Below are 111,315 nucleotides of genomic sequence, written 5' to 3'. Positions count from 1 at the left end.
GCGGCGCTGCACGTCGCAACGCTCCAGCACCTGGACCAGCACCAGGGGCTGCCACTGGCCCTCCTCCCATCCGGCCCGATGCACATGGCCGTGCAGCAGCATTACCAGCCGCGCCAGCTCCCGGCAATCCACCGGCACCCGCAGACGTTCGCACAGGGCCAGCAGCAGGGGTTCGCCGCGCGCCTCGTGGTCCCGGTGCCGGGGCCATTCGGCGGCCGGCGTCAGTCCCTTGCCCAGGTCGTGGGTCAGGGCGGCAAACCGGGCCGGCAGGGACAGGTCCATGGCCGCCGCCGCCTGGAGCACCAGGAGCAGATGGGCGCCGGTATCCACTTCCGGATGGAACTCGGGCCGCTGGGGCACTCCGAACAGAGCCGCCACCTCGGGCAGCAGCCGGGCCAGGGCGCCGCACTCGCGCAGCACCTCCAGCATCCGTTCCGGGTAGTCCTCCATCAGCCCCCGGGCAAGCTCCTGCCAGACCCGCTCCGCCACCAGATGGTCCACCTCCCCCTCGGCCACCATGCGGCGCATCAAGGCCAGGGTTTCCGGGGCCACCTGAAAATCCCCGAAGCGGGCGGCGAAACGGGCCAGCCGCAGGATGCGCACCGGGTCTTCGGCAAAGGCCGGCCCCACGTGGCGCAGCACCCGGGCTTCCAGGTCGGCGCGGCCCTTGAAGGGGTCCACCAGCACCCCGTCGTCACCCCGGGCCATGGCGTTGATGGTCAGGTCCCGCCGGGCCAGGTCCTCTTCCAGGCTCACGTCCGGGGCCGTGTGGAAGGTGAAGCCATGGTAGCCGTGACCACTTTTCCGTTCGGTCCGGGCCAGAGCGTATTCCTCCTGGGTCCGGGGGTGCAGAAACACCGGGAAATCCTTGCCCACGGGGCGGAAACCGGCAGCCAGCATGGCTTCCGGAGTGGCCCCCACGACCACGTAGTCCCGGTCGGACACGGGGCGACCCAGCAGTTCATCGCGGATGGCGCCGCCTACGGTATAGATCTGCATCTCTGCCTCCTGGATGAAAAAACGCCTTGCCGTGCAGCTGCAGGGCAAGGCGCGGGGGCGGCAGGCCGGATCAGCGGCCGGCGTACCAGCGGTAGCGGTCCAGGCGCCCCTTGGGGTTGTTGCCGGCGATGTAGGTGGGCGCGATGGACTCCAGGGCCGTGGGCCGCCAGCCCGGAGGGGTCTGGCCGGAACCGTCGGCAACGCTGTCCTGCTGCATGGAGCGCAGGTTGTCCGGGGACATCATGGGCTTGGGCAGCAGCCACAGAAGCCCGGCCTGGACATAGGCCCATCCTTCAGAAAGGGCGAGGATGCGGGCCTTGCTCCGGGTCAGCCGGGCCACGTACTGGACCAGCTCCCTGAGGCTGTAGGTCTGGGGCCCCACCAGTTCATAGGCTTGACCGAAGGTATCCCGGTTTTCCAGGCTATCCACGAAGGCGTCGGCCACGTCGGCCACCCAGACGGGCTGGAAGCGGGCCTGGCCCATGCCCAGGGGAAACACCGGGAAGGCTTTCAGGAGCCGGGCGAACAGGGTCAGGAAGGAATCGCCGTAACCGAAGATCACCGAGGGGCGGAACACGGTCACGTCCAGCTCGCCCCGGGCGGCCAGGATGATCTTTTCCCCTTCGCCCTTGGAGCGCAGGTATTCGGAAGGACCATTCACGTCGGCCTTGAGGGCGCTCATGTGCACCAGGCGGCGCACCCCGGTGGCCTTGCAGGCCGCCACGATCTTCCTGGGCAGGTCGATGTGGGCCCGTTCGAAATCCTTGCTGTAGGGCAGCTTCACGTCCCGGCTGTGCAGGATGCCCACCAGGTTGATCACCGCGTCCTGGCCCCGCATCAGGGCCTCCAGCTGGGCGGGATCGCTGATGTCGGCTTCGGGCATGTCCACCCCCGGCAGCATGATCAGTTTCTTGGTCCGGTCCCGGCGGCGGGTGGGGATGGTGACCTTGACCCCCTGTTCGGAAAGACGGTTGGCGATATAGGTACCGACAAAACCGCTGCCTCCCAGCAGCAAGACTTTCTTCTGTTCCATGGCTATCCCGTACGGATTGGTTGGCTTGAACGACTTGGGCAAGGCCCGGATTTTAAGGCAAATCCGGGGTCTTGGGCGCGTCCACGGCCGGCCGGGCCGGCACCATCCCCAGGCGGGCGCGCAGGGAAGCGGGCTGGCCGTTGAACAGCACCGAGTAATAGACGGCGTTGCTCATCACTTTTTTCACGTAATCCCGGGTCTCGGAGAAGGGGATGGTCTCGGCGTAAATGGCCCCTTCCAGGGGTACCTCGGCACGCCAGCGGCGAGCCCGGCCCGGGCCGGCGTTGTAGGCGGCGGAGGCCAGCACCGGATGGTTGTCCAGATCCTCCATCACCATGCGCATGTAGGAGGTGCCCAGGAGCAGGTTGATCTCTGGATCATTCACCCGGCGGTGGTCGTAATCCTTGAGGCCGATCTTCCTCGCCACCCACTTGGCCGTGGCCGGCATCAGCTGCATCAGGCCCGAGGCGCCGACGGATGATTTGGCATTGCTGATGAAGCGGCTCTCCTGGCGCATCAACCCATAGACCCAGGCATCGTCCAGGGACTGTTCCCGGGCGGCAGGCCGGACCTGGGTGTCGAAGGGGGCCAGGAAACGCAGGCCGTAATCATGCTGGCTGCGGGTCCGGTCGGCGGTGTTGATGGCCCGGTCATAAATCTGCTGCTGGCGGGCCAGCTCGGCGGCGGCCAGCAGTTGCCGATCGTCCATGTCGCGGATGGCCCAGTTCCACTCGCGGATGGCATCCAGGCGCATGTCGAGGCGGAAGAAGGCAAGGGCCCGGGCCAGCCCCGGATTATTGCGGGCCTGGGCCAGCTCCTGGGGCTGCAGCGGAGCCGCCTTGGGCGGAATGACGATGCTGCGCCCCAGCTCCTCGTCGGCCAGGTTGCCGTAGAAGCTGGGCTGTCCGGCGACCCGCTCGAACAGCTGTCGGGCTTCCTCCTGGCGGCCGCCGGCCTTATAGGCCCGGCCCAGCCAGTAGGTCCATTCGGGTTTGTCCCGCAGGGTTGCGGGCATGCTTTCGATGGCAGCGCGCACGGCGCCCCAGTCCCGCTGGCGCAACACGGCGCGCACCTGCCACTCGGCGCCTTCGGTGGAGAGCTGGCCGGGCTGGCTGCGGCCGAACCAGTCCGGCGCAGCCCCCATGTGCCGGCGCGCCGCCTGCAAGGCCACCTGGCCCCAGGCCCAGGCCTTTTCGGATTCCCCCAGCTGGGCGCCCCAGCGCTCCAGCTGGCTGGCGGCATAGGCCGGGTCATTGCGGGCCAGGCGCTGCATGGCCAGGGCCAGCAGTTCGCGGCTGCTGCGCTCCTTGATGCTGGCCGGGGAGAGGCGGGCCAGCCAGGCAGCGGTCTTGTCCAGCACCAGGTCCAGCTGGCGCGGGTCCGGCTGCTGGGAAGGCGGCAGGGTGCGCAGCACCTGGCGCGCCCCGGCCACCTTGTTCACCTCGAACAGCAGCCGCACCCGGGTCCACAGCTGCTCGGTACCGACCCGGTCGGCCATCATCTCGAACAGGGGCTGGCAGGCTTCGGGCACGTCCGTCAGGTTCAGCCACAGGGCTTCCCCGTCGGCCAGGGCGGCGGCCTCACGCAGGTTCAGACGGGCCTGGATGCCCAGGCAGCGGGCTTCCTGGTCCGGGGCCTTCAGCTGGGCAAACTGCTGGCGCAGCTCCTGCCAGGCCCCCTGTTTGGCCAGCACCCGGAGCCAGTCGGCCCGCAGGCGGTCTCCCAGGTAAGCGCCCTCCTGGCGCGAGATGAAGGCCTGCACGGCGCCCGGGTCCTGGTTTTCCAGGCCCTGGCGCAGCAGGTAATACTGGGCGTAATCGGCCAGCACGTGGCCGCGCAGGTCGCCGGCCAGGGCTTCGAGACGGGGGCGGTTACCGACCCGGAAGGCTTCCCGGGCCGCCAGGAACTGGCTGTCGCCGGGAACTTCCTGAGCCAGGGCGGGAAGGGAAAGACTGCCGGCCAGGCAAAGCCCGGCCAGGATGAGGCGCAACTTCATGTGTTAGATTCGGCGGATGAAAACTGCATCCGAGCATAGCATGGAGAGCCCCCCCTCCGACCGGGAACAATTGCGCAAAACCATGATTGCCGCCCGGCGCCAGCTGCCTCCCGGCCAGGTGCAGGAGTGGTCGGCCCGGATCGTGGAACGGCTGCTGGGGCAGTTTCCTGCACCGCCCGGCGACTGCATTGCCTTCTGCTGGCCCATCCACCATGAACCGGACATCCGCGCCGCCCTGGAGGCCTGGCAGGCCCGGGGCGCCACCGGGGCCCTGCCGGTGGTGACCGCCCCGGCCCAGCCCCTGGCCTTCCGGCCCTGGACCCGGGACACGCCCCTGGAGCCGGACCGCTACGGCATCCCCACCCCCGTGGCCGGCCCCTGGGTCCAGCCCGACGTGCTGCTCCTGCCCCTCAACGCCTTCGACGATGCCGGCTTCCGCCTGGGTTACGGCGGCGGTTTCTTTGACCGCACCCTGGCGGCCCTGGCGCCCCGGCCCCTGAGCATAGGGGTCGGCTTCGAGCTGAACCGGGTGGCCAGCATCGGGCCGGCGGCCCACGATCAGCCCCTGGACTGGATCTGCACCGAGGCGGGGCTCACCCGGATCAACCGCCCCGCCTGAGCCTGCCCCTCAGTCCTCCCCGAGCTTGTGGCCGCACTCGCCGCAGTAGCGGTCATCCCGGCCCACCGGCGCCTGGCAGCGGGGACAGGGCAAGGGGCCGGAAGCCGCATCCGCCGCAGGCAACAACGGCGAAGCGCTTTCCGCAACTGCCGGAGTGACAGCTGCAGGCCCCACTTCCGGGGTAGCCTCCGGGGCAACCCCGGGAGCAGCCTCCGCCGTGGCCGGAGCAGACCCGGCACCGGCCCGGCGCCGGGCGGCTTCCTGCAGTTCCTGGGCCTTGCGCCCCAGGGCCGCCAGGCTACCGCCGATGAGCTGGTCCGCCGCGCCCGGGTCCAGATCCGCCGCCACCCGCAGGTAGATCAGGTTCAGGCCCATCACGGCCATGGCCAGCAGGGCGCCCCCCACCAGGGCGAAAATCACCAGGGAACCGAACCCCGCCGCCATCATGTAGGCCATCCCACCTCCCAGGCCGGCGCCGGGCATCCCCATGCCCCACATGCCGCCGAAAGCCGAGGCCACCTGATTGCCCAGGATGGGTACGGACATGCCCAGCACGAAGGAGTAGCCGACCCCGAGGATGCTGCCCAGCACCCCGCCCACCAGGGCCAGCAGCAGGCTGAGCAGGAGCATGCTGATCAGGAGCTCCACCAGACGCTGGGTGGCGATCTGCCAGAGCATGGCCACCGCCCCGCGAATGCCCGCACCGCTCCAGACCGCCGGCCCGGCCATGGACAGGGCCACGTACAGGCTGAAGAACAGCATGCCCGCCATGAGCACCAGTAGCGGCAGGCTCAGGCCATAGAGCAGGGGCCCCAGGAAGGGCAGCTTGCAGAGGAACAGCACCAGGGCCATCAGCACATAGAACAGCAGCACCAGGGCCAGTCCCGCCAGAGCCACGGCCAGGATGCGCAGGGCAGCCGGGCCGCCGCCCAGCAGGGCGGCCCTCAGGGAACGGGCCGGCAGGCCCCGGGCCTGGTCCATGAGCAGCAGCCCCGCCGCCGACAGGCCCACGGGAAAGAACAGCAAGGCCAGGAAGCCGGCCAGGCCGGAAAGCAGGAGGGTATCCAGCCGGGCCGCCAGCATGGTGCCCAGGAACAGCAGCAGGCCGGCACCCAGGGCGGTCGCAATCAGCACGCCCACGGCCTGCCAGTTGCGCAGCGCCTCGGTAGCCCGCAGCAGGTCGGCATAACGGGCCGCCTGGCCCAGAGAATGGGGATTCATCCTAAATTCCTCTCCATAGCGGCCCAAGGGCACGGGGCAAGATTCAAGACTGCATCCGCTGGTCTTGCACCACCCGCAAGCTGCGGCTGCACGGCAATACCGGGGCTGCCCCTGTGCGCTCGGTGGCTCTGTGGTTCCAATGGGGTTTTGAGGTTCATGGTTCTTCCTGCTTGATCAAGGTTCATGGCGGTTCTGACCCACGGCGCATTCCGGCACGCTGTTCCAGCGGCCGTCGCAGTATTTCCAGCGCACCTTTTCCCGACAGAAGAAACCGCCGTCGCATTGGGCCAGGTCCCGGCGCAGATCGTTGAGCCAGGCCGGCTCACCCAACGGGCGGACCGGCGTGGAAGGCGGGGTGAGCGGCACCGGCTCGGGGGCAGGGACCTCTGCCGGGCGCGGCCTGGGGAGCTGGGGCCGGGAACTTTCCTGGACCGGGGGAAGCGGCTGAGGTGGCTCCGCCACCGTCGTTTCCAGGGGCGGCGGGGGCGGGACCTCCACAGCAGGCGGCAAGGGCGGAGGCGGCGCGGCAGGCACGGCCGCTGGCTCGGGAAGGGGGGGCGCTGCCGGCCGCTGGCCCATGGCCCACCACAGGGCCCCCAGGGCCAGCACCAGGGCCAGGCTGCCAACCCCGACCACCAGCCGGGGATCGGGCCCGGCAGGGGGCTCCGGCTCGGCCGCTGCCAATGTCATGGCGCCAGGCTGGGGTTCAGGCTGGGGTTCAGGCTGGGGTTCAGGCTGGGGGGCGGGCGGGGGGGCGGGATCGAGGGGCGCCCCCAGGGCTTCGGCCGGGATCGGGGAAATGGCGTCTTCCGGGGCAGCAGCGGGGGCTAGGGGGCTGGCGGCCTGGGTCGGGGTGCCGCATCGGGAACAGAATCTGGCGGGCTGGCCCCCCAGGTCAAAACCACAGGACTTGCAGAACATGACTCACCCATCGCAATTGATTCCGGGTGATTATGCCAAAAGCCAGAAGCTTATTCCGCAGAAATATCCCGCCGGACCCCTTGCCGCAGCAGCGGGGTGAGCCCGATGATCCCCAGCAGCAGCAGCAGGGAGACGGCCAGGCTGAGCAGAGCCTGGGAGAAATCGTAGATGCCGGTGCCCAGGGCCAGTTCCAGGGGGACCCAGCGCCTATGCACCATCAGCACCAGCCCCAGGCACAGGCTGGCCCAGGGCAGCCAGTAGCGGCCGGCCCGGGGCAGCTGGCGCAGGGCCCAGGCGGAGGCCAGGACCTGGACACCAACGGCATTGAGGAGGCAGAGGACGGAGATTTGAAACAGGGGCCAATCAGACATGAACGGACTCGACGGCGACCCGCAGGCGGGTCAGGGCGGTGTCGAGGGTAGCAGGAGTACAACCGAAATTGAAGCGCACCCAGCCTGGGGCGCCGAATTCGGCCCCGTCGGAAAGGCCCAGGCCGTGGGCCTCGAAATGGGCCGCCGGGTTGTCCAGACCCAGGCCCCGAGCGTCGATCCAGCCCAGATAGGTGGCTTCCACGTGGCTCATGGAGAGGCCGGGCAGGGCGGCCACGGCGGCTTCGAGCCGGTCCCGGTTCTGGCGCAGCCGGGCCAGCAGGGCCTGGTACCAGTCGCCGCAATCCCGGTAGGCCGCTTCGCAGGCCGCCAGGCCCAGCACATTCACGTGGGGGACGATGCCCGCCGTGGCACGTTCGAAGCGCCGCCGCAGGGCGGCATCGGGGATCACCGCGAAGGCGCAACCCAGGCCGGGAATGTTGAAGGTCTTGGAGGGCGCCATCAGGGTGATGCTGCGCGCCGCTGCTTCCGGCCCCAGGGCGGCAAAGGGGAGATGTCGGCGTCCCTGATCCAGGATCAGGTCACAGTGGATTTCATCAGAGCAGACGAGCAGTTGACGCCGGGCGGCGAACTCAGCCAGCTGTTCCAGTTCCTCCCGGGTCCAGCAGCGGCCTACCGGGTTGTGGGGGTGGCAGAACAGCAGGAGCTCCGTGTCCGGCGTACAGGCCGCTTCCAGGGCCTGCCCGTCCAGCTCCCAGCGGCCCGCCCCGTCCTGGCGCAGCCCGACCCCTTGCAGCCGGCGCCCGGTATAGGCCGGGGCGGAGAGGAACGGAGGGTAAATGGGCGTGGTAGTGAGCACGCCACCCGTCACCGCGCGGCAGGCGGCGTTGAGCCCGGGCACCAGGCCCGGCAGCCAGACCAGCCAGTCGGCCTCAATCTGCCAGCCGTAGTGCTGCTCCAGGTGGGCCTGCACCGCCCCGGTCAGGGAGGGCCAGGGGGCGCCGTAGCCGAACACCCCGTGGCTGATGCGCCGCTGCAGGGCTTCGAGCACGGGGGGCGGCGCGGGAAAATCCATGTCCGCCACCCACAGGGGCAGCACGTCCCGCCCCGCGTAACGGCCCCATTTGATGGAGTCGGTGCCGCGCCGGTCGGGGGCCTGCTCGAAGTCATACATGCGGGCTCAGACCTCCAGGTGGGCGTACAGGGCCGTAGACAGGTAGCGCTCGCCGAAGGAGGGCAGGATCACCACGATCAGCTTGCCGGCATTTTCCGGCCGCCTGGCCAGGGCCAGGGCGGCGCTCACGGCAGCCCCGGAGGAGATGCCGGCCAGCAGCCCTTCTTCGGTGGCGAGACGGCGGGCGATGGCGAAGGCATCATCACTGGCCACCGGAATCACCTCGTCGTAGATGCCGGTATTGAGGATGGCGGGCACGAACCCGGCGCCGATGCCCTGGATCGGATGCGGCCCCTTCTCGCCGCCGGAAAGCACCGGCGAGGCTTCGGGCTCCACCGCCACCACCTGGACGGAGGGCTTCTTCGCCTTGAGAGCTTCTCCGACCCCGGTGACCGTGCCGCCGGTACCGACCCCGGCAACGAAGATATCCACCTGGCCATCGGTATCCCGCCAGATTTCCTCGGCGGTGGTCTGGCGGTGCACTTCCGGGTTGGCAGGATTCTCGAACTGCTGGGGAATCAGGTAGCGGCTGTCCGCCTCGGCCAGTTCCCGGGCTTTCTTGATGGCGCCGCCCATGCCTTCGGGGCCGGGGGTGAGGATCAGCTCGGCGCCGTAGGCCTTCAGGAGCAGGCGCCGTTCCCGGCTCATGGTTTCGGGCATCACGAAGGCGCACTTGATGCCCCGGGCGGCGCAAACCATGGCCAGGCCGATGCCGGTGTTGCCGGAGGTGGGCTCCAGGATCACGGTTTCGGGGCCGATCCGGCCGGCGGCCTGGGCCGCATCGATCATGGCCACGGCGATCCGGTCCTTGACGCTATGGGCCGGGTTGAGGAACTCCAGCTTCACGGCCACGGTGGCGCCGCAGCCTTCCGTGAGCCGGTTGAGACGGACCAGGGGGGTGTTGCCCACCAGTTCGGTGACGTTGTTGGCGATGTTCATGGGGAACTCCAGAAGAGGGATGGGGCCAGTCTAGGGCTTTCGTCCTGGCCCCCAAAGATCAAGTGGGCAGATGCTTATTCCGCAGGGTCATGAAAACCATCGTTTTCATGCAAAAAAGGCTGGAAGTCTCCTTCCAGCCTTGCGGGAACTCAGCCCAGGAACAGCTTGTAGACCGGATTATCCGTTTCGTTCCAGCAGCCATAGCCGAGCTTGTCCAGGAAGGCCTGGAACTCATCCATCTCGCCGGGAGGCACCTGCATGCCCACCAGCACCCGGGCGATGTCAGCCCCGTGGTTGCGGTAGTGGAACAGGCTGATGTTCCAGCCGGCGCTCATCTGGTTGAGGAAGTTCATCAGAGCGCCGGGCCGCTCGGGAAACTCGAAGCGGTACACCCGTTCGCTCATGCCCCCGTCCCGCACCTGGGGCGCGTGGCCGCCCACCATGTGGCGCACGTGCAGCTTGGCAGTTTCGTCCTCGGACAGGTCCAGGGTGGGATAACCGTGCTTCTTCAGGCTTTCCACCAGTTTCAGGGACTCGGCCCGGTTGGCCACCTGCATGCCCACATAGACATGGGCCTCGGCCCGGTGGTGGTAGCGGTAGTTGAATTCGGTGATGTTGTGCTTGCCGATCAGGGCGACGAATTTCTTGTAGGCGCCGGGCTGCTCGGGCAGGGTCACGGCGAGCACCGCTTCCCGCTGCTCGCCGATCTCGGCCCGTTCGGCCACGAAGCGCAGCCGGTCGAAATTGGTATTGGCCCCGGAAGCCACGGCCACCAGCACCTTGTCCTTGAGCTTGTGCTGGCGGGCGTATTCCTTGGCCCCGGCGATGGCCAGGGCGCCGGAGGGCTCGAGGATGGAGCGGGTGTCCTCGAACACGTCCTTGATGGCGGCGCAGATGGCGTCCGTATCCACCAGGATGATGTCGTCGAGCAGTTCCTTGCAGACCCGGAAGGTCTCCTCTCCCACGAACTTGACCGCCGTACCGTCGGCGAACAGGCCCACCTGGTCCAGGCGCACCCTTTTACCGGCGGCGATGGAACGCTTCATGGCGTCCGCGTCGAAGGTCTCGACGCCGATCACCTTGACCTCGGGCCGCACCGCCTTGATGTAGGCGGCCACCCCGGCCGCCAGCCCGCCGCCGCCGATGGCGACGAACACCGCGTGGATCTTGCCGTCCTGGCGCGGATGCTGGCGCAGGATCTCCATGCCTATGGTGCCCTGGCCGGCGATCACGTCCGGATCATCGAAGGGATGCACGAAGGTCAGTTTCTCGTTCTTTTCCAGTTCCAGGGCGTGGGCATAGGCCTCGTCGTAGGAATCCCCGGCCAGCACCACCTCGCCGCCCCGCTTCCTGACGGCATCCACCTTGATGGCCGGGGTGGTGGTGGGCATCACGATCACCGCCCGGCAGCCCAGGTGGGCGGCGGACATGGCGACACCCTGGGCGTGGTTGCCGGCGGAAGCGCAGATCACCCCCCGCTTCAGCTTCTCGGCGGAGAGGTTGGCGATCTTGTTGTAGGCGCCCCGGAGCTTGAAGGAAAACACCGGCTGCATGTCTTCCCGCTTGAAGTAAATTCGGTTGCCGACCCGGGCGGAAAGATTGGAGGCAAAATCCAGGGGGGTCTCCACGGCCAGGTCGTACACCTGGGCGTTGAGGATCTTCTGCAGGTAATCCGGGTGCATGGCGGTTCTTTTTCGAGGCAAAGAGGGGATTCTAAAGGGTGGAATGGTTGAACGTCACCGCTGAACAGGGCTTGTGGGGGATTTTTCTGTCCAGCTTCCTCTCTGCCACTGTATTGCCCGGGGGCTCGGAACTGTTGCTGTTCGGTTTCCTGAAACTGCATCCGGAGCAATTCTGGCCGGCCCTGGGCCTGGCCACCCTGGGCAATACCCTGGGCGGCATGAGCACCTACGCCTGCGGCCGCTTCCTGCCCAAATGGCAGCGGCTCGAACAACTGCCGCACCGGGACAGGCTGGAACGACGGGGCCCGGCACTGCTGCTCCTGTCCTGGGCACCGGTGCTCGGCGATGCACTCTGCCTGTGCGCCGGCTGGCTCAAGCTCAACTGGCTCTCCTGCCTGCTGTACATGGCACTGGGCAAGGCCCTGCGCTACGCCCTGGTGGCCCAGGGCAGCGCCTGGTAAGGCAGGGCAGCGCTGTCGCTTATAGGACAAAGCGGCTAATCCCGGGAACGCCAGCCAAGGCAAATCCCTGATTTCCATGGCTGGCGCTTTATTTGCTTGGGTCCCCTCCTGATCAAGGAGGAAGCATCCATGGAAGTCATCACCTGGAAACCGGAATACGATATTGGCATTCAGGAAATAGATGAGCAGCACCGCCGGCTGGTGGCGCTGATCAACAATCTCTACAACGCGCTGGTGCGCAAGGGCAGCACCGAGGAAATCGGACAGGTCATCGATGAAGTCATCGACTACACCAAGGTCCATTTCGCCATCGAGGAATGCCTGCTGCGCATGTTCGAGTACGACGACTACGACCAGCACAAGCGCGGCCACGACCTGTTCGTGGAAAAGGTGCTGCACATCCACCGGCGTTTTCAGAGCGGCGACGCCAGCGTCAGCATGGAACTGTTCAGCCTGCTGCGGGACTGGCTGATCCAGCACATCCAGGAGAAAGACACCCAGTACGCCCCGGTGCTGCTCAAGCAGGGGGTGAAGAAAAGCTGGCTGCGCAAATTCTGGTGAGAAAAGCCGCCCCCGGAGGGAGCGGCAAAATGGCTTAGCGGTGGTAGTCGCCGGCCCGCTCGGGCTGGTAGGTCACCGCCATGATGCGGACCCGGATGTTGCGCCCCCCGGGCACCGGCCACTCGATTTCCTGGCCCACCGAGAGGCCCAGCAGGGCGCTGCCCACGGGGGCCAGCACGGAAATCCGCTGGGGATCGCCGTTCATGTCCCGGGGATAGACCAGGGTCAGCTCGAAGGATTCGCCTCCGGGCAGCATCTCGAAGCGGACGCAGGAATTCATGGTCACCACCGTGGGGGGCACCTGTTCCGGCTCCACCACCTCGGCCCGGGCCAGCTCCTCCCCCAGGGCGTCGATGCCCGGGAAGGCCTGGTACTCGGGCCGCTCCAGGAGCACCTCCAGTCGCTCCAGGTCCAGGGTGGAAAGAATGATCTTGGGCTTGGTCTGCATGGGAGCCTCCAAAAAAATTGGCGCTCCAGTCCGAAGAGGGAGCGCCCGGGATACCGGCCCGCCAGGGCGGAAAACCGGTGATTGGCCGCCAGCATAACATCCGCCATCCATTTGGACGAATGGATGCATTCAGGTGCCGGGTTCGGCCTCCTGAACCGCCACCTCCACCCGGTTGCGGCCCTGGTGCTTGGCCCGGTACAGGGCAGCATCTGCCCGCTCGATCAGTTCATCCCGGTGCGCCCCATGCTCCGGAAAGCTGGCCAGACCGGCGGAAAAGGTGACCTGGAAACGGAAATCCCCGAACTGGTGCACCTGTGCGGCAAAACGCTGGCGCCAGGCATCGGCCCGGGCCTGGGCCGCCGCCGGGGGCATGTTGGGAAACACCAGGCAGAACTCCTCCCCTCCATAGCGGCAGAGGATGTCCCCCTCCCGGGAATCCTCCTGGAGCATGGCCCCCAGGGCCTTGAGCACCTCGTCACCGGCCTGGTGGCCATAGGTGTCATTGACCTGCTTGAAGTGGTCCAGGTCCAGCATCACCACCGACAGGGGATGACCATGACGCCGGGCCTGGGCGATTTCCAGCTCCAGGGTCTCGTCCAGGTAGCGCCGGTTGAAGAGGCCCGTGAGGCTGTCCCGGGTAGCCTGTTGCTGCAGGCGGGATTCACTCTCGCGCAGGCGGGCCTGGGCCAGGGTCATGTCTGCCATGCTTTTGCGCAGGCGCCGGTTGAGCCGGGCAATCTGCAGGGCCACACCGAAGAAGATCAGCACCAGGGCACCCAGGGCCACCAGCACCAGGCGCATGTTGGTGGACAGGGGCGGCGCCGGCTTGGGATCGTAGAGGAAGCCTTCCAGGGGAAAATCCTCGGGCAACATGCCCAGGGAAGCGTAGGTGGCCGCGATGTGGTGCCAGCGCCCCGGGTTCATGTAGCCCAGCTCCACCAGATCCGGCTGGATCAGGGGCTGCATCTGTCTGGCTTCGTAGAGCAGGTAGTCCCGGCCGTGCCGCTCCCCGTAGCGGCGGATGATCAGATCGGCGATTTCCTCAGGGTGACTCATGGCATAGCGCCACCCCTTGAGGCTGGCCTCCAGAAAGGCCCTGGCCCGGTCCGGGCGGCGCCCCAGTTCGGCCTCGGTGGTAAACAGGTTGTCCCCGTAAAAATCGATGCCGGCCGAGCGGGGCGTCAGGGTCAGGTAGGGGAAACGGGCCTTGTCGAGAAAATAGGGCTCGTCGGTGATGTAGGCGGAAATGGCATCCACCCGGCCCGCCAGCAGATCCTTGGGATCAAAGCTGTGGTCCAGGCCGGAGAGGGATTCGGGCTTGACCCCCTCCTGTCTCAGGTAGGCCAGCAGTTCATCGGAGAGGGGCTCGATCATCACCCGGCGCCCGGTCAGATCATGGACGGAGCTGATCTCGGGAGTGCCCCTGGCCAGGAACACCAGGGGAGAGTGCTGGAAGATCACCCCCAGCACCACCACCGGCGCCCCCTGCTTGCGACGCAGCAGCAGGCTGCTGGTACCCACGCCATACTGGGCCTGGCCCTGCAGCACCAGGCTGATGGGATCGCTGCCTGGCAGGGCTTCGCGGATATCCACCTCCAGCCCCGCCTCCCGGTAAAAGCCCATTTCCTGGGCGGCGTAGTAGCCGGCGAACTGGAACTGGTGCAGCCACTTCAGCTGCAGGGTGACCTTTTCCAGGGGACGCGCCTGGGCCCAGGCGGGGCTCCCCCCCCAGGACAGCACACAGCACAGCAGGATGATCAGCGTTTTCATGGCCCGCCTCCCGGCAACGTCCTCATGATTAAGCAGCGCTCCGGGAATGTCCACAGGGAACCACCAGGGCCTGCCGACACACCAAGGAGATGCGCCCCCCGCTTGCGGACGGGTAAGTTAAAATTCCTTTTTTGCAGGAACCGGCTCCGCCGACCAATCACGATGACCGCACGCCTCCGAGAGATTCCCTACAACTACACCTCCTTTTCCGACCGGGAGATCGTCATCCGCCTGCTGGGCGAGGACAACTGGCAGGTCCTGGACGAGTTGCGGGGGGAGCGGGTCACTGGCCGCTCGGCCCGGATGCTCTACGAGGTGCTGGGCGACATCTGGGTGGTGCAGCGCAACCCCTATCTGGAAGATGACCTGCTCGCCAACCGGGAGCGGCGCCACGCCCTGATCGACGCCCTGCACCATCGCCTGGCGGAGGTGGACAAGCGGCGCCAGGCGGCCCAGAACGAGGACCCGGAGCGCAGCGCCAAGGTGGCCCGCCTGGTCGAGGCGGCCAGGGAAGCCGTAGGCCGCTTCGAGCAGTGGTTCCTGGAAACCTACAAGCTCAGGAAGAAGGTGCAGAAGATCCTCGGGCACCACACCCGCAAGGACAACATCGCCTTTGACGGCCTGGCCCGGGTTTCCCACGTCACCGACGCCACCGACTGGCGGGTCGAATACCCCTTCGTGGTGCTCACCCCGGATACCGAAGAAGAAATCGGCCCCCTGGTGCGCGGCTGCATCGAAGCCGGCCTGACCATCATCCCCCGGGGCGGCGGCACCGGCTACACGGGGGGCGCCGTGCCCCTGTCCCGCTACTCGGTGGTGATCAACACCGAGAAGCTCATCGACCTGGGCCCGGTGGAAGAGGTCGTCCTGCCCGGCGATGAGCCAAGAATGCGCGAGCCCTACGCCACCATCCGCACCGGCGCCGGCGTGGTCACCGACCGGGTCTCGGAAGCGGCCGGCAAGGCCGGCCGGGTGTTCGCCGTGGACCCCACCTCCGCCTCCGCCTCCTGCATCGGCGGCAACATCGCCATGAACGCGGGCGGCAAGAAGGCCGTGCTCTGGGGCACCGCCCTGGACAACCTGGCCTGGTGGAAGATGGTGACTCCGGACGGCAACTGGCTGGAGGTGGAGCGCCTGAACCACAACTACGGCAAGATCCACGAGCAGGAACTGGTGCAGTTCCGCCTCAAGCGTTTCGACCCGAGCGGCAAGAACCTGCTCGGCGAGGAAATCCTGGAAATGCCCGGCGCCCGCTGCCGCAAGACCGGCCTGGGCAAGGACGTGACCGACAAGTTCCTGGGCGGCGTGCCCGGGGTGCAGAAGGAAGGCACCGACGGCATCATCGTCGCCGCCCGCTGGGTGCTGCACAAGATGCCGCCGGTGACCCGCACCGTCTGCCTGGAATTCTTCGGCCAGGTGCGCGAGGCCGTGCCCTCCATCGTCGAGATCACCGATTACTTCAAGCCGGGCGGCGCCGGCCACCAGGCCGGGGTGCAGCTCGCCGGCCTGGAACACCTGGACGAGCGCTACGTGAAGGCTGTGGGTTACGCCACCAAGGCCAAGCGCCACGGGCGGCCCAAGATGGTGTTGATCGGCGACATCGTCGGCCATGACGAGGACGCGGTGATGGCCGCGGCCTCGGAAGTGGTGCGCATGACCAATAGCCGGGGCGCCGAGGGCTTCATCGCCGTCACCCCGGAAACCCGCAAGAAATTCTGGCTGGACCGCTCCCGCACCGCCGCCATCTCGCGCCACACCAACGCCTTCAAGGTGAACGAGGACGTGGTGATTCCCCTGCCGCGCATGGGTGAATACTGCGACGGCATCGAGCGCATCAACATCGAACTGTCGATCCAGAACAAGCTGGCCCTGTGCGACGCCCTGAGCGAGTTCCTGCAGGGCGACCTGCCGGTGAAGGTGGGCGACTCCAAGCTGGACAAGACCGAACTGATCGGCGAGCGCCGCGATCAGGCCCTGGAACACGTGGCCTTCGTGCGCTCCCGCTGGCAGTGGATGCTGGACAACCTGGACCTGCCCCTGGCGGAAGCGGAAACCCGCTTTGCCGAATTCGGCATCGTCGCCGGGGAGCTCACCAACAAGGCCGCCAACCCGGTGCTGTTCCACCGCCTGCAGGATTACTCGGTGCGGGCCTCCTGGAAGAAGGAGCTGAAGGAGCCCCTGGACAACATCTTCAACGGCCCGGTGTTCCGGCCCCTGTCGGAAAAGATGGACGGGGTGCAGAAGGAAGTGCTGCGCGGCCGGGTGTTCGTGGCCCTGCACATGCACGCCGGGGACGGCAACGTGCATACCAACATCCCGGTCAATTCCGACAATTACGAGATGCTCCAGACCGCCAACCGGGCGGTGGAGCGCATCATGAAGCTGGCCCGCAGCCTGGATGGGGTCATCTCCGGTGAGCACGGCATCGGCATCACCAAGCTGGAATTCCTCTCGGAAGAGGAAATCCGGCCCTTCCGGGAATACAAGGCCAAGGTGGATCCGGAAGGCCGCTTCAACAAGGGCAAGCTGATGCCCGGCGGCGACCTGTCCAACGCCTACACCCCCTCGTTCAGCCTCCTGGGCACCGAGTCCCTGATCATGGAGCAGTCCGAGGTGGGCCGCATCTCCCACATGGTCAAGGACTGCCTGCGCTGCGGCAAATGCAAGCCGGTCTGCTCCACCCACGTGCCCCGGGCCAACCTGCTCTACAGCCCGCGCAACAAGATCCTCGGCACCAGCCTGCTGATCGAGGCCTTCCTGTATGAAGAGCAGACCCGGCGCGGCATCAGCCTGCAGCATTTCGACGAATTCAACGACGTGGCCGACCACTGCACGGTCTGCCACAAGTGCTTCAACCCCTGCCCGGTGGACATCGACTTCGGCGACGTCACCATTGCCATGCGCAATTTCCTCAGGAAGCAGGGCAAGAAGAAATTCGTGCCCGGCACCGCGGCAGCCATGGCCTTCCTCACCATGAAGGACCCGGCCACCATCAAGCTGGTCAGGAAATTCATGATCGAATGGGGCTACAAGGCCCAGCGCCTGGGCCACAAGATCGGCAAATCCCTGGGCCTGATCCAGGGCCAAGTGAAGCATCCGCCCGCCACCCTGGGCCGCCCCGAGGTGAAGGCCCAGATCATCCACTTCATCAACAAGCCCATGCCCGGCGGCCTGCCCAAGCGGACTTCCCGGGCCCTGCTGGATATTGAAGATGATGCGGTGATCCCGGTGATCCGTAATCCGCACAAGACCACCGAGGATTCGGACGCGGTGTTCTACTTCCCCGGTTGCGGCTCCGAGCGCCTGTTCTCCCAGGTCGGCCTGGCCACCCAGGCCATGCTCTACGAGGTGGGCGCCACCACGGTGCTGCCCCCGGGCTACCTGTGCTGCGGCTACCCCCAGACCTCGGCCGGCGAGGAAGACAAGGGCCAGAAGATCACCACCGACAACCGGGTGCTGTTCCACCGCCTGGCCACCACCCTCAACTACCTGGACATCAAGACCGTGGTGGTCTCCTGCGGCACCTGCATGGATCAGCTGCAGAAATACCACTTCGAGCAGATCTTCCCTGGCTGCCGCCTGGTGGATATCCACGAGTACCTGATGGAAAAGGGCCTGAAGCTGGACGGCGTGCAGGGCACCCGCTACATGTACCACGAGCCCTGCCACACCCCCATGAAGATACACTCCGGCATCAAGGTGGTGAACGAACTCATGGGCCAGCCGGTGGAGCTTTCCGATCGTTGCTGCGGCGAATCCGGCACTCTGGCGGTAACCCGCCCCGACGTCTCCACCCAGGTGCGCTTCCGCAAGCAGGAAGAGATCGAGAAGGGCGCCGCCCGGCTGCGCCAGGACCAGTTCACCGGCCAGGTGAAGGTTCTCACCTCCTGCCCGTCCTGCCTCCAGGGCCTGTCCCGCTACCAGGGCGACGCCGAGGTCCAGGCCGACTACGTGGTGGTCGAGATGGCCAAATACCTGCTCGGCGACAACTGGATGGCCGACTACGTGAAGAAGGCCAACAGCGGCGGCATCGAAAGAGTCTTGCTCTAAGCGGGAATATCCATTGATCATGGCGGGTGCAAGCCCTTGCGCCCGCCATGCCGTGCTCATGACGGCCACCGCCGCGGGCCAGGACAATGCTAAACTGCCGACTGCCCTGGCACCTCCTGACCCTGGAGTAGCTTCATGACTGCATCCCCGCCTGAACTGGTCATTCCCGACCTCGACACCGGCATCAACCTGATTGCCCAGCTGCCCCTGGCCAATCCGCCTGAAGCCCTGGAACAGATCAACCGTCTGCTGGACGGCCTCAAGGCCACACCGCCCAGCCCGGAAATCTATCTGGCCCTGCTGGAACAGGTCCGTGTCCCCCTCTGCTTCGTCGCCGAGGAGCTGGCCCGCACCTACCACAACAAGCCCCTGCCCCTGGCAGAGCTGGAGGAGTTCCGCTTCCAGCGCGTGGTGGAGACCTGGCGCAAGATGGGCCGGGCCTACAACCAGTGCGCCCAGGGAGTGCATGCGGACCCCAAGGATCCCAACTACGCCAACTATCTGGCGGGCATCCTGCATCGCAATCTCTACTACACCGGCGCCATCATCCACGAACATTACCGGGCCCGCCAGGAACTGCCCCGGGGCATCTGGCTGGACCTGCACGGCTACTACGAAACCGCCGAGGAACTGGGGGTGGCCACCGAACCGGTGGTGGACCCCCTGGAAGGCGAGCAGCACACCACCCACTGCGCCGCCACCTACATCACCCTGCTGCTCATCGAAATCGCCAGCCCCTACAGCCACAGTGTCCGGGACCAGAACCTGATCCGGCGCTGGGCCTACCTGTGGGCCCCCCTGGTCGCGGTACTACCGGTGGATTCGGATCTGGAAGTCCCCCCCTTCGTGGTGGACCTGATGCAGGACAAGGCCCTGCACCCGGCCACCAACGGCATGGTGGCGGATTCCGCCCGGCGCCTGGACACCTCCCGTCTGGCCATCCAGATCGCCCAGATCCAGGCCCAGCTCAAACAACGGATGCTGCCTTCCCAGCTGGGCCTGGGCGAAGAAACCAACAATCACGCCCGCAAGCTGCTGGAACGGCTCTCCGGTCCCTGGACCCAGACCTCCATCCCCCGCCGCTTCCGGCGCTATGCGGCCAGCGGCCGGGTCAAGGTGTGCAGCGGCTTCGAATCCATGCACCTGGCCATTTCCGGCGACGTGTTCACCCAGCCGGAAGCCTCCCGGGCCTATTCCCGCAAGGATTTCGAGGACATGGCCACCTTCCGCTTCATGGTGGAACCGGAAAAGATGCTGCACATCCGCCAGTGCAATCTGGATTTCCCCGTGGATCAGTGGGAAGTCATCAACCACTCGGCCAACGGCTTCCGCCTGGGCCGTTCCATGGCAGGGCAGAAGATGGCCCACAGCCAGCTGCTGGCCCTCTGCCCCCATGACGGCGAACACTATCTGCTCGGGGAAGCCAGCTGGCTGATGCAGGAAACCAGCGAAGGCAGCCTGGTGCTGGGAGTCTCGGTGCTGCCCGGCATGCCCAAGGCCGTCGCGGTGCGCTCCAACGACTCGGCCAAGGGCAACGGCGAGCACTATGTGCGGGCCTTCATGCTGCCCGGCGTCGAGGCCATCAATGCGCCCCCCGCCCTGGTCCTGCCCACCGGGCTGTACCGGGCCGAACGCAGCATGTCCCTGTTCTGCGACGGTGAAATCCGCAACGTGACCATCAAGAGCATCCTGCAGCGGGGCATGGATTTCGACCGGGTCAGCTACGTTCAGGAAAACTGAACCTCAGGCCAGGCGCCGCCTGGCCTCTTCCCCATAACGCAGGCGCATGGCCGGAAAACGGGCGGCAAAACGGCTGCCCTTGCCCGGCTGGCTTTCCACTTCCAGGGTGGCCTGGTGGTGGCTGAGCACATGCTTGACGATGGCCAGCCCCAGCCCGGTTCCCCCGGTCTCCCGGGAACGGCCCCGGTCCACCCGATAGAAGCGCTCGGTGAGCCGGGGAATGTGCTCCGGCGCGATCCCTATCCCCGTGTCGGTCACGGCAAACTCCCCGCCCCCCTGGGTTCCCAGCCAGCGTAGCTCGATCTCGCCCCCTGCCGGGGTGTAGCGGATGGCATTGGTGACCAGATTGCCCAGGGCGCTGCGCAGTTCCTGGGGATTACCCTGGAGCTGGATGTAGCCTTCCATCTTCAGGCTGATCCGGTGCCGTCCGGCGGAGAGCACCAGGGCTTCCTGGTGCAGGGTCTGCAGCAGGGGTTCCAGGTCCACCACCTCTTCCCGCTGGGCCACGGAGGTGGATTCCAGTACCGACAGGGTGAGCAGGTCCTCGATCAGGCGCTGCATGCGGTGGGTCTGTTCGGCGATCAGGGCCATGTAATGGCGCATCTGGGCCGGATCGGGCTCCAGCTCCGGGTCGGAGAGCATCTCGGCAAAACCGGCCACCACGGTCAGGGGAGTCTTCAGCTCATGGGAGACATTGGCCACGAAATCCCGGCGCATCACGTCCAGGCGCTCCTGGTCGCTCACATCCCGGGACAGGAGCAGGTTTTCCCCCGCCGCATAGCTGACCACCTGCACCAGCAGGGTCTGACCCGCCCGGCGGGGATTGGGAAACAGCACCGGAGCGCTGTAGTCGCCCCGTTCCACGTAGCTGACGAAATCCGGCTGGCGGATCAGGTTGGTCAGGGCCTGGCCCCGGTCCTTGCCGGGATCCAGCTGGAAGTGGACCGCCGCATTGGCATTGATCCACTCGATCTGGCGGTGCTGGTTGAAGATGATGATGCCGTCCGGGAAAGCCTGTACGGCCCGGCGAAAGCGCTCCAGGGCGTCGGACAGCAGTTGCTGCTGTTCCCGCCGCACCCGGGCCCGGTGATGCAGGCCGGCGAAGACATGGTTCCACAGCCCCCGCCCCTCGGGTACCGGCCGGTCCGGCGGCCCCTCCAGCCAACGCTGCAGCCGCAGCAGGTACATGAAGTTGAGAGCGCTGATGCCGAGCAGGCCGGCCGCCAGGGTCACCAACCCCCAGACCGGCCCCTCCATGATCCAGACGGGCAGGACCAGGAAGAGGCCCAGCAGGGCCAGGGGAAACAGGGCGCTGAACCAGAGGGAGATCAAGGGGCTCCCGTATCAGTCCGGATGCACGGAGAAACGGTAACCGCTGCCCCGCACCGTCTGCACCAGCCAGTCATGGCCGGTGGCTTCCAGGGCGCTGCGCAGCCGGCGGATATGCACATCCACGGTGCGCTCTTCCACGAACACGTGGTCGCCCCAGACCTGGTCCAGGAGCTGGGTGCGGCTGTGCACCCGTTCCGGGTGGGTCATGAAGAAATGCAGCAGGCGGAACTCGGTGGGCCCCAGGACCACGGACTGCCCGTTGCCCAGCACCCGGTGCGTGACCGGGTCCAGGGACAGCCCTTCCACTTCCACCGAATCCTCGGTCATCTGGGGGGCGCGCCGGCGCAGTACGGCCTTGATGCGGGCCATCAGCTCCCGGGGCGAAAAAGGCTTGGTGACATAGTCATCGGCCCCCGCTTCCAGGCCGGCCACCTTGTCCACTTCCTCGGAACGGGCAGTGAGCATGATGATGGGCACGTCCCGGGTGCGCTCGTCGGCCCGGAAACGACGGGCCAGCTGGATACCGGAAACCCCGGGCAGCATCCAGTCCAGCAGGATCACGTCGGGCACCGCGTCCCGCACGTGGCTCAAGGCCTGTTCCCCATCCTCGGCCCGCAGCACCGAATGCCCGGCCAGCTGCAGGTTGGCGGCAATCAGTTCCTGGATTGCCGGTTCGTCTTCGACTACGAGAATGTTGGCTGCCATTGTTTTAGACCCCCCGATTTATTTCATGATTGGGCGAAGTCTATGAAGCTGAGATTACCGAATGATGACAGCCCGCAAGGGCCCGGGCAACTGGGTTAAACTAACGGCCCTTGATGAGGAGCTTCCATGGCCGGTCTCGACAATTCCACGCCCATCCCCGAGGAAATCCTGCTGCACCAGCAGTCCTGCATCGTCGAAATCGCCTACCCCGGTGGCGAACGTCATCACCTGAGCTGCGAGTTCCTGCGCGTATTCACCCCTTCCGCCGAAGCCCGAGGCCATGGCCCCGGCCAGGAAGTGCTCCAGTACGGCAAGAAGGACGTGCAGATCCAGCGCATCGAGCCAGTCGGCAATTACGCCCTGCGCTTCGTCTTCTCGGACGGTCACGATTCCGGCCTCTATTCCTGGGATCTGCTCCACAACCTGGGCAAGCATCGGGACGAACTCTGGCAGGAATACCTGCTGCAGCTGGAAAAACAAGGCCGCTCCCGGGAAGCCGGCCCCGAAACGACCTCCCAACCCGCCACCTCCTGCAAAAAGCACTGACCCATGAGCGACAACACCACCCACTTCGGCTTCCAGAAGGTCAATGAGAGCGAAAAGGCCCGCAAGGTGGCCGAGGTTTTCGATTCGGTCGCCAGCCGCTACGACCTGATGAACGATCTCATGTCCGCCGGCCTGCACCGGCTCTGGAAAGCCTTCACCATCGCCCAGAGCGGTGTGCGCGAGGGCTCCCGGGTCCTGGACATTGCCGGGGGCACCGGCGACCTGTCCCTGGCCTTTGCCAAGAAGGTGGGCAAGAGCGGCCAGGTGGTGCTCACCGACATCAACAACGCCATGCTGAGCCGGGGCCGCGACAGGCTGCTGGACAAGGGCTACCCGGTTCCGGCCACCCAGTGCAACGCCGAGTTCATCCCTTTCAAGGATGACACCTTCGACTGCGTCACCGTGGCTTTCGGCCTGCGCAACATGACCCACAAGGACCATGCCCTGGCGGAGATGCGCCGGGTGCTCAAACCGGGGGGACGGCTCCTGGTGCTAGAGTTCTCCCACGTCTGGAAGCCCCTGGCACCCCTTTACGACTTCTACTCCTTCAACGTCATTCCCAAGGTGGGCCAACTGGTCACCCAGGATGCAGCCAGCTACCAATATCTGGCCGAGTCCATCCGCATGCATCCGGACCAGGAGACCCTGAAAGGCATCATGGAATCCGTGGGCCTGGAAAAGGTGGAATATTTCAACCTCAGCCTGGGCATCGTCGCCCTGCACCGGGGCTACAAGTTCTAGGGCCCGCGCCGATGATGCCCCTCACTCCCCTCCTGGGCGCCGCCCTCAACCACCTGCTGCAAGGGGCCGAGTGGGCCCGCCTGCGGCTGCGCCCCTTTGCCGGCCAGAGCCTGGCCCTGGAGCTGGGGCCCCTGAGCCTGCATCTGACCGCCACCGCCGAGGGCCTGTTTTCCAGCCAGGGGGCCGCTGCCCCGGCCGTCAGCATCAGCCTGCCAGCCAGCGCTCCCCTGCTGGCCCTGCAGGATGTGGATCTGGTCATGCAGCAGGCCAGGATCAGCGGCAATGCCGAATTCGCCGAAACCCTGAGCTTCGTGTTCCGCAACCTGGATTGGGACGTGGAAGCAGATCTGGCGCCCTTGCTGGGGGATATTCTCGCCCACCGGCTGGTCAGCACCGGCCGCAGCCTGCAACGCCACCTGCGCCAGGCCAGCCTGAACATGGCGGCCAACCTGAGCGAGTACGCCCGGGACGAAGCCGGCCTGCTGGCCAGCCCGGCCCAGATGCAAGGCTTCAGCCAGCAATTGCTGACGCTGCGGGATGACGTGGCCCGCCTGGAAAAGCGCTTGCAACACCTGGAACGCTCCCCCCAGCCCTAAAGCCCAGGGTTTCACGACGCAAAAAAAGGCAGCCCGGAGGCTGCCTTTTTCACCAGAGCCGACTGGAATCAGTGGATGGCGTTCTTCATCTTCTTGATGGCCTGGAGCTGAGCAATGGCCTGGGCCAGCTCGGCTTCGGCAGAAGCGAAGTCCATTTCGCCCTGGCGGTTGGCCAGCGCTTCTTCGGCACGCTTCTTGGCTTCCAGAGCCTTGGCTTCATCCAGGTCGGCGGCACGGATGGCGGTATCGGCCAGCACGGTGATCATGTGCGGCTGAACCTCCAGCATGCCTCCGGAGACATACACCATCTCGAAGCGATCCTCGTCAGGCACCTTCAGGCGAACGGTACCGGGCTTGATCCGGGTCAACAGCGGCGTGTGCCGCGGCATGATGCCCAGTTCGCCGGCTTCGCCGGGGAATACTGCGAACTCGACGAGGCCGGAGAAGATTTCTTCTTCGGCGCTCACCACGTCCACATGTACAGTCATTGCCATAGCAGGCTCCCTTCCTTAACGGGCTGCATTACTGCAGCGTCTTGGCCTTCTCGATGGCTTCCTCGATGCCGCCCACCATGTAGAAGGCTTGCTCGGGGAGGCTGTCGCACTCGCCGGAAACGATCATCTTGAAGCCCTTGATGGTTTCCTTCAGCGGCACGTACTTGCCGGGAGAGCCGGTGAACACTTCGGCCACATGGAAAGGCTGGGACAGGAAGCGCTGAATCTTACGAGCGCGGGCCACGGCCAGCTTGTCCTCGGGAGACAGTTCGTCCATACCCAGAATGGCGATGATGTCGCGCAGTTCCTTGTAGCGTTGCAGGGTCATCTGCACGGCGCGGGCCACGGAGTAGTGCTCCTCGCCCACCACCTGGGGATCCAGCTGACGGGAGGTGGAGTCCAGGGGATCCACGGCGGGGTAGATACCCAGGGAAGCGATGTCCCGGGACAGCACGACGGTGGAGTCCAGGTGCAGGAAGGTGGTGGCGGGGGACGGGTCGGTCAAGTCATCCGCAGGCACATACACGGCCTGGATGGAGGTGATGGAACCCACCTTGGTGGAGGTGATCCGTTCCTGCAGGCGGCCCATTTCTTCAGCCAGGGTGGGTTGGTAACCCACGGCGGAAGGCATACGGCCCAGCAGAGCGGACACTTCGGTACCGGCCAGGGTGTAGCGGTAGATGTTATCCACGAAGAACAGGATGTCACGGCCTTCGTCACGGAAACGCTCGGCCATGGTCAGGCCGGTCAGGGCCACGCGCAGACGGTTGCCGGGGGGTTCGTTCATCTGACCGAACACCATGCCGACCTTGTCCAGCACGTTGGAGTCCTTCATTTCGTGATAGAAGTCGTTCCCTTCACGGGTACGCTCACCCACGCCGGCAAACACGGACAGACCGCTGTGTGCCTTGGCGATGTTGTTGATGAGCTCCATCATGTTCACGGTCTTGCCCACGCCGGCGCCGCCGAACAGACCCACCTTGCCGCCCTTGGCGAACGGGCAGATCAGGTCGATCACCTTGATGCCGGTTTCGAGCAGTTCCACGGAGGGAGACAGCTCGTCGAACTTGGGCGCAGCCTGGTGGATGGAACGACGTTCATCGGTGGCGATGGGGCCGGCTTCGTCGATGGGACGACCCAGCACGTCCATGATGCGGCCCAGGGTAGCGTGGCCGACAGGAACGGAGATGGGAGCACCGGTGTTGTTCACCTTCATGCCGCGGCGCAGGCCGTCGGAAGAACCCATGGCGATGGTACGCACCACGCCGTCACCCAGCTGTTGCTGCACTTCGAACGTCAGACCCTTTTCGGCCATGTCGTTTTCGCTGCCAGCATCAAGCATCAGGGCGTCATACACTTTCGGCATCTGGTCGCGGGGGAACTGGATGTCCACCACGGCGCCGATGCACTGCACGATTGAACCTTGACTCATATTAAATCCCCAATATCAATAAGCTTAAACCGCTGCCGCGCCGCTGACGATCTCGGACAATTCCTTGGTGATGGCTGCCTGGCGGGCCTTGTTATAGACCAGCTTCAGTTCACCAATCACGTTCTTGGCATTGTCGGAGGCCGACTTCATGGCCACCATCCGGGCGGATTGCTCGGAGGCCATGTTTTCAGCGACCGCCTGATAGATCAGCGCTTCCACGTAGCGCACCAGCAGGTCGTCGATGACGGCCTGGGCGTCGGGCTCGTAGACATAGTCCCACTTGGTGCTGGTGGAACCCACGGCTTCGCCGGACAGGGGCAGCAACTGCTCGATGACCGGTTCCTGCTTCATGGTGTTGATGAAGCGGGTGGAAGCGACGTAGACCGCGTCGATTTCTCCGGCAACGAAGGCATCCAGCAGGACCTTGATGGGTCCGATCAGCTTTTCCAGGTGCGGGGTGTCGCCCAGACCCACCACGTGGGAGACGACGTTCGCACCGGCGCGCTGCATGAAGCCGAAGCCCTTGTTGCCGATACAGGTGGCGCGCAACTTGACGCCGGCTGCATCCCATTCCTTCATCTTGGCCAGGACCTGACGCAGCACGTTGCTGTTCAGGCCACCGCACAAGCCCTTGTCGGAAGTGATCACGATGAGGCCAACATTCTTGACTTCACGGTTGATCAGGAACGGGTGTTTGTACTCGGTAAGCGCATGGGACAGGTTGCCCGCCACACGCCGGATCTTCTCGCCATAGGGGCGGGCGGCACGCATCCGGTCCTGCGCCTTGCGCATTTTGGATGCGGCCACCATTTCCATGGCCTTGGTGATCTTGCGCGTATTTTCTACGCTCTTGATCTTGTTACGAATTTCCTTGCCGCTAGGCATGGCGCTCTCCCCGTTGGATTAGACCCAGGTGCCCTTGAAGGCGGTGATGGCGGCAGCCAGCTGCTTCTCGGATTCGCCGTCCAGCTCCTTGGTCGTTTCCATCTTGTTCATCAGGTCGGCTGCATTCTGCTTCAGGTAAGCCTGCAGGGCCTTTTCGAACTCCAGGGCGCGCTTGACTTCCACGTCGTCGTAGAAACCCTTGTCAGCTGCGTACAGCGTGACGGACATTTCGGAGACGCTCATGGGAGAGTACTGGGCCTGCTTCATCAGCTCGGTCACCAGACGGCCACGCTCCAGCTGCTTGCGGGTGGCTTCGTCCAGGTCGGAGGCGAATTGGGCGAAGGCAGCCAGTTCGCGGTACTGGGCCAGGGCCAGACGCACACCGCCGCCCAGCTTCTTGACGATCTTGGTCTGCGCAGCACCACCGACGCGGGACACGGAGATACCGGCGTTGATAGCGGGACGGATACCGGCGTTGAACAGGTCGGTTTCCAGGAAGATCTGGCCGTCGGTAATGGAGATCACGTTGGTCGGCACGAAGGCGGACACGTCACCTGCCTGGGTTTCGATCACGGGCAGAGCGGTCAAGGAACCGGTCTTGCCCTTCACGGCGCCGTTGGTGACCTTTTCCACCCACTCTTCGGAAACGCGAGCGGCACGCTCGAGCAGACGGGAGTGCAGGTAGAACACGTCGCCGGGGTAGGCTTCGCGGCCGGGAGGACGACGCAGCAGCAGGGAAACCTGACGGTAGGCCCAGGCTTGCTTGGTCAGATCGTCATAAACGATCAGGGCGTCTTCGCCGTTGTCGCGGAAGTACTCGCCCATGGTGCAACCGGAGTAGGGGGCGATGTACTGCAGGGCGGCAGATTCGGAAGCGGTGGCAGCCACGACGATGGTGTATTCCATGGCGCCATGCTCTTCCAGCTTGCGCACCACGTTGGCCACGGTGGAAGCCTTCTGGCCCACAGCCACGTAGATACACTTAACGCCGGTACCCTTCTGGTTGATGATGGCATCCACAGCCACGGCAGTCTTGCCGGTCTGACGGTCGCCAATGATCAGTTCGCGCTGGCCGCGGCCGACGGGCACCATGGAGTCGATGGACTTCAGGCCGGTCTGAACGGGCTGGGACACGGACTTACGCCAGATCACGCCAGGGGCGACCTTTTCGATCTTGTCGGTCAGCTTATTGTTCAGGGGACCCTTGCCGTCGATGGGCTGGCCCAGGGAGTTCACCACGCGACCCAGCAGTTCGGGACCCACGGGAACTTCCAGAATGCGGCCGGTGCACTTGACGGTGTCGCCTTCGGAAATCTGTTCATATTCACCCAGAACCACGGCGCCGACGGAGTCGCGTTCCAGGTTCAGGGCCATGCCGAAGGTGTTGCCGGGGAATTCCAGCATTTCACCTTGCATGACGTCTTGCAGACCGTGCACACGGCAGATGCCGTCGGTCACGGAAACAACGGTACCCTGCGTGCGGGTTTCAGCGCCCACTTGCAGGTTTTGAATCTTGCTTTTGATCAGCTCGCTGATCTCGGACGGATTCAACTGCATATAAATCTCCTAGTTCTTGAGCGCAGTGGCCATGGCTTCGAGCTTGCCGCGTACGGAAGCATCCAGAACCTGGTCACCCACCGCCACCCGCACGCCACCGATAAGTTCCGCTTCCACCACGACGGTGGGCGCAAGCTTGGTCTTGAAATGTGCTTCCAGCTGGGGCATCAGGGCCGCAATATCAGCATCGGTCAGGGGAAAGGCGGTTTGCACCACGGCTTCCTTGACACCATCTTCTGCAGCTTTCTGAGCCTCGAACAGCGCGGAAATTTCCGGCAGCAGGGTCAGTCGCTCATTGTCCGCGAGGACGCGGATGAAATTGCCGAGCGCGGCATCGTTGTCTTCAGCCAGTGAAACAACCAGCTGGGCGACCTGCTCGGCGGACAGTTTGGGATTGCCGATCACCTCGGCCATCTCCGGGTCCTGGGCGATCAGGGCCAGGCGCTGAAGGCGTCCTGACCAGGCTCCCAGTGCCCCTGCTTCCTTGGCGATGCGAAACACGGCTTCGGCGTAGGGGCGGGCGATGGTGACAGTTTCAGCCATAAGCGTTACAGATCCTGTTTAATTGCGGACAGCAATTCGGCATGGGCCTTGGCGTCGATCTCGCGGCGCAGAATCTTTTCGGCACCGGCCACAGCCAGGGCAGCGACGGATTCCCGCAGTTGCTCCTTGGCGCGTACGGCTTCCTGTTCTGCATCAGCCTTGCCGGCAGCGACGATGCGCTCAGCCTCGACCTTCGCCTGGGCCTTGGCCTCGTCGATGATCTGGGCGGCACGCTTTTCAGCCTGGGCCAGGAGTTCTGCGGACTTTTCCTTGCCTTCGCGCAGGGCTTCTGCGGAACGCTTGGTAGCCAGTTCGAGATCGTGTTTACCGCGTTCGGCGGCAGCCAGACCGTCCGCGATCTTTTTCGCACGCTCGTCGAGTGCCTTCACAATGGGCGGCCACACGAATTTCATCGTGAACCACGCCAGAATGAAGAACACAACGAGCTGGGCGAACAGCGTTGCGTTCAGATTCACGGTTTCAGTCCCCTATCAGAGAGTTAAAGGGGAGCCGATTACAGCTTGAAGGGGTTGGCGAAGGCGAACATCATCGCGATACCAACGCCGATCAGGAAGGCGGCGTCGATCAGACCGGCCAGCAGGAACATCTTGGTCTGCAGTTCGTTCATCAGTTCAGGCTGACGGGCGGAGGCTTCAATGTACTTACCACCCATCAGGCCGATACCGATACAAGCACCGATAGCACCCAGACCGATGATCAGACCGGCAGCCAGCGCGACAAAACCCAAAACTTGTTCCATGACAACTCCTTGCTAAGTTAAAAGTAAAACAAAGTTAAAAAACTACCAAAGACAACAAAATCTTAATGCGACTCGTGGGCCTGACCGATGTACACCAGGGTCAGCATCATGAAGATGAAAGCCTGCAGGGCCACGATCAGGATGTGGAAGATGGCCCAGATGGAACCGGCAACGATGTGGCCGGCCCACAGCAGGGGACCGGTCAGACCGGCGCTGCCCCAGGCGGCACCCATCAGGGCGATCAGCATGAACACCAGTTCGCCAGCGTACATGTTGCCGAACAGCCGCATGCCGTGGGACACGGTCTTGGCCAGGAACTCGATCATCTGCATGGCGAAGTTGATCGGGTACAGCACCGGGTGGCTGCCGAAGGGGGCGGTGAACAGTTCGTGAATCCAGCCGCCCAGACCCTTGATCTTGACGTTGTACCACAGGCAGACCAGGAGGACGCCGATGGACATGCCCAGGGTGCCGTTCAGGTCAGCGGTGGGCACGACGCGCAGATAGGCGTGGTGGTCACCGGTGGCGGTCTGCCACAGGGTGGGCAGCAGGTCCAGGGGCAGGAAGTCCATGGAGTTCATCAGGAAGATCCAGACGAACACGGTCAGGGCCAGAGGAGCCACGAACTTGCGGGACTCCTCGTGATGCACGATGCCCTTGGCCTGGTTGGCCACCATTTCCAGCACGATCTCGACGGCAGCCTGCATGCGGCCCGGCACACCGGAGGTCACGTTGGCGGCGACGCGCCACATGACGAACAGACCAAGCACCCCCATCAGGATGGAGAAGGTCAGGGTATCCAGGTTGATGACGCTGAAGTCAATGACGGACGTCTGGGCATGACCCGTGGTGTTCAGGTGGGTCAGGTGGTGGACAATGTACTCGCCCGCGGTGGGGCCGTGTGCTGCGGCTGCTTCAGTAGACATGTCAGGATTTCTTCCAAAAAGCAAAAAAACTCGCTTGCAATACAACCGCCATTCCGATCAGCAGGCTGGGCCAGTGCATGTCCGGATACAACTTGATGGCGACTGCCAACAATCCTATGGTTGCTGCGACCTTGATGAACTCGCCGATGAAGAACTGGGCCGGGAGGGATGTTCCCGGACGCTTCGACACCGCTTTCAGACGCAGGGCAAACCAGGCACTGGGCAGGATACAGGCGATCCCCGCCAGGCCTGCCGAAATCGCCCCCCGCGTTCCGACAAGTAAACCGGCAATCAACACGATGATTATGGTGGCGCCAAGTTGCAGGTAAATTGCTTTAATCATGGCGCTTTGCGGTTATTGCCGGCCGCCGCATACAAAACCTAAATAATATAAGACTTAAGGAGGCATTCGTCAAACAAAATGTCAGTCTGACGTAAGTAATATTGCACTGCAACAGAAGCTTGTCATCAGCGCAGGCGCCCCAGCAATCCTTCCAGTTGGTCCAGGTCGCCGAAGGCAATGCTGACCTTGCCGGCTCCCTTCTTGTTGGCCCGGATCTGCACCGTGGCCCCGAGAACGTCGGACAACTCTTCCTCCAGGCGCAGCAGGTCCCGGTCCGGCTTCTGCTCCACGGGCTGGGCGGGAGGATTGAGGCGGCGCTGCACCAGGCGCTCCGCTTCCCGTACCGAAAGTCCCTTCTGGATGATCAGCTGGGCCAGCTGCACCTGATCGGCTGCCGCCAGAGGTAGCAGAGCCCGGGCGTGGCCCATGTCCAGCTTGTTGTCCAGCAGCAGCTCCTGGACCGGCGCACACAGCTGCAGCAGCCGCAGCAGGTTGGAGGCGGCCGGCCGGGAACGGCCCACGGCGTCGGCGGCCTGCTGATGGGTCAGTTTGAATTCGTCCACCAGGCGCTGCAGGCCCAGGGCTTCTTCCAGGGGATTGAGGTTTTCCCGCTGGATGTTCTCGATCAGGGCCATGGCCAGGGCCTGCTCGTCGGGAATGTCCCGCACCAGCACCGGCACTTCGGTCAGACCCGCCTTCTGGGCGGCGCGCCAGCGGCGCTCGCCGGCCACGATCTCGTAACGCTCGGCCCCTGGTGTGGCATCGATGGCCCGCACCAGGATGGGCTGCATGATGCCCTGGGCCCGGATGGAAGCCGCCAGTTCCGCCAGGGAGGCTTCGTCCATGCGGCTGCGGGGCTGGTACTTGCCCGGCCGCAGGCGGTCTATGGGCAGCTCCCGTTGCTCGTCCGGACGCTTTTCGTTCCCCGCCGACAGCAGGGCATCCAGACCCCGGCCCAGTCCCTTGGGTTTCATGGGCTCACCTCGGCGGGCAGCATCCGGCCCAGCATTTCCTGAGCCAGGGCCAGGTAGGCCTGGGCGCCCCTGGAGCTCCGGTCGAAGGCCAGCACCGGCTTGCCGTAGGAGGGCGCCTCGGCCAGACGCACATTGCGGGGCACGATGGTGCTGTAGACCTTGTTGCCGAAATGGCGCTCCAGTTCGCTGGAGACCTGTTGGGTGAGGGTGCTCTGGGGGTTGTACATGGTGCGCAGCAGCCCCTCGATTTCCAGGCGGGGATTCAGGTGGGCGCGCACCTTCTTCAGGGTTTCCACCAGATCCGAGAGCCCTTCCAGGGCGTAGTACTCGCACTGCATGGGAATCACCACCGAATCGGCCGCCACCAAGCCATTCACGGTGAGCATGTTGAGGGCGGGCGGGCAGTCGATCAGGACGAAATCGAAGGGTGCATCCTGGAGGGCGTCGCGCAGCCGGAATTCCCGCCGTTCCAGGTCCACCACCTCCACCTCGGCCCCGGCCAGCTCCCGGTTGGCGGGCAGGACGGAAAAGCCGAATTCGGTTTCCAGGCAGGCCTGGGCCAGGCTCACCTGGCCCAGCAGCACCTGGTACACCGTGGGCAGGGCCTCGCGCTTGAAGATGCCGGCGCCGGTGGTGGCGTTGCCCTGGGGGTCCAGGTCGATCAGCAGCACCCGGCGCCCCTCCTGGGCCAGGCTGGCGGCCAGATTGACCGCCGTGGTGGTCTTGCCCACGCCGCCTTTCTGGTTGGTGATGGCTAACACTTTCATGGTTTCTACCTTTCCGCGCCTGCTGTGCAAATCAATCCAGCCGCAACATCACCAGATGCCGCTCGGCTTCCAGCCCCGGGACCCCCAGGGGCTCCACCGCCTGAATCCGGATGTCGGCCGGCAGGGCCGCCAGTTCCGCTTCGGGCCGTTGGCCTTTCATGGCCAGCCAGCAGCCGCCCGGAGCCAGCAGATGCCGGGTCAGACGGACGAAATCCGCCAGTTCGGCAAAGGCCCGGGAGGTGATCATGGCATAAGCACCCTGCAGTTCCTCCACCCGGGCGTGGCGGGCCTGGACGTTGGCCAGCCCCAGCTCGATGGCCGCCTGCCGCTGGAAGGTGGCCTTCTTCTGCACCGCATCCACCAGGGTCACCTGCAGCTCGGGGCGGACGATGGCCAGGGGGATGCCGGGCAGGCCGCCGCCGCTGCCCACGTCCAGCAGGTTGGCACCGTTGACCCAGGGCAGGATGGCCAGGGAATCGAGCAGGTGGTGGGAAATGGCCTGGGCCGGATCCTTGAGGGCGGTGAGATTGTACGTCCGGTTCCACTTCAGCAGCATGTCCCGGTAGGCCAGCAGCTTTTCCGCCGCCCCGGCGGGCAGCTCCAGGCCCATGGCGTCCAGGCCCGCCTGGAGTTGTTGCAGGTCGCTCATGCGCCGGCCCTCCCCAGACGTTTCAACTGGATCAGCAGCAGGGAGATGGCCGCCGGGGTGATGCCCTGGATGCGACTCGCCTGGCCCAGGGTCTCGGGCTTATGCTGGCGGAGCTTCTGCTGCACTTCCCGGGAGAGGCCCGGCACTTGGCTGAAATCCAGGTCGGCCGGCAGGGCCAGGTGTTCATACTCGGCGGCCTTGGCCACCTCTTCCCGCTGGCGGTCGATGTAGCCCTGGTACTTGGCCTGGATTTCCAGCTGCTCCACCGCCTGGGCATCGGCCAGGGCTTCACCGGCCCCGGGCAGGGTCAGCAGGTCGGCGTAGCTCACGTCGGGCCGACGCAGCAGCTCGAAGAGGTTGTATTCGTGGTCGATGGCCTTGCCCAGAACCCGCACCGCATCGGCTTCCGGCAGGGTCTGGGGGCGCACCCAGGTGCTCTTCAGGCGCTCGGCTTCGGCGGCAATGGCATCCCGCTTGCGGCAGAAGGCATCCCAGCGGGCATCGTCCACCAGGCCCAGTTCCCGGCCCTTCTCGGTGAGGCGCAGGTCGGCATTGTCTTCCCGCAGCTGCAGGCGGTACTCGGCCCGGCTGGTGAACATGCGGTAGGGCTCGGAGACGCCGCGGGTGATGAGATCGTCCACCAGCACACCCAGGTAGGCCTCGTCCCGGCGCGGGCACCAGGCTTCCTTCTCCTGCACCTGCAGGGCGGCGTTGACGCCCGCCAGCAGGCCCTGGGCGGCCGCTTCCTCGTAGCCGGTGGTGCCGTTGATCTGGCCGGCGAAGAAAAGGCCGTTGATGGCCTTGCTCTCCAGGGAGGACTTCAGCCCCCGGGGATCGTAGTAGTCGTACTCGATGGCGTAGCCGGGGCGCAGGATGTGGCAGTTCTCCATGCCGCGGATGGAACGCACGATCTGCAGCTGCACGTCGAAGGGCAGGCTGGTGGAAATGCCGTTGGGGTAAATCTCGTGGGTATCCAGGCCCTCCGGCTCAAGGAAGACGTGGTGGCTGTCCTTGTCGGCAAAGCGGTGGATCTTGTCCTCGATGGAAGGACAGTAGCGGGGACCGACGCCCTCGATCACCCCGGTGTACATGGGGGAGCGGTCCAGGTTGGCGCGGATGATGTCGTGGGTGCGGCTGTTGGTGTCGGTGATCCAGCAGGGCAGCTGCTTCGGGTGCTGGGCCGCGTTGCCGAGGAAGGAGAACACCGGCAGGGGATCATCCGAGTACTGGGGCTCCATCACCGAGAAGTCGATGCTCTTGCCGTCCAGGCGCGGAGGCGTGCCGGTCTTCAGGCGCCCCTGGGGCAGGGCCAGTTCCTTCAGGCGGGCCGCCAGGGAGACGCTGGGAGGGTCGCCCATGCGGCCCCCGGTGTAGTTCTGCAGGCCGACGTGGATCAGGCCGTTCAAGAAGGTGCCGGCGGTCAGCACCACCGCCCGGGCTTCGAAGCGCACCCCCAGCTGGGTCACGGCCCCCACCACCCGGTCGCCTTCGACGATCAGGTCGTCGCAGGCCTGGGCGAAGAGGGTCAGGTTGGGCTGGTTCTCCAGGCGGGTGCGGATGGCCTGCTTGTACAGCACCCGGTCGGCCTGGGCGCGGGTGGCGCGCACCGCCGGGCCCTTGGAGGCGTTGAGGATGCGGAACTGGATGCCGCCCTCGTCGGTGGCCGCCGCCATGGCGCCGCCCAGGGCATCCACCTCCTTCACCAGGTGGCCCTTGCCGATGCCGCCGATGGAGGGATTGCAGCTCATGGCCCCCAGGGTTTCCAGGTTGTGGGTCAGGAGCAGGGTGCGCGCTCCGGCCCGGGCAGCCGCCAGGGCCGCCTCGGTACCGGCGTGACCGCCGCCGACGACGATGACATCGAAACGCGTGGGAAAGATCATGATCTGGAAATCGGGGCCCGGTACGGCAGAAACGGGCAAAGGCAGAGGGAGGGCGATTTTACGTCAGAGCGCTGAAAATTCACAGTTTTTGGCAGCTTTGCCGAAATGCCGGGCCGGCCCGGAAAGCCGCGGGCTTGCTGGCCGCCGGGAACTGGCGTAGCTTCGCAAACCACACGTTTCATGCCCTTTTCCCATGGATTCATCAGAAACCGCCGCCAATCTGCTCGCGGCCATGCAATCGGAACTGCAGCGGCAGCGGGTCCTGATCATCGATCGCCATCCCCCGGCCCGGGAATCCCTGCGGCTGATGCTGGCCAACCTGGGCATCACCCAGGTCCATGGGGCGGGCAGCTCGGCGGAAGTGCTGCGCCAGGTCAAGAACAACCGGTTCGACATCGTCCTGTCCGACTACATCCTGGACGACGGCCGGGACGGCCAGCAACTGCTCGAGGAACTGCGCCACCAGCGACTGCTGCCCCTGTCCTCGGTGTACATGATCGTCACCAGCGAACGCAGCTACCACAACGTGGTGTCCCTGGCCGAGCTGACCCCCGACGACTACCTGATCAAGCCGTTCACCGCCGACATGCTGCAGACCCGCCTGGCCCGGGCCCTGTACAAGAAGCACATCCTCAAGCCCATCTACACCTGCATGGCCAGGGGCGCCTACGACGAGGCCATCGCCGCCTGCGACCAGGTGATCACCGAATTTCCCGCCTACCAGCTGGAAGCCCAACGCTTCAAGGGCGAACTGCTCCAGGCCCAGGGCCGGCTGGACGAAGCCCTGCGCCTCTACGAAGGGCTCCTGAGCCTGAAATCCATACCCTGGGCCAAGATGGGCCTGGCCATGGTGGCCCGCAGCCAGAACCGGCTGGACGATGCCGAGCAGCTGGCCATGGAACTGGTGGCGGAAAACCCGGACTTCCTCTCGGCCTATGATTTCCTCTCCCTGGTGCGGGAATCCCAGGGCCATCTGGTGGAGGCCCAGGAAGCCCTGCAGGAAGCCGCCCTGCGGGCCCCCCACAACACCTTGCGCCAGCGCCTGGTGGGGGACCTGGCCCTGCAGAACAACGAACTGGAGCTGGCCGAACGGGCCTTCAGCAAGGTGCTGGAACGACACCGGGGTTCCAGCCTGCGCTCGGTGGATGACTACACCAGCCTCTCCAAGGTGCAGCTGGAAAAAGGCAACATCAACGGCGCCCGGGAAGTGATCCGCAACCTGCGCCGGGACTGGCGCGGGGAAAAGCAGGGCGAACTGGCGGCCCTGGTCATGGAAAGCATGGCCTGCAGCAAGGAAGGTGACGAGCAGAAATCCCGGCAGCTGGTGGAACAGGCCATGGAGCTGCACCGGGATCTGGCCACCGAGCTGGGCCCCGAGGGCCTGGACTCCAAGCGGCTGACCGTGGACCTGGCCCACGCCTGCATGGAAAACGGCAAGGACGAGGAAGCCCACCAGCTGCTACGCCAGGTGGCGGCCGAAAATCACGACGACTTCCGGGTCATTTCCCACATCGAAGGCGTGTTCGAAAAGACCGGCCAGGGCGACGTGGGCCGGGCCATGCTCCAGGAAGTGGGGGCCGAGATCGTCGCCCTCAACAACCAGGGGGTGCTGGCCGCCCACGGCGGAGACCTGCGGGCCTCGGTGGACATGCTGATCAGCGCCGCCGACCGGGTGCCCAACGTGCAGTTCCTGGTCAATGCCACCCGGGCCATCCTCACCTACATGGACCAGCGCGGCTGGGACGCGGACCTGGCAGCCCGGGGGCTGGATTACCTGCAGCGGGCCCAGGCCAAGGCGCCGCGCAATCCCAAGGTGCTGCTGGCCCGGGAAATCTACACCCAGGTGGCGCGCAAGTACGGCATCTCCACCGGCGACCCGGAGCTGGGCTAGGCCCGGGGCTCCGGCGCCGGGGGCGGTGCCTGGCGGGCCACCAGCGCCGCCGCCAGGGTGGGATAAAGGGGCGCGCTGATCAGGCGCGACAGGCCCGAGGAGAGCAGGGACACCGCCATCAGGCCGATCACCAGGGAATAGCCATCCACCATCTCCATCACGATCACGAAGGAGGTGATCGGCGCCTGGGTCACGGCCGCCAGGAAGCCTGCCATGCACAGGGCCAGGAGCATCCCCGGGGCAGCAGTCTGGTCCAGCAGCGGGGCCAGATCGTGGCCGAGGCCGGCACCGATGGACAGGGCCGGGGCGAAGATGCCCCCGGGCAGGCCGGACAGGTAGGCCATCAGGGTGGCCACGAACTTGGCCGGGCCAAAATACCAGGGGATGTTGCCCTCCGCCTCCAGCAGGGCCTGGGTCTGCTCCAGGCCGCTGCCATAGACCACCCCGCCGGTGACCAGCCCCAGGCAGGCCACCAGCAGGCCGCAGGCGGCGGCAAACCACACCGGCCGGTCACGCCGGAAATCCGCCAGGGGCCCCCGCCAGGCCGTGGCGCCGATAATCATCAGGCGCGCAAACAGGCCGCCAGCCAGGCCGCAGACCAGGGCCGACAGGGCCACCGCCTTGAGCTGGTCCCCGTCGCCGCCGATGATCAGGATGTTGCCGAAGTAATTGCCGCTCCCCATCAGGGCCTGGGCCGTCACACCGGCCAGGACGATGGCGGTGATGATCAGGCCGGACATACGCGCCTCCACCCCCCGGCTCATCTCCTCGATGGCGAACATGATCCCCGCCAGGGGCGCATTGAAGGCCGCCGCGATCCCCGCCGCGCCGCCTGCCACCAGCAGGTGGTTGCGCTGGATGTGCAGGGAGCGGGGCAGCAGGCCGTGGATGGCATGCATCAGGGAAGCCCCCACCTGCACCGTGGGGCCCTCCCGGCCCAGGGAAAAACCACAGCCCACGGCACTGGCGCCCACCAGAATCTTGCCGGCAATGATGCGCAGGGAGAGCAGGGGCCTCCAGCCCCGGGCATCGGCCGGACGCTGCATCTCCGCCAGGGCCTGGGGAATGCCGCTGCCCTCAGCCCCGGAAAAGTAGCGTCGGGTGATCCAGACGCACAGGGCGCCGCCCAGGGGCGTGAGCACCAGGGGCAACCACCAGTAACGGGCCGCTCCCTGAACGAACTGGTGACTCAGGAACTCGGACAGCTCCGCAAACAGCACCGCCAGCAAGCCCACCCCGATGGCCCCGCCCCAGAACACCAGCCGCCCCAGCCACAGGGTGACATAGGCCTTATGGCGCCAGCGCCGCAGGGGCAGGGCGGCCAGAACCCGGGAAGAATACTGGCCGAGGGCTTGAAACAGGAATCTCATGGATCCTCCGCCGGCTCAGGCCTTCAGTCAGCCTGGCAGAGCAGCCCCTTCAGGTATTCCCCCTCGGGAAAATCCAGGGCCACCGGATGGTCGGCGGCACCGGCCAGGCGCTGCACGATGCGGGCGTTACGGCCCGCATCCAGGGCGGCCCCGGCGACGATCTTCTGGAACAGTTCCAGGCCTATGCCCCCCGAGCAGGAATAGGTCATCAGCAGACCGCCCGGCTTGAGCAGCCGGAAGCCCAGCAGGTTGATGTCCTTGTAGGCCCGGGCCGCCCGGTTGGCGTGGGCGGCGGAAGGAGCGAACTTGGGCGGATCGAGCACGATCAGGTCGAAGCTCCGGCCTTCCTTCCTGAACTCCCGCAGGGCCTGGAACACATCGGCTTCCAGCCACTCGGCCCGTTCTACCGGCAACTCCGGATTCAGGGCCAGGTTGGCCCGGGCCCGCGCCAGGGCCGGGCCGGAGGAATCGATGGAAAGCACCGAGGCCGCACCGCCCCCCAGGGCCTGGAGGGAGAAGCCCCCCGTGTAGCAGAAGCAGTTGAGCACCGACTTGCCCGCCGCCAGGCGGCCGAGCAGGGCCCGGTTGTCGCGCTGGTCCAGGTAAAAGCCGGTCTTGTGGCCGCCGGCATAATCCACCCCCAGGCGCACCCCGTTTTCCAGGATGCTGATCTCCCCTTCCGGGGCGCTCCCATAAGCCCAGCCGGTGACCGGCTCCAGCCCCTCCAGGCCGCGCACCTCGGAGTCGGAACGCTCATAGACCCGGGCGCAGCCGGTGGCCTGCACCAGGGCGCCCACCAGGGCCTTGCGCCATTTGTCCGCCCCGGCGCTGGTGAGCTGCACCACCACCGTGTCCCCGTACTGGTCGGCGATCACCCCGGGCAGGCCGTCCGATTCCGCGTGGATCAGGCGCAGGCCCTGCTGGTCCGCCAGCTCCGGCAGAGCCCGGCGCCGGGCCACGGCAGCCGCCACCCGGCGCTTGAAGAAGGCGTCGTCCACGGTCTCGGCCGGATCGAAGGTCCACACCCGGCAGCGGATCTGGGAGCTGGGGCTGTAGGCCCCCCTGGCCAGCTCGCGCCCATCGGCCGCGTGGATGGTGACCGTGTCGCCGGGCCGGGCGCGGCCTTCCAGACGTTGCACGGAACTTTCGAACAGCCAGGGGTGACGGCGGAACAGGGAACGTTCCTTGCCATCCTTGAGGATCAGCTCAGCCATGGGTTTTCCGGGTGGGTAAAAGACAAAAAGCCCCGGCAGCATCCGCCACCGGGGCCTGATTTCGGCGTCAACCGTGCTTAGCCCAGGGCCTTGCGGTTACGAGCCTGGCACTCGGCCTGATAAATCATGCGCATCATGGCGGTGCCTTTGCCACGGAAGATGCGCTTGCCGGTCTTGGACAGGCAGCGACGCTCGATGGAGGAGCGACGGTTACGGGTGATGGCCATGGAAATTCTCCAGATAGAAACCGGTTACTAGATTCGGAATACAGCAAAGGGGCGAAATCTTAAAGGGATGAAGGCCTTAGGTCAATCGCCGCCAGGGCCGGCCTTGCTGCCGCGCCGGGCTCGGGGGTGGGCCAGGTCATAGACCTGGGCCAGGTGCTGGAAATCCAGGTGGGTATAGACCTGGGTCGAGGCGATGCTGGCGTGGCCCAGCATTTCCTGCACGGCCCGCAGGTCGCCGCTGGACTGCAGCACGTGGGAGGCAAAGGAATGGCGCAGCATGTGCGGATGCACCCGGGTGGTGATGCCGGCCTGCAGGGCCCGCAGGCGCAGGCGCTCCTGGATCATGCGCAGGGACAGGCGGCGGCCCCGCTGGCTGACGAACAGGGCCTGCTCCTCCGGGGCGGCCAGCTGCTGGCGCACGGCAGCCCAGGCCGCCAGGGCTTCCCTGGCCTTGCTGCCGACGGGCACCAGCCGCACCTTGCTGCGCTTACCCAGGACCCGCACCTCCCCTTCCACCAGCATGCCTTCCAGCACGTCCAGGTTGAGGCTGGCCAGCTCTGCTAGGCGCAGACCCGAGGAGTAGAACAGTTCGAACATGGCCTGGTCGCGCCGGTTCAGGCGGTCGTCCCCGGTGTCGGGGGTCTGGTCCAGGAGGCCCAGGGTTTCCTCCACCGACAGGGCCCGGGGCAGGCGCTTGGGGGACTTGGGCGCCTTGATGCCGGCGCAGGGATTGGCCGGCACCAGGCCCCGCTGCAGCAGCCACTTGAAGAAGCCGCGCCAGGCGGACAGGAGCCGCGCCAGGCTGCGGCCCGAGAGGCCCTGGCCATGGAGCAGGGCCACCTGGCGGCGCACGGCCAGGGTATCGAAATCGGCCAGGGGCCGCTCGGCGGCCGCCTGGAGCAGACGCCGCAGATCGCGGTCGTAATTGCTCAGGGTGTGGGGGGACTGGCGCCGCTGCTCGGCCAGTTCGGCCAGATAGGCCTGGACGGCGGCGGCGTTGTCCATGGGGCTTACAGGGCGGTGTGGGTGACCCGGGCCAGGGCGGCGGACACCAGTTCTCCCAGGCGTTCCAGGTAGAGGGTGCCCATGTCGGCGTAGAAGCGCTGCAGGTCCTCGCTGCCCAGGGCGATCATGCCGATGGTGCCGCCCCCGTTCCTGAGGGCGATCAGGGCCTGGGAGCGGATGTGCTCGGCGTGCTCGCCAAACCAGGAGGCGGTGCCGAAGCCCGAGGTGGAGCCACAGTAGGGCTTGGAGAGGGTCTCGGCGAAGACCTGCAGTTCCTCGCTCACGGCGGTGAATTCGGGCAGGTCCTCGACCCCTTCGGGCTTGTCCCACAGGCGCAGGGCCACATGGGGAATGGCGAAATCATCGCGCAGGTGGAAGTTGAGCAGGTGGATCACCGCCTGGAAGGTCTCGGCGGCGATCAGGCCCACGGACAGCCGATGCATCTTCTCGCTGATGCCGTCGTTTTCCTCGCCGAAGGCCAGCAATTCGGCCAGCTTCCGTTCGAGCTGCTTGTTCTTGTCGCGCAGGGTAAGCATCTGCCGCTCGGAGAGGGAGATGGTGCGGCCCCCGTGGGGATGGGGCACGAAGATTTCCGCCAGCAGGTCGGCGTACTGTTCGAAGAACTGGGGGTTGGCCTGCAGGTACTGGGCGACGGCTTCTGCGCTCATAACTCGATTTCTCCGGTAAAGACGGTAACGGCCGGGCCGGTCATCAGCACAGGCTGACCCGGACCCGCCCAGGCGATGGTGAGTTCTCCGCCCCGGGTCGCGACCCGCACCGGGGAGTCCAGCAGACCCCGGCGGATGCCGGCCACCACGGCGGCGCAGGCGCCGGTGCCGCAGGCCAGGGTTTCGCCGGAACCGCGCTCATAAACCCGGAGGCGCGCGCTGTGGCGGTCCAGCACCTGCAGAAAGCCGGCGTTCACCCGCTCGGGAAAACGCGGGTGGGATTCGGTGAGGGGCCCGTGCACGGCCACCGGGGCGGTGTCCACGTCCGCCACCAGCTGCACCGCGTGGGGATTGCCCATGGAAACGACGCTGATATCCACGGTGGTGCCGTCCAGATCCAGGGACTGAACCACCGCATCGCTGTCGCTGATGAAGGGAATCTCGGCCGGGGCGAAGCGGGGCGCGCCCATGTCCACGGTCACCTGACCGTCGGCCTCCAGGCGCGGCGCGATCACGCCCTTCTTCGTTTCAACCCGGATCTCCCGCTTGTCGGTGAGGCCCTGGTCGAAGACGAAGCGGGCAAAGCAGCGGGCGCCGTTGCCGCACTGTTCCACCTCGCTGCCGTCGGCATTGAAGATGCGGTAGCGGAAATCGACGCCAGGCTGGGTCGCCGGCTCCACCAGCAGCAGCTGGTCGAAGCCGACGCCGAAATGCCGGTCGGCCAGGAAGCGCAGCTGCTCCGGGCTCAGGCTGACCTGCTGGCGCACCCCGTCCAGGACCACGAAATCGTTGCCCAGACCGTGCATCTTGGAAAAACGGAGCCGCATCAGAGGGGCTTCTCCATGATGAAATCGTCCATGACGAAACCGCCGCCGATATCCGCCACCACGGTTTCGCGCACGCTGAAACCGTACTTGCGGTAGGAGGCGATGGCCTTTTCGTTGCGCTTGTTCACCGCCAGGATCACGCAGGGATAGCCGAGCTTCTTGGCCCGCGCCGCCACATGGGCGATCAGGGCGCCGCCCACGCCCTGGCGCTGCAGGTCCGGGTGGATGTAGAGCTTGTCCAGCTTGAACTCGCCCTTGTACAGCTCGCTGAAGGCAAAGCCGATGCGCCGGCCGGCCACGAAGGCCTGGTCCAGCCACTTGTCCGCATCCTCCAGATCGTCGTAAAGCCGCTCGTGGCCGTAACGCTGCTCGAGCATGAAATCGATCTGTTCCTGGGTGATGATGCCGGGGTAGGTGGCCTGCCAGATTTCCCGCGCCAGGGCGGCAATGGCCGGCACGTCCGGCGGGGTGACGGGCTTGATCTCGATGGCCAGCGTAGTCGAACTCATGGTCAGTAAATCCTCGCTTCGCCCTCAGGGCGGGTCTTGAAGCGCTTGTGCAGCCAGAAATACTGCTCCGGCATGGTCAGCACCTGGGTTTCGATGAATCGGTTCATGAAGGCGGTATCCGCCTCCACGCTTGCCCCGGGAAAATCCTCCCAGGGCGGCAGCAGTTCCACCTCGTAGCCCCCCGGGATCAGACGGCTGATACAGGGTACCACCCTGGCCCCGGTAGCCCGGGCCAGGCGGGAAACACCCGTGATGGTAGCAGCCTGGACCCCGAAGAAGGGCACGAAAATGGATTCCTTGCGGCCGAAATCCATGTCGGGCAGATAGTAGAAGGGCAGGCCCGACTTCATGGCCTTCAGGGCCCGGCGCATGCCCTCCTGGCGGGACAGCAGCAGGGGCCCGTTGAAGCGCAGCCGCCCGGCCAGGAACACGGCATTGAAGACCGGGTGCTTCTGGTTGGAATAGACGCTCACCAGGGGGGTGCTCATGGTCATCATCACCCCGCCCGCATCCAGGCCCACGAAATGGGGCGCCAGGATCAAGGTGGGGCGGCCATCGTCACGCTGCAGATATTCACCGCCCTTGAGCCGGATCAGCCGCTCCAGCCGTTGCCGAGGAGCCCACCAGAACAGGGTGCGATCCAGGAGGGCCCGGGCGAAGGCGACGAAATGCTGGCGCAGCACCTGCTCCCGGCGGGCCTCAGACCACTGGGGAAAGCACAGGCTCAGGTTGGTACGGGCCACCCGGCGCCGCTCCCTACCCAGCAGGAACAACAGCCGCCCCAGGACCCAGCCCAGGCCGCGCAGCAGGGGCAGGGGCAGCCAATGGAGCAGCCAGAGCAGGCCCAGGCCGACGTAGGCCGGCAGGTGGCGGAAAAAATGACTCACCGGGCCGGACCCTGGAAATCAGGCGGGGCTTCCGCCCCGGCCGGGCGCTTGTAGCGGTTGTAGCCCCACAGGTACTGGGTCGGACACTGACGGATCAGGGCCTCGATCTCATGGTTGATCTGCTGGGCCCGGGCCAGGGTGTCCCCTTCCAGAGGCTGTCCGGGGGGATGGAAATGCAGCCGGTAGCCCCGCCCGTCGGGCAGCCGTTCACCCCAGGCCATGAGCACCGTGGCGCCGGTTTCCGACAGGCGCGCAGCCAGGGTCATGGTGTAGGCGGGGCGGCCGAAGAAATCCAGCCAGGCCCCTTCACCCACCTTGGGGGCCTGGTCGGGCAGCATGCCCACGGCCTCGCCCTTCTTCAGGGCCTTGATCAGAGCCCGCACCCCGGACAGGTCGGCCGGTGCCAGATGCAGCTGCTGCCGCTTGCGGCCCGCCAGAATCATCTGCTGCAAGCTTTCTTGCTTGGGGGGCCGGTACAGGACGGTGATCTGGCCGAAGGCCGAGTAGTACTGGGCGGTGATCTCGAAGCAGCCCAGGTGAGGCGTCAGGAACAGGATGCCCTTGCCCCGGGCCTGGGCAGCCTGGACGAACTCCCAGCCGCAGACTTCGGCCACCTGAGCATTGGTTTCCTCCAGACTTTTCATCCAGATGCGCGCCAGCTCCAGGGCCTGCTTGCCGGCTTCAGCCGCAGCCGGGCCCCGCAGCGCCGGGTCGATACCGGCCTGGCCCAGGTTGGCCTGCAGGTTGCGCCGGTAGCGAGGCGAGCCCAGGTAGGCGAGCCAGCCGGCCAGGGCGCCCAGGCGGTGCAACCAGGCGAGCGGCAGATGGCTGAGGAGGCGGAAGAGAAAGACCATGACGCCGGAAGGCTTGCCCCAAATGGAAAAAAGACTAAGATTATCGACTCGCCGAGTTAAAGAGACAACTTGCAGGGCGATCCACAAATACTGCTAAAGCGTCACCGCTCCTGGGCCAGAGCCGGTAACGCCGGATAGCAAGGCCCCCAAAGGAGCGATCATGAACAACTACCTCTTCACTTCGGAATCCGTTTCCGAAGGCCATCCCGACAAGGTCGCCGACCAGATTTCCGACGCCATCCTGGATGCCATCCTGGCCCAGGACCCCGCCGCCCGGGTCGCCGCCGAGACCCTGTGCAACACCGGCCTGGTGGTCCTGGCCGGCGAGATCACCACCCATGCCAACGTGGATTACATCCAGGTGGCCCGGGAAACCATCAAGCGCATCGGCTACGACAACACCGAATACGGCATCGACTACAAGGGCTGCGCGGTGCTGGTGGCCTACGACAAGCAGAGCCCGGACATCGCCCAGGGCGTGGATCACGCCCACGACGACTACCTGAACCAGGGCGCCGGCGACCAGGGCCTGATGTTCGGCTACGCCTGCCGCGAGACCCCGACCCTGATGCCCCTACCCATCTACCTGTCACACCGGCTGGTGGAACGCCAAAGCCACCTGAGGAAGGACGGCCGGCTGTCCTGGCTGCGTCCCGACGCCAAGTCCCAGGTCACCATCCGCTACGTGGACGGCAAGCCCGATGCCATCGACACCGTGGTGCTGTCCACCCAGCACGCTCCCGACGTGTCCCTGGAAACCATCCGCGAGGCAGTGATCGAAGACGTGATCAAGCCGGTGCTGCCCAAGGAACTGATCAAGGGCGACATCAAGTACCTGGTGAACCCCACCGGCCGCTTCGTGGTCGGCGGTCCCCAGGGTGACTGCGGCCTCACCGGCCGCAAGATCATCGTGGACACCTACGGCGGGGCCGCGCCCCACGGCGGCGGCGCCTTCTCCGGCAAGGATCCCTCCAAGGTGGACCGTTCCGCCGCCTACGCCGGCCGCTACGTGGCCAAGAACATCGTCGCCGCCGGCCTGGCCGAGCGCTGCCTGGTGCAGGTCTCCTACGCCATCGGCGTGGCCCAGCCCACCTCGATCATGGTGGAGACCTTCGGTACCGGCAAACTGCCCAACGAGAAGCTCACCGAGCTGGTGCGCGAGCATTTCGACCTGCGTCCCAAGGGCATCGTGCAGATGCTCGACCTGCTCCGCCCCATCTACCAGAAGACCGCCGCCTACGGCCACTTCGGCCGGGACGAGCCGGAATTCACCTGGGAAGCCCTGGACAAGGCCGAACTGCTCAAGGCCGCCGCCGGTTTCTGAGCCCTTTTCGGGGGAGAAGCATCTCCCCCGACTTATGCCGGGGGGCTGCCGTTATAATCGGCAACGCACATCATCTGCGGCCCCCCATGCGACCTCCTTTCTCCCTCGCCCGAATCGCCCCGTTCCTGGCCGGACTGTGGATCGCCCCCCTGATAGCGGCCGAAGATGAAAACAGCCTGTACTTCGCCGACCTACCCACGGTCTACAGCGTCAGCCGCATGCCCCAGGCCCTGTCCGAGGCCCCCGGCTTCGTCACCCTGATCGACCGGGACACCATCCGCGCCTCCGGCGCCCGCAGCATCGCCGACCTGTTGCGCCTGGTCCCCGGCTTCCAGGTCACCGCGCGCAACCAGGACGCTCCCCGGGTCACCTACCACGGCCTCTCCGATGAGGACTTTTCGCCCCGGCTGCAGGTGCTGGTGGATGGCCGCTCCCAGTATTCCCCCCTGTTCCTGGGCGGAGTGAACTGGAACCTGATGCCGGTGGCCCTGGAGGACATCGAGCGTATCGAAGTGATCCGCGGCACCAATGCCGCCGCCTATGGCACCAACGCCTTCATGGGGGTGGTGAACATCATCAGCGTGGATGCCTCCCAGGTGCGGGGTTTCACTACCAGCGTCAGCCATGGCAACCAGGGGGTGCGGGACGAGTTCCTGCGCTGGGGCGGCCAGATCGGCCCCGCCGCCCTGCGCCTCAGTTACCGGCACCAGATGGACGAGGGAGTCCGCTTCGTGCCCCAGACCCCGGACAACCCGGACCACATCGCCAACAGCCAGAAAAACCGCCTGTTCGACCTGCGCGCCGACCTGCCCTTGGGGGAGCGGGACGAGCTGCAGCTGGGCCTGGGCCAGGTGGAGGCGGTGCTGGACACGGGCCGCAGCGATGCCATGCTGGAAAACCCGCCGCGCCAGACCCTACAGTACAGCCGCTACGCCCAGATCAACTGGCGCCGCAACCTGGGGAACGGGGAAGAGCTGCAACTGCGCTACTACCGCACCGAGGAAAAGCTCAAGGACCGGGTCCGGAGCGAACTGGAGCTGAGTCCCGGGGAACTGGCCCAGCTCAAGCAGCTGTCCCAGTTCCTGTTCGGCCGCCCCCTGGTCGGGCAGCCCTACATGGAAGAGGACACCGGCGGCAGTTCCACCCGGGACGAACTGGAACTGCAGCACAGCTTCGCCCCCCATGACACCACCCGCCTGGTGTGGGGCCTGGGCAGCCGGCGCGACCGGGTCGACGCGCCCCTCTACTACCAGGGCCAGGGCACGGTGCGGCGGGATGTGCAGCGCCTGTTTGCCAACCTGGAATGGCGGCCCGACACGCGCTGGCTGCTGAACCTGGGCGGCAGTTTCGAGAACGACAGCCTGAGCGGCCGGCACCTCTCGCCCCGGGTCAGCCTGAGCTACCACCTGAGCCCCGAACACACCCTGCGGGCCGGCATGGCCCGGGCCTACCGCACCCCCTCCACCTATGACGACAGCGGCCACCTGCGCTACGGCCTGGCCAATCTTCCCGAGCTCTACCAGAGCCGTTACCTGGCCGACGGGCAGGTGGCGGCGGAACGGCTGAACAGCTACGAGCTGGGCTATTACGGGGAATTCCGGGCCCAGCGTCTGTCCCTGGACCTGCGCGCCTTCCGGGAAGTGATCCCGAACCGGATCCAGACCGTGGAGCGGGCCCTGCCTGCGGATCAATGCAACCAGTGGCCCCTGGACCCGGGCTGTGGCGAGGCCGACTACGCGGTAAACGCCGAGCATGTGGACATCCGCGGACTGGAATACCAGCTGCGCTGGCAGCCCCTGGAAGGCACCCGCATCATCCTCAACCAGGCCGCCGTACGCATCCATGCCCGCCTGAGGGACGACTTTGAGACCTCTTACAGCGACACTTATCTGGCCCGCATCGGCAGCCACACCCGGGCCTCGGCCCCCCAGCTGAGCAGCGCCCTGATGCTGATGCAGAAGCTTCCCCTGGGAATGGAGTTCTCCCTCACCGCAACCCACGTGGGCCGCCTGCAATGGACCCGCAACAGTGCTGACCAGCTGCCCGCCTATACCCGGGTGGACTGGCGCCTGGCCTGGCCCTTCAAGCTCGGTCCCAGCCGCGGGGAAATCGCCTACACCGCCCAATCCGCCAACGGGGACCACCTGGAGTTCAAGAACACCCGGCTGGTGGAACCCCGGCACTGGCTTAGCCTGCGCTTCGACCTGTAGGGCGGGAAGGCCCCTGGCGGGCCGCTCCCGGCCCCGTCAAAGGTGCCGCAGCACCGCCCCCTCCAGCCAGCACTCCAGGGGCTCCAGGGGCGCCACAGCCCGGCCCTGGGCATAGTCCACCCCCAGCTCCTGGAGCCGTTGCAGGTTATTCAGGTCGTCGACGCTGGCGGCAATGGTGGCGATGCCGTGGTCCGCGGCGATTTCCTGCACCGCCCGCACCAGGGCGGCGGAGCTGCGGTTCTCGCCCACATCCCGCACCAGGCTGGGAGTGATGCGGATCAGATCGGGCGTGATGGCGCGCAGATGGTTGAAAGAGCTCATCCAGCCGCCGAAGTCGTCCAGCCCCACCCGGCAGCCCCGCTCCCGCAGCTGGCGGTAGAACAGCTCCATTTCCGAGGGGTACTGGATCGCCGCTTCCTCGCTCACCATCAGGCACAGGCTGCCGGCGGCGCAATCGAGCCCGTCGGTGAGCTCCAGCATCATGCGGGTGAAATCCGGATGACGTATGGAGGCGCCGGAAACCCGCAGCAGGCAGAGCAGGGATTCGTGCTTGCCCGCCGACCCGGCCCGGCACAGGGCCGTGGCCGCCTGCTGCAGCAGTCTCTGGTCGAAGGCATGGGCCAGCTCGTAGCGTTCCGCCGCCTCCATGATCAGGCTCAGGGGCAGGGCCTTGCCCTGGCGGTCGTCGATGCTGCCGCTCAGCTCGAACATCTGGTAGCCGCCCCGGCCATTACCCAGGGCCCGCACGGCCTGGGCCTGGTAGCTGAAATGGTTGCCGGCCAGGGCCAGCTCCATGCGCTCGCGCCAGGGGTCCCGCTCCGTCTGACGCTGTTCCAGCTGCTGCCGCTCATAGACCTCGACCCGGTTGCGCCCGGCCGCCTTGGCGGCGTAACAGGCCCCGTCCCCGGCGCTCAGCACCTCGCTCACGGAACGGCTCTCCCCATCCACCGGCACCAGGCCGATGCTGGCGCCGATGCTGAAGATCTTGTCCTGCCAGGCGAAGTGGAAGGCCGCCACCTGGTTGCACAGGGATTCCGCCAGACGCCGGCCATTGTCCACGTCGCAGCCAGGCAGCAGCACCCCGAATTCGTCACCTCCCAAGCGGGCCAGGGTATCCCCCTCCCGCAGGCAGCTCTGGAGCTGGCGCGACAGCTGGCGCAGCAGCTCGTCCCCGGCCATGTGGCCGCTGGTGTCGTTCACCTTCTTGAAGCGGTCCAGGTCGATGAACAGCACCGAGCTGGTCTCGCCGCCGCCCTGGGCCACCTTGATGGCTGCCTCCATCCGGGTTTCGAACTCGCGCCGGTTCACCAGCCCGGTAAGGGCATCGTGGCGGGCCTGGTAAGCCAGCAGGGCCGTGGCCTCGTCGATACGGTGCTGGAGGTTGCGGTGCACCTCGTCGATGTGTTCGCCCATGCGGTTGAAGCCCCGCTCCAGCTGGCCGATCTCGTCCCGGGAGTTTTCCTCCACCCGGGTATCAAAGCGGCCGTCGGCCATGGCCCGCACCGCGTCGGCCAGGCGTATCACGGGCAGCACCAGGTTGCGGGCCAGGCGGGCGACGAAATAGGCGGCCAGGGCCAGCGCCAATACCAGGATGCCGATGCCGCGCAGCAGCAGGTCCCGCTGGCGGGCCGCCAGCCCCGACTTGTCCAGCTCCACGAACACCTGCCCCACCAGTTCCGGTGGATTCCCGGCCAGGCTGCCCGGTTCCTCGAAGAACACATCGCCACCCACCTGGCTGCGGTAGATGGGCGCCGCGAAGGCGATCCAGTTTTCGCCGCTGGCCACCTGGGTCACCCCCCGGGGCGGGGATTTCAGGTATTCGGCCCCCAGATTCACCCGGCCGCTCACGGCCACCACCCGGCCATCCCGGTTCACCACCGCCGCTGCCCGCACATCCGGCTGCTGCACGGCGCCCTGGACCATGCCCTGCAGGCTCAGCCAGTTGCCAGACACCACCCCGTATTCGCTGGTGGGCGCCATGTAGCGCACGATGTCCTCGCCCCGTTGCAGCAGTTCCTGCTCCAGGGCCCGCAGGCCCGCGAAGGAGAAGTAGAAGACCAGCACCAGCGCCAGGAAACAGGCGGGCAGCAGGGTCATGAATAGAAGACGGCGATACAGACTGCTCATGGTTTCTCCCCTGCGGCAGCGCTGAGGGATGACAGGATTTCGTCCTCACCGGGCAGGGTGAGTTTGAAGGAGCGGGCCACCTGGGTATTGATGACCACGGAAAAACGGGAAGGCCCCTGGGCCGGCGGCAGCACCAGGGCTCCCGGGCGCTGGCGGTTGATCCACTGAGCCACTTCCAGGGCCAGCTGGGCCGGCGTGGTATGCAGGGCGGCCAGAGCCCCGGCCTGGACGAAGGCGGCGGAAAAAGCCACCACCGGCCGCTGGTAGCGGTAGGTGGTGAGCAGGAAGGGACGGATGTTGTCGCGGGAATACAGGACGCTGTCGGGCAGGGCCAGGTACACCCCTTCCTGGCCCAGCACCCGCTCCAGGACCGGCACCAGGCTGTCCCCGGTATTGAGCACCGCAGTATCGACGCTGAGTTTGGCCGCATTGCCCAGGCGCTTCAGCTGGGGCAGCTGGTCGGCCAGCTTGTCGCTGACCACGGTCATCACCCGCCGGTTGTCCGGCAGCAGGCGCTGGATGAAAGCGATCTGGCGCTGCAGGGGCTGGTCCAGGTAGAGGGCGGTGATACCGCTGCGGCGGGCCGGGCTTTCGGCCCGCACCGTCTCATAGGCGGAACGGGTAAGCAGGGTGGCGATCACCGGCGGACCATCGGCCCTGGCCAGGGCCACCCGGGCCGCCTGGCTGCCGACGGCCACGATCAGGTCCACCCCGGCCGGAGGCGCCTGCTGGAATTTCTCGCTGCTGCCCTCCCAGCTCACCTGCCAGTCACTGCCTCCCACGGCCCCCTTCAGGGTCCCCAGGAATTCCCGGTAGGCCCCTTCTTCCCCGCCCAGGACGACCGCCAGCTGAGCCGCCTGGAGCGGCAGCCAGAAAAAAGCCAGGAAGAGGAGGAGGGCCAGACGGCGCATGGACGGACTATAGCCTTTGCCCATCGCCAGGAGCAAGGTGGATATCCATTTGGTATTAGCAGCCCGGCCCCGGAGAAAAGCCCTGCGGCCGCCAGGGGCAAGGGCGGGCCCGGGAAATCCGGGGCCGCCGGGCCTCAATCCGGCTTTTCCCGGTGTTCCACCTGGGTGAATTTCTGCCGTGCCGATTCGGTGATGGCCAGCACGCAGGGATGGGTCAGGCGCCGCTCCATGGAAATGGCGTAGTAGCCGCTGCGAAGCTCCGGCACCCGGCCCAGGAGCACCAGGCTGGCATCGGCCAGGCACTCGTCCTCGATCACCGAAGGCACGGCAAAGGCGCCCACCCCCGCCTGTCCGAAGGCGGTCATCAGGGCGCTGTCGTCGAACTCCCCCACCACCTTGGGCCGCAGCTGCCGGCGTTCCAGCCAGGCCATCAGCTTCTGGCGCACCGCCGCATCCTCCCCCGGCACCAGCAGGGGCAGGTGACCCAGGCCGGAGGGAAAAGGCAGCGGCTGCTGGGGCAACAGGCTGCGGCTGGCGATGAAACTCAGGCCGGATTCCCCCAGGTGGTGGCTGTAGGCCCGCCGTTCCAGGCCGGCGGGCACTGGGGTGTCGGCCAGGACCAGGTCCAGGCGGTGTTCCAGCAGTTCCGCCAGCAGGCGCTCCAGGCGCCACTCCCGGCAGACGATGCGGACCGGCTCGGGCAGGCTCACCGCCGGCTGCAGCAGCCGGTACACCAGGGACTTGGGCAGGGCATCGGAAACCCCGACGCGGAAATCCGTGGGTCTTCCGCCCGGGTAGTGGCGCACCATCTGTTCCAGCTCGGCGCTCAGGGAGAACATTTCCTCCGCGTATTCCAGCACCAGGCGGCCGGTTTCCGTCAGTTCCAGGGAACGCCCCTGGCGGTCGAACAGTTCCGCCCCCAGGCTTTCCTCGAGCAGGCGGATCTGGCCGCTGATGGTCTGGGGCGTCACATGCAGGGCTTCCCCCGCCTTCACCACGCCGCCCTCCCGGGCAGTTTTCCAGAAATAGAAGAGGTGCTTGTGGTTGATGGCCATGGGATTTCGTTAAAACCGAAACGTTGGAAAAGATAATACGAATTTACCTGAATAAATGCCGGCCGTAGAGTGAAGTCTCCCAACCCGAACAAAGGAGACCCATCATGCGTATCGAAATCCAGGCCAAAGGCATGCCCGCCCTGAAGGAACTCCGGGAACACGCCCGTCACCGTCTGCAGTTCGCCCTGGGCCGCTTTGCCCACGGGGTCGGCACCGTGCGAGTGCACCTGGCCGATGTGAATGGCCCCCGGGGCGGCACCGACAAGCTGTGCCGCATCGTGGTGCAGATGAAAAAGCACTCCCGGGTGGTGATCCAGGAACTGGGCCAGGACATGCAGCAGGTCATCGACCGGGTGGCGGACCGGGTGCACCAGAACGTTTCCCGCCAGCTGGGACGCATGCACCGGGTTCAGCGCCTGGCCCTGGCCATGCCCCCCGACGCCGTCTGATCCATTCCCACCCCGCCAGGGAGCTCATCATGAACACCTTGTGGCACCAGGAAAGCACGGAAGCCGCCCTGCGGCTCCAGGATTCCAGCCGGGACGGGCTGGTTCAGGCCGCCGTGGCGGAACGCCTGGCCCGCTTCGGGCCCAACCGGCTGACGCCGCCGCCCCGTAACGGGCCCCTCAAGCGCTTCCTGCTGCAGTTCCACAACGTGCTGATCTACGTGCTGCTGGGCGCCGCCGGGGTCACGGCAGCCCTGGGGGAATGGGTGGATACGGGCGTGATCCTGGGCGTGGTGCTGATCAATGGCTTGATCGGCTTCATCCAGGAAGGCAAGGCGGAAAAATCCCTGGATGCGATCCGCAACATGCTCTCCCTGCATGCCACGGTAATCCGTGACGGCCAGCGCCAGGAAATCGCCGCCGAGGACCTGGTGCCCGGAGACGTGGTGCTGCTGGCCTCGGGGGACAAGGTGCCCGCCGACCTGCGCCTGCTGGAAACCCGCAACCTGCGCATCGAGGAAGCCGCCCTCACCGGCGAATCGGAGCCGGTGGAAAAGAATCCCGCTCCGGTGGCGGCCGCCGCCCCCATCGGCGACCGCAGTTCCATGGCCTATTCCGGCACCCTGGTGGTGTTCGGCCAGGGCCGGGGCCTGGTGGTGGCCACGGCGGATCAGACCGAGATCGGCCGCATCGGCCGCATGCTCGCCAACGTGGAAAGCGTCACCACGCCGCTCCTGAAGCAGATGGCCCGCTTCGGCCAGGGGCTGACCTTCGCCATCCTGGCCCTGGCCGCCTTCGCCCTGGGCTTCGGCATGCTGATCCACGGCTACAGCGCCGCCCAGATGTTCCTGGCCGCCGTGGGCATCGCCGTGGCGGCCATCCCCGAAGGCCTGCCCGCCATCATGACCATCACCCTGGCCATAGGAGTGCAGCGCATGGCCGCCCGCCAGGCCATCATCCGCCGCATGCCGGCGGTGGAAACCCTGGGGGCCGTCAGCGTCATCTGTTCCGACAAGACCGGCACCCTGACCAGGAACGAGATGACCGTGCAGCGCCTGGTCACCGCCGGGCGCAGCCTGGAGGTGGAAGGCACGGGCTACCGGCCCCGGGGCGGTTTTTCCTGCGATGGCCGGGAGCTGGCCCTGGAAGATCTGCCCGAACTGGCGGAAATCGGTCGCATCGCCCTGCTCTGCAACGATGCCGTGCTCCGGGAAGAAAACGGGGAATGGCGGCTGGAAGGGGACCCCACCGAGGGCGCCCTGCTCACCCTGGGGCGCAAGGCGGGCCTGGATCCCCAGTTCGAGGCCAAGGCCCTGCCCCGCATCGACGTGATTCCCTTCGAATCGGAACACCGCTTCATGGCCACCCTGCATCACGATCACAGCGGCCATGCCTTTGCCTGCATCAAGGGGGCTCCCGAAGAGGTGATGGCCATGTGTTCCCGCCAGCGCCAGGACGGCGAGGACCGGCCCCTGGACCCGGCCTGGTGGCAGGCCCGGATGGAAGCCATGGCCCGGGCCGGGCAACGGGTGCTGGCCCTGGCTTTTGCCCCCTTGCCCAAGGGCAGGACGGAACTGGAATTCAGTGATGTGCAGGGCGGCCTCACCCTGGTGGCCCTGGCCGGCATCATGGACCCGCCCCGGGAAGAGGCGGTCAAGGCCGTGGCCCGGTGCCAGGCGGCCGGCATCCGGGTGAAGATGATCACCGGCGACCATGGGGTCACCGCCCAGGCCATAGGTGCAGCCATGGGCATAGGCAGCAACGGCCGGGTCCTGACCGGGGCCCAGGTGGAAGCCCTGGATGATGAGGCCCTGCGCCAGGCGGTGGTGGATACCGACGTGTTCGCCCGGGCCAGCCCGGAACACAAGCTGAGGCTGGTCCAGGCCCTGCAGGCCAATGGCTGCGTGGTTTCCATGACCGGCGACGGGGTGAACGACGCCCCGGCCCTGAAACGGGCCGACGTGGGCGTGGCCATGGGTCACAAGGGTACGGAAGCGGCCAAGGAAGCAGCAGAAATGGTGCTGGCCGACGACAATTTCGCCTCCATTGCCGCTGCCGTGGAAGAAGGCCGTACCGTGTACGACAACCTGCGCAAGGCGGTGATCTACGTGCTGCCCACCAGTTCAGGCCAGGCGGCCATGGTGCTGATCGCGGTGCTGCTGGGCACCACCCTGCCCATCACCCCGGTGCAGATCCTGTGGGTGAACATGGTGACTGCCGTCACCCTGTCCCTGGCCTTTGCCTTCGAACGACCCGAAGCCAGCATCATGAACCGGCCGCCCCGGGACCCGGCGGAACCCCTGGTCAACGGCTTCATGCTCTGGCGCATCGGCTTCGTCACCCTGCTCATGGTGCTGGCCTCCTTCGGCCTCTTCCTCTGGGAGCAGGCCCTGGGCGCCGATGAAGCCACGGCCCGCACGGTGGCAGTCAATGCCCTGGTGGTGGCGGAAATGTTCTACCTGTTCAACTGCCGCAGCCTCAGGGATTCCATCCTCAACCGCCAGGGTTTCCTGGGCAACACCCTGGCCCTCCAGGCTGTTGGCGGCCTGTTCCTGCTGCAACTGGCCTACACCTACCTGCCCTTCATGCAGGCCCTGTTCCACACGGCGCCCATAGATGCCGACGCCTGGCTGCGCATAGGCGTCGCCGGCCTGCTGCTGCTGTTCGTGGTGGAAGGGGAAAAAGCGCTTCTGAAACGCTGGAACAAGTCATGAGAAGCGGGGAGGAAGGCCTGTGACCGCCCTGTTCCTCCCCGCTTCCCGTTTACGGCAGGGCGGGATAGTCCGTGTAGCCGGGAACACCGCCGCCGTAGAACAGCTGGGGCCGGGCCTCGTTCCAGGGTGCCCCGAGACGCAGGCGCTGCACCAGGTCCGGATTAGCGATGTAGGGCACGCCGAAGGCCACCGCGTCGGCCTGGCCGGTTTCGACGATGGCCGTGGCCGTCTCCGCCGTCAGCCCCTGGTTGGCGATGAACACCCCGCCGAACTTCCGCTTCAGCTCCGGCCCCAGGAGGCCCGGACCCTGGGCTTCCCGGGCGAAGATGAAGGCAATGCCGCGCTTGCCCAGTTCCTCGGCCACGTAGCCGAAGGTGGCAGCCGGATTGCTGTCCCCCATGCTGTGGGCGTCGCAGCGGGGCGCCAGATGCACGCCCACCCGGCCGGGCCCCCAGATTTCGATGGCCGCGTCGGTGACCTCCAGGAGCAGGCGCGCCCGGTTTTCGATGCAGCCCCCGTAGGCATCGCTGCGCCGGTTGGTGCTGTCCTGCAGGAACTGGTCCAGGAGATAGCCGTTGGCGGCGTGAATCTCCACCCCGTCGAAGCCTGCCCGTTTGGCGTTTTCGGCGCCCTGGCGATAGGCGGCGACGATGCCGGGGATTTCATCGAGCTCCAGGGACCTGGGCGTCACGTAGGCCTTCTCGGGACGCACCAGGCTCACATGGCCCTCGGGCGCGAGGGCGCTGGGCGCCACGGGCAGTTCCCCGTCCAGATAGAGGGGATCGGAAATCCGGCCCACGTGCCAGAGCTGCAGGAAGATGCGGCCACCCCGGGCGTGCACCGCCTCGGTCACTTCCTTCCAGCCCTGCACCTGGGCTTCGTTCCAGATGCCCGGCGTATCGGGATAGCCGACCCCCTGGGGACAGACGGAAGTGGCTTCCGAGAGGATCAGCCCGGCCCCAGCCCGCTGGGCGTAGTACTCGGCCATCAGGGCGTTGGGCACACGGCCGGCACTGGCCCGGCAGCGGGTCAGGGGCGCCATGATGATCCGGTTGGGCAGCACCAGGTCGCCCAGGGGCAAGGTATCGAACAGCTTCGGCATGGGAAAACTCCTGTAACAATCAGTGGAGGCAAGGTCGCGCAAGCACATTCATCATCTCCGGCGCATCAGGCCTGTTCCAGGCCCGCTCCGCCAGCATCGGAATACCCAGTTGGGGCCACAAACCCCGGAATCAACCCACAAGCAACCAACAAAAGGAAAATTCATGAATCCTGAACACGCCATTCTGGCCATCAGCCTGTTTGCCGCCTTTGCCGACGGCGCCAACGATGACCGGGAACGGGAACACATCCGCCGCTTTGCCGAAACCCTGGGCGCCGACGCCCCGGATCTGCCCCGGCTCTACCAGGACGTGCTGTTCAAGCGCATCAGCCTGGCCCAGGCGACCCAGGCCATCACCGACCTGGGACAACGCCAGTTCGCCTACGAAATGGCCGTCTGCGTCTGCGATGCCGACGGCCGCCAGAGCGAGGCGGAACAGCGCTTCCTGGCGGAACTGAAAAAACTCCTGGGCCTGGAAGGAGACGCCGAGAGCCAGGAAATGGAAAACCGGGCCGAAACCCTGGCCGACCTGGACCAATACGCACCAGCTACTGCAACTGCCACCGCTGCCGCCAAGGCCAGCACCACCGCCAGCCCCACCCCGGGCCCGGTGGTAGCCGCCCAGCCCCAGGTGCCGGAAGCCGAGCTGGACAAATCCATCCTCAACTATTCCATCCTCAACGGCGCCCTGGAACTGCTGCCCCAGTCCTGGGCCTCGGTAGCCATCATTCCCCTGCAGATCAAGATGGTGTACCGGATCGGCAAGGCCTACGGCCATGAACTGGACCAGGGCCACATCAAGGAGTTCCTGGCCACCGTGGGGGTGGGCCTCACCTCCCAGTATCTGGAACAGTTCGGGCGCAAGCTGCTGGGCGGCCTCCTGGGCAAGGTGGCCGGCAAGACCGTGGGCAACCTGGGCAAGGCCGCCACCGGCATGGCCTTCTCCTTTGCCACCACCTACGCCCTGGGACAGATCGCCAAGCGCTACTACGCCGGCGGCCGGCAGATGAGCACCGCCATGCTCCAGGAAAGCTTCCAGGGCCTTCTGGGGCCGGCCAAACAGATGCAGACCCAGTACCTGCCCCAGATCCGCGAACGGGCGGCCAACCTGGATGCCGGCCAGATCATGGCCATGGTCAAGGGCGCCTGAGGCTTTCCTGCGTATTCCCCCAAACCGGGCCCTGGCCCGGTTTTTTTATTCCACTTCGACTTGTTATAGAAGTTGTATATACAACTACGTTAACAACTAAGTACCGAACAACTCTGGGGATAAGTTGAATTTAGTGTTGTAGATCATCATCTTGCACATCAATTCCGGCACTGCAAAAGTGCCCTTGAAGCCTGTGGGCAAAAATCGAACAGTTTTTCCCTTTCCCGCTTTTCCCCTCCTTATCCCCTTTTTCGCTACAGCTTGTGCACAGACTTGTTCCACCGAAGGGCTGAGTCGGGAAGTTTGGCGGGACAGGATTTTTCTGTTTTCAGGAAGCTCCATCTCCCCCACCTGCAGGCAAGGGGGATTGCAGTGGCAGGGCTTGGTGCTTTGACTTGTTATAGAAGTTGTATATCTAAAGACGTTAACTACTAAGTACCGAACAAGTCTGGGGATAACTTTAAAAATTCCTTGTTGTTCAGTGTCTTGCGAGGCATTTCAGGGTATGGGCAAGTGGCCTTGAAGCCTGTGGGCAGAATTCGAACAATTTTTGCCTTGTGCCGGATCTGCCGATTTATCCCCTGGTTCACGACAGCTTCTGCACAGGCTTGTGTACAGGCAGCGGCAACAGGGGGGAATTACAATGACGGCTCGCCTTGCTCCAGGGGAAGTCCATGTTCTTCTTCAAGAAAAAGCCTGCTCACCACATCATCGTGCTGCCCCATGGGGAACTCTGCCCCCAAGGAGAGATGGTGCCGGCGGAGCCAGGCCGTTCCATTGCTGAGTTGCTGCTGGAAAACGGGGTGGAGCTATCCCACTCCTGCCAGCTCCAGTGCGCCTGCACCACCTGCCAGGTGCACGTGATGGAAGGCAGCGCCTGCCTGAGCGGCATGGATGGGGAAGAGCACAGGATGCTGAACAACAGCGGCCAGCGGGACGGGTTTTCCCGGCTGGCCTGTCAGGCGGTGTTTCAGGGCGGGGGCAATGTGGTGGTGGAGATTCCCTGAGCTGGTTCCTCAGGGTTGCCTGGCCCGCACTTCTGCCGGCCAGCGGGATTCCAGGTAGTGCACCACGCTTTCGATCTGGCGCGGGCTCAGGTTGCCGGCGAAAGCCGGATGATCGGATTCATGGCCTGCCGGGGCATGGGGCGGCACCAGGCCGGCGGCGGTGATGGCCACCAGGTCCTGGAAGGAACGCTGCACTGCGGGGCCGCTGGCATCCAGGGGCGGGGCCGGGAGGCGGCCGGCTGCATTCTTTTCCCGCCAGCGGGCCTGGCCTTCCAGGTTCGGGCCGTGGCAGGTGGCGCACTCGGCCTTGTAGATGGCCTCCCCCTCCAGGAGCATGTAGGGGTCCACTTTTTTCTCCCCATCCTGGCCGCAACCCGTCAGGGCCAGCAGCAGGATGGCGGCGGTCCTGGAGTTTTTCATTGCTTGCTCCCTGGTGATTGCTTGCCGCCAGTCTAGGCCCCCAGGCTTATGCGCAGCTTACGGAAGCAGCCCGGGATGGGGGTATGCTGGGCAGGCTGTTTCCCCTGCAATACCAACAAGGAGATACCCATGGCTTCGATCAAACTGCTCGGCATTGCCGGGAGCCTGCGCCAGGCATCCACCAACAAGGGCTTGTTGCGGGCCGCCCAGGCCCATCTGCCGCAAGGCGTCAGCATGGAAATCGCTGAACTGGCCGACATTCCCTTTTACAACCAGGACATCAGCGACAAACCCGCCGCCGTCAGCCGGGTGCTGGCCCAGATCGGCGCTGCCGATGCCCTGGTGCTGGCCTGCACCGAATACAACTATTCCCTGGCCCCGGCCCTGAAGAACATTCTGGATTGGGCTTCCCGGGAACCCGATAACGCCCTGCTGGCCGGCAAGCCCGCTGCCCTGATGGGCGCCGGGGGCGGCATGGGCACTTCCCGGGCCCAGTACCACCTGCGCCAGGTGTGCGTGTACCTGGACCTGCGCCCCCTGAACAAGCCGGAAGTGTTCGCCAACGCCTTTGCCGGCGGCTTTGACGGGGCCGGCAACCTGACCGATGAAAAGCTGATCCAGCTGGTGGCCGGGCAGATGCAGGCCCTGGTGGCGGCAGTGCGGGGCTGAGCCGGCCCGAGGATGATGCCCGGCCCTGACGACCCCTGATTTCAACCCGGCCCGGCTAGGCAAGCTAGCCAGGGCTGGCGCGCCGGGTTCAGGCCAGGGAGACGCACTCGGCCAGCAGGCGGCTGGCCATGTGGGCCTTGCGGGCGATCATCTTGGCGGCCAGGGCTTCGCTGCCGCCCAGATCGAGAATGGCCTGGCGGATGTGGGCATCGGGAATGGCCGTCACCACCTGGATGGCCTGCCGCACTCGGGCTTCATCCATGGGACCGAAGAGGCGCACGGCAAAGGGATTGTTGGGATCGCTGCGCAGCCGGTCCAGCTCCCCCACCTGGGTGCCGAAGGCGCGACCCTTCTGGTTACCCATGGCCCGGTACTCCAGGGCGCCGCCCACGTCCAGGGTCAGCACCCGGCCGGCGGCCACCCCCTGGTTTTCCCCCAGGAAACCGGCGGCATCCCAGTTGGCGGTCCAGGCATGCACCCCCAGCCAGTGCTGGGCCTGGCGGATTTCCTCCGGGCTCAGCTGGGCCACGTTCTTCTTTTCCAGCCGCACCAGCTCCGTGGCCACCTGATGGGGCCGGGTGGTCTCCACATAATTGAGGGTGGGCGCCCCGGCCAGCTGGTAGAGCCGGGCGGCGATGCGCTCGTTGCGGGCGTAGAGGGGAGATTCCAGGGACTTCACGTAGAAGCGGCGGCCCTGGGCGTCCTCGAACACCGCAGCCGGATTGCTGCCCATGGGGCCGCTCACCTGGCGCAGGGCGGCCGTGTCGATCAGCGTCATGGCTGCCCTTCCAGGTCGGAGACAGGCAGGGTGCGGCACACCAAGGCCAGCTGGGCCGGGGTCTCGATAGCGCCCTTGCGGGCGCTGCGCACGGCGCGGATAGCGTCATCGGGCGGCATGCCCAGCTCCACCAGCAGGCGCGCGGCCATCATCCCCGCCCGGCCCAGGCCGCCCTTGCAATGGACCAGCACATCGGCACCGCTACGCAGCAGCTGACGGATTTCCCGGCCCTGGAGGCGCCATTCGGCCTCGAAAGCCTCGCCGGGCACGGAAAAATCGGCGATGGGCAGATGCCGCCAGTCCATGCCCCGGCGCTCCACCTCCTGGCCCAGGTTGGCCACGGCCAGGGTCCTGAGCTCCGCCGGTTCCACCAGGGTCAGCACCAGCCGGGCGCCCCAGGCGGCAATGGCATCCAGATCTACATCCAGATTCCGGGCCCAGGCCCCGGTGGCCGCCATGGGGTCCTGCTTGCCCGGGCAGAAGGTGATGCCGATCCGGCCATGAGCAGGACTGGCCCGCACCTCGGCAATCTGCAAGGGATGAGAGTGACTGGTCCGCGCCTTGGTCATTGATGGGGTCCTGGGGGAGGGAGAGAAATTCTACTTGCAACCGGTGCTGATTTCCGTGGGGACTACCGGAATACTTGCAGGCGCTCGGCTCATACTGACCTCCCAACGGTAGCCAACTCACGCAAGACAGAATTGGTACAAGGAGCTTTGACGATCCAGTTCTTAAAGTCAGGTTGCCAGTAACCACGCCCACGACAAATGGGTTCAATCACTGCTTGGACCTCGGCATCAAATGGGTGCCATACCGCCATGTCTCCGGATGGCAGCCTCCTGGTATAGACAGGCACGCCCAGAACGATAAATTTCTGCTGCATAATCATGACTCCGTACTTTGAACACGAAGTCAGGTTAGGAATTTCACTGCGGAAATTTCACTTCATAACCCTGACAATACCCTCGTACAGGGAATTATATGGATAGCAATCATAGGCTTACCGAAGTCGGCACAAATAGCCATGATCAAAACATAAAGGCCATAGCCCAGTGCCTGAAAGACTATCTCTCCGTCCATGGACGCAACGCCCAGCATTACCAAGTGCTGCAGTTTTTAGCCGATGCAACGCTTGAGCGACTCTCAGAAGGCAAGCAACCCCGGTTCAATTACCTAGCCATTCGGGATGCCGTCACAGGAGACACCGGAGGCGATGCCAGTGCCTGGTTTGGGCGCCATTGGAAAACGCTGATGGGCGATTTTCGTCAGAAATGTGAAGAAGGGGTTCAGAAATTCGCTGCAGACCAAGGCTTGATGGTCTATCCATGGATCGAAAAGAGAGAGAGCAGTGGCGGCGCAGGTAATCAAGCCCTGATTAGCCTAGTTGCACTCCCCATTCCGGGCACGAGCTCACCGGTAGCGAAGGCGCTCCCAAAGCATGACATCGACTATATCCCCGCAGAAAAACTCAAACTTTCGTGGTGGATACGCTGGGTCTTCGACAAGGATCAAGTCGCCAAAGGCTGGCGAAAATGGATGCTGGTTTGGCCGAATCTGCTCTGGTTTGCGATCGTCGGTATTGTCACCGCTTTTTTACTATGGGCAATGGGCCAAAGCGCCGCACCACTTACTACGCGTGATGCAATTTTCCTGATCTACATAGGTCTGTTGGCCTGGTATGCCAGATATCTTATCGACCGCCTCTTTCGGCTCGTCGATGATCGAATCATCCTTGCTTCAGACTCTATGGTAGGTTTCAAAGAATTCGGCGTCTGCCTTGAGCTCTTCAAGCCAGAAGGAAGCAATGCAGATACGCCGAAACGTGCCCGAATGATTAAATACGCGGGAACGTGCCCTGTCTGCAGCGCGCAGGTGTTACTCGACAAAGGGGAACCGGATTTCCCGCGACGAATTGTTGGCCGCTGCCAGGAAAGTCCGCGAGAGCACGTCTTTAGTTTCGACCGGGCGACACAAACGGGGTATCGCTTGCGGTAGTACGCTACGTCATCACCGCGCGTACAAACTACCGACGATTGTCTTAGCGTTTGTGACGTTTATTGATTTGTGGGACTGAAAATCGGCCTACGCTGACTTTCGGTAGCACCGTGACCAGTGGCTACTTTACACAGAATTCCGGACAGGCCCTAACTAGTAAGCCTACATTGGCACTTTAAGAACTGATATACCAATGATTACGACCCCTCAAGAATTCGAAGACAGTACTGCGTTCGAGCTTTACGTCCTTGAAAAGGTACGCCCTCCCCTAGAGCAACACGGAGTAGACTCGATTGACCTAAGGGACGAAGAAAAAACGGCCGTAAGTTCCTCAATATGCGTAAGTGTATGTGCGTCGGCAGTTGAACAGTTGAAGGATGAGCTTACTCCATTGCTATTTGGTGCCGCATGGAAGGTCATAGATCTATTGCTGGAGTTCGCCTTGAACAATAGGGGGCTATCCCCCAAGAGCCAGGACTGGAAAATCACCGAAAAACAGAACCATGCTAGAAATGGCGCAGGAAATCGGTGTGTTTTAGGTTGTTCACCGCCTGTATGGGATGCACTTCTCCAAGTTTATGCGGCTACTGTCGAACATCGGCATTGCCTGGTTCATCGCACAGCAAGCATTGATGCAGCAGGAACACTGAATGGAGTCGATCGGAATCAGCAGCCGCTGACACCTCTGAGCCGCAAGGAGCAGATTGCATTCGCCAAGGCTGCGAATCTTGTGGCACGAGCCGTAATCGCAGGTGGTATCACTCTGCGCTCCGAGGACCATCTGAAGTTCCAACTCGACCAACTCACGAATCATTCGCGCGTGATCGCTTTCGGAGTTGGAGAGCCTAACGCTCCGGTTGAAATACTGCTCTCGTTAACCAATGAAAATGGGCAAATTGTGCTGGACATGTCTGGCATCTTAGAACGTGCAAAAAAAACCATGCCCATGGTCCATCATTTCGATGTCCTTATGGATGTTCCAGATGGCTCTGGCCGCCGCCTATTCGCATACGCTGAGAATTGCCCTGAAGGAAGGTCTGTGATTGATTTGGCCGCATTGCTTCCTTGGCTTGAATACCGGTGAATTATTGGGACCATTTGATACGCGCACTGGCTGGGTCCCCATGTGGCTGCTTTCCGGCCCATTGCTGACCGATTCCTAGGTTAGCCCGATGACCGGAATGGCCGATGAGCGGACAAGAAAATGCCACTCACAGGGAGTGGCATTTTAATTTTATGGGCTCCAATTAAATCTAGAGTTGTGAGACAAATCTAGAAGTAAATGAGATCCTACAACCTCACACATCAATATTCCGCGCGTACAAGGCGTTGCTTTCGATGAAGTTCCGGCGGGGTTCCACCAGTTCGCCCATGAGGGTGGTGAAGACTTCGTCGGCGCCGATGGCGTCTTCGATGTTCACTTTCAGCAGGCGGCGGACGTTGGGGTCCATGGTGGTTTCCCAGAGCTGTTCCGGGTTCATTTCGCCCAGGCCTTTGTAGCGCTGCTTGCTGATGCCGCGCTCCACTTCGTTCATCAGCCATTTCATGGCTTCGGCGAAGTTCTTCACGGCGCATTTCTTTTCGCCGCGGCTCATGATGGCGCCGGGGCCGAACAGGCCGGCCAGGAGTTCGGCGGTCTTTCTGAGCTGGGCGTAGTCGCCGGAGCGCAGGAAGTCTTCGTCGATGAGGCCTACCTTGATGTTGCCGTGGTGCAGGCGCTCCATGCGCAGCAGCCAGCGTTCCAGGGTTTCGTCGTAGCTGGCGCGGATGCTGGTGCCGGCTTTGAGGTAGCGGGCGAACAGGGCGGCGCTGGCTTCGGCCTGGGCCTGGCCGGAGAGGTCCAGGCTGAGGTTGTGTTCCACCACAGCGTGGAGGATTTCCGGGTTGATGTAGTTGGTCAGGCGCTCGATGACGGCCTGGGAGAGGAGCCAGGAGCGGGCCAGTTCTTCCAGGGCGTCGCCGTTGATGGGGGTGGCGTCGGCCCGGGGCAGCAGGGCGGATTCCTGCATGGCCATCTTGAGCAGGAACTGGTTGTACTCGTGGTCGTCCTTCAGGTAGCGCTCGGTTTTGCCGTGCTTGACCTTGTACAGGGGCGGCTGGGCGATGTAGATGTGGCCGCGTTCCACCAGTTCGGGCATCTGCCGGTAGAAGAAGGTGAGCAACAGGGTGCGGATGTGGGCGCCGTCCACGTCCGCGTCGGTCATGATGATGATGCGGTGGTAGCGGAGCTTTTCCGGCTTGTATTCGTCCTTGCCGATGCCGGTGCCCAGGGCGGTGATCAGGGTGACCACTTCCTGGGAGGAGAGCATCTTGTCGAAGCGGGCTTTTTCCACGTTCAGGATCTTGCCCTTCAGGGGCAGGATGGCCTGGAACTTGCGGTCCCGGCCTTGCTTGGCGGAGCCGCCGGCGGAGTCACCCTCGACCAGGTAGAGTTCGCACAGGCTGGGGTCTTTTTCCTGGCAGTCGGCCAGTTTGCCGGGCAGGCCGATGCCGTCCAGCACGCCTTTGCGGCGGGTCATTTCCCGGGCCTTGCGGGCGGCGTCCCGGGCCCGGGCAGCTTCGACGATCTTGCCGCAGATGGTCTTGGCATCCACGGGTTTTTCCAGCAGGAATTCGGCCAGCTTGGCGGCCACCACTTCTTCCACGGCGGGGCGGGCTTCGGAGGAGACCAGCTTCATCTTGGTCTGGCTGGCGAACTTGGGGTCGGGCATCTTCACCGAGAGGACGCAGGCCAGGCCTTCGCGCATGTCGTCCCCGGTGATTTCCACCTTGGCCTTCTTGGCGATTTCGTTTTCTTCGATGTACTTGTTGATGATGCGGGTCATGGCCGCCCGCAGGCCGGTGAGGTGGGTGCCGCCGTCAGACTGGGGAATGTTGTTGGTAAAGCAGAGCACCTGTTCCTGGTAGCTGTCGTTCCACTGCATGGCCACTTCGACGCCGATGGTGACGCCCGTGTCGCCCACCTTGGCTTCGCCGGCGGAGTAGAAGATGCTGGGGTGCAGCACCGATTTGTTGCGGTTGATGTATTCGACGAAGCTTTGCACGCCGCCGGCGAAGGCAAACAGCTCTTCCTTGCCGTTGCGCTGGTCCACGAGCTTGATGCTGACGCCGTTGTTGAGGAAGGAGAGTTCGCGCAGGCGCTTGGCGAGGATTTCGTAGTGGAATTCCACGGTGCCGAAGATTTCTTCGTCGGCGAGGAAGTGCACTTCGGTGCCGCGCTTGTCGGTGTCGCCCAGAACCTTGAGGGGGGAGACTTCGAAGCCGTCGCGCATTTCCAGGACCCGGTCCTTGGGCACGCCGCGCTCGAATTCCATGAAGTGGCGCTTGCCGTCCCGGCGGATGGTGAGGCGCAGCCACTTGGAGAGGGCGTTCACGCAGGAGACGCCGACCCCGTGCAGACCGCCGGAGACCTTGTAGGAGTTCTGGTTGAACTTGCCCCCGGCGTGCAGCTCGGTGAGGGCGATTTCGGCGGCGGAGCGTTTGGGTTCGTGCTTGTCGTCCATCTTCACCCCGGTGGGGATGCCGCGGCCGTTGTCCAGGACGCTGATGGAGTTGTCGGTGTGGATGGTGACGACGATGTCGTCACAGTGGCCCGCCAGGGCTTCGTCGATGGAGTTGTCCACCACCTCGAAGACCAGGTGGTGCAGGCCGGTACCGTCGGAGGTGTCGCCGATGTACATCCCCGGGCGCTTCCGCACGGCCTCCAGGCCTTCAAGGATCTGGATGCTGGATTCGCCGTAGGCGGGGTTCTGGTTGTCTTGGGTCATCGATTTTTCCGGTGTGTTCGTGAATCACCCCGGCCCGGAGCTGGGTCCGGCCGGGGCCTGCGCCTGGGCCGGAGGCTCAGATGCGCATGGGCATGACCACGTACTTGAAGCGGTCGTTGCCGGGCACGGTGATGAGGGCGCTGGAGTTGGCGTCGTTGAAACTCCACTGGACTTCGTCGCCGCCCAGGTTGTTGAACACGTCGAGCAGGTAGGTGACGTTGAAGCCCACGTCCATGGGGGCGCCGTCGTACTTGACCTCGATTTCTTCCTGGGCTTCTTCCTGTTCCGCGTTGGCGGCGATGATCTTCAGGACGTTGTCGGCGAGCATGATGCGCACGCCCCGGAACTTGTCATTGGTCAGGATGGCGGCCCGGGACATGGCGGAGTGCAGGGTCTGCCGGTCGGCGATCATGTGGTTGGCCAGCTGGGCGGGGATCACCCGCTCGTAGTCGGGGAACTTGCCGTCGATGAGCTTGGAGACCAGCACCGTGTGGCCGAAGGCGAAGCGGATCTGGTTGCTGCCCACGGTGATGTGCAGGGGTTCGTCGTTGTCGCCCAGCAGGCGGTTCAGTTCGAGCACGGTCTTTCTGGGCAGGATCATTTCCTGGCGGGCCAGGTCGGCTTCGATTTCCATGCTGTTGAAGGCCAGGCGGTGGCCGTCGGTGGCGACGCAGCGCAGTTCCTTGCCATCCACCATCAGCATCAGGCCGTTCAGGTAGTAGCGCACGTCCTGGGCGGCCATGGCGTACTGGGTCTTGCCGATCAGGTAGCGGAACTGCTTCTGGGTGACGCTGAGGGACTTGCTTTCGCCTTCGCTGATGGCCATGCGCGGGAAATCGTCGGCGGGCAGGGTCTGCAGGCTGAAACGGCTCTTGCCGGCCTTGACCAACAGACGCTTGTCTTCCAGGTCCAGGGTGATTTCGGCGGAGTCGGGCAGGGAACGCAGGATGTCCTGGAGCTTCTTGGCGGCCACGGTCACGGCGCCGTCGCCATTGCCGCCCACGTTTTCGCTCCGGGTGGTGATCTGGATCTCGATGTCAGTGGCGATCAGGGTGAGGGACTCACCCTGCTTTTCCAGCAGCACGTTGGAGAGGATGGGCAGGGTGTGCCGTCTTTCGACGATGCCGGAAACGGACTGCAGGGGAGCAAGCAGGGCATCCCTTTGGCTTTTCAAGATAACCATAAATCAATGTCCTTTATCACTAAACACAGGTTTTCCACAGGTTCTTCAACAGCTTGCCAACAACCTTATCCACAGCCTCAGCCCTTCAGGACCTGCACCAGCACGTGCAGGTCGTGGTTGAGTTCGTTGTCCTTGGCCTTGAGCCCTTCGATGGTCTTCACGGCATGGATCACGGTGGTGTGGTCCCGGCCGCCGAAGGCATCGCCGATCATCGGGTAGCTGAACTGGGTCACTTCCTTGCACAGCCACATGGCCACCTGGCGCGGCCGGGCAATGGCCCGGGTGCGCTTCTTGGAGAACAGGTCGGCCACCTTGATCTTGTAGTAGTCGGCCACGGTCTTCTGGATGCCGTCGATGCTGACGTTGCGCACCGAACCGATGATGTCCTTCAGGGCGTCCTTGGCCAGCTCCAGGGTCACGTCCAGGCCCCGGAAGGTGGAGTAGGCCAGCACCTTCTTCAGGGCCCCTTCCAGTTCCCGCACATTGGAGCGCAAATGTTTCGCGATGAAGAAGGCCACTTCATCGTTCAGGTCCAGGCCTTCCGCCTCGGCTTTCTTCTTCAGGATCGCCACCCGCATTTCGGTTTCGGGGGGTTCGATCTGCACGGTCAGGCCCCAGTCGAAACGGGTCACCAGCCGGTCGTCCAGGCCATTGACGTCCTTGGGATAGGTGTCGCAGGTGATGATGATCTGCTTCTTGGCTTCGATCAGGGCGTTGAAGGCGTAGAAGAATTCTTCCTGGGTGCGGTTCTTGCCGTTGAAGAACTGCACGTCGTCCAGGAGCAGCACGTCCAGGCTGCGGTAGTAGCGCTTGAAGGTGTCGAAGGATTTTTGCTGGTAGGCCTTCACCACGTCGGAGTAGTAGTCCTCGGCGTGCACGTAGCGCACCACCTTTTCCGGGTTCTGGCGGGCCACGTGGTTGCCGATGGCGTGGATCAGGTGGGTCTTGCCCAGGCCGGCGCCACCGTAGATGAACAGGGGGTTGTAGGCGCCCCCGGGGTTCTGGGCTACCTGCTGGGCGGCAGCCCGGGCCAGGTCGTTGGCCTTGCCCACCACCAGGTTGTCGAAGGTCAGGTCGTACTGGAGCCGGGTCTTGTCATAGGCGGTGCCGCGCACGCTCTGGGTCTGGGCGGGCCGGGCCGGTTCGGGCCGGCTGGCCGGGGCAGGCGCTGCCGCCGGGGCTGCCGCTGCGGCGGCCGGGGCGCTGGGGGCGGCGACGGTCTTCTTTTCCCCCAGGGCCAGGCTGATGCTGACCGGGCCGCCGAAGAAGGCTTCGGCGTAATCCTCGATGCGGCTCAGGTAGCGGTCCTTGACCCACTTCAGGATGAAGCCGTTGGGGGCGATCAGGCGCAGGCCTTCATCCGGATGGGCTTCTCCCTCCAGGCGCAGGGGACGAATCCAGGTGTTGAATTGTTGGATCGGCAGGTCCTGCTCGAAGCTCAGGAGACAGGATTCCCAGAAACCGGACATGAAAACAAGCTCTTGCGGATTTCCGGGGGGGCCCGGAACTTGGGGGTTAACAAAACAGCCGGACTGGATGACCCTGGCGGGACCCGCTGCAACAGAGTGGGCAAGGGCGCCAGAAGCCGGCGAAGTGGGGGATTTTACCCCGCCCGGAAAAAGTTATCCACAAGTGGAAGATTTTGTATCCGTTGACAAAAGACTGATTTTCAATGTGTAATTGCGCGCTTTTCTCCAGCTAGCTAAGGAAATCATCATGAAACGCACGTATCAGCCCTCCGTCGTGCGCCGCAAGCGCACCCACGGTTTCCTGGTCCGCATGCGCACCAAGGGCGGCCGCAAGGTCATCGCAGCCCGCCGTGCCAAGGGCCGTCATCGTCTGGCTGTTTGATTCCAGACGTGACAACGGGGGAGTCAAGACCCTTCCCCAGACAGTATCGACTGACCAAAACGGATGAGTACTCATCCGTTTTTGGTTTCAGGCGGGCCATTCGCGGCAAGCTCTTCCTGCTGCACTATGGCCCGCGCCGCCAGGCTGGCGAACCGGCCCGACTGGGCCTGGTGATCGGCAAGAAGCTGCTCAAGCACGCGGTGCAGCGCAACCTGGTGAAGCGCATTGCCCGGGAGCAGTTCCGTCTGATGCAGCCGCAGCTGCCGGCCCGGGACCTGATCTTTCGCCTGGCGGTGAAACTGAAGAAGCCGGACCGCCGCGAGGTGGCTGCCGAAATCCGGCAACTGTTGGGCAAGCTGTACCGGGATCCGCCCCGGAGTGCCGGGGAACCTGCCGAGGAAAGGTCGTCGTGAAGCGGATACTCATCTTCTTCCTGCGCATCTATCAGTACGCCATCAGCCCGTTCCTGGGGCGGAATTGCCGTTTTTATCCCAGTTGTTCCGAATACGCCGTCGAAGCTGTGCAAAAATACGGGGCTTTGCGGGGTGGCTGGATGGGCCTGAAACGGGTCTGCCGCTGCCATCCCTGGAACCCGGGCGGGGTGGATCCCGTTCCCTGAATTCAATTATTAAAGGTCGTCCATGGATACCCGACGTCTGATGTTGTTGCTCGTTTTTGGCCTTTCCCTGTTCATGCTCTGGGATGCTTGGCAAAAACACCAGAATCCCCAGCTGGCGCCTCAGGCCCAGACCCAGGGCGGCGCGCCGGCTGCGGCCGCCGACGGGGTGACGCCCCAGCCCAGCAGCGGCCTCAAGGCTGCCGCCGGCCAGATCGAGACGGCCGCACCGGCGGCTGCCGCCGCTGCCGAGAAGCTCAGTGTCAGCACCGACCTGTTCAAGGTCGAGATCTCCACCCAGGGTGGCGATCTGGTGTGGCAGGAGCTGGCCCGGTTCTCGGCCCATTCCGACAAGACCCGGCTGTTCGAGCTGTTTTCTCCCAAGCACAAGTACGCGGCCCAGACTGGCCTGATCGGCGACGGCCTGCCCAATCACAAGACCCTGCTGAAGCCCGTGCCCGGTCCCCGGGAGCTGGCCGAGGGCGAGGATTCCTTCCAGGTGCGCCTGGAGGCGCCCGTGGTGGGCGGGGTGAAGGCCACCAAGGTCTACACCTTCCGTCGCGGCTCCTACCTGATCGACGTGGCCTGGGAAATCGAGAACGGCGGCAAGCAGACCCTGACGCCCCACGCCTATTTCCAGCTGCAGCGTGACCAGACCCCGCCCGAGGGGGATTCCTTCATGCTGTCCACCTTCACCGGCGCCGCCGTCTATACGGAGGCCGAGAAGTACCAGAAGGTGGCCTACAAGGACATCGCCGAGGGCAAGGCCAAGTTCGCCAAGCAGGGCAACGACGGCTGGCTGGCCATGGTGCAGCATTATTTCGTCACGGCCTGGGCGCCCCAGGGGGATGCGCCCCGGGAGTTCTACATGCGCAAGGTGGCGGACGATCCTTCCGGCGGCCTCTACGCCACCGGCCTGATCCTGCCCGTGGCCCAGCTGGCGCCCGGCGCCAAGGCCGAGGTCAAGGTGCCCCTGTTCGCCGGCCCCCAGGAGCAGGCAACCCTGAAGCAGGTGGCGCCCGGCCTGGACCTGGTGGTGGATTACGGCTGGCTGCACATCATCGCCGCCCCCATCTTCTGGGCCCTGGAGTTCATCAATAAGCTGGTGGGTAACTGGGGCTGGTCCATCGTGGTGCTGACCATCCTGATCAAGCTGGCCTTCTTCCCCCTCTCGGCCGCTTCCTACAAGTCCATGGCCAAGATGCGCCAGATGACGCCGCGCCTGGTGCAGCTGAAGGAGCGCTTCGCCGACGACAAGGCCCGCCTGAACCAGGAAATGATGAAGCTCTATCAGACGGAGAAGATCAATCCCCTGGGCGGCTGCCTGCCCATCCTGATCCAGATTCCCGTGTTCATCGCCCTGTACTGGGTGCTGCTGGGTGCCGTGGAAATGCGCGATGCGCCCTGGATCCTGTGGATCAAGGACCTGTCCGCCGCTGACCCCTACTACGTGCTGCCGGTGATCATGATGGCTTCCATGTTCATCCAGACCAAGCTCAATCCCACCCCGCCGGATCCGATCCAGGCCAAGGTGATGATGATGATGCCGCTGATCTTCGGGGTGATGTTCTTCTTCTTCCCCGCCGGTCTGGTGCTGTACTGGGTGGTGAACAACATCCTCTCCATCGCCCAGCAGTGGCAGATCACCCGCATGATCGAGGCGGGGGGTGACAAGCCCAAGGCCGCCAACGACGCCAAGGCCTGATCGCCTGAAACCGGAAGGGCCGCTGACTCCAGCGGCCCTTTTTCCGTATACCTCTGACGGATTCGCCCCATGACCCAGCCGCCCGCCCCGCCCACCATTGCCGCCATCGCCACCGCCCCCGGCCGGGGCGGGGTGGGGGTGATCCGGGTTTCCGGCACGGGCCTCATGGCCATGGCCCTGGCCCTCACCGGCCGGGCGCCCCAGCCCCGTTACGCCACCCTGGCGGATTTCCTGGATGCCGACGGCCTGCCCATCGATTCCGGCCTGCTGCTCTACTTTCCCGGTCCTGCCTCCTTCACCGGCGAGGACGTGCTGGAACTCCAGGGCCACGGCGGCCCGGTGGTCATGAACCTGCTGCTGCGCCGCTGTCTGGAGCTGGGGGCCCGCCTGGCGGAGCCGGGGGAATTCACCCGCCGGGCCTTCATGAACAACAAACTGGACCTGGCCCAGGCCGAGGCGGTGGCCGACCTGATCGACGCCTCCACCCAGGCGGCGGCCCGCTCCGCCGTGCGTTCCCTGCAGGGGGAGTTCTCCAGGGCCATTCACGCCCTGGTGGATGAGCTGATCAACCTGCGCATGCTGGTGGAGGCCACCCTGGATTTTCCCGAGGAGGAAATCGACTTCCTCCAGGCCGCCGACGCCTTCGGGCGGCTCAACCGCCTCGACGCCCAGCTGGCCCGGGTGCGGGACAAGGCCGGGCAGGGCAAGCTGCTCCAGGCCGGCCTGCAGGTGGTGCTGATCGGCCAGCCCAACGTGGGCAAGTCCTCACTCCTGAACCGCCTGGCCGGGGACGAGCTGGCCATCGTCACCGACATCGCCGGCACCACCCGGGACGCCTTGAAATCCTCGATCCAGATCCAGGGCATCCCCCTGCACATCATCGACACGGCGGGCCTCAGGGAGACCGAGGACGCGGTGGAGAAGATCGGCATCGCCCGCACCTGGCAGGAGATCGAGAAAGCCGACCTGGCGCTCCTGCTGCTGGATGCCCGGGTGGGCCTCACCGAGGCGGACCGGGCCATCCTGGCCAGGCTGCCGGCGAATCTGCGCCGCATCACCCTGAGGAACAAGATCGACCTGCTCGGCGAAGCCCCGGAAAAGCACCCGGAGGGCTCGGACATCGCCCTCTCCGTATCCGCCCGGTCCGGCGCCGGCATGGAGCTCCTGGAACAGGCCCTGCTGGAAGTGGCCGGCTGGCACCAGGCCGAGGACGTGTTCATCGCCCGGGAGCGCCACCTCCAGGCCCTGGAAGCCGGCGCCCGGCATCTGGCCGCAGCCCGGACCCAGGTGGAAACCCCCCGCCCGGCCCTGGAACTGTTCGCCGAGGAACTGCGCCTGGCCCAGAACGCCCTCGCCGAAATCACCGGCGAATTCACCGCCGACGACCTGCTCGGCGTGATCTTCAGCCGTTTCTGTATTGGCAAGTAGAAGCCACCCGTGACCGGGGCAGCTGCTTGGAAGGGCGGTTGCCAGGCTCGGGCGGCTTGGCGCTGAGAGGCCTGAGGCCTACTCCCGCACCGGCCGCTTGGCCAGTTTGCGCTGCAGGGTGCGGCGGTGCATCTTCAGGGCCCGGGCGGTGGCGGAGATGTTGCCCTGGTGCTGGTTCAGCACCTTCTGGATGTGTTCCCACTCGAGCCGGTCCACCGAAGGGGGGTTGGCGGCCAGGGGGATGTCCGCGTCGCCGCTGATGCGCCCCAGGGCGGTGATGATTTCTTCCGGGTCGGCGGGTTTGGTCAGGTAGTGGACGGCCCCCAGCTTGATGGCTTCCACCGCGGTGGCGATGCTGGCGTAGCCGGTGAGCATGACGATGCGGGTCTGGGGGTTGAGGGCGTGCAGGGCTTCGATCAGTCCCAGGCCTGACTCGTCCCCCAGGCGCAGGTCCACCACCGCGTAGCGGGGCGGATACTGGCGCGCCAGGGGCAGGGCTTGAGCCGGGCTGTCGGCGGCCTGGACCTGGAAGCCCCGGCGTTCCAGGGCCCGGGCCAGGACGGCGCGGAAGATTTCATCGTCGTCCACCAGCAGCAGACGGGGAGTTTCCAGGGATATTTCGGGTGTGCTCATGCGGCGATGCGGGTGACGGGCCGGGTCAGCATGGGCCCGGAGGGGCCGTCCACCAGGGGTAGTACGGTGGCGCTGGGCCGGGGGGTGGCGGCCAGGTTTTCCAGGGGCAGGCAGACCCGGATGCAGCTGCCGGTGGGCAGCCGGTTGCTGATTTCCACGGTGCCGCCCAGGTGTTCGATGGTGGCGTTGGTGAGGAAGAAGCCTATGCCCAGGCCTTCGCTCTTTTCCTGAAGGATGAAGTCCCTGCCCAGGAGGCTGGCCAGGTGGCTGTCGATGCCGCTGCCTTCGTCCAGGATGCGGATTTCCAGCTGGTTGCGGTCCCAGTCCAGCTGCAGGCGGACGCTTTCGGGACTGGCATTGGCGCCGTTGTCGAGCAGGTTCTGCAGGGCCTGGTCGAGGCTGCGGTCCACCTGGATCAGGGGCGGGGTTTCGTCGTTTTCGATTTCCAGGGCCTGCATGTGCACTTCCGGGCGCAGCAGCAGCCATTCGTTCATCAGATTGCGGATCCACTGGTCGGCCCCCAGGGGCGGGCGGGTGTCTCCGGCGGCCACCATGTCGGCCAGGATGCCCTTGCAGCGCTGCAGCTGCTGGCGTAGCAGGCGCAGATTGTCCCGGTTTTCCCCGGGGGGCAGGTCCCGTTCCAGTTCGCTTACCAGCACCGCCATGGTGGATAGGGGCGTGCCCAGCTTGTGGGCGGCGCCGGCGGCCTGCAGGCCCAGGGCCAGGACCTTTTCCTGACGCAGGGATTTTTCCCGGGTCTGCTGCAGCACCCGTTCCTGTTCGCGCAGGGCCATGGCCTGGCGGGTCAGGAAGACGATGATGATCAGGCTGCTGAGTATGTAGTTGAGCCACATGCCGACGATGTGCAGGGCGAAGCCGTCGCCCTGGCTGGCGTGCTCGCCGCCCACGCCGCAGGTTTCCGCCAGCAGCTGGTCCAGGGTCTTGAGGTTGCCCTCCGGCGGCGGCAGGGGCTGGTTGAAGAACACCAGCAGGCTGTAGGCGGCCAGGGAGATGCCGGCCAGGTACCAGCCGAAGCGCCGGGGCAGCACCACGGCGGCGATGGTCATGGGCAGGAGCAGCAGGGAGACGAAGGGGTTGCTGGAGCCGCCGGCGAAGTAGAGCAGCCAGGCCAGGGTGCCCACGTCGAAGCAGAGCTGGGTAAACAGCTCCTGGTCGCTGACGGTGCTGGTGCGGCGCAGGCGCCAGGCGGTGGCCAGGTTGACCAGGACGAGGAAGGCGATGCCGGCCAGCATGGGGGCCAGGGGCAGGGACATCTTCCAGCCCACGGTGACCAGAGCGATCAGGGAAATCTGGGCGGCCAGGGTGACCCAGCGCAGGGTGACCAGGCGCTCCAGGGCGCTGACGGGATGGGGGGTGCTGGTGAGCATGGGCGAATTTTATCCGGCGGTTGGGGCTTGGTTCCCGGGCGCGACAATCCGTCGCAAGAGGCCCGGGCCCCGCATGGGGCGGGTTGCGGCGGGCGTGACAATTTACCGCATTAAATATTTTTTGGGAGGCCGCTAGGCTGCGCCCGTCTGTTTGCTGATCCCGAACGGACGGCGCGTTCCGCTCCCTCCCAGGCGGGGCGCGCCCTCATTACTCTCGTGGGGAGATCCGGCAGGGCCGGTTTTGCCGGCCCTGTCGCCACCCAGTCGGAGGTACGCCATGAAGGCAAACCTGCCGGGTGCAGGTCCGCTACCCGGCCGCCGGCCATCAAACCGCCCGGCTCAGGGATGTCTGTTTCGCCCCGTGTATCCGGCGGGGCGCAGCCGGCATCCGGATCACGTTCTTCCGCCCTTCCCGGGAGCCATCCCGAAGGGCGGCCAACCTGGCCTGGCGTTGGGGGGTAACGCAAGACAACGCCGCGTCCAGCCCGCAAAACAACAATGGAGTCACCATGATAAGTGAAACCGTCGTCGACCTTTCCCGCCTGCAGTTCGCTGCCACGGCTTTCTATCACTTCCTCTTCGTGCCCCTGACCCTGGGGCTGTCCTTCCTGCTGGCCATCATGGAAACCGTGTATGTGATGACCGGCAAGGAAATCTACCGGGACATGACCAAGTTCTGGGGCAAGCTGTTCGGCATCAACTTCGCCCTGGGCGTCACCACCGGCATCACCATGGAGTTCCAGTTCGGCACCAACTGGGCCTATTACTCCCACTACGTGGGCGACATCTTCGGTGCGCCCCTGGCCATCGAGGGCCTGATGGCCTTCTTCCTGGAATCCACCTTCATCGGCCTGTTCTTCTTCGGCTGGGAGAAGCTTTCCAAGCGGGAGCATCTGGTGATCACCTACCTGACCGCCATCGGCTCCAACCTCTCGGCGGTGTGGATCCTGATTGCCAACGGCTGGATGCAGAACCCGGTGGGCTCCGAGTTCAGCTACGTGACCATGCGCATGGAGATGACCTCTTTCTGGGAACTGCTGTTCAACCCGGCGGCCCAGGCCAAGTTCGTGCACACCGTGTCGGCGGGTTATGTGACGGGCTCCCTGTTCGTGCTGGGGATCAGTTCCTGGTACCTGCTCAAGGGCCGGCATGTGGAATTCGCCAAGCGTTCCTTCCGCATCGCCGCCGCCTTCGGTTTCGCCTCCGCCTGCTCGGTGATCGTGCTCGGGGACGAATCCGGCTACGCGGTGACCGAACACCAGCAGACCAAGCTGGCGGCCATGGAAGGCATGTGGAAGACGGAAGAAGCGCCGGCCCCCTTCACCCTGTTCGCCCTGCCCGATGACGCGCGGCGGGAAAACCACGCGGAGGTGAAGATTCCCTATGCCCTGGGCCTGATCGCCACCCGCTCCACCGACAAGGTGGTGCCCGGCATCGACCAGCTGGAAGCCCGGGCGGCGGAGCGGATCCGGCAGGGCATGGAAGCGGTGCAACTGCTGGAGCTGCTGCGGGCCGGCAAGGCCGACGAAGCCCAGAGGGCCCGCTTCGAGCAGGTCAAGGATGACCTGGGTTACGGCCTGCTGCTGAAGAAGTACAGCGAGGACGTTTCCCTGGCGACGCCGGAAATGATCGCCCAGGCGGCCCGGGATTCCATTCCCCCCGTGGCGCCCATGTTCTGGACCTTCCGCCTCATGGTGGCCCTGGGCTTCTCCTTCTTCCTGCTCTTTGCCCTGTCCTTCTGGTACTCGGCAAAAAACACCTTCCAGGAACAGCGCTGGCTGCTGCGCTGGGCCCTGTGGTTCATCCCCATGCCCTGGATCGCCTCGGAAATGGGCTGGTTCGTGGCCGAGTTCGGCCGGCAGCCCTGGACCATCTACGGGGTCCTGCCCACCCAGCTGTCCACGTCCACTCTGACGGCGGGCAGCCTCTACGGCTCCCTGGCGGGCTTCCTGTTCTTCTACACCGGCCTCCTGGTGGTGGAGATGTACCTGATGTTCAAGTACGCCCGACTCGGCCCTGCCAGCCTGGGCACCGGCCGCTATGAAGGCGAAACCGACCTGAAACCCGCACAGTGAGGAATCCGAGATGCTCGATTATGAAACCCTGAAAATCATCTGGTGGCTGCTGGTGGGCGTCCTGCTCCTGGGCTTTGCCGTCATGGACGGCCACGACATGGGGGTCGGCACTCTGCTGCCCTTCGTCGGCCGGACCGACGTGGAACGGCGGGTGGTGATCAACACCGTGGGGCCCCACTGGGACGGCAACCAGGTCTGGTTCATCACCGGCGGCGGCGCCATCTTCGCCGCCTGGCCGCTGGTCTATGCCACCGCCTTCTCCGGCTTTTACTGGGCCATGCTGGCGGTGCTCTGGGCGCTCTTCTTCCGGCCCGTGGGCTTCGACTACCGTTCCAAGGTGAACAGCCCCGTCTGGCGCAGCGCCTGGGACTGGGGTCTGTTCGTGGGCGGTGCGGTGCCGGCCCTGATCTTCGGCGTGGCCTTCGGCAACCTGCTCCAGGGGGTGCCCTTCCACTTCCTGGACAACCTGATGCCGGTCTACACCGGCAGCTTCTGGGGCCTCCTCAATCCCTTCGCTCTGCTGGCCGGGGTGGTGAGCCTGTCCATGCTCACCTTCCACGGGGCCAATTACCTGATGATCCGTACCGAGGGGGAGATCCAGGAGCGGGCCCGCAAGGCCGCCCTGATCTTCGGCAGCGTGATGCTGCTGGCTTTTGCCCTGGCCGGGGTGTGGGTGAGCCTGGGGATCAAGGGTTACGTGATCACCTCCGCCGTGGATCCCGCCGCTTTGCCCAATCCCCTGGACAAGACGGTGAGCATCCAGGCCGGTGCCTGGCTGGCCAACTTCAAGGCCCATCCCCTGCTCTGGCTGGTGCCCGGCGTGGCCTTCGGCGGCGGCCTGCTGGCCCTGTTCATGGCGGCCCGGCGCTACCCGGTCCTGGCCTTCATCGGCAGCGGTCTGGCGGAGTTGGGCATCATCGGCACCGCCGGGGTGGCCATGTTCCCCTTCGTCATGCCTTCCTCCAGCGACCCGCGCTCCAGTCTCACGGTCTGGGACAGCGTCTCCAGCCATCTGACCCTGGGCGTGATGTTCTGGGCCGCCCTGATCTTCACCCCCATCGTCATCGCCTACACCAGCTGGGCCTACCGCAAGATGGCGGGCAAGGTGACCACGGCCTTCATCGAGGCCAACGACCGTTCCGCCTACTGACAGCAAAGGAGATTCACATGTGGTATTTCACCTGGGTACTGGGGCTGGCCATGGCCATCCTCCTGGCCGTGGTCAACGCCCTGTGGTTTGAGGCCCAGGAGGGCCGCAACCGCGACGAGACCTGACCCTCCCCTGGCCCCGGCTCTGCCGGGGTCTGGCCGGAATTGCAGCCGCGAGGCCCGGCCTTTGCGGCTGCAGCTCCGGCGCCAACGTTGTAGCATTGCCACTTCACCCACCCGCTGGACACGACCCTGAGAACCCAAGAGCAAGCACTGGAGCGCCCGGGGGAGCTCGCCGCAGAATCCCAAGCCCTGCGTTGGCTGACGGCCTACGGCAGGAGCGCCAGACCCCTGGTGTTCGGCGCCGTCCTGTGCGGCACGGCCCAGGCCCTGGTCACCATTTTCCTGATGTACAACCTGGCCCGGGTGCTGCACGTCCTGGTGCTGGAGCATTCCCTGGCCGGCGCGCCGCCCGGCGCTATCTGGCTGATTCCCCTCTGTGTGCTGCTGCGCGCCCTGCTGGGCCTGGCCCGGGATGAATTCGGCCTGCGCGCCGGACGCTCGGCCCGCCAGGGCCTGCGTCAGGAGCTGCTGGAGGCGGCCCGGCGCGGCGGCCCCCTGTGGAGCGCCCGCCTGGCGGGCGGCGCCCTGAGCAGCGTGGTGACCGACCAGGTGGAAGCGGTGGATGGCTACTTCGCCCGTTACCGTCCCCAGCAGATGCTGGCGGCCATCGTGCCCCTGCTCATCGTTGCCGCCGTGCTGCCCTATAGCTGGATGGCCGCCCTGATCCTGCTGGGCACGGCGCCCCTGGTGCCGGTGTTCATGATCCTGGTGGGCTGGCGCACCCGGGCCGAGCAATCCCGGCAGATGCTCGCCATGCAGCGCCTGGGGGGCACCTTCCTGGACCTGGTGCGGGGCCTGCCCACCCTGCGCCTGTTCGATGCCCGGCAGCGCAGCCTGGAGGAGCTGGCCGCCCTGGGGGAAAGCTTCCGCGAGCGGACCATGAAGGTCCTGCGCCTGGCCTTCCTGAACGGGGCGGTACTGGAATTCTTCACCTCTGTCTCCATTGCCTTGAGCGCCGTGTTTCTCGGCTTCAGCCTGCTGGGCTATCTGGAGTTCGGCTTTTACGGCGCCGGCCCCGAGCTGGGGGCGGCCCTGTTCATCCTCCTGCTCGCCCCCGAGTTCTACCAGCCCCTGCGGGAGCTGGGCACCCATTACCACGCCCGGGCCGAGGCCTTGGCGGCGGCCATGAACATCCGCCAGGTGCTGGCCACCCTGCCCGAGGGAGCCGGCGGCCGGGGCGGGGCCAGCCCCGGGGGCAGCGGCCCGGCGGCCCTGGAATTTGCCGGCGTGCATCTGGCCTACCGGGCCGGGCAGCCGGTGCTGGCCGATTGCAGCCTGGCCCTGGCGCCGGGGGAGTGTGTCGCGGTCCTGGGCCCCAGCGGCGCTGGCAAGAGCAGTCTGCTGCGTCTGGCGGCCGGCATCGCCCTGCCGGGCGCCGGGGCGCTGCGGGTGGACGGGGTGCCCCTGACGGAGCTGGACCTGCAGGCCTGGCGCGAGCAGATCGGCTGGATGGACCAGCACCCGCCGCTCCTGGCCGCCAGCCTGGCCACCAACCTGCGGGTGGCCTGTGCCAGCCCCGTGGCGCCGGAAGCCCTCTGGGATGCCCTGGATTTTGCCGGCCTGGGAGACTGGGCCCGGGCCCTGCCGGAGGGGCTGGAAACCCCCATGGGCGAGGCGGGGCGCTGGATGTCCGGCGGCCAGCTGCGGCGTCTGGCCCTGGCCCGTCTGGCCCTGCGCCGGCCCCGCCTGCTGCTGCTTGATGAACCCACGGCCAGCCTCGACGCTGGCGCGGAAGCCTTCATGGTGGCCCGCCTGGGGGAACTGGCGGCGGGCTGCACCACCCTGCTGGTAACCCACCGGCCGGCGCCCCTGGCCCTGGCCGGCCGGGTCCTGGAACTGGAGCAGGGACTGTTGCGGCCCCTGTCTGCGGCAGCCCTGGCGGCCCTGCTGCAGGATGGCCGGGAGGAGATGGAAGATGTCTGAACCCAAACCGGAACAGCAGCCCCGCCTCGGGGCCCTCCTGCCCTATCTGCGCCAGCTCCGGGGCCTGGGCCGCTGGTATGCGGCCAGCCTGGTGCTGGGCTTGCTCACGGTGGCCTCCACCGTGGCCCTGCTCGCCCTGTCCGGCTGGTTCATCAGCGCCGCAGCGGTGGCGGGGCTGACCCCGGCCACCGCCCTGGCCTTCAATTTCTTTTACCCGGGCGCCAGCGTCCGGGGCCTGGCCCTGAGCCGCACCGTGGGACGCTGGAGCGAACGGGTGCTGACCCACGAGGCCACCTTCCGGCTCCTGGCCCGGGTGCGGGTCTGGCTCCTGGCCCGGCTGCTGCCCCTGGCGCCCCGGCAGCTGGGGGTCTACCACGGGGCGGAACTGCTGCACCGCTTCATGCGGGATGTGGAGCAGCTGGACGGGCTGATTCCCCGCCTGCTGCTGCCGGGCATCTCCCTGTTCCTGGTGCTGGGCGGTGTCGCCGGGCTGCTGGGCTTCTGGATACCCGCGGGGGCTCTGCCGCCCCTGGCCCTCATCGGCTTGTTCCTGCTCTTGCCGCCCCTGCTCTGGCGCCTGGGGCGGCGCGGTGCCCGGGGGCTGGTGGAGCGCCGGGCGGCCCTGCGCCGGGCCATGATAGACGCGGCCGACGGGGCCCCGGTGCTGGCCTTCAATGGCCGGGCCTGGGGGGAATTCCGGGACCGGGCCCTGGCCCGCTCCCGGGAGGCCATGCAGGTGCAGGGCCGCAACGACCGGCTGGCGGCCCTGGCCCGGGCCCTGGTCACGGCGGCAGCCGGTCTGGCGGCTTGGTGGGCCCTGGTGGCCCACGGCGGCACCCTGGATGGCCCCCTGCTGGTGGCCATGGTGCTGCTGCTCGTGGGGGTGGCGGAGATTGCCGCGCCCCTGGCCGGCGGCCTGGTGGAGCTGCCTGCCATCGCCCATGCGGCGGGGCGCATCGAAGCCATCGCCGGGCAGGAACCGGCCATCGTCTTTGCCCCAGCCGGGCCCCAGCCGGCGGACGGGGGCCTGGAGATCGAGCAGCTGGATTTTTCCTGGGACGCCCATACCCCGGTGCTGCGGGACTTTTCCCTGCACCTGGCGCCCGGCACCCGGCTGTTCCTGGAGGGCCCCAGCGGCTGCGGCAAGTCTTCCCTGGTGCAGCTCCTGGCCCGTTTCGAGGTGCCCGACCGGGGCAGCATCCGCCTGGGCGGGGTGCCCCTGGAGGCTCTGGACGAGCCCACCCTGCGCCGCACCCTGGCGGTCGCCAGCCAGTTTGCCTGGGCCCGGGGCGGCACCCTGGCGGACAACCTGCGCCTGGCGGCGCCTGCCGCCAGTGCGGCGGAAATGTGGGAAGTGCTGGAGCTGGTGGGCCTGGCGGCGACGCTGCGGACCTGGCCCGAGGGCCTGGAAACCTGGGTCCAGGAAGGCGGCCAGAGCCTTTCCGGCGGCCAGCTGCGCCGCCTGGGCGTGGCCCGGGCCCTGCTGCGCCGGGCGCCCCTGACGGTGCTGGACGAGCCCACCGAGGGCCTGGAGGACGGAGGGGCGGAACGGCTGGTGCAGCAGGTCTGCGCCTGGTGCCAGGGCCGCAGCCTGATCTGGATTTCCCACCGGCCCCAGGGCAGCGGCTGTTTCGACCAGGTCCTGCGCCTGACCCCGCCCGGGGCTTGAGCGTTTGGGCGGCAGCCCGGCTTAGCGCCCCCGGGTTTTCCCGTCCTGGCGGCCTGGGTGCCGGAGCAGGCTGGCGCTGTTGCGGCCCTGGGGATAGAAGGAATCCCAGAGGCTGGCGCAATGGGCCTGGGCGTTCAGGGTGGCGCTGTCCACCTGGCCCGGCTTGCTGCTGTTCAGCACCTGGATCAGGCCCTGGCCCGGGCGGTAGGGGCGCCAGGGGGCGGGCATGGTCAGGTCCCGGGCGAAGCGGGTCCAGGCCTTGCCCATCCGGGCGGCCAGGGCCTGGTCGGCGGCGGGGACCGGCAGGATGCCGTGGAATTCGGCGCTGGTCACTGCCAGGGTGTCGAACAGGAAGGCCAGCTCGTCCCCGTGACAGACCTGGCCGTATTCCGGGGCGCAGGCCCGGGTGCCCAGATCAGCATAGAGATCGAACAGGGGCGGCTGGGTGAACAGGTAGGCATGGACCTGCTGACCGGGGACCTGCTGCAGTACCCGGTCCACGGCGTGCAGGTTGGCGCAGATGAAGTTGTCGGCCCCGACCACGGCGGCCATGGCCTGGGCGGCGGGGTTGTAATAGGCGGTGCCGGGCAGGCTGTGGGCGTCGTAGGGCCGGCTGCCGTCGGCCGCGCTGAAGGCCCGCACCCGGGCGGCGTTGGCGGGGCCGTAGATCTGGGTGATGGCGGCGTCGTACCAGGCCGGGTCCATCATTGAGGCCTTGGACCCCGGGGGCAGGCAGCGGGCGGCCTCGGCCGGGTCCGGATTGGGTGTCCCGTTGTTGCTGGCGAAGGCGGCGCAGGTCATGGCGGCGAAGGCCACCCCCTCATTGCCGTTCATGCCGAACACGAAGGGTTTGGCCGCCTTGGCATTGGCGGGGCCGTAGCCGTCCAGGGGCTGGCTGGTGACCAGGGTGCCGTCCACCAGGGGGCCCCAGGGCATGGACTGGGGAAAGCCGGCGTCGGCTTCCTTGAGCATCCGTTCCGTCTGGTAGGCGCCGGCGGCCTGGAACACATGGGCCAGGGAAAAGGCCTGCAGATTGGCGGTGTTGGGCAGGCAGTCGGCGGAGCGCACCTTGGGGCCGCACAGGTGCTGCAGGTAGTTTTCGCCCCAGGCGGAATCCTGGCCGGGCCCGGGATAGAGCACCCCCATGGGATTGCTTTCCATGATGGCGGCCCGGAACAGGGGGATGGAGGAGGGCACGGCGAACAGGTGCAGCCCGGCCGACATGGCCCCGGCGCTTTCGCCGAACAGGGTGACCCGGGCCGGGTCGCCCCCGAAGGCGGCGATGTGAGCCTGGACCCAGGCCAGGGCGGCCTGCTGGTCCAGGAGCCCCAGGTTGCCCGGTACCGGCTGTTCCAGGGGACCGCCGGGGGCCCGGTCGGCATAGAGGAAGCCCAGGGCGCCGAGCCGGTAGTTGAGGGTCACCACCACCGCCTGCTGGGCGGCCAGGGAACTGCCGTCGTAGCTGGCGAGGGAGCCGGCCCCGGAGGTGAAGCCGCCGCCGTGCAGGAATACCAGCACCGGCAGCCGGGCCTGGGTCCCGGGGGCGGCCTTCGGGGTCCAGATGTTCAGGTAGAGGCAGTCCTCGGCCCCTTCCAGGCCGTTGGCGCCGTACTGGGGGCAGACGGGGCCGAAGGCCAGGGCCTGGCGCAGGCCGTCCCAGGCCAGGGGCGGCCGGGGCGGCTGCCAGCGCAGCTGCCGCTCGGGCACCGGCGGCTCTGCATAGGGCAGACCCTTGTAGACCAGCACCGCTTCCGAGTGGGCCGAGGTGGCGCCGCACAGCTCGCCCTGGGGCAGCCGCAGCCGGCTTTCCGGGGCGCAGGCCGCGCCCGCCGGGCCCGCCAGGATCAACAGGGGTAACAGCATCCACCAGAGCGCCGCCATGGTCCTTCTCCCGTTCCATTCAGTTGCCATACTCTACCCGGGAAGCGGCGTCTTGAATGGGGAATGTGGCGGGCTTCAGGGGTGGCCGGGGATGGTGCGGGCGCTCCGGGCCCGGCTCGTGCGCTTGTGCCGCCAGCGGATGAAGCCGGTGAGCAGGGCCAGCAGGGGCAGGAGGCCGCTCAGGCAGATGGCGATGCGCCCGGTCAGGCCGAAGGCTTCACCGTTGTGGAGCGGGTGCAGCCAGGCCAGCCAGGTGTCCCCCGCCGTGTTCTGGCGGGGGTCCCGTAGGGCCAGCAGGTGGCCGGAGGCGGCATCCACCCAGACATGGGTGCCGGGAAAACGGCGGCTCGGCTCCCCGGCCTGGTACAGCCGCAGGTGCCAGTAGCCCTGGGTGGGGGAGGGGGTTTCCAGCCAGCGCAGTTCGGCCCCGGGGAAGCGGGCCAGGGCCACGGCCAGGGCCTGGTCGGCGTCCACGCCGGGGACGAAGCCGGCGGCCGGGGCGGGGGCCTGGTAGTTGCGGCTCACCGGGCCAAGTCCCTCGACCAGAGGGGCGAACCAGTGGGGCACCACCAGCATCAGCCCGGTCAGGGTGAGCGGCAGCATCAGGACCAGGGTGTAGACCCCGGGTTTCACGTGCCAGTCGTAGATGCGCCGTTTCCACACGGCGCCGGCCTTGATGCTCAGGGCACCGCGCCAGCGGCCCGGGTGGGGCCACCAGAGCAGGAGGCCGCTCAGGAGGAGGAGTAGCAGCAGGCCCGCCACGCCGCCCAGCAGGGTCTGCCCCAGGTCGCCGAGCAGCAGGGTGTAGTGCAGGTCGTAGATCCAGGTACTGGGGTCCTCGCCCCAGAAGTACTTGCGGCTGAGGCGCAGGCTGTGGGGGTCCAGGGTCAGCATCAGGGGGGCGAAGTGCCGCTCCCGGGTTTCCGCTGGATGGTAGTAGCGGGCCCCGATGGGGGCGCCTTCCCAGCGCGGCAGCTCGATGCGCCAGGGACCCGGGCGCCCCGGTTCGGCGGCCCGCAGGGCGGCCACCACCGGCGCCAGGGGGATGGTGCCGGCGCCCGGGGTCGCCACCTGCTCCGGGTGCAGCAGCTGATCCAGCTCCGGGTAGAAGGCCAGCCAGCTGCCGCTCAGGCCGAGCAGGACGAAGATCAGCCCTAGGCTCAGCCCGGTCCATTGGTGCAGTCCGTGCAGCAGGGGGCGCCAGCCCCGGGGCCTGGCGCTCACGGGCGGGCTCCGGGGCGGGCAGAGCGGCGGCTCATGGTCGCCGGCCGTTACATGTGGAAGTTGAGGCTGGCGTAGAAGGCCCGCCCGGCGCCCGGGGAATACATGGCCTGGGGTGTGGACCAGATGGTGTCGTACCAGACGTACTCGTATTTCCGGTCGAACATGTTCTTCAACTGCAGGTCTAGCCCCAGGCTCCGGGACAGGGCATAGCTGAGGCCCGCATCGAAGAGCACGTAGCCGCCGTACTTGCCCTTGGCGTTCTGGTCGTCGATGTAGTACTTGCCCTGGGCCCGTCCCTGGAGATTGAGGCGCAGCTGGGCGTTGGCCTGGTATTCCAGGCCCAGGTTGGAGATGTAGCGGGGGGTGGAGAACACTTCCTTGCCCGCCAGGGAGGTGCCCGAGGCGGCGGTGCCGCCGGTCACCCGGGCTTCCTGGATGGAGTGGGAGGCCCAGAGCTTGAGCTTGTCCGAGAGCCGGGTGGTGAATTGCAGGTCCACGCCCTTGCGCCGCGTCTCGCCCAGGGCCTGGGTGGCATCGGCGCTGGGCAGGTTGGCGACTTCGTCGGTGGCGTCCTGCTGCCATATGGCGATGCGGGCCTCGCTGCTGTCCGTCAGGCGGAGCTTGGTGCCCAGTTCCACCCCGGTGTTGATGGAGGGCTTGTAGGTCCTGGTGCCGGGCAGCAGGTAGGCGGGACTGCGGGAGCCGGTGAGGATCTGGAAGGTGCGCCCCCAGTTGCCGTAGATGCTGAGCGCCGGGCTGGGGCTATAGACCACGCTGAGCTTGGGCTGCTCGATCCAGCCGTAGTCCTGGAGGGAGGCGGTGGCGCCGTTGGTGTGCAGCCGGGTGTCGCCCCAGAAGCGGTCCACCCGGAAGGCGGGCACGATCTTCCAGTGCTCGGCGGGCTTGATGATGGCCTGGATGTAGGCGCCGAAGTTGTCCAGCTCGTAGCTGTCATCGTTGGAGACGCTCGCCGGGGTGGAGAAGTCGGTGGGCACGGCCTGGGCGTAACGGTAGCGGCGGTAGCGGTTGTCCTGGTGCTCGTAGTTGAAGCCGCCGTCTATGGTCAGCTGGGCGCCGGGCTGCCAGGTCAGGGTGTTCATCCAGCCGCGCTGCTCCTCTTCCCAGATCCGGCGTTGCCGGGCGCTGTTGCTGCTGGCCCCGTTGTAGGTGACGTGGCGGTCGTCCGAGATGCGGTTGTAGTAGAGCTTGCTGCTGTAGTTCAGGGTGGGCGAGATGCGGTAGTCCAGGTGGCCGCTCAGCTGCTTCATGTTGCGGTAGTCCTGGTCATGGGCATTTTTCTCCGGCGACTGGAAGCGGTCGGCCCGCAACTCGGCCTCAGTCAGGTAGCCGGCCTCTTCCGCTTCATGCTCGTAGAGCCTGGCCATCACCCCGGTCTTCAGGCGGCCGTCCTCGCTGGTGTAGAACCATTTGCCGCCGAAGCTGTATTTCTCCGAGCTGGAATGGTCCCGGTAGCCGTCGGAGTCCTGTTTGGCGAAGAAGTAGTTCTGGGCAAAGCCGCCGGATTCCCGGCCCAGGGCCACCTGCAGTTCCCGGGTGTCGAAGCTGCCGTAGGTCAGGCGGCCATCGGCATAGTTGCCGCCCTGGCGGGTGGCCACGTTGATGTTGCCGCCGATGTTGTGCAGCCCGTAGCGGGGATCGTTGGTGCCCCGCACCACCTCGACATATTCCATGTCCAGGGGGAACACCATGTCCAGGTAGCGCATGTTGCCGCTGTTGATGTTGCTCGGCACCCCGTCGATGAGCAGCTTGATGCCGTTGATGTAGCCCTCGCCGTTGAAGGCCCGGAACGAGGGTTTGCCCGATTCTGCCCCGAGGCGGAACTCGGTGAGCTGGACGCCGGGCATCTGGCCGATCAGTTCCCAGCTGTTCATGACGTTCTTGTCCTTGACCCGCTCGGCCCCCATGACATCCACCGAGGTCAGGATGCTGCGTGTCGGCAGGGAGCCCGTCTCGACGGAGCTGACGGTGACTTCTCCCAGGACTACCGTGGATTCCTGGGCGTGGGCGCCCCAGGACAGGGCCAGGAAGACGAGCCAGGAGATCCGGCGGGGTGGGCAACAGGGGGGCATGGTCAGGGTTCCTCCGGAGGGTGTCTGTGTGTTGGCGGCCGGCGCGCCCCGGCCCGGGACGGGCGGTGGGCGGGGCGGCGGCGCGGATCGTAGCAATTGCGCTGCGCCCCGGACTGCGACATTTGGCCGCAGTCCGGGGGCGGGATGACGTCGGTTTTATCCTTAAAACCTCAGTTAAACCACAGAGGCACAGAGACGCCGAGGAAAAACAAAGACTTGTCCTGGAAGGCCAGGTCACTTTCCAGGTGAGCGCAGAAGATAATGCAAGCCATTGTTTTTTTGAACTTCTCTGTGTCTTTGTGTCTCTGTGGTGAGGTTTTTAGGTTTATTCCGGCGGTTTGCTCGGTCGGCGCCAGTCCGGCGCCGTGGTCAGTTGCTGGTTCAGCTGCCGGGCTGCTGTTCCCGGCGCCGTTCCCGCCGGGTTTTCGGGGCTTCGGCCAGATCCGTGTAGGCGGCCAGCAGGGCCTGGTCGTAGCTGACCAGTTCGCCCCCCTTGTCCGCCTGGGCCTGGCGGGCCAGTTCCGGGTCGGCAAAGGCGGTTTTGGGACGCTTGCTCATGACCCGGGGAAACTCGCCGCCGACGATGAAGCTGGCCCGGGTGGCCTCCGCCAGGGGCCGGGGTTCGGCCGGGCTGCCGTAGTCGGCGATGTGCAGGGCCTGGGCTTCCTTGCCCAGGTTCTTCACCAGGCTGACCGCCAGGCAGTGGATCGAGCAGGTGCCCTCCACCAGGTTGCCCTGGTAGCGCACCAGGGCCCGGCTGTAGTGGAACTTGCGCCGGTCCATGCCGCAGTGGGCGCAGCGGGGGTATTTCTCCAGCTCCCCTTCCAGGGGGTTGGGGTCCTCCCGCAGGCTGCTGCCGCAGTCCTGGGTGGCGGCCCCCAGGCCGCCGCTGCCGGCCAGAGCCAGCCCGGCCAGGCCGGTTTTCAGGATGAGTCGACGTTGCATGGGGCCCTCCTTACATGTCGGCCTTGAGGGTGAGCATGAAGTTCCTGGGCTCCCCGTAGAAGTTGTAGGTATGGGGTTGGCCCACGGAGGCGTAGTACTTCTTGTCGAACAGGTTGTTCATCTGCAGGCTCAGGGAGTAGGTTTTGTTGATTTGCCAGGCGATGCGGCTGTTGACCACGACGTAGCCGCTGTTTACGACCTGATCCCTGCGCCCCCTGGAGCTCTGGGCCTTGCTGTTGGCCTGAAGCCCCATCCCTGCACTCCAGCCAGCCAGGGGACTCTGGCTGTCGAAGCGGTAATTGCCCCACAGCTTCAACTGATTTTTTGGGGTTTGAATGGAGTAGCTTTTCCCTTGATTGGTGGCATCTTTGAGATAGCGTGTTTCAAGACGGGTATAGCCGGCACTCAGGTCCAGGCCCTGGAGGGGACGTCCGGTAACCTCCACTTCCCAGCCCTTGCTTTCCACTTCTCCGGCGTTCAGGTAGTAGTAGCTGTTGGGGTAGCGATCATCTCGATAAGCACGGTTCTTGTCGCGCAGGTTGAACAGGGCCAGGGAGGCGGCCAGGCGGCCATCCAGGAACTCGCCCTTGGCGCCCACTTCCAGCTGCCGTCCCACCCGGGGGTCCAGGGTGCCGCCGTCGGCCTTGAGCTGGGTCTGGGGCACGAAGATGTCGGCGTAGCTGCCGTAGAGGGTGAGGCCGGGGGCGATGTCGTAGAGCAGCCCTCCATAGGGGGTGAACTCGTTGTCGGCCTTGGCGCCGTCGGCCCAGGCGGTTTCCGGGGAGGGGGAGATTTTCCGGCTCTTGACCTTGAAGGTGGTGGTCCGGCCCCCCAGCACCAGGGTTAGGGGATCGGCCAGGCTGATGCGCAGCTGGGAGTAGAAGCCGTGCTGCCGGGTTTCGCTCTCGCTGCCGGAGGTGTAGGGAATTTCCGGTTCGGGCAGGGCATCCAGGTCGCCCCAGGTCACGTCGTTGTAGTCCGGGCCCCAGGCCAGTTTTCCCTTGTGGTTATAGCGTTCGCTGTTGAAGCCCAGCAGGAAATTGTGCTCCCGACCCAGCAGGGAGAAAGGGCCGTTAGCGTAGATATCGATACCATCCCGGGTGTCATCGTCTTCCCAACGATAGCTCCAGTAGTCAATCAGGTTGGTGCTGGTGTCCAGTGTGCTTCCTGTAAAGGCTTCTTTGTCGTTGGCATGAATCCGGCGGTGGTTGAGGCTGGCTTTGGCGGTCCAGCCACCATCTAGGCGGTGCTCGGCGCTGAAGGAGGTTTCCTGTGTGCGGTAGGTCATCTTGCCCCAGTCCGGCGCATTGAAAGTTGAGCGGGGAACGTCCAGTTTCACGTAATGGCCGTTTCCGTCGATCTTGGAAGACATGGGCAGGCCTGAACTGGGTACCTTGACTTCCTGCCTTTCCGAGGCGAAGGAGAAATCAAAAGTGGTCTGGGGCGTCAGCCGATAGCGCAGGGCTCCCATGGCCAGTTCCTTGCGGCTATGGGTGTGGTCGTAGAAAAAGTCCTTGTCTTCAGCAGCCACGACCAGTCGGCCGGTCAGGCTTTTGTCCTCATTCAGGGGGCCGGTCAAGTCTCCTTCCACCCGGTAGTTGTTCCAGGAGCCGGCGGATGCGCTCCAGGAAAAAGCCAGTTCATCCCTGGGCCGCTTCTTCACCAGGTTCACCACTCCGCCCGGTTCCCCCACCCCGCGCAGCAGGCCGGCGGGGCCGCGCAGCACTTCGATGCGTTCGTAGAGGGCCAGGTCGAACTGGTGCGAAGGGGTCATGCCGTTGTAGGAGGTGACCCCGTCGTACATGACGCCAGGTGAATAGCCCCGGATCAGGTATTGGTTGCTCAGGGTGTCGTTGGCGATCACGTTCACCCCGGTCATCTGCTGCATGGCCTGGGTCATTTCGGTCATGCCCTGGTCGTCCATCTGCTGGCGGGTGAGCACGGAGACGGAGTTGGGAATCTGGCGGGGGTTGAGTTCCTGCTTGCCCAGGCTCACGGTCTTGCCGGCATAGCCCAGGCCTTCGCCCAGGCGCTGTCCGGTGACCAGGACTTCGTCCAGGGTATTGCCCCGGCTGCTCTGGGCGCCGATGAGGGCGACGCTGCCGGCGTCGGTGAAGCGATAGCCGATGCCGCTGCCCTGGAGCAGTTTGTCCAGGGCTTCCCGGGGGCTCATGCTGCCGTGGAGGGCCGGGGCCTGCCTGCCTTCCAGGAGCTGGCGGTCGTAGAGCAGCTGCAGGCCGGTCTGGTCGGCCAGGGTGCTGATGGCACCGGCCAGGGGACCGGCGGGAATGTCGATGGGGCGGGCGGGGTCGGCCGCCAGGGCCGAGCCGCAGAGGCCGAGGCCAAGCAGCAGGGCGCGCAGCAGGGAAGAGGTCATGGAGGGTTCCTTGTGTGAATTCCTCCTTACGACGTTTGACCGAGGGGAAAGTGGACAGGGCAGTGGCGCGGCGGCGGTTTCAGCGGTACTGCAGTTCCCAGCCCCCGGGGATGGCCCGGGCCTGGACGGGAAAGCCGGCGCCCAGGGTGGCGATGAAGGGGGCCGGATCATCGAGGCTGAAGCTGCCGCTCACGGGCAGTGCCGCCAGGGCCTCGTCCAGCAGCTCGAAGCGGGTGCCGTGCCGCTGCCGGAAGCGTTCCAGGATCGCTCCCAGGGGTTCGTCGTGGAAGGTCCGGCGGCCCCGGGTCCATTGTTCCGGGCTGGTCCAGCTGGCGTAGGGCGGGGCGATTTCGCCCCCGGGACCGTAGCGGCTGCCTTCCCCGGCGCTGAGCTGCAGCCGGCCTTTGGCTGTGTCGATGGCGACCAGGCCTTCCATGACCCCGACGCTGACCCCGCCCTCCGTCAGGGACACATGGAACACGGTGCCCAGGTCGGTGACCTGGCCGGCGCCGGCGCGGACCTGGAAGGGGCGGCTGTCCTGTTCCACCCGGAACAGGGCCTCGCCCCGGAGCAGCCGGATCTGGCGCTGGCCCCGGCCGAGGCGCACCTGGATCGCGCTGGCCGGCGCCAGGGTGATGCGGGAACCGTCGTCCAGGGCGATTTCCTCCTGCCGGGCGTCGCTCTGCCAGGTGACGGGCTGGCCCAGCCACCAGCCGCCGGCCTGCCAGAGGAGCATGGCCAGGAGCATCAGGCCGCCCAGCCCCAGTTCCAGGCGCCGTCCGCGCCGGGGGGGCGGCGATGGGGGGGCCGCAGGTTCGGCCGGGGTGGGCAGGGTGCCTGCCAGTTCCCAGACCCGGGCGACCCGCTGGTAAGCCTGGCGATGGGCCGGGTCCTGGTCCAGCCAGGCGCTCAGCTGCCGTTCCTGGGCCGGGCTCCAGTGCCCCCCATGGCGGGCCGTCCACCAGCGGATGGCGGCTGCTTCGATGGCGGCGGGAGTGTCGGGCGGTTTCATGGGCAGGGCGGCGGTTCCGGGACGGGCAGCAGGGCGAACCTTAATTCTTAAAACCTCAGTTAAACCACAGAGGCACAGAGACGCCGAGGAAAAACAAAGACTTGTCCTGGAAGGCCAGGTCACTTTCTAGGTGAGCGCAGAAGACAATGCAAGCCATTGTTTTTTTAACTTCTCTGTGTCTTTGTGTCTCTGTGGTGAGGTTTTTTAGGTTAATACCTCCCAGAAACACAGCCAACACTGGGGAAAGGCGGCCCGGGCTGGCGCAGCTTCCGGCTTGCGCAAGGCCAGGGGCCAAGGTCGTGCGTTCCAGCCTGGCTCCGGGTCTTCGGGGTAAGGAATCCAGGTTCAATTGCTAGGTTAAATCGCCAGGTTCAATCGCCCAGGCGCTGCAGGCAGTGGCCCAGGGCCTTTTCAATATGACGTTGTACAGTTTTGCACGAAATCCCCAGCTGCTGGGCAATTTCCCGGTGGCTGAGGCCTTCCAGGCGGTTCAGCAGGAAGGCCTGGCGGCAGGCGGGCGGCAGTTCCGCCAGGGCCGCATCCAGGCGCAGCACCTGGCGGCGCTGTTCCAGGCAGGTGGCCGGGTCCGGCCGCTCGTCCGGACACAGCTCCCAGCCCGCTTCCTCCGTCACCAGGGTCTGCTGGCGCTGCTGCCAGCGCCAGCGGTCTATGCTCAGGTTGCCGGCCGTGGCAAACAGCATGGCCCGGGGTTCGCGCCAGTCCTCCTGCTCCCGGTGCTGGGAAAGGCGCAGCCAGGTGTCCTGCAGCACGTCGTCGGCCTCCTCCGGGCCGATCCGGCGGCTGACGAACTGGCGCAGGGTTTCCCGGGCGCCGAGGAAGACCCGGGTCAGCCTATCGGGATGTTGCTGGCTCATGGTCCTGGCGTCCGGTGGCGCTGCTCTCGGTGACGAAGCCCAGCTTCACCAGGCCGGCCCCCTGGGCGGCGGCCATGACCCGGGCCAGCTCCCGGTAGGGGGTGGTTTCGTCGGCCTGGATGCGGATTTCCGGCTGGGGCTGGCGCCGGGCGGCTTCCTCCAGGGTGGCCTGCAGGGCGCTGGCGGCCAGGGGCTGGCCGTTCCAGAACAGGCTGCCGTCGGCCTGGATGCCCAGCTGCACCGGGTCGGGCTGGGTCTCCAGGGGCGCGGCCTGGGCCTGGGGCAGGTTCACCTTGATGCCCTGGGCCAGGAGCGGCGCCGTGAGGATGAACACCACCAGCAGCACCAGCATCACGTCCACCAGGGGCGTGGTGTTGATCTCGGCGTTGAGTTTGGGGACGCCTTCCCCTTCGAAGCTGCCGAAACCCATCTCAGCCTCCCACCACCCGGGGGCGCCGGGGCTCGCTGGGGCGCCAGGCTTCCCCCGTCGTGGCCTGGGCGTGCAGGTCGTGGGCGAAGCCGTCGGCGGCGGCCATCAGGATGCGGTTGGCCCGGTTCAGGAAGTTGTAGGCGAGTACCGCGGGAATGGCCACGAACAGGCCGGCGGCGGTCATGATCAGGGCTTCGCCCACGGGGCCGGCCACCACGTCCAGCTGTACCGAGCTGGCCCGGGAGATGCCCAGGAGGGCGTGGTAGATGCCCCAGACCGTGCCGAACAGGCCCACGAAGGGCGCCACGGCGGCGGTGGAGGCGAGCAGGGTGAGGCCGCTTTCCAGATACATGGTCACTTCCGTCAGGGCCTGGCGCAGGCTGCGGGTGAGCTGGCCCGAGTGGTCGTAATCCGGGCGCCGGGCGGCGGGGTCCAGCTCCAGGGTGGCTTCCGCCAGGGGGGCGAGCAGCCGGCCGCAGGGAGTCTGCCGCAGCTGCTGGTAGCCGGTCTCCAGGCTGGGGGCGTTCCAGAACCGGGCCAGGGCGGCGGGCAGGCAGCGGCGCAGGCGCCAGACATCCCAGGCTCGGCCGAGGATGACTCCCCAGCTGGCGATGGACATGAGGAAGAGCAGCAGGGCCACGGCTCGGCCTATGCTGTCGGTGCTGTTCCAGAGATGGGCGAATTCCAGGGTTTGCATATCAGTTTTCCAGTTTGAAGGTGATGGGCACGAGGACGCTGGCGGCCACCGGGGTGTCGCCCCGTTGGGCTGGCACGAAGCGCCAGTTCCGCACGGTGTTCAGGGCGGCCTCGTCCAGGCTGTCGTTGCCGCTGCTCCTGTGCAGCTGCACCTGCTCGGCCAGGCCGGCGGCGCTGACCTGCACCCGCAGCACCACGCGGCCTTCGTCGCCCCGGCGGCGGGCCAGCAGGGGGTAGGGGGGCTTGGGGTTGTGCAGGTAGGCCACGTCGAAGCGGGGGGCGCTCACGGCGGCCTCCTGGCTGCTGCCGGCCGTGGCGCTGCTGCTGGCGGCGGCGGGGGCCGGCGGGGTGCTGCTGAGCGGGCCGGGTGCCGCTTCCGCTTCCCGGGGGGCGGCCGGGCTGGGCAGCGCCGGGGCCTGAACCTGGGCCGGAGCCGGCTGCCGCGCTGCCGGCCGGGCGGCTGCCGGTTTGGGGGCCGGTGTGGGGACCGGGCGGGGCGGCGTGACCGGTGCCGGCGGCAGGGGCGCTGGTGCCTGGAGCTGCCGGGGCGCGGCGGCCGGGGCCGGGGGGATCAGGGACACCGACACCGGCAGAGGACGGGGCCTGGGGGCGGCCGCAGGTTCTGCCGTCCCCAGGGCCCACCAGGCCAGCAGGGCCAGATGCAGGCCCAGGGCCAGGAGCAGCCCCGGATGCAAAAAGGGGGGCATCTGGCCGGGCTGCCGGGGCAGGAGGTGGGGCGCGCCAGGGGTCTGGGCCGGGGCGCCGGTAATGCCCGGGGAGGGGGCATGCAGGGTCATTTCCATCTCGTCTTGAGGCATGAACCTAAAAACCTCACCACAGAGACACAAAGACACAGAGAAGTTAAAAAACAATGGCTTGCATTGTCTTCTGCGCTCACCTAGAAAGTGACCAGGCCTTCCAGGACAAGTCTTTGTTTTTCCTCGGCGTCTCTGTGCCTCTGTGGTTTAACTGAGGTTTTAAGGATGAATCAGGCGCAGCAGGACAGCCCGTCCTGCCGCAGGTCTTGGTGCGGGCGGCTGCAGGCCGCCCCGGAACAAGGATTCAGGCGCCGGGAGGCGGGCCCCGGGGCGGGGCGTGCCGTTGGTCGGGGGCGGGCAGCGGCCGGGAGAGGCCGGCCGGCAGGGGTGGGGGCTGGAATTCGGCGAGCTGCCCGGGCAGCCGCTCGGGGCTGGGCAGAAAGAGGAACTGGCCGGCGCCGCAGTAGGGGCAGGCCTTGATGTTCAGGAGCTGGGGTTCAGCGCTGCCATCGCTCTGGCTGGAGATGCGCATGAGCCCGGCGGGGGTGCAGATTTCGATGCTGCTGTCGGCATTGCTCAGGCTGGCGGCAAAGTGCCTGGCCCCGATGAACAGGGTCAGGGCCTGCAGCAGCAGGGCCAGGCCGACCAGCCCGGCGCCCAGTAACTGGAGGCGCCGGGCGGCAGGGCCGGATTGCCTGAGACGGTACATGGTCAGCGGAACCTGCCGTGGTCCACCTGTTCCACCAGGGCCGGGGTGATCTCATCGAAGCGCAGGGTGCGTACGCCCTTGTGCTCCTTCATGAAATCGGCCGCGTCCTCGCGGCTGGCCAGGGGGACGAACTCATGGCCCATGGGGCCCAGCACGTCGGAGCCGATCACGAACCAGGCCGTGCGCGCATCCACCTTCCCCAGGTCGTAGAAGTCGGTGACGGCGATGCGGGCCATGTCCTCGGGCCGGTGGCCGGGGGCGTACTTGGGCAGGTTGTGCAGGTACTTGAACATGTCCTTGGCCCCGTCGAAATGGTGCGCGTGCCCATCCTTGTAGAGCACGGTGGCCACCCAGTTGGGGTACTTGGAGACGATCATGCCGCACACGGGGCAAAGGTCCTTGGGCCCCGGCTTGGGCACCACGACCCCCTGGGCCAGCGCCGCACTGGCGGCGACGGCGGTCCAGAGGGCCAGCAGCAGACCCCTCAGAAGGCGGGTCCCGGCGCTCATCCGTGCTGCTTTTCCATGGCGCGCTTGCGGCGCTCGGCGCGGTTCTTGCGGATCTGGGCCACATCCTTGGACATGTCCAGATAGGTGGCTTCCAGGGCTTCGTCGAACTTGGCCAGGGTGCCGCCGAACTTGGCCTGGAATTCCTTGGCGCCGGCTTCGGAGGCGAAGGAATGCTTGCTGCGCTTGGTCATGGCGTGCTTCAGGTCGGCGCCGATCAGGTAGGTGAGCTGGTCCACTTCCACCAGGGGCCGGGGTTCGGTGCTGGCGGCGAAGTCGGGGCCCCAGATTTTCTTGGGTTCCCGGTCGATGTTGAGGGACAGGCTCAGGGCCAGGCAGTGGATGGAACAGACCCCGTCGGTGAGATCGTCGGAATACTGGACCAGCATCCGGGTCTTGTTGTGTTCCTTGCGGTCCATGCCGCAGTAGGGGCACTTGCCGTATTTTTCCAGCTCGTTTTCCAGGGGGCTGGCATCGGCCGCCTTCTTGGGGATGAACTGGTTCGGGGTGCCGTCGGTGCTGCAGCCTTCGGCGGCGTGGGAGGTTCCGGCTACCAGGGCGGCGGCACCGCCCAGGAGGGAGGTCTTGAGCATGTTGCGACGATCCATTTGCTGCTCCTTTTCAGGTTGTTGATATCAAGGGAACCGGGGAACCCCGGGGACTACAAAATCAGCCGGTACATGACCAGGAAATAGCGGCTGCCCTGCCACAGGGTGGACAGGCCCAGGGCGATCACGGTCAGGGCGGCGGCCTTCAGCAGCCAGTTGCGGGCCCGGACCCCGAGCCGGCCGAACAGCCAGGAGGCGGAGGCCATGGAAGGCAGGGTGCCGAGCCCGAACACCAGCAGCAGCAGGGCCCCGTCCCCGGGCGTGGGGGCGGTGGTGGCCTGCACCGCCATGGCCATGGTCATGGAGCAGGGCATCAGGCCATTGACGGCGCCGCCTATGGCCGCGCCGACCAGGGGGCCGCGCTGGGTGGCCTGGCCGAACTGGCGGCGCAGCCAGGCCAGGGGGGCGAAGCCCAGGGTGTTGCGCCAGGGGGAGACGCCGAGCAGGTCCAGACCCAGGAGGATCACCACCAGGCCGGCGACGATCTGCAGCAGCCCCTGCACCAGGCCCAGGCGCCCGGTGCTGACCAGCACGGCGCCGAGCAGGGCGGCGGCCAGGCCGATCAGGGTGTAGATGCCCAGCCGGGCCCCGTGGTAAGCCAGATGGGGTGCCAGGCCCCGGGCCTGGGTGCGCATGAAGAAGGCCGATACCAGGCCGCCGCACATGCCCAGGCAGTGGCCGCTGCCCAGCAGGCCGGTGAGGAAGGCGGCTCCGTAGGCGAGACCGGCGGCATGTTCCAGGCCGTTCATCCTTAAAACCTCAGTTAAACCACAGAGGCACAGAGACGCCGAGGAAAAACAAAGACTTGTCCTGGAAGGCCAGGTCACTTTCTAGGTGAGCGCAGAAGACAATGCAAGCCATTGTTTTTTTGAACTTCTCTGTGTCTTTGTGTCTCTGTGGTGAGGTTTTTAGGTTCATCGTTTCAGGCGCAGGGAGTTGGTGACCACCGAGACCGAGGACAAGGCCATGGCCGCCGAGGCGATCATCGGGGTCAGGCGGCCGGCGGCGGCGAAGGGGATGGCCACGGTGTTGTAGCCCAGGGCCCAGAACAGGTTCTGGCGGATGATGCTCATGGTGCGCCGGGACAGTTCGATGCCGGCCGCCACCCGGGCGATGTCGCCGCCCACCAGGGTGATGTCGGCGGCTTCCTGGGCAATGTCGGTGCCGCCGCCCACGGCAAAGCCCACGTCGGCGGCGGCCAGGGCCGGGGCGTCGTTGATGCCGTCGCCGATCATGCCCACCCGCTTGCCTTCGGCCTGCAGCCGGCGGATCAGGGCCAGCTTGTCCGCCGGGGTGGCCCGGGCCACCACCCGGGTCATGCCCACCTGGTCGGCCACGTGCCGGGCCACGGCGTCCAGGTCGCCGGTGGCCATCACCGTTTCCAGACCCAGGCGGTGCAGCAGGGCCACGGCTTCCCGGGCGCCGGGCCGGGGCCGGTCGGCGATGGCGAACAGGGCCAGGCAGTGGTCTTCCAGGGCCACCAGGACCGGGGTCTTGCCCTGCTCGGCCAGGGCGGCGGCCGATGCTGCCAGGGGGCGGCTGTCCACCCCGGCGGCCTCCAGCAGGGCGGCGTTGCCGAGCCGCAGGGTCTGGCCCTGGTGGCGGCAGCTGAGCCCCTGGCCGGGCAGGGCGGTGAAATCCTGTACCGGGGCGGGGACGATGCCCTGCTCCCGGCACCAGGCGGCGATGGCCTGGGCGAGGAAATGTTCCGAATGGCCCTCGGCCCCGGCCACGGCGGCCAGCAGGCTGTGGCGGGCGGCGGCGTCCAGTCCCTCGGCCCAGACCAGGTCGGTGACCTGGGGCCGGCCTTCGGTGAGGGTGCCGGTCTTGTCGAACACCAGGGTGGTGAGCCGGGCCGAGGTTTCCAGGGCTTCGCCCCGGCGGATGTAGATGCCGCGCCGGGCCGCCTGGCCGGTACCGACCATGATCGCCGTGGGGGTGGCCAGACCCAGGGCGCAGGGACAGGCGATCAGCAGCACGGCGACGCTGTGGGCCAGGGCCGTGGCGGCCGGGGTGCCGGCGGCCAGCCAGCCGGCGAAGGTGAGCCCGGCGACGGCCCCCACCGTGGGCACGAAGCGGGCGGAGATGCGGTCGGCCAGTTTCTGCACCGGCAGTTTCATGTCCTGGGCCTGGTCCACCATGCGGATGATGCCGGCCAGCACCGTGCGGGGGCCGACGGCGCCCACCTGCAGGGTGAAGCTGCCGGTGCCGTTGATGCAGCCGCCCACCACCGGGTCCCCGGGGGTTTTTTCAACCGGCAGGGATTCGCCAGTGAGCATGGACTCATCCACTGCCGAGCTGCCCTGGAACAGTACCCCGTCGGTGGGCACCCGCTCCCCGGGCCGCACCCGCAGCAGGTCTCCTTCTTGCACCTGGTCCAGGGGAACCTGGCTTTCCCGGCCTTCGGCATCCACCCGGCAGGCGGTTTCCGGCTGCAGCTCGATGAGTTTGCGGATGGCTTCCGAGGCCTTGCCCCGGGCCTGTTCTTCCAGGTAGCGGCCGAGCAGGACGAAGCTGATGATGCCGGCGGCCGATTCGAAATAGACGTGGTGGGCGGGGCGCACCAGCCCCGGCAGGCTGTACAGCCAGGCGGCCCCGGCGCCCAGGGCGATCAGGCTGTCCATGTTGGCCTGCTTCTGTTCGGCCAGGGCCCAGGCCTTCTTGAAGATGTCGCCGCCGCTGCCGAACAGGGCGGCCGAGGACAGGGCGAATTCCACCAGGCGCAGCAGGGGGTCCCGGTGCATGGCCATGCCGGTGAGCATCACCGGGGCGGCCAGCAGGGCCGACTGGATCAGCTTCCGGCGGGCTGTCTGCAGGTGCTGTTTTTCCCGCTCCACCAGTAGCCGGCGCTGGGCCAGGGTGTCCATGGGCCGGGCCTCGTAGCCCAGGCGGGCGATGCCGGCGAACACGGCTTCCCGGTCCAGGCGGCCGCGGATGCTGGCGGTGCCCGAGGCGTAATTGACCCGCACGCTGTCCACCCGGGGGTCGCGCTGGAAGGAGAGTTCGATGAGCAGGGCGCAGGAGGCGCAGGTCATGCCCTCCACCGCCACCGAACACTCGGCCAGGGGCTGGTCGCCGGCCGGGGCGGGGGCCGCCGCCGGCCGGGGCGGGGCCGCCACCAGGTTGCCGAGCACCGCATCCACCAGGGCCAGCAGGCGCACTTCCGGCAGGGCCTCGGGCTGGTAGTGCAGGGTCAGGGAGCCGATGTCCGGCACGCTCCTCACCCCGGTGATGGCCCCGTGCTTGCGCAGCAGGATTTCCAGGATGTAGCAGCGCTCGGCCTGTTTCTCCAGGGCCGGGGAAATCAGGCGCAGGCGCCGGCTGAGGCGGTGCACGACACGGAAATGGCGGTGGCGCATGGGACTGTCCTAGGGTTTGGGGGCCTGCTTGCGGTAGCGGACGAGCAGGAACACCAGGTAGAACACGGTCAGCCAGGCATTGGCGAACTTCAGGGGTTCCTTGAGCCAGCGCCGGGTGATCAGGTCCCAGTGCACCTTGATCAGGTAGAAGGCGAGGATGTCGTTGAGAAAGTTGATCGCCGCCCGCTCGGTCAGGGCTCCCTGGACCAGGCCCTGGAGCCGCTGGCCCAGGTCGTGGCTGGCAGGGTCGGGGCCGGCGCTCTGGCCGGTGTCGGCGGGCTGGGCCGCATCGCGCCCCGGGGCGGCGGTGGGCGCCGGTCTGGCGGCCTGGCCCAGGCGCTGCCCCAGCTCCTGGAGCAGGCCCAGGGCGGCCCGGCCGGTGCCGCTCAGCAGCGGCAGCAGCTGGCTGCCGAACTGCTGCCCCAGCTGGCCGAGGCCGGCGGGCAGGCCAGGCTGCATCGCTGCGGCGGTCGGCGGCTCGGGGTTGGCGGGGTTGGCGGCGAGGGATTCCGGCAGTTCCAGCAGGGCAGCCTTGAGGGCCCGGGCCACCTGGATTTCGGTGCACAGGCCCGGGTCGAAGCGGATCGCCAGGCGCCTGCCTTCGGGCAGCACCCGGTAGACCCCGCTGACCCGGCGCAGGGCGGTTTCCAGCTCGGGCAGGGAACCCAGCAGGGCGGGCGGCAGCTCCAGGCGCAGGTGGCCGGGCTCCCGGTGGCGCACCTGGATCTGCCGGGCCAGGGCGGTGGCAGCAGCGCTGTCCATGGCTTCAGCCCTGGGGCGTGACGGCCGGGGCGGCCGGAGCCTGGGGCACAGCGGCGGCGGCTTCCTTTTCCTGGGCCTCGGCCAGCAGGTCTTCCAGGTTTTCCTTCTGGTGCAGGACGAAGTCCTTGCCCATGCCGGTGCTCTTGGCCAGGAACTGGATGATCTCCTTCTCGTACTTGTGCAGCAGGTAGCCGGCGGCGATGCCCCCGGCCAGCAGCACCAGGGGATTGCGCAGCAGGTTGAGTCCGGGCAGGGGCGGCACCAGGCGGCTGGCGGCAAAGCCGGAGGCGGCCATCATGGTGCCCTGGGCGATGGGATGGTTGAGCATGCTGCCGCACTGGGCGGCCTGTTCTATGGCTTTCGGGTCGATCATGGTTGGCTCCTGGGTGGGGATTCGGGGGCTGGGGGTGGGGGCGCTTCTTCGATCTGGTGCAGCATCTGGTAGATGCCCCGGCAGCCTTCGCAGCAGAACAGCTTCTCCCCCGCCGGGGTGGGCAGGGGGAAGGGCTTGAGTCCGGTGTCTAGACCGCAGAGGTCGCAGGGGGGATTCATGGCAGCAGGGCCTTTACCTGTTGTTCGAACACGGCCTCGCTGGCCTCTCCCACCACCTTGGCCCGGACCACGCCCTGGGCATCGATGAAGTAGGTGGTGGGCAGGCCCACGACGCCGTACTGCTTGGCGATGGCGGAATCCTCGTCGAGCAGCACCGGGTAGGTGATGCCGATCTTCTTGGCGAAGGCGGCGGCGGTGGCGCTGTCCTGGCCGGCGTTGATGGCCAGCACCGTCAGGCCCCGGTCTTTGTGGCGTTGATAGACCTGTTCGATGGCCTGCATTTCGCCCTCGCAGTAGCGGCACCAGTCGGCCCAGAAGCGGATCACCAGGGGGCGGCCGGCGTAGTCGGCGGGGAAATCAGTGCCCTGACCGGCCAGGAAGCGGCTGTGAAAGGCAGGCGCCGGCTGGCCCAGGTTGAGGCTGGGGGCTTCCGGGCCGCAGGCGGTCAGGCCCAGGAGAAGAAGGATCAGGCTGAGCAGGCGGGGCATCAGTGCTCCAGGAGGATTAGGTTGGATTGCCAGACCATGCCGGCGGACAGGCCCAGGAACAGCACCAGGGCCAGCAGGGCCACCCAGGCCAGGCGCTGGGCCAGGGGCGGCACCAGGGCGGCGAGGCTGGGACGGCGGCGGAACAGCTGCAGCACCCCGACCCCGAGGCCGGCGGCACAGCCCAGGAACAGGGGCAGGTACAGGGCGTAGCCCCGGTAGCCGTATTCGGGCTTGAGGATGCAGAAGGGGCAGTGGTGGTGGGGGTGTTCGTAGATGTAGAGGGAGAGGAAGGAGATGATCCCGGTGAGGGCGGCGGGAAACACCAGGCCGCTGGCGAGGCCGGCCAGCAGGCCGTTGCCCCGGCCCGGGGCGGGGCGCAGGACGTAGCTGCCCAGGGCGGCGACGGCCAGGCCCAGGCTGCCGAAGTAGAGGCCCATGGCCAGGCGCGGGTCGGCCCCCGCCATTTCCCCGGAGATGCCCCGGGATTCCCCCGAGAACAGGCTGCCGCAGCAGGAGGTGATGACGTCGGCCCGGAGGCCCTTGAAGTAGGCCAGCTGCAGCCCGAAGCTCAGGGCCAGGAGCGGCACCAGGAGGAGCAGCAGGGCGTACTTGAGGCGCACCAGGGGGTAATCCCGGGCCTGGTTGTCCAGGTGGTTGATGAGCAGCCACTGGCTGGCGGCGAAGAACACGGCGATCTGGGCCACCAGGGCGGGGAAGCCCCAGGCATTCACCTGCAGGGTGCCCACGGCGCACATGGCGCCCACGAACATCTCGGACATCCGGTCGGCGTTGAACACGAACAGCAGCAGGGCCGCCAGCTGCACCCCCAGCACCAGGGCCACCAGGGAGGAAAACAGGTAGGTGCGGCGCTCCATGGTCAGCTGGCCTTCGCTGCCGCTGGCGAGATTCCAGCGGCGCAGGATCTGCCAGGCGAAGGGGGCGGCGCCGCCCAGGGCAGCCACTCCCAGGCCGGCGGCCAGGAGCAGGGCGATGATGGCGGGCTGGAACAGCATCAGGCTTCCACCACCCGGCCGTCGCGCAGGGCCACGCGCCGCTCCACCTGGGGCGAGTCCAGCACCAGGGGATCGTGGCTGGTGAGCAGCACGGTGCGTCCGGCGCCGCTCAGCTCCCCGAGGATGGCGAGGAATTCCCGGGACAGGGCCGTGTCCAGGTTGGCCGTGGGTTCGTCGGCCACCAGGATGGGCGGGTCGTTGATCAGGGCCCGGGCAATGGCCACCCGCTGCTGTTCGCCTCCCGACAGCCATTCCACCCGGGCATCGGCCCGGTGGCCCAGGCGGAACTGGGCGAGCAGGGCGTCAGCCCGTTCCGTCAGCTGGCGGTGCGGCAGGCCCAGGGGGTAGGCGGGCAGCATCACATTGTCCCGGGCGGAGAGGCCCTTGATCAGGTTGAACTGCTGGAACACGAAACCGAAATGCCGGCGCCGCAGTTCAGTGAGGAAGCGCTCGGGCAGGCCGGAGATGTCCTCCCCGTCCAGGCGGATGCGGCCGCTGGTGGGCCGGGCCAGACAGCCGATCAGGGACAGCAGGGTGGTCTTGCCGGAGCCGCTCGGCCCCATGAAGGCGGTCACCTGGCCCCGGGCGAGGCTCAGGCTGACCCCCTGGATGGCCCAGTATTCGTTGTGCTGGCCCTGGTTGAAGGCCTTGTGCAGGTCGGCGATTTCTATCATGTGCGCATCACCGCGTCCGGGTCCGTGATCGCCGCGCGCCAGATGGGCACCAGCACCGCGGCGGTGTAGGGGAAGACCGTGAAGAAGAACAGGGTGGCCAGCTGCAGGCCATCCACCTGGGGCGTCAGGCGGAAGTGGGGGTAGAGCACTGCCCAGCCCTGCAGCACCGGCCGGAACAGGGCCCCGTCCAGGTGGAAGACATGGACCCAGGCGGCCAGGTAGCCGATCAGGAAGGCGGACAGGGAGATCAGCACCCCTTCCCAGAACTTCATGCGCAGCACGTCGCCGGTTTCCCAGCCGATCGCCTTGAGGATGCCGATTTCGCGCCGTTCCTCGGCGGAGAGGCCGGAGGCCTTGTCCCAGGCGAGGATGGCGAAGGCCAGCAGGGCCCCGGCCAGCACCGTCAGCACCATGCCTTCGCGCCAGTCGAACAGGGAGGCGTAGGTGCGCTGCACCTCCTCGCGCAGGATGGGGCGGGAATCGGGCAGGGCCGCCGCGAGCTTGGCCGCCACGTTGCGCACCTCGTTGGGATTGGCCACCGAGAGGGTGATGTCGGTGTAGTGGCCGGCGGGGAAATCGAAGAAGGCGCGGAAATCCTCGGCCCCCAGGAGCACCAGGTCGGCGCTCATCAGCTCGCTGGCCTGGGGCAGCACCTCGGCCACCTGGAAGGTGAACAGGCGGCCCGAATAGCTGCGGAAGGAGATCAGGTTGCCCGCCACCAAGCCCCGCTCCCGGGCCAGGGCCGGGCCGACGACGAGCTGCCCCGAGGGAATCTGCCGCTCTCCGGGGACCATGAAGGTGTAGTTGGCCTTGACCACCGGGTCGTAGTAGTAGCCCCAGAGCCGGGCTTCCATTTTCTGCACGCCGCGGATGCGGCCGATCTGCTCCAGGTAGCCGGGGGGAATCAGGTCCTGGCGGCCGGCCACCAGGCGCTGCAGGATCACTTCCGGGGATTCGGCCAGGACCCGTTTCGCTTCCTGGCGCAGGCCCTGGGTGAACAGCATCACCGAGGCGAGCACGAACACCAGCAGGCTGTAGGCCGCCAGCAGGCCCAGGTTGCGCACCTTGCGCCGGCCCAGGGCGGCGAGGCTGAAGTCGATCAGGTAGCGTTGCTTGTGGAACCAGTCAGTCATGGCGGGGCGGCGCCACCAGGGAGGCGCTGGGGAAATGGTCGAAGCCCAGGGGGTGATCCTGGAAGGGGGCGTGCCGGTCGCTCAGGGCCAGGTGGCGGGTGTAGCGGGCCTCGGTGAACAGGGCCGGGTCGGTGAGCCCCAGCTCCCGCACCAGGGCCGGGGTCCCGGGGTCCGGCGCTTGGGCCTGCAGCCCGGCTTCGGCCCAGGTGGCGAGGAGGCCCGCCAGCCCCAGGGCCAGGCCGCCCAGGGCCAGGGTGGAGGGGCGCAGGCTCATGATGGGCTCCCCAGCTGCTTCCTGAGGGCGGCGAGGATGTCTTCCGTGGGCGTGCCGAAATCCAGGCTGCGCACCAGCTCTCCGCGGCTGTTGAGCAGCCAGGTCTGGGCGCTGTGGTCCACCGCGTATTCCCCGTTCTGCCCCGGCTGGCCGACGATGTAGATGGCCTTGAAGGCCTTGGCGATGCGGGCCAGCTGTTCCGGCGGCGCCACCAGGCCGAGCATGTCCGGGTGGAAGAAGGCCAGGTACTGGGCCATGGCGGCGGCGGTATCCCGGGCCGGGTCCACGGCCACCATCAGGAAGCGGACCCGCTCCCGCTCCGCCGGGCTGAGGCGGGTCACCGCCTGGGCCGAGGCGCCCAGGTTGGCCGGGCAGACATCGGGGCAGTGGGTGTAGCCGAAGGACACCAGCAGCACCTTGCCCTTGAGGCTGTCGAGGGGCTGGGGGCCCTGGCTGGAAGTCAGCACCAGCCCGGCCGGTTCGGCCCACAGGGCGTCCGCCAGCCGCTCGGCCGGGGGACTGGCGTCGCAGCCGGCGAGCAGGGCCAGCAGGGCACTCAGCCAGAGCAGCCGGGCGAGGCCCGCCAGGGGGAAGCTGCCGGCCATGTTCAGAGGCGGCCTGCCGCCCGCATCAGCGCGGCCCGCAGGGCGATGGTGACGCTGGAGCCCAGGCCTACCCGCTGGGCCAGGGCCGGCACCAGGATCAGGGAGGCGAGGGCGAAGCCGGCGCCCAGCAGCAGGGCGGGCATTTCATTGCTGACCGGGGATTGCTGTTCCTTTTCCATGGGATGCTCCTTGCAGGATGAGGGTTTCAGGACTTGCTGGGCCGGCCCCGTTTTTCATGGGCCGGGAGGATGCCGGCCCGGCGCAGCTGGCTGACGACCCGGGACACGGTTTCGGTGGTGAGGGCGGTGATTTCCGCCATGTCCCGCCGGGAGGGCAGGGGCATGCTGGCCAGCTGGGGCTCGCGTCCGCCGGTGAGCAGGGAGAGCAGGCGGGTGACCCGTTCCATGGCCTGGCCGCAGCGCAAGGCCACCACGTCGGCGGCCCGGGTTTCGCTGGTGGTCAGGGCGGCCAGCAGGGATTCCCCTGCCGGGGCGGCTTCGCCCTCTGGCCAGGGCACCAGGACGCAGTCGGCCAGGGCCGTGGCCTCGAAGGTGTAGTGCTGGAACATCAGGGTTTCCGCTCCGATGATGTCCCCTTCCACGGCCAGGTTGGCGAACATGGGGTCCCCGTCGGGGATGATCCGGTCCAGACGCACCGAGCCGGACTGGACCCGCCAGGCGAGTCCGGGGGCCCCGGCGGCGTAGATGCGTTCCCCTGCCTTGAAGATGGTCTTGCCCATGACAGGCTCCTTCTGATCTGACCCCCGCCGCGGGCGGGGGCGGGTTGGTTTCAGTCCAGGGCGATCTGGGCCTTGAGCCAGAAGCTCCGGCCCGGTTCGTTTACCCGGGTGATGGGCTCGTAGCCCAGGATGGCCACCGATGCGCCGCTACGGCTGATGGATTCCGCGTAGGTCTTGTCGAACAGGTTGTCCACCCCGAAGGTGATGCGGGTGCCCTTGTTCCAGCGGTAGCCGCCGTTTACGGAGAACACCCCGAAGCCGCCGGTTTCCCCCAGGTCCTGGCCGACGATGTTGCCTTCGTACAGGGCGTAGCGGTCCTGCCGGGCCACCAGCCGCAGCAGGGCGCCGGCGGACCACCTGCCGTTGTCCCAGTCCAGCCCGAAACGGCCTTCCAGGGGCGGCATCTGGCCCAGGGCGTGGCCGTCCGTGTCGTTTTCCCCGTGCACCCAGGCGATGCTGGCGAGGCCCTTCCACTGGGCGTTGAAGGCGTAGTTGATGCCGGCTTCGCCGCCCCAGGTGGTGGCGTCCACGTTGCGCACCACGGTGGTGGTCCGGGTGCCGGTTCCCATCAGGGCCGGCTTGACGTAGTTGCTCTGCACCAGCAGGTAGTCGTCGATCCGGTTGTAGAAGGCCGAGACGAAGGCCTGCACGGGGCCGGATTTCCAGGTCAGGCCCAGGTCCAGCTGGTTGGTCTTTTCCGGGGCGGCCTGCTTGAACACCGAGAGGCTGCTGCTGTTGTTGCTGGCGGCGGCTTCCTTATTGAACAGCTCCCAGTAGTCGGGGGCCCGCTCGCTGTGGCCCAGGCCAAGGTAGGCGGTGCTGGCCGGGGAGAGGTCGTGTTCGTAACGGGCAAAGCCGCTGGTGAGGGTTTCGTCCCGCTTTTCCCCGGCCGTGGGGTTGGCCCGGCTGGCCATGCCGATGCTGATGTTGCGGCGCTTGTCCCAGGCTTCCCACTGGTCGCTGCGCAGGCCGGCCACCACCCGGCCGGCGCTGCCCAGCTGCTGGGTCAGTTCGGCGAACAGGCCGTAGTTCTCGAAGCGGGCGTCCTCGCTGCGCTGCTGGTCCTGGTAGGAGCTGACGAATTCGCCGCCGGTGCCGCTCTTGCGCAGGGTGTGGATGTTGGTCTGCTGGTCCGCCCCCAGGATCAGCTGGGTGCTGGCGGAGGGCAGCAGGGTGAAGGCCAGGCGGCCCCCGGTGGTCTTGCGGTCCGGGTTGCTGGCCATGGCCATGGTGCTGGCAGCCCGCTTGCGCAGGCTGTAGTTGTCCATCACGTGGTCCACGTAGTTGTAGTAGACCTGGGCTTCCACCTTGTCGAGCAGGCCGCCCATGCGTTCCTTCTCGAACTTGAGTCCGTAGTTGGTCCGGTCGAACTTGCTGCCGTCCATGCTCCGGTCGGCGTAGGCGGCTTCCCCGTCGCTGCGGATGGCCGAGAATTCCAGGCGGGTGTCCTTGTCCGGCGTCACCCCCAGGATGGCGGTGGCGCTGTGACGCTTGTAGCGGGAATGCACGGTGTTGCCATCCCCGTCCTCGTAATCGTCGGACTGGTCGTGGGTGAGGATGCCCTGGACGTAACCCAGGGTGGTGCCCCCCTTCACGTCCATGAACTCCTCGTGCCGGCCGAAGCTGGCGCCGGTCAGGGCGCCCTTCACCTGCCAGCCGGGTTCGCTAAAGTAGGTGGGCTGGCGCTCGAACAGCACGGTGCCGGCCGAGGCACCGGGGCCGTGGGTGACGCTCTGGGGCCCCTTCAGCAGGGTGACCCGGTCGTAGCTGTCGGGAAACACGTAGGCGGTGGGCGGGTCCATGCGCATGCCGCAGCCGCCGAGAATCTGCTCCCCGTCCAGCAGGATGTTCAGGCGGGAGGCCGCCATGCCCCGGAACATGGGGTCCCCGTCGGTGCCGCCCTTGCGGATCACGTTCATGCCCGGCACGGTCTTCAGCAGGCTGGCCCCGTCATTAGCGGGCAGGGGCTGCTGGGGCGCCCGGGGATCGAAGCTGACCTCCAGGGGCGCGCTCATGGGCGGCGCGGTGACCACGACGGGGTCCAGGGTCTCCTGGGCCAGGAGGTTGAAGGGAAAGGCAGCGGCCAGGGCAAGGCCCAGAGCCGTGGGACGACAGGTCTTCATGAAAACTTTCTTCGCGGGACAGGCGCCAGACATGGGGCGACCATGGCAGGCAACTACGCAGGGCCGGAGGCCGCCGCGCACCAAGGAAATGGATCAGGCGAAGAAGGCGGGAGGAGCCCGGTTGGGGGCGTGACGCTGGTCAGGGGCAGCCGGCGGCAGGTCTGCCGGTGCCTGGGGGGAGTAGTCGGCCGGAGCCGAGCCGGAAACGAAGAAGGACAGGGCCACGGCCAGCAGAGGCGGGGAGCCTGCTGCGGCAGCACAGAAGGGGCATTGCTGGCCCCCGGGCTGGGTGGTCGGATATTCGGTACCGTCGGCGGTGATGCGGACGATGCCGGCCGGAGTACAGATCTCGATGGCGCCACTGCTGTTGGCCAGCCGCTCGGCTGCATGGACCGTGCCGATCCCGGTCGCCACCAGCTGCAGGCACAGGGCCAGCAACGCCAGGAAGGCGGACAGGCGCGGGTGGCAGCGGAGGGAATGGAGTTCGGGCAGCATCGGGCCGCATTCTAGGGGGCGCCCCGGGCGGCGTGGGATGATCTAGGTCAACTGCCGATGATGTAGATCAGTACCACTGCCGGCCAGAAATACATTTCCCCTTGAACTTTCAGCTTCTGCTACCATCTGAGCCTTCACAACGGGGGCGACCTGGCTTCGACGTGGGTTGCAAAGCAGCGTTGTGCATGCCGAGGTACAGTTACCTCGTAAAACCACTGGCAATCTATAAACGCCAACGACGAGCGTTACGCTCTGGCCGCTTAAACCCGGCTAGCTCTGCACCGGTTTTCTGATGGGCCGGGCTGGGGCAACCCAGCAGCAGAGTCATTTACAGCAGATAAGGTCCGGTTCCGCTGCGTGATCGGACACGAAAATCTAGCAGATCGTCTGAGACAAGCCTGTTCGGCCGGCGTGCAAGGACTAAAACCCAAATGACCGGACTAAGCATGTAGATCGCGTTGTAGAGTGCTTGCGGACGGGGGTTCGATCCCCCCCGCCTCCACCATATACTTGTATTAAGTCGTGCAACGAAGGCCGAAAAACCAAGAGAAATCGAGGTTTCCGGCCTTTTTTGCGTCCAACGTTGTCCAATAGGTAGTATTGAAAACCGGGGGTACATGGGGGTATAACAGGGGGTATGCGACGAAGTTCCTGATAGAGGTACCCCCAATGGCTCTAACCGACACCGCTGTGCGCAATGCCAAGCCGGCCGACAAACCGATCAAGATGGCCGATGAGAAAGGTTTGTTCCTGCTCATTAATCCGAACGGCACCAAGTACTGGCGCCAGAAATACCGCTTTGACGGCAAGGAAAAGCTGCTCGCCCACGGGGTGTATCCTGACGTTGGCTTGAAAGAGGCGCGCGGAAAACGGGACGAAGCCCGCAAACTGTTGGCGGCAGGTGTCGATCCCGGTGAGAACCGCAAAGCCGTCAAGGCTGCCACGGTCATGCGTGCCGCGAACAGCTTCGAGGTAATCGCTCGCGAATGGTTTGAGAAAAACCGGGAAACTTGGGTCTCCAATCACGCCGATAAAATCATCAAGCGATTGGAAAACGATGTCTTTCCTTGGCTCGGCAGCAAACCGATTGCTGAAATCAGCGCCCCACAGATACTAGATGTTCTGCGTCGTATCGAGAATCGCGGCACCCTCGATACGGCTCATCGCGCAAAAGGCAATATCTCCCAAGTAATGCGCTACGCCATTGCCACCGGGCGCGCAGACCGTGACCCCTGCCCCGATTTGCGTGGAGCATTGCCGCCAGCACGGGAGAAGAACTTCGCCAGCATCACCGAACCAGCCAAGGTGGCGGAATTGCTCAGAGCCATCGATGGTTTCAAAGGCACCTTCGTTGTCCGCTCGGCGCTGCTGCTTGCCCCTTTGCTTTTCGTGCGCCCCGGCGAGTTGCGCAAGGCGCTGTGGGCGGATTTTGATCTGGACAGGGCGGAATGGCGCTACTTCGTCACCAAGACCAATACGGAACATTCCGTGCCTCTAGCAACGCAAGCCTTGGCAATCCTCAAAGACCTGCAGGCGCTGACCGGTCACGGCAAGCATGTGTTTCCGGGGCGCGACCCGCAAAAATCCATGAGCGAAGCAGCCGTTAATGCCGCACTGCGCCGGATGGGGTACGACACCAAAACCGAAATCACCGGCCACGGTTTCCGGGCAATGGCGCGAACGATCCTGCACGAGGAACTGCACCAGAAGCCGGAAGTGATCGAACACCAGCTGGCGCACAAGGTACCGGATGCCTTGGGGACGGCCTACAACCGCACCAAATTCCTGCAAGAGCGCAAGGCAATGATGCAGCTGTGGGCGGATTATCTCGACAAGCTGAAAGCCGGAGCGGAGATCATCAGCATCACTAGCGCCGCCTGAGGCATGCCGCTTGATCAGGCCGGCCGGATCAAGCGCGCCCGCGTGGCGGCCAAGGGCTCAGCCAAAAATCGCGCCGCCGCAATCAAGAATCGCGACCGCATGATTCATGCTCGCCTTCAAATACTTTTCGGGAGAAACCCTGACCAAGCCGCGCATTTGTGCGATTTTGAAGGCCAAATCGAGTTAGCTCGGTTTACGCGTCAATCCTTGTTTCTCGATTTTTTTGAGCCCGTAAACAGGCCGTTTGGGCGTTTCGGAAAGTCGGCTCCGGAACGTCCAATTTCGCCCTCTACGATTCATCCGTGACTAACGACGACCACGACGGTCCAGGAAAACGCGATGAATAACCCTCTCCCCGCCACCGGCTATCTCCGGTTACCCCAGATTCTTGGCAACCCCAAGGCCAACCCGCCAGTTCCGCCCATCATTCCAGTCAGCCGCTCCAGCTGGTGGGCAGGCTGCAAAAGCGGCCGCTTCCCGAGCCCGGTCAAACTTGGCCCGCGCACGACCGTCTGGCGCGTCGAAGATATTCGATCCCTGCTGCAAACGCGCTGAGCAGGCTATGTGCAACGAACATCAACGTCGTTACCGGGAACTTTGGGCCGAACAGCAGCAGCGTCTGAGTGAGTGGCATGTCCGATGGGAACTCGGGCTCCCCCGGGTTCCATTCCACTCCTCGCCGGAATTTTGTTCCTTTACCTGCTCGGCCACGACGCGCAAAGGAACGCCATGCAAGCACAAAAGCCTTTACAGCAATGGGCGCTGCAAACTGCATGGCGGCCTATCCACCGGACCAAAAACAGCGGCAGGCAAGGAGCAGGCGCGGGTCAATGGCCGCAAGGGCGGGCGGCCACGAAAACCGAAGCCCATGGACTGCTAACGAAACACAACATTTAAATGAGCTTGCGCACTGTAAGACCGAAACAGGCCAACTTCGGAGTCATCCGTCTGAATTTCGGCCTGAGCGGTCGTTGACATCCGATGTATATCCGGCAGCAATGCGCTAGTCAGCTGCCGCTCAGTTGTGAATCGAAATCAATGTTGGCTTTTCTACAGCCGGACCCGACCCCAAGCGGCCTATCCCCGCGAACGCGGGGGAACCAGCTGGTCTTGCCTTCTGGTGGGATCAGCTTTGGGTCTATCCCCGCGAACGCGGGGGAACC

Annotated in this window: 107 protein-coding genes and 1 other RNA gene (1 of these 108 only partly in view); 32 read left to right on the top strand and 76 right to left on the bottom strand. The window is 66.1% G+C overall.

The annotated features are described in order from the left end of the window. From G474_RS0118370 to G474_RS0118360, 3 genes are all read right to left on the bottom strand, one after another. Positions 1-999 carry the 5' portion of a multifunctional CCA addition/repair protein gene (locus G474_RS0118370; protein ID WP_026688216.1) on the bottom strand. 243 nt of this gene lie to the left of the window's left edge, so only the first 999 of its 1,242 coding nucleotides appear in the window; the start codon lies at positions 997-999; its stop codon lies off the left edge, out of view. 70 nt (positions 1,000-1,069) lie between these two features. Continuing rightward, positions 1,070-2,032, bottom strand: a complete 963-nt coding sequence (locus G474_RS0118365; RefSeq protein WP_026688215.1) for a complex I NDUFA9 subunit family protein — start codon at positions 2,030-2,032, stop codon at positions 1,070-1,072. A 52-nt stretch (positions 2,033-2,084) separates the two neighbouring features. Then, a complete protein-coding gene (locus G474_RS0118360) occupies positions 2,085-4,028 on the bottom strand; it encodes a lytic transglycosylase domain-containing protein (RefSeq protein ID WP_026688214.1) in 1,944 nt (647 codons plus the stop codon). A 40-nt stretch (positions 4,029-4,068) separates the two neighbouring features. Here G474_RS0118360 and G474_RS0118355 point away from each other — a divergent pair, with 40 nt between their 5' ends. Beyond that, positions 4,069-4,647 (top strand): 5-formyltetrahydrofolate cyclo-ligase, encoded by a 579-nt coding sequence (locus G474_RS0118355; RefSeq protein WP_051282439.1) that lies wholly within the window; start codon positions 4,069-4,071, stop codon positions 4,645-4,647. A gap of 9 nt (positions 4,648-4,656) precedes the next feature. Here the strand turns inward: G474_RS0118355 and G474_RS0118350 are convergent, their stop codons facing one another. The 6 genes from G474_RS0118350 to ilvA form a co-directional block, all read right to left on the bottom strand. After that, positions 4,657-5,868 carry a zinc ribbon domain-containing protein gene (locus G474_RS0118350; protein WP_026688212.1) on the bottom strand — a complete coding sequence of 404 codons (1,212 nt, stop codon included), beginning with the start codon at positions 5,866-5,868 and terminating at the stop codon, positions 4,657-4,659. A gap of 174 nt (positions 5,869-6,042) precedes the next feature. Continuing rightward, positions 6,043-6,789 (bottom strand): hypothetical protein, encoded by a 747-nt coding sequence (locus G474_RS0118345; protein ID WP_026688211.1) that lies wholly within the window; start codon positions 6,787-6,789, stop codon positions 6,043-6,045. Positions 6,790-6,839: 50 nt separating this feature from the next. Further along, positions 6,840-7,160, bottom strand: coding sequence for a hypothetical protein (locus G474_RS0118340; RefSeq protein ID WP_026688210.1), 321 nt, complete (start codon positions 7,158-7,160; stop codon positions 6,840-6,842). Then, complete coding sequence (locus tag G474_RS0118335) at positions 7,153-8,292, bottom strand: MalY/PatB family protein (protein WP_026688209.1); 1,140 nt, start codon at positions 8,290-8,292, stop codon at positions 7,153-7,155. Before G474_RS0118335 ends, G474_RS0118340 begins: the two co-directional genes overlap by 8 nt. A 6-nt stretch (positions 8,293-8,298) precedes the next feature. After that, positions 8,299-9,231, bottom strand: a complete 933-nt coding sequence (cysK, locus tag G474_RS0118330) for a cysteine synthase A (RefSeq protein WP_026688208.1) — start codon at positions 9,229-9,231, stop codon at positions 8,299-8,301. Between the two features lie 149 nt (positions 9,232-9,380). After that, a complete protein-coding gene (ilvA, locus tag G474_RS0118325) occupies positions 9,381-10,934 on the bottom strand; it encodes a threonine ammonia-lyase, biosynthetic (RefSeq protein WP_342663597.1) in 1,554 nt (517 codons plus the stop codon). A 17-nt stretch (positions 10,935-10,951) separates the two neighbouring features. Here ilvA and G474_RS0118320 point away from each other — a divergent pair, with 17 nt between their 5' ends. Both G474_RS0118320 and G474_RS0118315 read left to right on the top strand, forming a co-directional pair. Continuing rightward, complete coding sequence (locus tag G474_RS0118320; protein ID WP_026688206.1) at positions 10,952-11,374, top strand: YqaA family protein; 423 nt, start codon at positions 10,952-10,954, stop codon at positions 11,372-11,374. Between the two features lie 129 nt (positions 11,375-11,503). Further along, positions 11,504-11,935, top strand: a complete 432-nt coding sequence (locus tag G474_RS0118315) for a bacteriohemerythrin (protein ID WP_043465338.1) — start codon at positions 11,504-11,506, stop codon at positions 11,933-11,935. Between the two features lie 34 nt (positions 11,936-11,969). On the opposite strand, the gene rnk is transcribed toward G474_RS0118315, so the two are convergent. Both rnk and G474_RS22310 read right to left on the bottom strand, forming a co-directional pair. Continuing rightward, a complete protein-coding gene (gene rnk, locus G474_RS0118310) occupies positions 11,970-12,383 on the bottom strand; it encodes a nucleoside diphosphate kinase regulator (protein WP_026688204.1) in 414 nt (137 codons plus the stop codon). Positions 12,384-12,512: 129 nt separating this feature from the next. Beyond that, positions 12,513-14,153, bottom strand: a complete 1,641-nt coding sequence (locus G474_RS22310; protein WP_051282429.1) for a GGDEF domain-containing protein — start codon at positions 14,151-14,153, stop codon at positions 12,513-12,515. Positions 14,154-14,315: 162 nt separating this feature from the next. Here G474_RS22310 and G474_RS0118300 point away from each other — a divergent pair, with 162 nt between their 5' ends. Continuing rightward, on the top strand, positions 14,316-18,203 hold the full coding sequence (locus G474_RS0118300; protein ID WP_026688203.1) for a DUF3683 domain-containing protein: 3,888 nt from the start codon (positions 14,316-14,318) through the stop codon (positions 18,201-18,203). 135 nt (positions 18,204-18,338) lie between these two features. Then, entirely contained in the window at positions 18,339-19,943 is a 1,605-nt protein-coding gene (locus G474_RS0118295; RefSeq protein WP_026688202.1) for a hypothetical protein, read from the top strand. A gap of 3 nt (positions 19,944-19,946) precedes the next feature. Here G474_RS0118295 and phoR read toward each other — a convergent pair whose 3' ends face one another. Both phoR and phoB read right to left on the bottom strand, forming a co-directional pair. After that, a complete protein-coding gene (phoR, locus tag G474_RS21615) occupies positions 19,947-21,275 on the bottom strand; it encodes a phosphate regulon sensor histidine kinase PhoR (RefSeq protein ID WP_043465294.1) in 1,329 nt (442 codons plus the stop codon). 12 nt (positions 21,276-21,287) lie between these two features. Further along, positions 21,288-21,980, bottom strand: a complete 693-nt coding sequence (phoB, locus tag G474_RS0118285; protein ID WP_026688201.1) for a phosphate regulon transcriptional regulator PhoB — start codon at positions 21,978-21,980, stop codon at positions 21,288-21,290. A gap of 126 nt (positions 21,981-22,106) precedes the next feature. On the opposite strand from phoB, the gene G474_RS0118280 reads away from it, so the two are divergent. Genes G474_RS0118280 through G474_RS0118270 form a run of 3 tightly spaced genes read left to right on the top strand, consistent with a single transcriptional unit; the run spans position 22,107 to position 23,863 of the window. Continuing rightward, on the top strand, positions 22,107-22,526 hold the full coding sequence (locus G474_RS0118280; protein WP_026688200.1) for a gamma-butyrobetaine hydroxylase family protein: 420 nt from the start codon (positions 22,107-22,109) through the stop codon (positions 22,524-22,526). 3 nt (positions 22,527-22,529) lie between these two features. After that, on the top strand, positions 22,530-23,267 hold the full coding sequence (gene ubiE, locus G474_RS0118275) for a bifunctional demethylmenaquinone methyltransferase/2-methoxy-6-polyprenyl-1,4-benzoquinol methylase UbiE (RefSeq protein WP_026688199.1): 738 nt from the start codon (positions 22,530-22,532) through the stop codon (positions 23,265-23,267). A gap of 11 nt (positions 23,268-23,278) precedes the next feature. Beyond that, positions 23,279-23,863 carry a ubiquinone biosynthesis accessory factor UbiJ gene (locus G474_RS0118270; RefSeq protein WP_051282428.1) on the top strand — a complete coding sequence of 195 codons (585 nt, stop codon included), beginning with the start codon at positions 23,279-23,281 and terminating at the stop codon, positions 23,861-23,863. A 68-nt stretch (positions 23,864-23,931) separates the two neighbouring features. Here the strand turns inward: G474_RS0118270 and G474_RS0118265 are convergent, their stop codons facing one another. From G474_RS0118265 to mnmG, 13 genes are all read right to left on the bottom strand, one after another. Continuing rightward, positions 23,932-24,357: a F0F1 ATP synthase subunit epsilon gene (locus tag G474_RS0118265; protein ID WP_026688197.1), complete on the bottom strand. Its 426-nt coding sequence runs from the start codon at positions 24,355-24,357 to the stop codon at positions 23,932-23,934. 28 nt (positions 24,358-24,385) lie between these two features. Further along, positions 24,386-25,789: a F0F1 ATP synthase subunit beta gene (gene atpD, locus G474_RS0118260; protein ID WP_026688196.1), complete on the bottom strand. Its 1,404-nt coding sequence runs from the start codon at positions 25,787-25,789 to the stop codon at positions 24,386-24,388. Positions 25,790-25,813: 24 nt separating this feature from the next. Next, on the bottom strand, positions 25,814-26,674 hold the full coding sequence (gene atpG, locus G474_RS0118255; RefSeq protein WP_026688195.1) for a F0F1 ATP synthase subunit gamma: 861 nt from the start codon (positions 26,672-26,674) through the stop codon (positions 25,814-25,816). Between the two features lie 18 nt (positions 26,675-26,692). Beyond that, a complete protein-coding gene (atpA, locus tag G474_RS0118250) occupies positions 26,693-28,231 on the bottom strand; it encodes a F0F1 ATP synthase subunit alpha (protein WP_026688194.1) in 1,539 nt (512 codons plus the stop codon). 9 nt (positions 28,232-28,240) lie between these two features. Beyond that, complete coding sequence (locus G474_RS0118245) at positions 28,241-28,774, bottom strand: F0F1 ATP synthase subunit delta (protein ID WP_026688193.1); 534 nt, start codon at positions 28,772-28,774, stop codon at positions 28,241-28,243. Positions 28,775-28,779: 5 nt separating this feature from the next. Next, positions 28,780-29,250, bottom strand: coding sequence for a F0F1 ATP synthase subunit B (locus G474_RS0118240; protein ID WP_026688192.1), 471 nt, complete (start codon positions 29,248-29,250; stop codon positions 28,780-28,782). A gap of 38 nt (positions 29,251-29,288) precedes the next feature. Further along, positions 29,289-29,534 (bottom strand): F0F1 ATP synthase subunit C, encoded by a 246-nt coding sequence (atpE, locus tag G474_RS0118235; RefSeq protein WP_026688191.1) that lies wholly within the window; start codon positions 29,532-29,534, stop codon positions 29,289-29,291. Between the two features lie 62 nt (positions 29,535-29,596). Beyond that, positions 29,597-30,460, bottom strand: coding sequence for a F0F1 ATP synthase subunit A (gene atpB, locus G474_RS0118230; RefSeq protein WP_026688190.1), 864 nt, complete (start codon positions 30,458-30,460; stop codon positions 29,597-29,599). 1 nt (position 30,461) lies between these two features. Continuing rightward, entirely contained in the window at positions 30,462-30,803 is a 342-nt protein-coding gene (locus G474_RS0118225) for an ATP synthase subunit I (protein ID WP_026688189.1), read from the bottom strand. Positions 30,804-30,928: 125 nt separating this feature from the next. After that, positions 30,929-31,777 (bottom strand): ParB/RepB/Spo0J family partition protein, encoded by an 849-nt coding sequence (locus G474_RS0118220; RefSeq protein WP_026688188.1) that lies wholly within the window; start codon positions 31,775-31,777, stop codon positions 30,929-30,931. Continuing rightward, complete coding sequence (locus G474_RS0118215) at positions 31,774-32,544, bottom strand: ParA family protein (protein WP_026688187.1); 771 nt, start codon at positions 32,542-32,544, stop codon at positions 31,774-31,776. Before G474_RS0118215 ends, G474_RS0118220 begins: the two co-directional genes overlap by 4 nt. Before the next feature lie 31 nt (positions 32,545-32,575). Beyond that, positions 32,576-33,193, bottom strand: a complete 618-nt coding sequence (rsmG, locus tag G474_RS0118210) for a 16S rRNA (guanine(527)-N(7))-methyltransferase RsmG (RefSeq protein WP_026688186.1) — start codon at positions 33,191-33,193, stop codon at positions 32,576-32,578. Further along, positions 33,190-35,073, bottom strand: a complete 1,884-nt coding sequence (gene mnmG / locus G474_RS0118205; RefSeq protein WP_026688185.1) for a tRNA uridine-5-carboxymethylaminomethyl(34) synthesis enzyme MnmG — start codon at positions 35,071-35,073, stop codon at positions 33,190-33,192. The genes rsmG and mnmG overlap by 4 nt, the downstream gene beginning before the upstream one ends. A 193-nt stretch (positions 35,074-35,266) precedes the next feature. Here mnmG and G474_RS0118200 point away from each other — a divergent pair, with 193 nt between their 5' ends. Continuing rightward, entirely contained in the window at positions 35,267-36,964 is a 1,698-nt protein-coding gene (locus G474_RS0118200; RefSeq protein ID WP_026688184.1) for a tetratricopeptide repeat-containing response regulator, read from the top strand. Here G474_RS0118200 and G474_RS21610 read toward each other — a convergent pair. From G474_RS21610 to G474_RS0118155, 9 genes are all read right to left on the bottom strand, one after another. Further along, complete coding sequence (locus G474_RS21610) at positions 36,961-38,334, bottom strand: chloride channel protein (protein WP_051282427.1); 1,374 nt, start codon at positions 38,332-38,334, stop codon at positions 36,961-36,963. The genes G474_RS0118200 and G474_RS21610 overlap by 4 nt on opposite strands. A gap of 23 nt (positions 38,335-38,357) precedes the next feature. Continuing rightward, on the bottom strand, positions 38,358-39,548 hold the full coding sequence (locus tag G474_RS0118190; protein WP_026688183.1) for a class I SAM-dependent rRNA methyltransferase: 1,191 nt from the start codon (positions 39,546-39,548) through the stop codon (positions 38,358-38,360). Between the two features lie 77 nt (positions 39,549-39,625). Next, on the bottom strand, positions 39,626-39,775 hold the full coding sequence (locus tag G474_RS23850) for a hypothetical protein (protein ID WP_169729557.1): 150 nt from the start codon (positions 39,773-39,775) through the stop codon (positions 39,626-39,628). A gap of 81 nt (positions 39,776-39,856) precedes the next feature. Next, positions 39,857-40,780 carry a tyrosine recombinase XerC gene (gene xerC / locus G474_RS0118180; protein ID WP_026688182.1) on the bottom strand — a complete coding sequence of 308 codons (924 nt, stop codon included), beginning with the start codon at positions 40,778-40,780 and terminating at the stop codon, positions 39,857-39,859. Between the two features lie 5 nt (positions 40,781-40,785). After that, on the bottom strand, positions 40,786-41,448 hold the full coding sequence (locus tag G474_RS0118175) for a DUF484 family protein (protein ID WP_026688181.1): 663 nt from the start codon (positions 41,446-41,448) through the stop codon (positions 40,786-40,788). Further along, entirely contained in the window at positions 41,445-42,275 is an 831-nt protein-coding gene (dapF, locus tag G474_RS0118170; protein WP_026688180.1) for a diaminopimelate epimerase, read from the bottom strand. The genes G474_RS0118175 and dapF overlap by 4 nt, the downstream gene beginning before the upstream one ends. Next, on the bottom strand, positions 42,275-42,784 hold the full coding sequence (locus G474_RS0118165) for a GNAT family N-acetyltransferase (RefSeq protein WP_026688179.1): 510 nt from the start codon (positions 42,782-42,784) through the stop codon (positions 42,275-42,277). Before G474_RS0118165 ends, dapF begins: the two co-directional genes overlap by 1 nt. Positions 42,785-42,786: 2 nt before the next feature. Next, the gene (locus G474_RS0118160; RefSeq protein WP_245589399.1) at positions 42,787-43,671 is read right to left on the bottom strand and encodes an LpxL/LpxP family acyltransferase; all 885 of its coding nucleotides are present in this window, start codon (positions 43,669-43,671) and stop codon (positions 42,787-42,789) included. Beyond that, positions 43,668-44,525: a lysophospholipid acyltransferase family protein gene (locus G474_RS0118155; protein WP_043465285.1), complete on the bottom strand. Its 858-nt coding sequence runs from the start codon at positions 44,523-44,525 to the stop codon at positions 43,668-43,670. The genes G474_RS0118160 and G474_RS0118155 overlap by 4 nt, the downstream gene beginning before the upstream one ends. 160 nt (positions 44,526-44,685) lie before the next feature. On the opposite strand from G474_RS0118155, the gene metK reads away from it, so the two are divergent. Both metK and G474_RS0118145 read left to right on the top strand, forming a co-directional pair. Then, positions 44,686-45,849, top strand: a complete 1,164-nt coding sequence (gene metK / locus G474_RS0118150; protein WP_026688176.1) for a methionine adenosyltransferase — start codon at positions 44,686-44,688, stop codon at positions 45,847-45,849. Between the two features lie 86 nt (positions 45,850-45,935). Next, entirely contained in the window at positions 45,936-48,059 is a 2,124-nt protein-coding gene (locus tag G474_RS0118145) for a TonB-dependent receptor plug domain-containing protein (protein ID WP_043465283.1), read from the top strand. Between the two features lie 36 nt (positions 48,060-48,095). Here G474_RS0118145 and G474_RS22305 read toward each other — a convergent pair whose 3' ends face one another. The 3 genes from G474_RS22305 to nhaR form a co-directional block, all read right to left on the bottom strand. Further along, entirely contained in the window at positions 48,096-50,186 is a 2,091-nt protein-coding gene (locus G474_RS22305; protein ID WP_084513856.1) for a diguanylate cyclase domain-containing protein, read from the bottom strand. Then, positions 50,183-51,097, bottom strand: coding sequence for an ABC transporter substrate-binding protein (locus G474_RS0118135; RefSeq protein WP_169729556.1), 915 nt, complete (start codon positions 51,095-51,097; stop codon positions 50,183-50,185). Before G474_RS0118135 ends, G474_RS22305 begins: the two co-directional genes overlap by 4 nt. Before the next feature lie 134 nt (positions 51,098-51,231). Beyond that, positions 51,232-52,152, bottom strand: a complete 921-nt coding sequence (gene nhaR / locus G474_RS21600; protein ID WP_043465280.1) for a transcriptional activator NhaR — start codon at positions 52,150-52,152, stop codon at positions 51,232-51,234. Between the two features lie 104 nt (positions 52,153-52,256). Here nhaR and G474_RS0118125 point away from each other — a divergent pair, with 104 nt between their 5' ends. Both G474_RS0118125 and G474_RS21595 read left to right on the top strand, forming a co-directional pair. After that, positions 52,257-52,601 (top strand): HPF/RaiA family ribosome-associated protein, encoded by a 345-nt coding sequence (locus G474_RS0118125; protein ID WP_026688173.1) that lies wholly within the window; start codon positions 52,257-52,259, stop codon positions 52,599-52,601. 29 nt (positions 52,602-52,630) lie between these two features. Beyond that, positions 52,631-55,312 (top strand): cation-transporting P-type ATPase, encoded by a 2,682-nt coding sequence (locus tag G474_RS21595; RefSeq protein WP_043465278.1) that lies wholly within the window; start codon positions 52,631-52,633, stop codon positions 55,310-55,312. A gap of 49 nt (positions 55,313-55,361) precedes the next feature. Here G474_RS21595 and G474_RS0118115 read toward each other — a convergent pair whose 3' ends face one another. Continuing rightward, entirely contained in the window at positions 55,362-56,414 is a 1,053-nt protein-coding gene (locus G474_RS0118115) for an alkene reductase (RefSeq protein WP_026688172.1), read from the bottom strand. A gap of 163 nt (positions 56,415-56,577) precedes the next feature. Between G474_RS0118115 and G474_RS0118110 the strand changes: the two genes are divergently transcribed. Next, positions 56,578-57,564 carry a YcjF family protein gene (locus G474_RS0118110; protein WP_026688171.1) on the top strand — a complete coding sequence of 329 codons (987 nt, stop codon included), beginning with the start codon at positions 56,578-56,580 and terminating at the stop codon, positions 57,562-57,564. Between the two features lie 96 nt (positions 57,565-57,660). Here the strand turns inward: G474_RS0118110 and G474_RS23705 are convergent, their stop codons facing one another. Next, the gene (locus G474_RS23705; protein WP_156919350.1) at positions 57,661-57,906 is read right to left on the bottom strand and encodes a hypothetical protein; all 246 of its coding nucleotides are present in this window, start codon (positions 57,904-57,906) and stop codon (positions 57,661-57,663) included. 332 nt (positions 57,907-58,238) lie between these two features. On the opposite strand from G474_RS23705, the gene G474_RS0118105 reads away from it, so the two are divergent. Then, the gene (locus G474_RS0118105; RefSeq protein ID WP_026688170.1) at positions 58,239-58,571 is read left to right on the top strand and encodes a 2Fe-2S iron-sulfur cluster-binding protein; all 333 of its coding nucleotides are present in this window, start codon (positions 58,239-58,241) and stop codon (positions 58,569-58,571) included. Between the two features lie 9 nt (positions 58,572-58,580). Here G474_RS0118105 and G474_RS0118100 read toward each other — a convergent pair whose 3' ends face one another. Then, on the bottom strand, positions 58,581-58,991 hold the full coding sequence (locus G474_RS0118100) for a c-type cytochrome (protein ID WP_051282425.1): 411 nt from the start codon (positions 58,989-58,991) through the stop codon (positions 58,581-58,583). Positions 58,992-59,120: 129 nt separating this feature from the next. Between G474_RS0118100 and G474_RS0118095 the strand changes: the two genes are divergently transcribed. Then, positions 59,121-59,660, top strand: coding sequence for an NADPH-dependent FMN reductase (locus tag G474_RS0118095; RefSeq protein ID WP_026688168.1), 540 nt, complete (start codon positions 59,121-59,123; stop codon positions 59,658-59,660). Positions 59,661-59,748: 88 nt separating this feature from the next. On the opposite strand, the gene G474_RS0118090 is transcribed toward G474_RS0118095, so the two are convergent. Continuing rightward, on the bottom strand, positions 59,749-60,438 hold the full coding sequence (locus G474_RS0118090) for a hypothetical protein (RefSeq protein ID WP_043465275.1): 690 nt from the start codon (positions 60,436-60,438) through the stop codon (positions 59,749-59,751). Further along, a complete protein-coding gene (locus G474_RS0118085) occupies positions 60,435-61,007 on the bottom strand; it encodes a cyclin-dependent kinase inhibitor 3 family protein (protein WP_026688166.1) in 573 nt (190 codons plus the stop codon). Before G474_RS0118085 ends, G474_RS0118090 begins: the two co-directional genes overlap by 4 nt. A gap of 412 nt (positions 61,008-61,419) precedes the next feature. Here G474_RS0118085 and G474_RS21590 point away from each other — a divergent pair, with 412 nt between their 5' ends. Both G474_RS21590 and G474_RS23700 read left to right on the top strand, forming a co-directional pair. Further along, on the top strand, positions 61,420-62,433 hold the full coding sequence (locus tag G474_RS21590) for a hypothetical protein (protein ID WP_043465272.1): 1,014 nt from the start codon (positions 61,420-61,422) through the stop codon (positions 62,431-62,433). 193 nt (positions 62,434-62,626) lie between these two features. Next, on the top strand, positions 62,627-63,517 hold the full coding sequence (locus G474_RS23700) for a hypothetical protein (protein ID WP_156919349.1): 891 nt from the start codon (positions 62,627-62,629) through the stop codon (positions 63,515-63,517). A gap of 214 nt (positions 63,518-63,731) precedes the next feature. Here the strand turns inward: G474_RS23700 and gyrB are convergent, their stop codons facing one another. The 3 genes from gyrB to dnaA all read right to left on the bottom strand — a co-directional run bounded on the left by gyrB (position 63,732) and on the right by dnaA (position 68,852). Further along, positions 63,732-66,200: a DNA topoisomerase (ATP-hydrolyzing) subunit B gene (gyrB, locus tag G474_RS0118070; protein ID WP_026688163.1), complete on the bottom strand. Its 2,469-nt coding sequence runs from the start codon at positions 66,198-66,200 to the stop codon at positions 63,732-63,734. Between the two features lie 76 nt (positions 66,201-66,276). Continuing rightward, positions 66,277-67,383: a DNA polymerase III subunit beta gene (gene dnaN / locus G474_RS0118065; protein WP_026688162.1), complete on the bottom strand. Its 1,107-nt coding sequence runs from the start codon at positions 67,381-67,383 to the stop codon at positions 66,277-66,279. Positions 67,384-67,460: 77 nt separating this feature from the next. Next, entirely contained in the window at positions 67,461-68,852 is a 1,392-nt protein-coding gene (gene dnaA, locus G474_RS0118060; protein ID WP_026688161.1) for a chromosomal replication initiator protein DnaA, read from the bottom strand. A gap of 247 nt (positions 68,853-69,099) precedes the next feature. Between dnaA and rpmH the strand changes: the two genes are divergently transcribed. From rpmH to mnmE, 5 genes are all read left to right on the top strand, one after another. Further along, positions 69,100-69,234 carry a 50S ribosomal protein L34 gene (rpmH, locus tag G474_RS0118055; RefSeq protein ID WP_026688160.1) on the top strand — a complete coding sequence of 45 codons (135 nt, stop codon included), beginning with the start codon at positions 69,100-69,102 and terminating at the stop codon, positions 69,232-69,234. 8 nt (positions 69,235-69,242) lie between these two features. After that, positions 69,243-69,647, top strand: a complete 405-nt coding sequence (rnpA, locus tag G474_RS0118050; protein ID WP_051282424.1) for a ribonuclease P protein component — start codon at positions 69,243-69,245, stop codon at positions 69,645-69,647. Next, the gene (gene yidD / locus G474_RS0118045; RefSeq protein ID WP_026688158.1) at positions 69,644-69,853 is read left to right on the top strand and encodes a membrane protein insertion efficiency factor YidD; all 210 of its coding nucleotides are present in this window, start codon (positions 69,644-69,646) and stop codon (positions 69,851-69,853) included. Before rnpA ends, yidD begins: the two co-directional genes overlap by 4 nt. Positions 69,854-69,875: 22 nt before the next feature. Continuing rightward, positions 69,876-71,555, top strand: coding sequence for a membrane protein insertase YidC (gene yidC / locus G474_RS0118040; protein WP_026688157.1), 1,680 nt, complete (start codon positions 69,876-69,878; stop codon positions 71,553-71,555). A 69-nt stretch (positions 71,556-71,624) separates the two neighbouring features. Then, complete coding sequence (gene mnmE, locus G474_RS0118035; protein ID WP_026688156.1) at positions 71,625-72,983, top strand: tRNA uridine-5-carboxymethylaminomethyl(34) synthesis GTPase MnmE; 1,359 nt, start codon at positions 71,625-71,627, stop codon at positions 72,981-72,983. Positions 72,984-73,061: 78 nt separating this feature from the next. Here mnmE and G474_RS0118030 read toward each other — a convergent pair whose 3' ends face one another. Together G474_RS0118030 and G474_RS21585 are read right to left on the bottom strand one after the other, a co-directional pair. Further along, positions 73,062-73,616, bottom strand: a complete 555-nt coding sequence (locus G474_RS0118030; protein ID WP_026688155.1) for a response regulator transcription factor — start codon at positions 73,614-73,616, stop codon at positions 73,062-73,064. Continuing rightward, positions 73,613-75,004: an ATP-binding protein gene (locus G474_RS21585; protein WP_051282423.1), complete on the bottom strand. Its 1,392-nt coding sequence runs from the start codon at positions 75,002-75,004 to the stop codon at positions 73,613-73,615. The genes G474_RS0118030 and G474_RS21585 overlap by 4 nt, the downstream gene beginning before the upstream one ends. Before the next feature lie 509 nt (positions 75,005-75,513). On the opposite strand from G474_RS21585, the gene G474_RS0118020 reads away from it, so the two are divergent. The 5 genes from G474_RS0118020 to cydC all read left to right on the top strand — a co-directional run bounded on the left by G474_RS0118020 (position 75,514) and on the right by cydC (position 81,943). Then, positions 75,514-77,079: a cytochrome ubiquinol oxidase subunit I gene (locus G474_RS0118020; RefSeq protein ID WP_026688154.1), complete on the top strand. Its 1,566-nt coding sequence runs from the start codon at positions 75,514-75,516 to the stop codon at positions 77,077-77,079. 10 nt (positions 77,080-77,089) lie between these two features. Continuing rightward, positions 77,090-78,229 carry a cytochrome d ubiquinol oxidase subunit II gene (cydB, locus tag G474_RS0118015; protein ID WP_026688153.1) on the top strand — a complete coding sequence of 380 codons (1,140 nt, stop codon included), beginning with the start codon at positions 77,090-77,092 and terminating at the stop codon, positions 78,227-78,229. Between the two features lie 17 nt (positions 78,230-78,246). Then, positions 78,247-78,354 carry a cytochrome bd-I oxidase subunit CydX gene (cydX, locus tag G474_RS23065; RefSeq protein ID WP_026688152.1) on the top strand — a complete coding sequence of 36 codons (108 nt, stop codon included), beginning with the start codon at positions 78,247-78,249 and terminating at the stop codon, positions 78,352-78,354. A gap of 228 nt (positions 78,355-78,582) precedes the next feature. Then, entirely contained in the window at positions 78,583-80,274 is a 1,692-nt protein-coding gene (gene cydD, locus G474_RS21580; protein ID WP_051282422.1) for a thiol reductant ABC exporter subunit CydD, read from the top strand. After that, on the top strand, positions 80,267-81,943 hold the full coding sequence (gene cydC, locus G474_RS21575; RefSeq protein ID WP_043465266.1) for a thiol reductant ABC exporter subunit CydC: 1,677 nt from the start codon (positions 80,267-80,269) through the stop codon (positions 81,941-81,943). The genes cydD and cydC overlap by 8 nt, the downstream gene beginning before the upstream one ends. Positions 81,944-81,964: 21 nt before the next feature. On the opposite strand, the gene G474_RS22300 is transcribed toward cydC, so the two are convergent. From G474_RS22300 to G474_RS0117855, 28 genes are all read right to left on the bottom strand, one after another. Beyond that, positions 81,965-83,824, bottom strand: a complete 1,860-nt coding sequence (locus G474_RS22300; RefSeq protein ID WP_169729555.1) for a carboxylesterase/lipase family protein — start codon at positions 83,822-83,824, stop codon at positions 81,965-81,967. Positions 83,825-83,899: 75 nt separating this feature from the next. Continuing rightward, positions 83,900-85,048 (bottom strand): PepSY-associated TM helix domain-containing protein, encoded by a 1,149-nt coding sequence (locus G474_RS21565; RefSeq protein ID WP_211228153.1) that lies wholly within the window; start codon positions 85,046-85,048, stop codon positions 83,900-83,902. A gap of 47 nt (positions 85,049-85,095) precedes the next feature. Further along, positions 85,096-87,138, bottom strand: coding sequence for a TonB-dependent receptor (locus G474_RS0117985; RefSeq protein WP_051282420.1), 2,043 nt, complete (start codon positions 87,136-87,138; stop codon positions 85,096-85,098). A 381-nt stretch (positions 87,139-87,519) separates the two neighbouring features. Next, the gene (locus G474_RS0117975; protein ID WP_026688150.1) at positions 87,520-88,083 is read right to left on the bottom strand and encodes a nitrous oxide reductase accessory protein NosL; all 564 of its coding nucleotides are present in this window, start codon (positions 88,081-88,083) and stop codon (positions 87,520-87,522) included. 10 nt (positions 88,084-88,093) lie between these two features. Then, positions 88,094-90,460 (bottom strand): TonB-dependent siderophore receptor, encoded by a 2,367-nt coding sequence (locus G474_RS0117970; protein ID WP_084513851.1) that lies wholly within the window; start codon positions 90,458-90,460, stop codon positions 88,094-88,096. Positions 90,461-90,539: 79 nt separating this feature from the next. Next, positions 90,540-91,472, bottom strand: a complete 933-nt coding sequence (locus G474_RS0117965; RefSeq protein WP_026688148.1) for a FecR family protein — start codon at positions 91,470-91,472, stop codon at positions 90,540-90,542. Between the two features lie 371 nt (positions 91,473-91,843). Then, positions 91,844-92,347 carry an RNA polymerase sigma factor gene (locus G474_RS0117955; protein WP_051282419.1) on the bottom strand — a complete coding sequence of 168 codons (504 nt, stop codon included), beginning with the start codon at positions 92,345-92,347 and terminating at the stop codon, positions 91,844-91,846. Next, a complete protein-coding gene (locus G474_RS21560) occupies positions 92,325-92,777 on the bottom strand; it encodes an ExbD/TolR family protein (protein ID WP_051282418.1) in 453 nt (150 codons plus the stop codon). Before G474_RS21560 ends, G474_RS0117955 begins: the two co-directional genes overlap by 23 nt. Before the next feature lies 1 nt (position 92,778). After that, entirely contained in the window at positions 92,779-93,474 is a 696-nt protein-coding gene (locus G474_RS24530) for a MotA/TolQ/ExbB proton channel family protein (protein ID WP_026688146.1), read from the bottom strand. A 1-nt stretch (position 93,475) separates the two neighbouring features. Next, on the bottom strand, positions 93,476-94,291 hold the full coding sequence (locus G474_RS24340) for an energy transducer TonB (RefSeq protein WP_156919348.1): 816 nt from the start codon (positions 94,289-94,291) through the stop codon (positions 93,476-93,478). A 244-nt stretch (positions 94,292-94,535) separates the two neighbouring features. After that, the gene (locus G474_RS0117935; RefSeq protein WP_026688144.1) at positions 94,536-94,940 is read right to left on the bottom strand and encodes a DUF2946 family protein; all 405 of its coding nucleotides are present in this window, start codon (positions 94,938-94,940) and stop codon (positions 94,536-94,538) included. Positions 94,941-94,942: 2 nt separating this feature from the next. Beyond that, positions 94,943-95,449 (bottom strand): nitrous oxide reductase accessory protein NosL, encoded by a 507-nt coding sequence (locus tag G474_RS0117930; RefSeq protein ID WP_026688143.1) that lies wholly within the window; start codon positions 95,447-95,449, stop codon positions 94,943-94,945. Continuing rightward, the gene (locus G474_RS0117925) at positions 95,446-96,054 is read right to left on the bottom strand and encodes a nitrous oxide reductase accessory protein NosL (RefSeq protein WP_026688142.1); all 609 of its coding nucleotides are present in this window, start codon (positions 96,052-96,054) and stop codon (positions 95,446-95,448) included. The genes G474_RS0117930 and G474_RS0117925 overlap by 4 nt, the downstream gene beginning before the upstream one ends. A 53-nt stretch (positions 96,055-96,107) precedes the next feature. Then, the gene (locus G474_RS0117920) at positions 96,108-96,803 is read right to left on the bottom strand and encodes a sulfite exporter TauE/SafE family protein (protein ID WP_043465264.1); all 696 of its coding nucleotides are present in this window, start codon (positions 96,801-96,803) and stop codon (positions 96,108-96,110) included. A gap of 165 nt (positions 96,804-96,968) precedes the next feature. Further along, positions 96,969-99,413 carry a heavy metal translocating P-type ATPase gene (locus G474_RS0117915; protein ID WP_026688140.1) on the bottom strand — a complete coding sequence of 815 codons (2,445 nt, stop codon included), beginning with the start codon at positions 99,411-99,413 and terminating at the stop codon, positions 96,969-96,971. Positions 99,414-99,422: 9 nt separating this feature from the next. Next, on the bottom strand, positions 99,423-100,175 hold the full coding sequence (locus tag G474_RS0117910; protein ID WP_026688139.1) for a hypothetical protein: 753 nt from the start codon (positions 100,173-100,175) through the stop codon (positions 99,423-99,425). A 4-nt stretch (positions 100,176-100,179) separates the two neighbouring features. Beyond that, a complete protein-coding gene (locus tag G474_RS21555; protein ID WP_051282416.1) occupies positions 100,180-100,548 on the bottom strand; it encodes a hypothetical protein in 369 nt (122 codons plus the stop codon). Further along, positions 100,545-100,727, bottom strand: coding sequence for a hypothetical protein (locus tag G474_RS23060; RefSeq protein WP_084513850.1), 183 nt, complete (start codon positions 100,725-100,727; stop codon positions 100,545-100,547). Before G474_RS23060 ends, G474_RS21555 begins: the two co-directional genes overlap by 4 nt. Beyond that, positions 100,724-101,215 carry a TlpA family protein disulfide reductase gene (locus G474_RS0117900; protein WP_043465262.1) on the bottom strand — a complete coding sequence of 164 codons (492 nt, stop codon included), beginning with the start codon at positions 101,213-101,215 and terminating at the stop codon, positions 100,724-100,726. Before G474_RS0117900 ends, G474_RS23060 begins: the two co-directional genes overlap by 4 nt. Next, the gene (locus tag G474_RS0117895) at positions 101,215-102,228 is read right to left on the bottom strand and encodes a hypothetical protein (RefSeq protein ID WP_026688138.1); all 1,014 of its coding nucleotides are present in this window, start codon (positions 102,226-102,228) and stop codon (positions 101,215-101,217) included. Before G474_RS0117895 ends, G474_RS0117900 begins: the two co-directional genes overlap by 1 nt. Continuing rightward, positions 102,228-102,902, bottom strand: coding sequence for an ABC transporter ATP-binding protein (locus G474_RS0117890; RefSeq protein WP_026688137.1), 675 nt, complete (start codon positions 102,900-102,902; stop codon positions 102,228-102,230). Before G474_RS0117890 ends, G474_RS0117895 begins: the two co-directional genes overlap by 1 nt. Next, positions 102,899-104,035, bottom strand: a complete 1,137-nt coding sequence (locus G474_RS0117885; RefSeq protein ID WP_026688136.1) for an ABC transporter permease — start codon at positions 104,033-104,035, stop codon at positions 102,899-102,901. Before G474_RS0117885 ends, G474_RS0117890 begins: the two co-directional genes overlap by 4 nt. Next, on the bottom strand, positions 104,028-104,309 hold the full coding sequence (locus G474_RS0117880; RefSeq protein ID WP_026688135.1) for a hypothetical protein: 282 nt from the start codon (positions 104,307-104,309) through the stop codon (positions 104,028-104,030). The genes G474_RS0117885 and G474_RS0117880 overlap by 8 nt, the downstream gene beginning before the upstream one ends. Beyond that, complete coding sequence (locus tag G474_RS0117875) at positions 104,306-104,914, bottom strand: SCO family protein (protein ID WP_026688134.1); 609 nt, start codon at positions 104,912-104,914, stop codon at positions 104,306-104,308. The genes G474_RS0117880 and G474_RS0117875 overlap by 4 nt, the downstream gene beginning before the upstream one ends. 2 nt (positions 104,915-104,916) lie before the next feature. Further along, positions 104,917-105,093 (bottom strand): hypothetical protein, encoded by a 177-nt coding sequence (locus tag G474_RS23845; protein ID WP_169729554.1) that lies wholly within the window; start codon positions 105,091-105,093, stop codon positions 104,917-104,919. A 26-nt stretch (positions 105,094-105,119) separates the two neighbouring features. Beyond that, positions 105,120-105,653 carry a Crp/Fnr family transcriptional regulator gene (locus G474_RS0117865; RefSeq protein ID WP_084513849.1) on the bottom strand — a complete coding sequence of 178 codons (534 nt, stop codon included), beginning with the start codon at positions 105,651-105,653 and terminating at the stop codon, positions 105,120-105,122. A 50-nt stretch (positions 105,654-105,703) separates the two neighbouring features. Then, a complete protein-coding gene (locus G474_RS0117860; RefSeq protein WP_026688132.1) occupies positions 105,704-107,776 on the bottom strand; it encodes a TonB-dependent copper receptor in 2,073 nt (690 codons plus the stop codon). Positions 107,777-107,869: 93 nt separating this feature from the next. Beyond that, positions 107,870-108,271, bottom strand: a complete 402-nt coding sequence (locus G474_RS0117855; RefSeq protein WP_026688131.1) for a DUF2946 family protein — start codon at positions 108,269-108,271, stop codon at positions 107,870-107,872. Between the two features lie 141 nt (positions 108,272-108,412). On the opposite strand from G474_RS0117855, the gene ssrA reads away from it, so the two are divergent. The 4 genes from ssrA to G474_RS24630 all read left to right on the top strand — a co-directional run bounded on the left by ssrA (position 108,413) and on the right by G474_RS24630 (position 111,032). Further along, positions 108,413-108,776, top strand: a transfer-messenger RNA (tmRNA) gene (gene ssrA, locus G474_RS23055). Positions 108,777-108,940: 164 nt separating this feature from the next. After that, positions 108,941-110,152 carry a tyrosine-type recombinase/integrase gene (locus G474_RS0117850; protein WP_026688130.1) on the top strand — a complete coding sequence of 404 codons (1,212 nt, stop codon included), beginning with the start codon at positions 108,941-108,943 and terminating at the stop codon, positions 110,150-110,152. A gap of 339 nt (positions 110,153-110,491) precedes the next feature. Continuing rightward, positions 110,492-110,707, top strand: a complete 216-nt coding sequence (locus tag G474_RS23050; RefSeq protein ID WP_084513848.1) for a helix-turn-helix transcriptional regulator — start codon at positions 110,492-110,494, stop codon at positions 110,705-110,707. A 7-nt stretch (positions 110,708-110,714) separates the two neighbouring features. Further along, positions 110,715-111,032 (top strand): HGGxSTG domain-containing protein, encoded by a 318-nt coding sequence (locus G474_RS24630; protein WP_425386890.1) that lies wholly within the window; start codon positions 110,715-110,717, stop codon positions 111,030-111,032. Positions 111,033-111,315 lie beyond the last annotated feature (283 nt).

It is taken from the genome of Azovibrio restrictus DSM 23866 (assembly GCF_000429665.1).
GTDB lineage: Bacteria > Pseudomonadota > Gammaproteobacteria > Burkholderiales > Rhodocyclaceae > Azovibrio > Azovibrio restrictus.
This window is presented reverse-complemented; position numbering and strand designations above follow the sequence as displayed.

Excerpts from the sequence above, each read along its gene's own strand:
- G474_RS0118365 (WP_026688215.1), bottom strand. The coding sequence starts at position 2,032 with ATGGAACAGAAGAAAGTCTTGCTGCTGGGAGGCAGCGGTTTTGTCGGT.
- G474_RS0118360 (WP_026688214.1), bottom strand. The coding sequence starts at position 4,028 with ATGAAGTTGCGCCTCATCCTGGCCGGGCTTTGCCTGGCCGGCAGTCTT.
- G474_RS0118355 (WP_051282439.1), top strand. The coding sequence starts at position 4,069 with ATGGAGAGCCCCCCCTCCGACCGGGAACAATTGCGCAAAACCATGATT.
- G474_RS0118350 (WP_026688212.1), bottom strand. The coding sequence starts at position 5,868 with ATGAATCCCCATTCTCTGGGCCAGGCGGCCCGTTATGCCGACCTGCTG.
- G474_RS0118345 (WP_026688211.1), bottom strand. The coding sequence starts at position 6,789 with ATGTTCTGCAAGTCCTGTGGTTTTGACCTGGGGGGCCAGCCCGCCAGA.
- G474_RS0118340 (WP_026688210.1), bottom strand. The coding sequence starts at position 7,160 with ATGTCTGATTGGCCCCTGTTTCAAATCTCCGTCCTCTGCCTCCTCAAT.
- G474_RS0118335 (WP_026688209.1), bottom strand. The coding sequence starts at position 8,292 with ATGTATGACTTCGAGCAGGCCCCCGACCGGCGCGGCACCGACTCCATC.
- cysK (WP_026688208.1), bottom strand. The coding sequence starts at position 9,231 with ATGAACATCGCCAACAACGTCACCGAACTGGTGGGCAACACCCCCCTG.
- G474_RS0118315 (WP_043465338.1), top strand. The coding sequence starts at position 11,504 with ATGGAAGTCATCACCTGGAAACCGGAATACGATATTGGCATTCAGGAA.
- rnk (WP_026688204.1), bottom strand. The coding sequence starts at position 12,383 with ATGCAGACCAAGCCCAAGATCATTCTTTCCACCCTGGACCTGGAGCGA.
- G474_RS22310 (WP_051282429.1), bottom strand. The coding sequence starts at position 14,153 with ATGAAAACGCTGATCATCCTGCTGTGCTGTGTGCTGTCCTGGGGGGGG.
- G474_RS0118300 (WP_026688203.1), top strand. The coding sequence starts at position 14,316 with ATGACCGCACGCCTCCGAGAGATTCCCTACAACTACACCTCCTTTTCC.
- G474_RS0118295 (WP_026688202.1), top strand. The coding sequence starts at position 18,339 with ATGACTGCATCCCCGCCTGAACTGGTCATTCCCGACCTCGACACCGGC.
- phoB (WP_026688201.1), bottom strand. The coding sequence starts at position 21,980 with ATGGCAGCCAACATTCTCGTAGTCGAAGACGAACCGGCAATCCAGGAA.
- G474_RS0118280 (WP_026688200.1), top strand. The coding sequence starts at position 22,107 with ATGGCCGGTCTCGACAATTCCACGCCCATCCCCGAGGAAATCCTGCTG.
- ubiE (WP_026688199.1), top strand. The coding sequence starts at position 22,530 with ATGAGCGACAACACCACCCACTTCGGCTTCCAGAAGGTCAATGAGAGC.
- G474_RS0118270 (WP_051282428.1), top strand. The coding sequence starts at position 23,279 with ATGATGCCCCTCACTCCCCTCCTGGGCGCCGCCCTCAACCACCTGCTG.
- G474_RS0118265 (WP_026688197.1), bottom strand. The coding sequence starts at position 24,357 with ATGGCAATGACTGTACATGTGGACGTGGTGAGCGCCGAAGAAGAAATC.
- atpD (WP_026688196.1), bottom strand. The coding sequence starts at position 25,789 with ATGAGTCAAGGTTCAATCGTGCAGTGCATCGGCGCCGTGGTGGACATC.
- atpG (WP_026688195.1), bottom strand. The coding sequence starts at position 26,674 with ATGCCTAGCGGCAAGGAAATTCGTAACAAGATCAAGAGCGTAGAAAAT.
- atpA (WP_026688194.1), bottom strand. The coding sequence starts at position 28,231 with ATGCAGTTGAATCCGTCCGAGATCAGCGAGCTGATCAAAAGCAAGATT.
- G474_RS0118245 (WP_026688193.1), bottom strand. The coding sequence starts at position 28,774 with ATGGCTGAAACTGTCACCATCGCCCGCCCCTACGCCGAAGCCGTGTTT.
- atpE (WP_026688191.1), bottom strand. The coding sequence starts at position 29,534 with ATGGAACAAGTTTTGGGTTTTGTCGCGCTGGCTGCCGGTCTGATCATC.
- atpB (WP_026688190.1), bottom strand. The coding sequence starts at position 30,460 with ATGTCTACTGAAGCAGCCGCAGCACACGGCCCCACCGCGGGCGAGTAC.
- G474_RS0118225 (WP_026688189.1), bottom strand. The coding sequence starts at position 30,803 with ATGATTAAAGCAATTTACCTGCAACTTGGCGCCACCATAATCATCGTG.
- G474_RS0118220 (WP_026688188.1), bottom strand. The coding sequence starts at position 31,777 with ATGAAACCCAAGGGACTGGGCCGGGGTCTGGATGCCCTGCTGTCGGCG.
- G474_RS0118215 (WP_026688187.1), bottom strand. The coding sequence starts at position 32,544 with ATGAAAGTGTTAGCCATCACCAACCAGAAAGGCGGCGTGGGCAAGACC.
- rsmG (WP_026688186.1), bottom strand. The coding sequence starts at position 33,193 with ATGAGCGACCTGCAACAACTCCAGGCGGGCCTGGACGCCATGGGCCTG.
- mnmG (WP_026688185.1), bottom strand. The coding sequence starts at position 35,073 with ATGATCTTTCCCACGCGTTTCGATGTCATCGTCGTCGGCGGCGGTCAC.
- G474_RS0118200 (WP_026688184.1), top strand. The coding sequence starts at position 35,267 with ATGGATTCATCAGAAACCGCCGCCAATCTGCTCGCGGCCATGCAATCG.
- G474_RS21610 (WP_051282427.1), bottom strand. The coding sequence starts at position 38,334 with ATGAGATTCCTGTTTCAAGCCCTCGGCCAGTATTCTTCCCGGGTTCTG.
- G474_RS0118190 (WP_026688183.1), bottom strand. The coding sequence starts at position 39,548 with ATGGCTGAGCTGATCCTCAAGGATGGCAAGGAACGTTCCCTGTTCCGC.
- G474_RS23850 (WP_169729557.1), bottom strand. The coding sequence starts at position 39,775 with ATGGCCATCACCCGTAACCGTCGCTCCTCCATCGAGCGTCGCTGCCTG.
- xerC (WP_026688182.1), bottom strand. The coding sequence starts at position 40,780 with ATGGACAACGCCGCCGCCGTCCAGGCCTATCTGGCCGAACTGGCCGAG.
- G474_RS0118175 (WP_026688181.1), bottom strand. The coding sequence starts at position 41,448 with ATGAGCGCAGAAGCCGTCGCCCAGTACCTGCAGGCCAACCCCCAGTTC.
- dapF (WP_026688180.1), bottom strand. The coding sequence starts at position 42,275 with ATGCGGCTCCGTTTTTCCAAGATGCACGGTCTGGGCAACGATTTCGTG.
- G474_RS0118165 (WP_026688179.1), bottom strand. The coding sequence starts at position 42,784 with ATGAGTTCGACTACGCTGGCCATCGAGATCAAGCCCGTCACCCCGCCG.
- G474_RS0118155 (WP_043465285.1), bottom strand. The coding sequence starts at position 44,525 with ATGGTCTTTCTCTTCCGCCTCCTCAGCCATCTGCCGCTCGCCTGGTTG.
- metK (WP_026688176.1), top strand. The coding sequence starts at position 44,686 with ATGAACAACTACCTCTTCACTTCGGAATCCGTTTCCGAAGGCCATCCC.
- G474_RS0118145 (WP_043465283.1), top strand. The coding sequence starts at position 45,936 with ATGCGACCTCCTTTCTCCCTCGCCCGAATCGCCCCGTTCCTGGCCGGA.
- G474_RS22305 (WP_084513856.1), bottom strand. The coding sequence starts at position 50,186 with ATGAGCAGTCTGTATCGCCGTCTTCTATTCATGACCCTGCTGCCCGCC.
- G474_RS0118135 (WP_169729556.1), bottom strand. The coding sequence starts at position 51,097 with ATGCGCCGTCTGGCCCTCCTCCTCTTCCTGGCTTTTTTCTGGCTGCCG.
- nhaR (WP_043465280.1), bottom strand. The coding sequence starts at position 52,152 with ATGGCCATCAACCACAAGCACCTCTTCTATTTCTGGAAAACTGCCCGG.
- G474_RS0118125 (WP_026688173.1), top strand. The coding sequence starts at position 52,257 with ATGCGTATCGAAATCCAGGCCAAAGGCATGCCCGCCCTGAAGGAACTC.
- G474_RS21595 (WP_043465278.1), top strand. The coding sequence starts at position 52,631 with ATGAACACCTTGTGGCACCAGGAAAGCACGGAAGCCGCCCTGCGGCTC.
- G474_RS0118115 (WP_026688172.1), bottom strand. The coding sequence starts at position 56,414 with ATGCCGAAGCTGTTCGATACCTTGCCCCTGGGCGACCTGGTGCTGCCC.
- G474_RS0118110 (WP_026688171.1), top strand. The coding sequence starts at position 56,578 with ATGAATCCTGAACACGCCATTCTGGCCATCAGCCTGTTTGCCGCCTTT.
- G474_RS23705 (WP_156919350.1), bottom strand. The coding sequence starts at position 57,906 with ATGGAGCTTCCTGAAAACAGAAAAATCCTGTCCCGCCAAACTTCCCGA.
- G474_RS0118105 (WP_026688170.1), top strand. The coding sequence starts at position 58,239 with ATGTTCTTCTTCAAGAAAAAGCCTGCTCACCACATCATCGTGCTGCCC.
- G474_RS0118100 (WP_051282425.1), bottom strand. The coding sequence starts at position 58,991 with ATGAAAAACTCCAGGACCGCCGCCATCCTGCTGCTGGCCCTGACGGGT.
- G474_RS0118095 (WP_026688168.1), top strand. The coding sequence starts at position 59,121 with ATGGCTTCGATCAAACTGCTCGGCATTGCCGGGAGCCTGCGCCAGGCA.
- G474_RS0118090 (WP_043465275.1), bottom strand. The coding sequence starts at position 60,438 with ATGACGCTGATCGACACGGCCGCCCTGCGCCAGGTGAGCGGCCCCATG.
- G474_RS0118085 (WP_026688166.1), bottom strand. The coding sequence starts at position 61,007 with ATGACCAAGGCGCGGACCAGTCACTCTCATCCCTTGCAGATTGCCGAG.
- G474_RS21590 (WP_043465272.1), top strand. The coding sequence starts at position 61,420 with ATGGATAGCAATCATAGGCTTACCGAAGTCGGCACAAATAGCCATGAT.
- G474_RS23700 (WP_156919349.1), top strand. The coding sequence starts at position 62,627 with ATGATTACGACCCCTCAAGAATTCGAAGACAGTACTGCGTTCGAGCTT.
- gyrB (WP_026688163.1), bottom strand. The coding sequence starts at position 66,200 with ATGACCCAAGACAACCAGAACCCCGCCTACGGCGAATCCAGCATCCAG.
- dnaN (WP_026688162.1), bottom strand. The coding sequence starts at position 67,383 with ATGGTTATCTTGAAAAGCCAAAGGGATGCCCTGCTTGCTCCCCTGCAG.
- dnaA (WP_026688161.1), bottom strand. The coding sequence starts at position 68,852 with ATGTCCGGTTTCTGGGAATCCTGTCTCCTGAGCTTCGAGCAGGACCTG.
- rpmH (WP_026688160.1), top strand. The coding sequence starts at position 69,100 with ATGAAACGCACGTATCAGCCCTCCGTCGTGCGCCGCAAGCGCACCCAC.
- yidC (WP_026688157.1), top strand. The coding sequence starts at position 69,876 with ATGGATACCCGACGTCTGATGTTGTTGCTCGTTTTTGGCCTTTCCCTG.
- mnmE (WP_026688156.1), top strand. The coding sequence starts at position 71,625 with ATGACCCAGCCGCCCGCCCCGCCCACCATTGCCGCCATCGCCACCGCC.
- G474_RS0118030 (WP_026688155.1), bottom strand. The coding sequence starts at position 73,616 with ATGAGCACACCCGAAATATCCCTGGAAACTCCCCGTCTGCTGCTGGTG.
- G474_RS21585 (WP_051282423.1), bottom strand. The coding sequence starts at position 75,004 with ATGCTCACCAGCACCCCCCATCCCGTCAGCGCCCTGGAGCGCCTGGTC.
- G474_RS0118020 (WP_026688154.1), top strand. The coding sequence starts at position 75,514 with ATGATAAGTGAAACCGTCGTCGACCTTTCCCGCCTGCAGTTCGCTGCC.
- cydB (WP_026688153.1), top strand. The coding sequence starts at position 77,090 with ATGCTCGATTATGAAACCCTGAAAATCATCTGGTGGCTGCTGGTGGGC.
- cydX (WP_026688152.1), top strand. The coding sequence starts at position 78,247 with ATGTGGTATTTCACCTGGGTACTGGGGCTGGCCATGGCCATCCTCCTG.
- cydC (WP_043465266.1), top strand. The coding sequence starts at position 80,267 with ATGTCTGAACCCAAACCGGAACAGCAGCCCCGCCTCGGGGCCCTCCTG.
- G474_RS22300 (WP_169729555.1), bottom strand. The coding sequence starts at position 83,824 with ATGGCGGCGCTCTGGTGGATGCTGTTACCCCTGTTGATCCTGGCGGGC.
- G474_RS0117985 (WP_051282420.1), bottom strand. The coding sequence starts at position 87,138 with ATGCCCCCCTGTTGCCCACCCCGCCGGATCTCCTGGCTCGTCTTCCTG.
- G474_RS0117975 (WP_026688150.1), bottom strand. The coding sequence starts at position 88,083 with ATGCAACGTCGACTCATCCTGAAAACCGGCCTGGCCGGGCTGGCTCTG.
- G474_RS0117970 (WP_084513851.1), bottom strand. The coding sequence starts at position 90,460 with ATGACCTCTTCCCTGCTGCGCGCCCTGCTGCTTGGCCTCGGCCTCTGC.
- G474_RS0117965 (WP_026688148.1), bottom strand. The coding sequence starts at position 91,472 with ATGAAACCGCCCGACACTCCCGCCGCCATCGAAGCAGCCGCCATCCGC.
- G474_RS0117955 (WP_051282419.1), bottom strand. The coding sequence starts at position 92,347 with ATGAGCCAGCAACATCCCGATAGGCTGACCCGGGTCTTCCTCGGCGCC.
- G474_RS21560 (WP_051282418.1), bottom strand. The coding sequence starts at position 92,777 with ATGGGTTTCGGCAGCTTCGAAGGGGAAGGCGTCCCCAAACTCAACGCC.
- G474_RS24530 (WP_026688146.1), bottom strand. The coding sequence starts at position 93,474 with ATGCAAACCCTGGAATTCGCCCATCTCTGGAACAGCACCGACAGCATA.
- G474_RS24340 (WP_156919348.1), bottom strand. The coding sequence starts at position 94,291 with ATGCCTCAAGACGAGATGGAAATGACCCTGCATGCCCCCTCCCCGGGC.
- G474_RS0117935 (WP_026688144.1), bottom strand. The coding sequence starts at position 94,940 with ATGTACCGTCTCAGGCAATCCGGCCCTGCCGCCCGGCGCCTCCAGTTA.
- G474_RS0117930 (WP_026688143.1), bottom strand. The coding sequence starts at position 95,449 with ATGAGCGCCGGGACCCGCCTTCTGAGGGGTCTGCTGCTGGCCCTCTGG.
- G474_RS0117925 (WP_026688142.1), bottom strand. The coding sequence starts at position 96,054 with ATGGATCGTCGCAACATGCTCAAGACCTCCCTCCTGGGCGGTGCCGCC.
- G474_RS0117920 (WP_043465264.1), bottom strand. The coding sequence starts at position 96,803 with ATGAACGGCCTGGAACATGCCGCCGGTCTCGCCTACGGAGCCGCCTTC.
- G474_RS0117915 (WP_026688140.1), bottom strand. The coding sequence starts at position 99,413 with ATGCGCCACCGCCATTTCCGTGTCGTGCACCGCCTCAGCCGGCGCCTG.
- G474_RS0117910 (WP_026688139.1), bottom strand. The coding sequence starts at position 100,175 with ATGGACAGCGCTGCTGCCACCGCCCTGGCCCGGCAGATCCAGGTGCGC.
- G474_RS21555 (WP_051282416.1), bottom strand. The coding sequence starts at position 100,548 with ATGATCGACCCGAAAGCCATAGAACAGGCCGCCCAGTGCGGCAGCATG.
- G474_RS23060 (WP_084513850.1), bottom strand. The coding sequence starts at position 100,727 with ATGAATCCCCCCTGCGACCTCTGCGGTCTAGACACCGGACTCAAGCCC.
- G474_RS0117900 (WP_043465262.1), bottom strand. The coding sequence starts at position 101,215 with ATGCCCCGCCTGCTCAGCCTGATCCTTCTTCTCCTGGGCCTGACCGCC.
- G474_RS0117895 (WP_026688138.1), bottom strand. The coding sequence starts at position 102,228 with ATGCTGTTCCAGCCCGCCATCATCGCCCTGCTCCTGGCCGCCGGCCTG.
- G474_RS0117890 (WP_026688137.1), bottom strand. The coding sequence starts at position 102,902 with ATGATAGAAATCGCCGACCTGCACAAGGCCTTCAACCAGGGCCAGCAC.
- G474_RS0117885 (WP_026688136.1), bottom strand. The coding sequence starts at position 104,035 with ATGACTGACTGGTTCCACAAGCAACGCTACCTGATCGACTTCAGCCTC.
- G474_RS0117880 (WP_026688135.1), bottom strand. The coding sequence starts at position 104,309 with ATGAGCCTGCGCCCCTCCACCCTGGCCCTGGGCGGCCTGGCCCTGGGG.
- G474_RS0117875 (WP_026688134.1), bottom strand. The coding sequence starts at position 104,914 with ATGGCCGGCAGCTTCCCCCTGGCGGGCCTCGCCCGGCTGCTCTGGCTG.
- G474_RS23845 (WP_169729554.1), bottom strand. The coding sequence starts at position 105,093 with ATGGAAAAGGAACAGCAATCCCCGGTCAGCAATGAAATGCCCGCCCTG.
- G474_RS0117865 (WP_084513849.1), bottom strand. The coding sequence starts at position 105,653 with ATGGGCAAGACCATCTTCAAGGCAGGGGAACGCATCTACGCCGCCGGG.
- G474_RS0117860 (WP_026688132.1), bottom strand. The coding sequence starts at position 107,776 with ATGAAGACCTGTCGTCCCACGGCTCTGGGCCTTGCCCTGGCCGCTGCC.
- G474_RS0117855 (WP_026688131.1), bottom strand. The coding sequence starts at position 108,271 with ATGCTGCCCGAACTCCATTCCCTCCGCTGCCACCCGCGCCTGTCCGCC.
- G474_RS0117850 (WP_026688130.1), top strand. The coding sequence starts at position 108,941 with ATGGCTCTAACCGACACCGCTGTGCGCAATGCCAAGCCGGCCGACAAA.
- G474_RS23050 (WP_084513848.1), top strand. The coding sequence starts at position 110,492 with ATGAATAACCCTCTCCCCGCCACCGGCTATCTCCGGTTACCCCAGATT.
- G474_RS24630 (WP_425386890.1), top strand. The coding sequence starts at position 110,715 with ATGTGCAACGAACATCAACGTCGTTACCGGGAACTTTGGGCCGAACAG.